93 protein-coding genes, 3 tRNA genes and 7 pseudogenes are annotated in these 115,343 nt (G+C 36.0%); 32 read left to right on the top strand and 71 right to left on the bottom strand.

Features of this window, described 5'->3' with window-relative positions:
* Nucleotides 1-374 precede the first annotated feature (374 nt).
* Complete coding sequence (gene cobT, locus ACFILT_RS06665) at nt 375-1,361, top strand: nicotinate-nucleotide--dimethylbenzimidazole phosphoribosyltransferase (protein ID WP_375679779.1); 987 nt, start codon at nt 375-377, stop codon at nt 1,359-1,361.
* Between the two features lie 48 nt (nt 1,362-1,409).
* On the opposite strand, the gene ACFILT_RS06660 is transcribed toward cobT, so the two are convergent.
* The 7 genes from ACFILT_RS06660 to topA form a co-directional block, all read right to left on the bottom strand.
* Nucleotides 1,410-1,901 carry an Lrp/AsnC family transcriptional regulator gene (locus tag ACFILT_RS06660; RefSeq protein ID WP_375608344.1) on the bottom strand — a complete coding sequence of 164 codons (492 nt, stop codon included), beginning with the start codon at nt 1,899-1,901 and terminating at the stop codon, nt 1,410-1,412.
* A gap of 21 nt (nt 1,902-1,922) precedes the next feature.
* Nucleotides 1,923-2,552, bottom strand: coding sequence for a uracil-DNA glycosylase family protein (locus ACFILT_RS06655; protein WP_375662552.1), 630 nt, complete (start codon nt 2,550-2,552; stop codon nt 1,923-1,925).
* Nucleotides 2,553-2,580: 28 nt separating this feature from the next.
* Complete coding sequence (locus ACFILT_RS06650) at nt 2,581-3,144, bottom strand: thermonuclease family protein (RefSeq protein ID WP_375640808.1); 564 nt, start codon at nt 3,142-3,144, stop codon at nt 2,581-2,583.
* 327 nt (nt 3,145-3,471) lie between these two features.
* Nucleotides 3,472-3,639, bottom strand: coding sequence for a 50S ribosomal protein L33 (gene rpmG, locus ACFILT_RS06645; protein ID WP_004864083.1), 168 nt, complete (start codon nt 3,637-3,639; stop codon nt 3,472-3,474).
* A 102-nt stretch (nt 3,640-3,741) separates the two neighbouring features.
* Nucleotides 3,742-4,914: an MFS transporter gene (locus ACFILT_RS06640; RefSeq protein WP_375679778.1), complete on the bottom strand. Its 1,173-nt coding sequence runs from the start codon at nt 4,912-4,914 to the stop codon at nt 3,742-3,744.
* Nucleotides 4,915-5,190: 276 nt separating this feature from the next.
* Complete coding sequence (gene rnr, locus ACFILT_RS06635; protein ID WP_375679069.1) at nt 5,191-7,467, bottom strand: ribonuclease R; 2,277 nt, start codon at nt 7,465-7,467, stop codon at nt 5,191-5,193.
* A 3-nt stretch (nt 7,468-7,470) separates the two neighbouring features.
* Complete coding sequence (gene topA, locus ACFILT_RS06630) at nt 7,471-10,044, bottom strand: type I DNA topoisomerase (RefSeq protein ID WP_375679777.1); 2,574 nt, start codon at nt 10,042-10,044, stop codon at nt 7,471-7,473.
* A 265-nt stretch (nt 10,045-10,309) separates the two neighbouring features.
* On the opposite strand from topA, the gene ACFILT_RS06625 reads away from it, so the two are divergent.
* On the top strand, nt 10,310-10,516 hold the full coding sequence (locus tag ACFILT_RS06625) for a hypothetical protein (RefSeq protein WP_005773510.1): 207 nt from the start codon (nt 10,310-10,312) through the stop codon (nt 10,514-10,516).
* Here ACFILT_RS06625 and dprA read toward each other — a convergent pair.
* From dprA to ACFILT_RS06605, 4 genes are read right to left on the bottom strand one after another with little or no spacing between them, the layout of a single operon-like run.
* Nucleotides 10,446-11,678 (bottom strand): DNA-processing protein DprA, encoded by a 1,233-nt coding sequence (gene dprA / locus ACFILT_RS06620; RefSeq protein ID WP_375679776.1) that lies wholly within the window; start codon nt 11,676-11,678, stop codon nt 10,446-10,448. The genes ACFILT_RS06625 and dprA overlap by 71 nt on opposite strands.
* Nucleotides 11,635-12,267 carry a glycerol-3-phosphate 1-O-acyltransferase PlsY gene (gene plsY / locus ACFILT_RS06615; protein WP_375679775.1) on the bottom strand — a complete coding sequence of 211 codons (633 nt, stop codon included), beginning with the start codon at nt 12,265-12,267 and terminating at the stop codon, nt 11,635-11,637. Before plsY ends, dprA begins: the two co-directional genes overlap by 44 nt.
* Before the next feature lie 11 nt (nt 12,268-12,278).
* A complete protein-coding gene (locus ACFILT_RS06610) occupies nt 12,279-13,580 on the bottom strand; it encodes a dihydroorotase (RefSeq protein WP_375679774.1) in 1,302 nt (433 codons plus the stop codon).
* The gene (locus ACFILT_RS06605; RefSeq protein ID WP_375679772.1) at nt 13,577-14,542 is read right to left on the bottom strand and encodes an aspartate carbamoyltransferase catalytic subunit; all 966 of its coding nucleotides are present in this window, start codon (nt 14,540-14,542) and stop codon (nt 13,577-13,579) included. The genes ACFILT_RS06610 and ACFILT_RS06605 overlap by 4 nt, the downstream gene beginning before the upstream one ends.
* Before the next feature lie 125 nt (nt 14,543-14,667).
* On the opposite strand from ACFILT_RS06605, the gene ACFILT_RS06600 reads away from it, so the two are divergent.
* Nucleotides 14,668-16,287, top strand: a complete 1,620-nt coding sequence (locus ACFILT_RS06600) for an acyl-CoA dehydrogenase family protein (RefSeq protein ID WP_375679771.1) — start codon at nt 14,668-14,670, stop codon at nt 16,285-16,287.
* On the opposite strand, the gene ruvX is transcribed toward ACFILT_RS06600, so the two are convergent.
* Nucleotides 16,272-16,751 carry a Holliday junction resolvase RuvX gene (ruvX, locus tag ACFILT_RS06595; protein WP_375679770.1) on the bottom strand — a complete coding sequence of 160 codons (480 nt, stop codon included), beginning with the start codon at nt 16,749-16,751 and terminating at the stop codon, nt 16,272-16,274. The genes ACFILT_RS06600 and ruvX overlap by 16 nt on opposite strands.
* Before the next feature lie 147 nt (nt 16,752-16,898).
* On the opposite strand from ruvX, the gene gatC reads away from it, so the two are divergent.
* Nucleotides 16,899-17,186 (top strand): Asp-tRNA(Asn)/Glu-tRNA(Gln) amidotransferase subunit GatC, encoded by a 288-nt coding sequence (gene gatC / locus ACFILT_RS06590; RefSeq protein WP_375606898.1) that lies wholly within the window; start codon nt 16,899-16,901, stop codon nt 17,184-17,186.
* A gap of 31 nt (nt 17,187-17,217) precedes the next feature.
* On the top strand, nt 17,218-18,702 hold the full coding sequence (gene gatA, locus ACFILT_RS06585) for an Asp-tRNA(Asn)/Glu-tRNA(Gln) amidotransferase subunit GatA (RefSeq protein WP_375639679.1): 1,485 nt from the start codon (nt 17,218-17,220) through the stop codon (nt 18,700-18,702).
* 94 nt (nt 18,703-18,796) lie between these two features.
* Here gatA and ACFILT_RS06580 read toward each other — a convergent pair whose 3' ends face one another.
* From ACFILT_RS06580 to ACFILT_RS06560, 5 genes are all read right to left on the bottom strand, one after another.
* Complete coding sequence (locus ACFILT_RS06580) at nt 18,797-19,507, bottom strand: ABC transporter ATP-binding protein (protein ID WP_375639680.1); 711 nt, start codon at nt 19,505-19,507, stop codon at nt 18,797-18,799.
* Complete coding sequence (locus ACFILT_RS06575) at nt 19,494-20,276, bottom strand: ABC transporter ATP-binding protein (RefSeq protein ID WP_375611930.1); 783 nt, start codon at nt 20,274-20,276, stop codon at nt 19,494-19,496. Before ACFILT_RS06575 ends, ACFILT_RS06580 begins: the two co-directional genes overlap by 14 nt.
* Nucleotides 20,273-21,331 (bottom strand): branched-chain amino acid ABC transporter permease, encoded by a 1,059-nt coding sequence (locus ACFILT_RS06570; protein WP_375679077.1) that lies wholly within the window; start codon nt 21,329-21,331, stop codon nt 20,273-20,275. The genes ACFILT_RS06575 and ACFILT_RS06570 overlap by 4 nt, the downstream gene beginning before the upstream one ends.
* Entirely contained in the window at nt 21,331-22,407 is a 1,077-nt protein-coding gene (locus ACFILT_RS06565; protein WP_375679078.1) for a branched-chain amino acid ABC transporter permease, read from the bottom strand. Before ACFILT_RS06565 ends, ACFILT_RS06570 begins: the two co-directional genes overlap by 1 nt.
* A 114-nt stretch (nt 22,408-22,521) precedes the next feature.
* Nucleotides 22,522-23,655, bottom strand: coding sequence for an ABC transporter substrate-binding protein (locus ACFILT_RS06560; protein WP_273791030.1), 1,134 nt, complete (start codon nt 23,653-23,655; stop codon nt 22,522-22,524).
* A gap of 323 nt (nt 23,656-23,978) precedes the next feature.
* Here ACFILT_RS06560 and ACFILT_RS06555 point away from each other — a divergent pair, with 323 nt between their 5' ends.
* From ACFILT_RS06555 to ACFILT_RS06540, 4 genes are all read left to right on the top strand, one after another.
* Nucleotides 23,979-24,554 carry a cold-shock protein gene (locus tag ACFILT_RS06555; protein ID WP_273791031.1) on the top strand — a complete coding sequence of 192 codons (576 nt, stop codon included), beginning with the start codon at nt 23,979-23,981 and terminating at the stop codon, nt 24,552-24,554.
* Between the two features lie 251 nt (nt 24,555-24,805).
* Nucleotides 24,806-25,318 carry a DUF192 domain-containing protein gene (locus ACFILT_RS06550; RefSeq protein WP_375679079.1) on the top strand — a complete coding sequence of 171 codons (513 nt, stop codon included), beginning with the start codon at nt 24,806-24,808 and terminating at the stop codon, nt 25,316-25,318.
* Entirely contained in the window at nt 25,315-26,088 is a 774-nt protein-coding gene (locus tag ACFILT_RS06545; protein WP_375679080.1) for an alpha/beta fold hydrolase, read from the top strand. The genes ACFILT_RS06550 and ACFILT_RS06545 overlap by 4 nt, the downstream gene beginning before the upstream one ends.
* Before the next feature lie 618 nt (nt 26,089-26,706).
* Nucleotides 26,707-26,919, top strand: a complete 213-nt coding sequence (locus ACFILT_RS06540; protein WP_375621268.1) for a DUF3126 family protein — start codon at nt 26,707-26,709, stop codon at nt 26,917-26,919.
* A gap of 44 nt (nt 26,920-26,963) precedes the next feature.
* Here the strand turns inward: ACFILT_RS06540 and radC are convergent, their stop codons facing one another.
* Genes radC through sfsA form a run of 3 tightly spaced genes read right to left on the bottom strand, consistent with a single transcriptional unit; the run spans nt 26,964 to nt 29,315 of the window.
* Nucleotides 26,964-27,758 carry a DNA repair protein RadC gene (gene radC, locus ACFILT_RS06535; protein WP_375613419.1) on the bottom strand — a complete coding sequence of 265 codons (795 nt, stop codon included), beginning with the start codon at nt 27,756-27,758 and terminating at the stop codon, nt 26,964-26,966.
* Nucleotides 27,759-27,775: 17 nt separating this feature from the next.
* On the bottom strand, nt 27,776-28,606 hold the full coding sequence (gene map, locus ACFILT_RS06530; RefSeq protein WP_375679769.1) for a type I methionyl aminopeptidase: 831 nt from the start codon (nt 28,604-28,606) through the stop codon (nt 27,776-27,778).
* Nucleotides 28,599-29,315 carry a DNA/RNA nuclease SfsA gene (sfsA, locus tag ACFILT_RS06525; protein WP_375611922.1) on the bottom strand — a complete coding sequence of 239 codons (717 nt, stop codon included), beginning with the start codon at nt 29,313-29,315 and terminating at the stop codon, nt 28,599-28,601. The genes map and sfsA overlap by 8 nt, the downstream gene beginning before the upstream one ends.
* A gap of 302 nt (nt 29,316-29,617) precedes the next feature.
* Between sfsA and ACFILT_RS06520 the strand changes: the two are divergent.
* The 4 genes and pseudogenes from ACFILT_RS06520 (at nt 29,618) to ttcA (ending at nt 33,206) form a co-directional block, all read left to right on the top strand.
* Nucleotides 29,618-30,455 (top strand): annotated as a pseudogene (locus tag ACFILT_RS06520) (RNA methyltransferase).
* A complete protein-coding gene (gene murI / locus ACFILT_RS06515) occupies nt 30,448-31,275 on the top strand; it encodes a glutamate racemase (protein ID WP_375611921.1) in 828 nt (275 codons plus the stop codon). Before ACFILT_RS06520 ends, murI begins: the two are co-directional and overlap by 8 nt.
* Nucleotides 31,276-31,445: 170 nt before the next feature.
* Nucleotides 31,446-32,063 carry a 30S ribosomal protein S4 gene (gene rpsD, locus ACFILT_RS06510; RefSeq protein WP_273722651.1) on the top strand — a complete coding sequence of 206 codons (618 nt, stop codon included), beginning with the start codon at nt 31,446-31,448 and terminating at the stop codon, nt 32,061-32,063.
* Nucleotides 32,064-32,330: 267 nt separating this feature from the next.
* The gene (ttcA, locus tag ACFILT_RS06505) at nt 32,331-33,206 is read left to right on the top strand and encodes a tRNA 2-thiocytidine(32) synthetase TtcA (protein ID WP_375634106.1); all 876 of its coding nucleotides are present in this window, start codon (nt 32,331-32,333) and stop codon (nt 33,204-33,206) included.
* A 534-nt stretch (nt 33,207-33,740) separates the two neighbouring features.
* On the opposite strand, the gene rimO is transcribed toward ttcA, so the two are convergent.
* Nucleotides 33,741-35,054, bottom strand: a complete 1,314-nt coding sequence (rimO, locus tag ACFILT_RS06500; RefSeq protein WP_375629851.1) for a 30S ribosomal protein S12 methylthiotransferase RimO — start codon at nt 35,052-35,054, stop codon at nt 33,741-33,743.
* A gap of 459 nt (nt 35,055-35,513) precedes the next feature.
* The gene (gene lexA / locus ACFILT_RS06495) at nt 35,514-36,218 is read right to left on the bottom strand and encodes a transcriptional repressor LexA (protein WP_375679084.1); all 705 of its coding nucleotides are present in this window, start codon (nt 36,216-36,218) and stop codon (nt 35,514-35,516) included.
* Between the two features lie 1,195 nt (nt 36,219-37,413).
* Here lexA and ACFILT_RS06490 point away from each other — a divergent pair.
* The 9 genes from ACFILT_RS06490 to ACFILT_RS06450 all read left to right on the top strand — a co-directional run bounded on the left by ACFILT_RS06490 (nt 37,414) and on the right by ACFILT_RS06450 (nt 46,583).
* A tRNA-Lys gene (locus ACFILT_RS06490) sits at nt 37,414-37,489 on the top strand.
* A 539-nt stretch (nt 37,490-38,028) separates the two neighbouring features.
* Nucleotides 38,029-38,928 (top strand): septal ring lytic transglycosylase RlpA family protein, encoded by a 900-nt coding sequence (locus ACFILT_RS06485; RefSeq protein ID WP_375679085.1) that lies wholly within the window; start codon nt 38,029-38,031, stop codon nt 38,926-38,928.
* 1,089 nt (nt 38,929-40,017) lie between these two features.
* A complete protein-coding gene (locus ACFILT_RS06480) occupies nt 40,018-41,181 on the top strand; it encodes a D-alanyl-D-alanine carboxypeptidase family protein (protein WP_375679086.1) in 1,164 nt (387 codons plus the stop codon).
* A 28-nt stretch (nt 41,182-41,209) separates the two neighbouring features.
* Nucleotides 41,210-41,854 (top strand): dTMP kinase, encoded by a 645-nt coding sequence (gene tmk, locus ACFILT_RS06475; protein WP_375679768.1) that lies wholly within the window; start codon nt 41,210-41,212, stop codon nt 41,852-41,854.
* Complete coding sequence (locus ACFILT_RS06470; protein ID WP_375679087.1) at nt 41,851-42,894, top strand: DNA polymerase III subunit delta'; 1,044 nt, start codon at nt 41,851-41,853, stop codon at nt 42,892-42,894. The genes tmk and ACFILT_RS06470 overlap by 4 nt, the downstream gene beginning before the upstream one ends.
* A gap of 77 nt (nt 42,895-42,971) precedes the next feature.
* Nucleotides 42,972-44,531 (top strand): methionine--tRNA ligase, encoded by a 1,560-nt coding sequence (gene metG / locus ACFILT_RS06465; RefSeq protein WP_375679766.1) that lies wholly within the window; start codon nt 42,972-42,974, stop codon nt 44,529-44,531.
* Nucleotides 44,521-45,294: a TatD family hydrolase gene (locus ACFILT_RS06460; RefSeq protein WP_375679089.1), complete on the top strand. Its 774-nt coding sequence runs from the start codon at nt 44,521-44,523 to the stop codon at nt 45,292-45,294. The genes metG and ACFILT_RS06460 overlap by 11 nt, the downstream gene beginning before the upstream one ends.
* Before the next feature lie 10 nt (nt 45,295-45,304).
* Nucleotides 45,305-46,114, top strand: a complete 810-nt coding sequence (locus ACFILT_RS06455; protein ID WP_375611912.1) for an MBL fold metallo-hydrolase — start codon at nt 45,305-45,307, stop codon at nt 46,112-46,114.
* Nucleotides 46,115-46,223: 109 nt separating this feature from the next.
* Nucleotides 46,224-46,583 carry a hypothetical protein gene (locus ACFILT_RS06450; protein WP_273791051.1) on the top strand — a complete coding sequence of 120 codons (360 nt, stop codon included), beginning with the start codon at nt 46,224-46,226 and terminating at the stop codon, nt 46,581-46,583.
* A 318-nt stretch (nt 46,584-46,901) separates the two neighbouring features.
* Here the strand turns inward: ACFILT_RS06450 and ACFILT_RS06445 are convergent, their stop codons facing one another.
* From ACFILT_RS06445 to pcsA, 3 genes are read right to left on the bottom strand one after another with little or no spacing between them, the layout of a single operon-like run.
* On the bottom strand, nt 46,902-47,315 hold the full coding sequence (locus ACFILT_RS06445) for a DUF6163 family protein (RefSeq protein WP_375611911.1): 414 nt from the start codon (nt 47,313-47,315) through the stop codon (nt 46,902-46,904).
* Nucleotides 47,312-48,358 carry an enoyl-CoA hydratase/isomerase family protein gene (locus ACFILT_RS06440; RefSeq protein ID WP_375679090.1) on the bottom strand — a complete coding sequence of 349 codons (1,047 nt, stop codon included), beginning with the start codon at nt 48,356-48,358 and terminating at the stop codon, nt 47,312-47,314. Before ACFILT_RS06440 ends, ACFILT_RS06445 begins: the two co-directional genes overlap by 4 nt.
* Nucleotides 48,359-48,383: 25 nt before the next feature.
* Nucleotides 48,384-49,196 (bottom strand): phosphatidylcholine synthase, encoded by an 813-nt coding sequence (gene pcsA / locus ACFILT_RS06435; RefSeq protein WP_375679091.1) that lies wholly within the window; start codon nt 49,194-49,196, stop codon nt 48,384-48,386.
* Between the two features lie 185 nt (nt 49,197-49,381).
* On the opposite strand from pcsA, the gene ACFILT_RS06430 reads away from it, so the two are divergent.
* From ACFILT_RS06430 to sodC, 4 genes are all read left to right on the top strand, one after another.
* Entirely contained in the window at nt 49,382-50,608 is a 1,227-nt protein-coding gene (locus ACFILT_RS06430) for a UbiH/UbiF family hydroxylase (protein ID WP_375679765.1), read from the top strand.
* A gap of 504 nt (nt 50,609-51,112) precedes the next feature.
* Nucleotides 51,113-51,457, top strand: coding sequence for a hypothetical protein (locus ACFILT_RS06425; protein WP_375611907.1), 345 nt, complete (start codon nt 51,113-51,115; stop codon nt 51,455-51,457).
* Complete coding sequence (locus tag ACFILT_RS06420; protein WP_375679764.1) at nt 51,435-51,758, top strand: hypothetical protein; 324 nt, start codon at nt 51,435-51,437, stop codon at nt 51,756-51,758. The genes ACFILT_RS06425 and ACFILT_RS06420 overlap by 23 nt, the downstream gene beginning before the upstream one ends.
* A 453-nt stretch (nt 51,759-52,211) precedes the next feature.
* On the top strand, nt 52,212-52,739 hold the full coding sequence (gene sodC / locus ACFILT_RS06415) for a superoxide dismutase [Cu-Zn] SodC (protein WP_375679094.1): 528 nt from the start codon (nt 52,212-52,214) through the stop codon (nt 52,737-52,739).
* A 644-nt stretch (nt 52,740-53,383) separates the two neighbouring features.
* On the opposite strand, the gene ACFILT_RS06410 is transcribed toward sodC, so the two are convergent.
* The 10 genes and pseudogenes from ACFILT_RS06410 to ACFILT_RS06365 all read right to left on the bottom strand — a co-directional run bounded on the left by ACFILT_RS06410 (nt 53,384) and on the right by ACFILT_RS06365 (nt 65,865).
* Nucleotides 53,384-54,322, bottom strand: coding sequence for a COG2958 family protein (locus ACFILT_RS06410; RefSeq protein WP_375679095.1), 939 nt, complete (start codon nt 54,320-54,322; stop codon nt 53,384-53,386).
* Nucleotides 54,323-54,699: 377 nt separating this feature from the next.
* Nucleotides 54,700-57,454: pseudogene (locus tag ACFILT_RS06405) on the bottom strand (DEAD/DEAH box helicase).
* A 22-nt stretch (nt 57,455-57,476) separates the two neighbouring features.
* Entirely contained in the window at nt 57,477-58,370 is an 894-nt protein-coding gene (locus tag ACFILT_RS06400; RefSeq protein WP_375679763.1) for a DNA methyltransferase, read from the bottom strand.
* Nucleotides 58,367-59,116, bottom strand: a complete 750-nt coding sequence (locus tag ACFILT_RS06395; protein ID WP_375679762.1) for a site-specific DNA-methyltransferase — start codon at nt 59,114-59,116, stop codon at nt 58,367-58,369. The genes ACFILT_RS06400 and ACFILT_RS06395 overlap by 4 nt, the downstream gene beginning before the upstream one ends.
* Nucleotides 59,117-59,199: 83 nt before the next feature.
* Nucleotides 59,200-59,601, bottom strand: coding sequence for an SUF system Fe-S cluster assembly protein (locus tag ACFILT_RS06390; RefSeq protein ID WP_273791253.1), 402 nt, complete (start codon nt 59,599-59,601; stop codon nt 59,200-59,202).
* Nucleotides 59,594-60,838: a cysteine desulfurase gene (locus ACFILT_RS06385; protein ID WP_273791254.1), complete on the bottom strand. Its 1,245-nt coding sequence runs from the start codon at nt 60,836-60,838 to the stop codon at nt 59,594-59,596. Before ACFILT_RS06385 ends, ACFILT_RS06390 begins: the two co-directional genes overlap by 8 nt.
* Before the next feature lie 10 nt (nt 60,839-60,848).
* Nucleotides 60,849-62,111 (bottom strand): Fe-S cluster assembly protein SufD, encoded by a 1,263-nt coding sequence (sufD, locus tag ACFILT_RS06380; protein ID WP_375679761.1) that lies wholly within the window; start codon nt 62,109-62,111, stop codon nt 60,849-60,851.
* Nucleotides 62,112-62,122: 11 nt separating this feature from the next.
* Nucleotides 62,123-62,878, bottom strand: a complete 756-nt coding sequence (sufC, locus tag ACFILT_RS06375; protein WP_375618156.1) for a Fe-S cluster assembly ATPase SufC — start codon at nt 62,876-62,878, stop codon at nt 62,123-62,125.
* Between the two features lie 159 nt (nt 62,879-63,037).
* Nucleotides 63,038-64,549: a Fe-S cluster assembly protein SufB gene (gene sufB / locus ACFILT_RS06370; protein WP_375679099.1), complete on the bottom strand. Its 1,512-nt coding sequence runs from the start codon at nt 64,547-64,549 to the stop codon at nt 63,038-63,040.
* 170 nt (nt 64,550-64,719) lie between these two features.
* Nucleotides 64,720-65,865 carry a cysteine desulfurase family protein gene (locus tag ACFILT_RS06365; protein WP_375679100.1) on the bottom strand — a complete coding sequence of 382 codons (1,146 nt, stop codon included), beginning with the start codon at nt 65,863-65,865 and terminating at the stop codon, nt 64,720-64,722.
* Between the two features lie 160 nt (nt 65,866-66,025).
* Here ACFILT_RS06365 and ACFILT_RS06360 point away from each other — a divergent pair, with 160 nt between their 5' ends.
* From ACFILT_RS06360 to ACFILT_RS06350, 3 genes are all read left to right on the top strand, one after another.
* On the top strand, nt 66,026-66,706 hold the full coding sequence (locus ACFILT_RS06360; protein ID WP_375632240.1) for an alpha/beta hydrolase: 681 nt from the start codon (nt 66,026-66,028) through the stop codon (nt 66,704-66,706).
* A gap of 321 nt (nt 66,707-67,027) precedes the next feature.
* Complete coding sequence (gene tyrS, locus ACFILT_RS06355; protein WP_375628094.1) at nt 67,028-68,281, top strand: tyrosine--tRNA ligase; 1,254 nt, start codon at nt 67,028-67,030, stop codon at nt 68,279-68,281.
* A 190-nt stretch (nt 68,282-68,471) separates the two neighbouring features.
* Entirely contained in the window at nt 68,472-68,957 is a 486-nt protein-coding gene (locus tag ACFILT_RS06350) for a peroxiredoxin (RefSeq protein ID WP_375611894.1), read from the top strand.
* 339 nt (nt 68,958-69,296) lie between these two features.
* On the opposite strand, the gene prfB is transcribed toward ACFILT_RS06350, so the two are convergent.
* From prfB to ACFILT_RS06335, 3 genes are all read right to left on the bottom strand, one after another.
* Nucleotides 69,297-70,425, bottom strand: a protein-coding gene (gene prfB / locus ACFILT_RS06345) for a peptide chain release factor 2 (RefSeq protein WP_375679101.1) whose coding sequence is annotated in 2 segments (ribosomal slippage) — nt 69,297-70,355 and nt 70,357-70,425 — 1,128 coding nt in all. Because the reading frame shifts where the segments join, the coding sequence is not laid out codon by codon here.
* 170 nt (nt 70,426-70,595) lie between these two features.
* Nucleotides 70,596-73,061, bottom strand: coding sequence for a penicillin-binding protein 1A (locus ACFILT_RS06340; protein WP_375679102.1), 2,466 nt, complete (start codon nt 73,059-73,061; stop codon nt 70,596-70,598).
* A gap of 168 nt (nt 73,062-73,229) precedes the next feature.
* Nucleotides 73,230-74,459 (bottom strand): N-acetylmuramoyl-L-alanine amidase, encoded by a 1,230-nt coding sequence (locus ACFILT_RS06335; RefSeq protein ID WP_375679760.1) that lies wholly within the window; start codon nt 74,457-74,459, stop codon nt 73,230-73,232.
* Nucleotides 74,460-75,045: 586 nt separating this feature from the next.
* Between ACFILT_RS06335 and ACFILT_RS06330 the strand changes: the two genes are divergently transcribed.
* On the top strand, nt 75,046-77,676 hold the full coding sequence (locus tag ACFILT_RS06330) for an Rne/Rng family ribonuclease (RefSeq protein WP_375679759.1): 2,631 nt from the start codon (nt 75,046-75,048) through the stop codon (nt 77,674-77,676).
* 89 nt (nt 77,677-77,765) lie between these two features.
* Here the strand turns inward: ACFILT_RS06330 and ACFILT_RS06325 are convergent, their stop codons facing one another.
* The 24 genes and pseudogenes from ACFILT_RS06325 to ACFILT_RS06210 all read right to left on the bottom strand — a co-directional run bounded on the left by ACFILT_RS06325 (nt 77,766) and on the right by ACFILT_RS06210 (nt 105,983).
* Entirely contained in the window at nt 77,766-78,377 is a 612-nt protein-coding gene (locus ACFILT_RS06325; protein ID WP_375610352.1) for an invasion associated locus B family protein, read from the bottom strand.
* 1,554 nt (nt 78,378-79,931) lie between these two features.
* Nucleotides 79,932-80,618 (bottom strand): hypothetical protein, encoded by a 687-nt coding sequence (locus ACFILT_RS06320; RefSeq protein WP_375679758.1) that lies wholly within the window; start codon nt 80,616-80,618, stop codon nt 79,932-79,934.
* Nucleotides 80,619-81,066: 448 nt separating this feature from the next.
* Complete coding sequence (gene mfd, locus ACFILT_RS06315) at nt 81,067-84,567, bottom strand: transcription-repair coupling factor (protein ID WP_375679757.1); 3,501 nt, start codon at nt 84,565-84,567, stop codon at nt 81,067-81,069.
* Between the two features lie 5 nt (nt 84,568-84,572).
* Nucleotides 84,573-84,860, bottom strand: coding sequence for a succinate dehydrogenase assembly factor 2 (locus ACFILT_RS06310; RefSeq protein WP_273791268.1), 288 nt, complete (start codon nt 84,858-84,860; stop codon nt 84,573-84,575).
* Between the two features lie 65 nt (nt 84,861-84,925).
* A complete protein-coding gene (locus tag ACFILT_RS06305; RefSeq protein WP_273791269.1) occupies nt 84,926-85,606 on the bottom strand; it encodes an ABC transporter ATP-binding protein in 681 nt (226 codons plus the stop codon).
* Nucleotides 85,606-86,874, bottom strand: coding sequence for a lipoprotein-releasing ABC transporter permease subunit (locus ACFILT_RS06300; protein ID WP_273791270.1), 1,269 nt, complete (start codon nt 86,872-86,874; stop codon nt 85,606-85,608). Before ACFILT_RS06300 ends, ACFILT_RS06305 begins: the two co-directional genes overlap by 1 nt.
* A gap of 11 nt (nt 86,875-86,885) precedes the next feature.
* Entirely contained in the window at nt 86,886-88,211 is a 1,326-nt protein-coding gene (gene proS / locus ACFILT_RS06295; RefSeq protein ID WP_375679107.1) for a proline--tRNA ligase, read from the bottom strand.
* A gap of 203 nt (nt 88,212-88,414) precedes the next feature.
* Nucleotides 88,415-90,091 carry a ribonuclease J gene (locus tag ACFILT_RS06290; RefSeq protein ID WP_375679756.1) on the bottom strand — a complete coding sequence of 559 codons (1,677 nt, stop codon included), beginning with the start codon at nt 90,089-90,091 and terminating at the stop codon, nt 88,415-88,417.
* Between the two features lie 45 nt (nt 90,092-90,136).
* Nucleotides 90,137-90,946 carry a biotin--[acetyl-CoA-carboxylase] ligase gene (locus ACFILT_RS06285; RefSeq protein WP_375679108.1) on the bottom strand — a complete coding sequence of 270 codons (810 nt, stop codon included), beginning with the start codon at nt 90,944-90,946 and terminating at the stop codon, nt 90,137-90,139.
* Nucleotides 90,946-92,400: an NADH-quinone oxidoreductase subunit NuoN gene (gene nuoN, locus ACFILT_RS06280; RefSeq protein WP_375638390.1), complete on the bottom strand. Its 1,455-nt coding sequence runs from the start codon at nt 92,398-92,400 to the stop codon at nt 90,946-90,948. Before nuoN ends, ACFILT_RS06285 begins: the two co-directional genes overlap by 1 nt.
* A gap of 17 nt (nt 92,401-92,417) precedes the next feature.
* Nucleotides 92,418-93,887 (bottom strand): NADH-quinone oxidoreductase subunit M, encoded by a 1,470-nt coding sequence (locus ACFILT_RS06275; RefSeq protein ID WP_273791287.1) that lies wholly within the window; start codon nt 93,885-93,887, stop codon nt 92,418-92,420.
* Entirely contained in the window at nt 93,887-95,851 is a 1,965-nt protein-coding gene (gene nuoL, locus ACFILT_RS06270) for an NADH-quinone oxidoreductase subunit L (RefSeq protein ID WP_375679755.1), read from the bottom strand. The genes ACFILT_RS06275 and nuoL overlap by 1 nt, the downstream gene beginning before the upstream one ends.
* A 6-nt stretch (nt 95,852-95,857) precedes the next feature.
* Complete coding sequence (gene nuoK, locus ACFILT_RS06265; protein ID WP_273791275.1) at nt 95,858-96,166, bottom strand: NADH-quinone oxidoreductase subunit NuoK; 309 nt, start codon at nt 96,164-96,166, stop codon at nt 95,858-95,860.
* A gap of 14 nt (nt 96,167-96,180) precedes the next feature.
* Complete coding sequence (locus ACFILT_RS06260; protein ID WP_375611880.1) at nt 96,181-96,801, bottom strand: NADH-quinone oxidoreductase subunit J; 621 nt, start codon at nt 96,799-96,801, stop codon at nt 96,181-96,183.
* 94 nt (nt 96,802-96,895) lie between these two features.
* Nucleotides 96,896-97,387, bottom strand: coding sequence for an NADH-quinone oxidoreductase subunit NuoI (gene nuoI, locus ACFILT_RS06255; protein WP_273723184.1), 492 nt, complete (start codon nt 97,385-97,387; stop codon nt 96,896-96,898).
* Between the two features lie 14 nt (nt 97,388-97,401).
* Entirely contained in the window at nt 97,402-98,448 is a 1,047-nt protein-coding gene (gene nuoH / locus ACFILT_RS06250) for an NADH-quinone oxidoreductase subunit NuoH (protein WP_375679112.1), read from the bottom strand.
* Nucleotides 98,449-98,470: 22 nt separating this feature from the next.
* Nucleotides 98,471-100,540, bottom strand: a complete 2,070-nt coding sequence (gene nuoG, locus ACFILT_RS06245; RefSeq protein ID WP_375679110.1) for an NADH-quinone oxidoreductase subunit NuoG — start codon at nt 100,538-100,540, stop codon at nt 98,471-98,473.
* A 68-nt stretch (nt 100,541-100,608) separates the two neighbouring features.
* Nucleotides 100,609-101,913, bottom strand: coding sequence for an NADH-quinone oxidoreductase subunit NuoF (gene nuoF / locus ACFILT_RS06240; RefSeq protein ID WP_375613456.1), 1,305 nt, complete (start codon nt 101,911-101,913; stop codon nt 100,609-100,611).
* 129 nt (nt 101,914-102,042) lie between these two features.
* Nucleotides 102,043-102,733: pseudogene (gene nuoE, locus ACFILT_RS06235) on the bottom strand (NADH-quinone oxidoreductase subunit NuoE).
* A complete protein-coding gene (locus ACFILT_RS06230) occupies nt 102,733-103,923 on the bottom strand; it encodes an NADH-quinone oxidoreductase subunit D (protein WP_375611877.1) in 1,191 nt (396 codons plus the stop codon). The pseudogene nuoE and the gene ACFILT_RS06230 overlap by 1 nt, the downstream one beginning before the upstream one ends.
* A gap of 121 nt (nt 103,924-104,044) precedes the next feature.
* Nucleotides 104,045-104,656: an NADH-quinone oxidoreductase subunit C gene (locus tag ACFILT_RS06225; RefSeq protein ID WP_375613458.1), complete on the bottom strand. Its 612-nt coding sequence runs from the start codon at nt 104,654-104,656 to the stop codon at nt 104,045-104,047.
* A 14-nt stretch (nt 104,657-104,670) separates the two neighbouring features.
* On the bottom strand, nt 104,671-105,252 hold the full coding sequence (locus tag ACFILT_RS06220) for a NuoB/complex I 20 kDa subunit family protein (protein ID WP_375606831.1): 582 nt from the start codon (nt 105,250-105,252) through the stop codon (nt 104,671-104,673).
* Entirely contained in the window at nt 105,243-105,608 is a 366-nt protein-coding gene (locus ACFILT_RS06215) for an NADH-quinone oxidoreductase subunit A (RefSeq protein ID WP_005773599.1), read from the bottom strand. The genes ACFILT_RS06220 and ACFILT_RS06215 overlap by 10 nt, the downstream gene beginning before the upstream one ends.
* Before the next feature lie 298 nt (nt 105,609-105,906).
* Nucleotides 105,907-105,983 (bottom strand) — tRNA-Asp (locus tag ACFILT_RS06210).
* Nucleotides 105,984-106,157: 174 nt separating this feature from the next.
* Here ACFILT_RS06210 and ACFILT_RS06205 point away from each other — a divergent pair.
* Nucleotides 106,158-106,233: transfer RNA gene (locus ACFILT_RS06205), tRNA-Val, on the top strand.
* Nucleotides 106,234-106,332: 99 nt separating this feature from the next.
* Here ACFILT_RS06205 and ACFILT_RS06200 read toward each other — a convergent pair.
* Nucleotides 106,333-106,735, bottom strand: a pseudogene (locus tag ACFILT_RS06200) (helix-turn-helix domain-containing protein).
* Between the two features lie 216 nt (nt 106,736-106,951).
* Here ACFILT_RS06200 and ACFILT_RS06195 point away from each other — a divergent pair.
* Nucleotides 106,952-107,476 carry an ATP-binding protein gene (locus ACFILT_RS06195; protein ID WP_375679754.1) on the top strand — a complete coding sequence of 175 codons (525 nt, stop codon included), beginning with the start codon at nt 106,952-106,954 and terminating at the stop codon, nt 107,474-107,476.
* A 1,012-nt stretch (nt 107,477-108,488) separates the two neighbouring features.
* Here the strand turns inward: ACFILT_RS06195 and ACFILT_RS06190 are convergent.
* From ACFILT_RS06190 to ACFILT_RS06155, 8 genes and pseudogenes are all read right to left on the bottom strand, one after another.
* The gene (locus tag ACFILT_RS06190) at nt 108,489-108,869 is read right to left on the bottom strand and encodes a hypothetical protein (RefSeq protein ID WP_375675717.1); all 381 of its coding nucleotides are present in this window, start codon (nt 108,867-108,869) and stop codon (nt 108,489-108,491) included.
* Between the two features lie 11 nt (nt 108,870-108,880).
* Nucleotides 108,881-109,261 carry a hypothetical protein gene (locus tag ACFILT_RS06185; protein ID WP_375679753.1) on the bottom strand — a complete coding sequence of 127 codons (381 nt, stop codon included), beginning with the start codon at nt 109,259-109,261 and terminating at the stop codon, nt 108,881-108,883.
* A 22-nt stretch (nt 109,262-109,283) separates the two neighbouring features.
* Nucleotides 109,284-110,411, bottom strand: a complete 1,128-nt coding sequence (locus ACFILT_RS06180; protein WP_375679752.1) for a N4-gp56 family major capsid protein — start codon at nt 110,409-110,411, stop codon at nt 109,284-109,286.
* Nucleotides 110,412-110,502: 91 nt separating this feature from the next.
* Complete coding sequence (locus tag ACFILT_RS06175; RefSeq protein WP_375679347.1) at nt 110,503-111,390, bottom strand: hypothetical protein; 888 nt, start codon at nt 111,388-111,390, stop codon at nt 110,503-110,505.
* A gap of 13 nt (nt 111,391-111,403) precedes the next feature.
* A pseudogene (locus tag ACFILT_RS06170) lies at nt 111,404-112,129 on the bottom strand (phage portal protein); the annotation flags it as partial.
* Nucleotides 112,130-113,477: 1,348 nt separating this feature from the next.
* Nucleotides 113,478-114,257: a hypothetical protein gene (locus ACFILT_RS06165; RefSeq protein WP_375679751.1), complete on the bottom strand. Its 780-nt coding sequence runs from the start codon at nt 114,255-114,257 to the stop codon at nt 113,478-113,480.
* Nucleotides 114,258-114,355: 98 nt separating this feature from the next.
* Nucleotides 114,356-115,074 (bottom strand): annotated as a pseudogene (locus ACFILT_RS06160) (hypothetical protein).
* A gap of 82 nt (nt 115,075-115,156) precedes the next feature.
* Nucleotides 115,157-115,343 (bottom strand): annotated as a pseudogene (locus tag ACFILT_RS06155) (hypothetical protein); the annotation flags it as partial.

Below are 115,343 nucleotides of genomic sequence, written 5' to 3'. Positions count from 1 at the left end.
CATATATTAAAGTTGAGATCCTTTGCGTTTTGATTTCTTTGCGATAATTTTGATCCCTTTAATTTTATAAGTTTTTGAAAGTTTATAACTTTTATTATGAATAAGAATGTTAGAATTTATATATTAAACGGCATGCTGATTATGCCTATTTAATAAAAAATAGTTTAAGGGTATCACTGTAAAGGTAGTCATAAGATATTAATAACATTTTGAATCTTGCACGTTTGTTATTGGGGTAGAAAATAGAATATAGAAATTATTACCTTCATAGTATTTAACATTTTTAAAGCACTGTTAAAAAAACAATAAATTATTTATATCCTGTATATATGACGTGATTTTCATAAACATTGTAGATTTTAAAAGGTATCCTTATGATCGCTAGTCCATTTGATGATTTTCGTGCTTTGCTTACAAATTTACCTGTTGCTGATGAGTTTTCTATAATTTTGGCAAAAAAACGGCAAAAAAACTTAACAAAAGAGCAAGGAACATTGGGAAAACTAGGAGATATTGCTGTTTGGTATGCGGGGTGGAGGGGTACAGAAAAACCTATCGTAACGCGACCTTTGGTTGCTATTTTTTCTGGAAACCATGGTATTGTAGAGGAGAATATTACACCATTTCCACAATCTATGACACAAAAAATGGTAGAAAATTTTGCATCTGGTGGAGCTGCTATCAATCAAATTTGTATTGCTTATGATCTTGGATTAAAAATTTTTGATTTAGCATTGGAATATCCAACAATGAATATTACGAAGGATGCCGCAATGGATGAGCGGAGTGCGGCTGCTACAATGGCATTTGGAATGGAATCCATTGCGGGTGGGACAGATCTTTTATGTATTGGAGAAATGGGAATTGGAAACACAACAATAGCTTCAGCTTTATGCTTAGCATTGTTTGGAGGGGAAGTGGAAGAATGGACAGGAAATGGTATGGAATCAGAAGATGATTTTTATCAGCGTAAAATTGCAGCGGTTAAGACAGCCATTTCTTTGCATAAGGATTATTTTAATGATCCTTTTGAGATAATGCGTCGCTTAGGAGGACGTGAGATTGCTGCTATGGTTGGTGCTATTTTAGCAGCAAGAATAGAAAAAATACCCGTTATTTTAGATGGTTTTGTGGCAACAGCAGCTGCAGCGGTTCTTTATAAAATGCATCCAAAAGCTCTTGATCATACCCTTGTTGGACATGTTTCTTCTGAGACAGCTCATCGTAAACTTTTAAAAAAAATTGGCAAAGAACCACTTCTAGATTTAGGGATGCGTCTTGGTGAAGGGACAGGAGCAGCTATGGCAGCTGGTATTGTCAAAGCTGCTGTTTTAACACATGCACAAATGGTGGTTTTTTAACAAGAAAGTTTGAATGCCTAAAAGATCATAAGACGGATATAAAAAATCTTAAGAGCTTTGTTCATGCGTCTTGTCGTGTAATTTAATATAATTAAGTGGAAGTTCTGTTGTATATTTAATCTGTTCCATTGCGAAAGAAGAAGAGACATCACGGATGTCAATTTTAGAAATTAATTTTTTATAAAAAAGATCATAAGCTTCAATGTTGGGCACAACAACACGCAATAAATAGTCAATATCTCCACTCATTCGATAAAATTCAATGACTTCACGGAATTCTTGCACAATTTTTGAAAAACGCTTAAACCATTCATGACTATGTGTATTTGTGCGAATAGACACAAAAACAGTGACGTGTGCGTTTACTTTTTCTGGAGAAAGAACAGCAACACGACGCTGAATGACGCCATCTTCTTCAAGTTTTTGAATTCTACGCCAGCAAGGAGTGGTCGAAAGCCCCACTTTTTTAGCAATATCAGCAACAGAAAGTGTCGCATTTTCTTGCAAAAGATGTAAAATTTTTCGGTCAAGACGATCCATATTTTTTCTCAATATTTTAATTTATAAAAATTTACGCACTAAACGACGCAGATATACAATAAGCTCATCGTTAAACCATGGGTTTTTCTGTAACCAAGAAGTATTTCGCCATGACGGATGAGGCAAAGGCATAACATTATAGCCTCGAGGTTGAGGAATGGAAAGAATATTTCTCCAATCACCAACAGTTGCAGAAACGGTTTTATGTTTTAATTCTGTAATGTGCCACTTTTGCGCATAACTGCCAATAGCAAGAACAAGCTTTATTTGAGGCATTGCCTGAAATATCTTTTCATGCCATATTTCTCGACATTCCCGTCTTGGTGGTAAATCAGCTTTATTTTTGTCATAACCTGGAAAACAAAATCCCATAGGAACAATAGCAAAAAGAGATTTATTATAAAATTCTTCTTTCGTGACACCCAGCCAATTACGCAATTTTTCGCCAGAGCGATCATTAAAAGGGATAGAAGTTTCATGGACACGCAACCCTGGTGCTTGGCCTGCAATTGCAATCGAAGCAGTATCGGATAAATAAACGACAGGGTTTGGTTCATGAGGAAGAGGAGGAAAATAATGGGGTTGTTGGACGCAAACACGACAGGAATAGATCTCTTTTTCAAGTTTGATAATTGGGCTACATTGTTTCATTAGTAAATAAAATTAAAAAATATTTTTTTTATTCTGTGCGAGGATTTGCTTTGCGCCATTCTTTTGGTCGTTGAAAACTTGATGCCCATATTCCTTTCTTTTTCTTTCTAGCTTCTTGCTCTTCTTTGGGGTATTCATAATAATTTACAGCCCAACCATTATGTACAAGTGTTGCGTTGATATTGCTAACTTGTTTTGTTTTACATGTTGCAAGAATACGGCGATATTTATCTGTTTTTTTCCAGTGACATGTAACAGTTTGATTTTTTAATAGTTTTTCTAAATATTTTTTTGCCTCAAGCCCACAAGGGTAGCGCGCTTCCTTTTTTCCACAAAATTGGTGGAGTTCAGGAGCATCAATTCCAGCTAGTCGAATCTTAATTGAAGAAATCATAATGGTATCGCCATCAATGATTAATGCATTTCCTTCAACAGAGTTTTGAGAAGAAAATTTTTCTTTTTGAGGCAACCGCTGAGTTTTCTTAAAATAAGTTGACATAATGATAAGAATGCTAGCAGCGACAAAAATACTGAAACCGATTACTTTTAGATTAAAGCTTCTTAGATTAAAATGAGAAAAAGATTTTTTCATGAAATAAAGAAACTGCTAACATTACTACAACTCTATTTTAGTATTGTTTATAATCCACCCGAGAAACTTTATTCATATGACGAAACAATGTCTCGTTTTAATGACAAAATTTTCGTTAGATATCACAATAATCAAATACTCATGCAGAATATATGTAAGCAACTTAAATAATAATTCAACTTATCCAAATCCGTACAAAAACAAATTTTAAAGTAAACTTTTTAAACTTAAGGAAATAAAAAACAGCCCTCAAAAAATAACTTTGAAGAGCAATACTCCCACATTTCTTTTGGAGTATAAAATCTATCAATTCAATGATAATTTTATTTATTTAATTTTTGTTTCTTTAAATTCAACGTGCTTTTTTACAACTGGATCATATTTACGCTTGCTCATTTTATCTGTCATTGTACGGCTGTTTTTCTTTGTTACATAGAAAAAACCAGTATCTGCAGTTGATAAAAGCTTGATCTTAATGGTTGCTGCTTTAGCCATAATGTAAATACCCTATTTATACTGAAAAAATATTATTTCTGTCAAAATTTATTTCCGACATCATCAGATTTTCCGGCAACACTACGGATGTTCTCAAAAAAGTCAAGAGCTGATTAATTTTCTCATAAGTTGGACAAACACCAACATGACATATAAACCGAAAAAAACAGCCATGGCTATTGAAAAACCAAAGGGTTTAAAGATATCCATGGATTTTCCGATAAAGGTCGGTCCGATGAGCATACCAATTCCATAACAAAAAATAAAAGCAGAATTAGCAGCAGCAAGTTCTTGCCCCTTGAGACGGGCTCCTAAATGTGCAAGACTAATTGTATAAAGGCTCGCTGATACACCACCCAGAAAAAACAAATCAAGCATCAGAATCCATGGATATTGAAGAATCCATGGTACTATAAAAGTTCCTATAAAACCTAGAATAGCGCAACTCATCAGTGGGTAGCGTCGATCTTTGGCGTAGTCGCTTATAATGCTGATAGGAATTAAGAGGAAAATATTCCCAAGTGCAAGGGTTGCCATAAAATGTGCTGCTTCATTCTCATTATAACCAATGGATAAACTAAAGGGTATTATAAGAGTTAATACGCCCATTTGAACGGCCCCGTAAACAAGGACCGCCATCATTGCACTTGGAACGTGAAAAAGATAACGAAAAAATGGCATATATTGATTTTTTTGAAATTCTGGACTTAATTTCCAAGCGGTAAGAATTGGTATAGTAGCAAGCATAATAAGGCTATATCCAACAGCAAAAGGAATAAATCCTTGTGTTCCCACTTTTGCTAGCAGCGTTAGACCTATTATAAACCCTAATCCTAAGACAATAGCATAAATAGAAAGGATCAAACCGCGTTTTTTGGGGGGAGCATAACTGTTGATCCAAAACTCTGATAGGATAAACATAACTGTCATGCTGAAATGTAATATAAACTTTAAAATAAACCAAACCCATATGGGATCAAAAAAATAGAATCCTAAAAAACTTAAAGATCCTATCGCCATCATAAGCAATATTGTTTGAGCGATTCCTAAGCATAAGGCGATTCGAGACGTAAAAATAGCTGCAATAATTGTGGCGATTCCACCAACTGTTCCACTATAGCCGATTGTACTGTTGGAAAGTCCTTTCTCTGCCATAAGAAGAGAAACAAGTTGTGTTCCCATTGCCAATGCTGTTCCAACAGTGCCAATGGTTGCAATAGCGGCAATAATTGCACGCAAAGAATTATTTTGAGAGTCAAAAGGTTTTTTTTTCATGAGAATGGCTTAAGGTACTCTTGTTTATTTAAACAATGAAAAGATGAGCTGAAATGAAAGGGAGCCAAAACTACCCTTTGCAGTTTCTCTCATTTCCTAAGTATAAAAAACTGCAAGATTTTTATATGGTTATTATAGACTTAACAATAAAATTTATCCTCTTGTATACTAAAGAAAGAAGATTGTACATATAAAATAATATAAATATTATATAATATAAGCCATTTCTTAAATTGAATTTATTATTCATATTATATTTAATGGAGGGCAAGAAGCTTAATTTTTTCTTTTCCCATAAAAAGTATACTTTTGTTTTTTTAATTTGTTTTTATGGTAGGATGTCGGTGAAAATTTTATTGGACGAGGTTTTGTTAACAGTTCAAAGCATAAAGCGCCAGCAAAAGGTTGTACCGTTATAAGTTTTACTTCTACAACATCACTGAGCTGATAGCCTTTATGGCTACGCTGTCCTACAAGAACATGTTGTGCTTCATCAAAATGATAATAATCATTTTTAAGTGTAGAAATATGGACAAAACCATCTGTATTGAGTTTATCAAGTGAGATAAAAAGACCTGCTTTTGTAACTCCGGAAATGCGACCTGTAAAAATACGACCGATTTTATTCGTTAAATAGTGAGCAACAAGCCGATCAATCGTTTCTCTTTCAGCCATCATTGCACGGCGTTCGTATAAAGAAACTTGCGTAGCAATTTCTGCAAGATTTTGTTCTTGTGTATCTGTTAATTGATCATTTCCTAATTTGAGAGCTTTAATGAGTGCTCGATGAATAATGAGATCAGCATAACGACGGATTGGTGATGTAAAATGTGTATAGTTCTGCAAATTTAAACCAAAATGGCCACTATTTTTAGGGTTGTACTCTGCTTGTGATTGTGAACGCAAAATAACTTGATTGACTAGTTCTTGTTGTTGAGTATGAGCGACCTTTTCTAAAATTCTATTAAGGCGCGCTGAGGTAAGTTCGCTTCCGCGGGAGAGTGGTATCCCCAAACTTTGAAGAAAGCTCCGAAGTATTTCTTGCTTAGCAAGAGAAGGTTTTTCATGAATACGATAAATGAGCGGCTGGTGATGTTGTTTTAATGTTTCAGAAGCTGCAATATTAGCTTGTATCATAAACTCTTCAATTAAACGATGCGCTTCTAATTGTGTTTCACTCACAACATCTTTTATGCAACCATTTTGATCAAGAATAATCTTTTTTTCTGCAATTTCTAATTCTAGTGGTTGGCGACGATTTCGCGCAGCTTTAAGGCATGCATAGGCTTCCCATAAGGGGTGCAAAATGCTCTCAAAAAGAGGGGTTATTTTTTCATTTATATTACCTTCAATTGCCAATTGTACTTCTTGATAAGAAAGTTTGGCTCTTACACGAATCATAGTACGATGAAAACTATGTTTTCGTTTATTACCGTTTGCATCAAAAATCATACGAACGGCTAAAGCTGGTCTTTCTTTTCCTTCACGCAGAGAACATAAATCATGAGAAAGGCGTTCAGGTAACATTGGCACAACGGTATCGGGAAAATAAACAGAATTTCCACGTTTCAATGCTTCTTTATCTAAAGCGCTTCCTGTTTTGATATAATAAGAAACATCTGCAATGGCTACAATAATAATCCAACCATCATTATTTGCTGGATCCTTATCCTTGGTTGCATAAACTGCATCATCATGGTCTTTTGCATCTGGTGGATCAATTGTAATAAAGGGCAATTGTCGCCAATCTTCACGATTATCCATATTGGCAGCTTTGATATGTTTGGCTTGCTCAAGAACACTTTCAGGAAAAATATAAGGAATTCCTTTCGAAAGAAGCGCTATCATTGAGAGTGTTTTCTCACTCTTAATGTGCCCTAAAACATTCTTTATTTTTGCGCTCTTTAATCCGTAACCAGTATTTTTTTTTATTTCGACTTCAACGAGATCACCAATTTGAATCTTCATTTCTGGAGACATTTCAACAATGAGTTCATTGGTTTTGCGGTCTATAGGATCAAGGCGCCATTGATTATTTTCCAATTTTCGTACAATAGCAAATGCGCTTTTGGGAGATACATCAATTTTACGAATAATTCGTCCCGTATAAGGATAGCTTGAGCTTTCAGAATTTTTATTTCGAAAAACTTTTACAAGAATATGATCTCCAACACCAATATTACTTCTTGTTATGTGATGAAAAGAGTGTATTTCAATATTGGGCTTTGGAGAATCTTCCCATTCAAGAGGTTGTGCAATAAAACTTCCATCTTTATCACGTCCGCTAATTTTTACTAAAGAAACAGGGGGTAATTTTCCTTTGTTTATTGCTCTTTTGTGGTGTTCAGATATGAGATTTTGATCCTTTAACTCACGTAACATATCTCTAAGCCAGATACGAGAATCGCCTTTTAAGTTAAAAGCTTTAGCGATTTCTCGTTTACTTGAGTGGTTAGGATTCTCAATTATAAAGGAAAGGATTGCTTCCTTATTGGGAAAAGTTTTCCCCTTGAATGAAGAGAGATATTTTATGTTTTTTTCACCTTTAGCCAAAATTTATGTCTCTTTTATTTTTGCTTTTGTTTTAGAAGAAGCTCTTTTTGAAGTTGTTTTTTTACTCGATGCTTTAGCCGATATAAGTTCTAGTGCCTCTGGAAGTGTTACACTAATGGGATCTTTATCTTTTGGCAATGTTGCATTAATTTTACCCCAATTGACATAAGGACCATAACGCCCGTTGCGCACGGTAATGGTTCCTCCTTCGGGATGCTCTCCTAATGTTGCCAATGCTTCAGGTGTTGTTCTGCTTTGCCTGGTTTTGTTTTCTTGTTGTTCTGCTAATACTGTAACAGCACGATTGATACCAATATCAAAAACTTCATCTGCATGAAGAAGGCGCGCAGATTTTCCGTTATGGCTAAGATAGGGACCATATCGTCCAATCGTAGCCGTGATTGTTTTTCCAGTTTCAGGATGAATGCCAATTTCACGGGGAAGGGATAGTAAAGCCAAGGCTTTATCAAGGGTTACATTTTCTGCCTGCCATTCTTTTGGTAATCCTGCACGCTTAACTTCTTTGCTTTCACCAAGTTGAATATAGGGACCAAACCGGCCATTACGAAGAGAGATCTCTTTTCCTGTTTCAGGGTCAATACCAAGTATAACAGGTTCATCATTGCGTACAGCTTCATTCTCTTCTCCAGTATCTGTACCAAGTTGGCGTGTGTATTTACATTCGGGATAATTGGAACAGCCAACAAAAGCACCATAACGCCCAAGTTTTAATGATAATTGACCATTTTTACAAAGAGGACAGGAACGTACATCACTTCCATCTTCGCGTTCAGGAAAGGCGAGAGGTGCTAATGTTACATTTAAAGCATCAAGAACATTGGTTATACGGAGTTCTTGGATATTGATAATAGATGCATTAAATCCATCCCAAAAATCTCGCAATACGTCTTTCCAAGAAAGTTTGCCATCAGAGATAAGATCCAGCTTTTCTTCAAGATCTGCTGTGAAACCATATTCTACATAGCGATTAAAAAAATTTTCAAGAAAGGCTGTAACAATACGTCCTTTGGCATCGGGAATAAGCTTTCGTTTATCAATGACAATATATCCACGGTCACACAATGTCGCCAATGTGGATGCATAAGTTGAAGGACGACCAATTCCTAACTCCTCAAGCTTTTTAATTAATGAAGCTTCAGAATAACGAGCAGGGGGCTCTGTGGTATGTTGTACAGATTCAACTTTTTCTTTTGTAAGTGCTTCACCAGTGTTTATTTGTGGTAAACGTGTTGTTTCATTTTCTTCATTATTTTCTTCGTCTCGTTGATCCGTGTAGACGGAAATAAAGCCATCAAAGCGAACAACAGATCCTGTTGCCCGTAGATTTGCACAGTTTTCTCCTGTCTGTGCTTCAATTTCAACAGTTGTACGTTCAATTTCAGCAGAGCGCATTTGGCTGGCAATAGCACGCTTCCATATCAGCTCATAGAGCTTTGCTTGATCGCTATCGAGAAAATTACGGACTTGACTAGGATTGCGTTGAAAATCTGTTGGACGGATCGCTTCGTGTGCTTCCTGTGCATTTTTTGCCTTTGTTGAATAAAAACGTGGTTTTTCAGGAATATAGTCTTTTCCGAAAGTTTCATGAATAACTTTTCGTGCTGAATCAATAGCCTCTGGTGCTATCTGCACACCATCGGTACGCATATAAGTAATAAGCCCTGCCGTTTCACCATTAATTTCAATGCCTTCATAAAGCTTTTGGGCAATTTGCATAGTGCGAGAAGCTGAAAAACCTAGTTTTGAAGAAGCTGCTTGTTGTAGTGTAGAGGTCGTAAATGGAGGAAAAGGATTTCTCTTTGTAGGTTTTGCTTCAACACTGAGTGTATGATATTGCGCTTTCTCCAGCATAAAGCGAATTTGGTCTGCTTGTTCTTGAGATTGAATATCAAGCTTGCCTATTTTTCTTTGATTAAACATTGTCAATCTTGCTTGGAAACTATCATTTCGGATGGTTTTTAACTGTGTTGTAATGGACCAATAATCTTCTTTGATAAAATGTTCTATTTCTGATTCACGATCACAAATAATACGCAAAGCAACCGATTGAACGCGTCCTGCTGAACGCGCACCAGGGAGTTTACGCCATAAAACAGGTGAAAGTGTAAAACCAACGAGATAATCGAGAGCACGACGTGCAAGATAAGCATCGACAAGGGATGTATCAATATCACGTGGATTATTCATAGCATCAAGCACAGACTTTTTGGTGATGGCATTGAAGACAACTCTTTTAATAGGTTTATCTTTTAAAACTTTTTTTTGACGAAGAACATCCAGAATATGCCATGAAATAGCTTCCCCTTCACGATCAGGGTCTGTTGCTAATATAAGGCTATCAGCTTCTTTAACGGCTTTTGCTATTTCATTTAAACGTTTAGCGGCAGCAGAATCTATATCCCATTTCATAGAAAAATCTTGATCCGGTAAAACAGAACCATCTTTTGCAGGCAAATCACGAACATGTCCAAATGATGCGACAACTTTGTATTGAGACCCAAGATATTTATTAATTGTTTTTGCTTTTGCTGGAGATTCAACGATAACGATATTCATAATTTTACCCAAATATTGAAATAAAAATTTTTTTATAAACGCCTTTTACGCGAATAGCTAATGCCAATTGCTTAAGAGCACATAAAAAAAATATTAGCCATATAAAAAACATGAATATTGTACAACTTATGATTGTCATTATTAGAGCACACCCTATATAGAATTACACGATTTATTTTCCACTGTTATTACAAAAACATACGGCGAAATACTAAGATAACGTCTATTGAGAGGTAGGAGGGGAAATGCTCAAGGATAGAGGATTATGTTTATAAATCATTTAAAAGTTATCCAATATATTACAGACATGTCAAAGCAAATGAATCAGATGGCGCGTCAGGCGCACAGTCCGCTTTTAGCATTGCTTTTGGATATGGTTGCCAAAGAAGGGCAAAGCATTATTAATAGTGCTGAGGCTCTTGGGGAAGATCAAGATTCGACAATGACACACAACCACCAGAGTGTCGAATAAGCTTTCCAGCAAGCTCGAGTTCTACCAACAAGAGGTAGAGAGTTGGAAGTGAAATACCTGAGTGGATACTGAGTGTGTCTAAATCGATTGGCGTTGTTGAAAGAGCGGAGAGAACTGCTGCACGTGCTGCATCATCATCTGCTAAAGAGAGATCGCTGTTTTTTTCATCTGCTAAATTAAAATTCTCCTTTTCAAGTTGTAAGGAGGATGGTTCCTCAAAAAAATTGAGTTGCGAATTTGGAAGCGGTGAAATTAATGGCGTAAGTGTTTCTATAATGTCAGAAGGATGTGTGGTGAGTAGAGCACCGTCTTTGATAAGATTGTTTGTACCAACAGATCTTGGATCAAGTGGAGAACCGGGAATGGCAAAAATTAGCCGTCCCATTTCAGCTGCTTGACGTGCGGTAATTAAGGACCCTGAGCGCAGGGCTGCCTCTACAACCAAGAGACCAAGTGATAGAGCTGCAATAATACGGTTTCTTCTTGGAAAATCGATAGCACGCGGCTTCCAAGAAATGGGCATTTCGCTGATAATGGCTCCACCGTTGGCAATAATATCTTCATGCAACTTTTTATTTTCAGGAGGATAGATATGATCAATTCCTCCCGCCATGACTGCAACAGTTCCTGTTTTTAAACTTGCTTGATGCGCAACGCTATCAATTCCACGAGCGAGCCCAGAAATTGTTACAAAGTCTGCTTCTCCGAGAAAACGCGCAAATTGAGCTGTAAGCTTTTTTCCCGCAGCTGAAGCATTTCGAGAACCTATAATTCCAATAGAAGTTTTTTGAAAAATTGAAACATTACCTTTGATAGCAATAAGCGGCAGGGGGGCTTCTGTAACCTTAAGAAAAGCTGGATAATCTGGTTCTCCCATACCAATAAACCGGACACCTAATCTTTCAGCTTCTTGCATTTCTTTTTCTGCATCTTCTAAGCTTGCTATTTTAATAGATACAGAACCACCCCCTTTTCTACTAAGCTCTGGCAGCGCTGCCAGAGCATTTTCTGCTGTTTTATAATGATCAATGAGATTGCGAAAACTAACAGCTCCAATATTTTCACTGCGCAATAACCGTAACCAGCTTAGACGTTGACGATCAGTAAGCAGGATTCCTTTATTTATCTCCGTGTTGCGTACCAATCTTACTTTCTTCCCCAATTAATAATCTACCGATATTTGCAGAATGTTTTATAAACACAAATACGCTCATCACAATCAGCATACAATAGAAATAAGAAGCGGAAAAATAAAAAACAAATATCGGTGTGATCGTAACAGCAATAAGCGCAGATAATGAAGAATAACGCATGAGGAGAAAAATCGCACTCCATACAATAATAAAAATAATTGCTGCAGGCCAATAGATTCCTAAGCAGACTCCTAGATAGGTAGCAACACCTTTGCCACCTTTAAATTTAAGCCATACGGGGAAAAGATGTCCTAAGAAAACAAAAAAGCCTGCTAGAGAAATAAGGATACTATTGTCTAGCGGATCACTAAAAAACTTTATAACGAAAACAACGATAGTTCCTTTCAACATATCACAAAGAAGTGTTAGAGCAGCAAGCTTTTTATTTCCTGTTCGTAAAACATTTGTTGCTCCAATATTGCCGGAACCGATTGTTCTTATATCACCAATTTTGAACAATTTCGTAAAAAGAAGCCCAAATGGAATCGAGCCAATGAGATAAGATATGAGGAAAATAAACCATGGAGTGGATTGAAAAAATATTTCTGCTTCATTCATTAAGAATCTCATTAAATTTGTTGATCAAGTTTAAAAACGTTTTTCCCTTTCACAAAGGTCTGGAGCACGCGTCCTTGAAAACGTGCATTCTCAAAAGGGGTATTTTTTGAACGTGAATAGAGCTTCTCTTTCGAAACAACCCATGGTTCTTCAAGATCAACCACAATAAGGTCTGCATGAGCCCCTTTTTTGAGTGTTCCTGCATTGAGTCCAAAGAGCTTTGCAGGCGCCGTTGACAAAAGTTCCGTTATCCGTAGAAGAGATAGGCTCTCATTATGATAAAGACGTAAGGCTGCGCTCAATAAGGTCTCCATACCAATAGCGCCAATTGCCGCGTCATTAAATGGTAAATGTTTTGTGTCGATACTCTGAGGATCATGAGAAGAGACAATAACATCTATAATCCCATCCTTTATTGCTTCAATCATTGCTACACGGTCTTCTTCTGTACGCAATGGGGGCATTAAGCGAAAAGAAGTGCGATATTGTCCAATGTCATTTTCATTGAAAGATAAATGATTAATAGATACACCCGCTGAAATTTTCTCACTGCGTTTTTTACCTAAACGAAGTGCATCAGCAGAGAGTGCTGTCGATATTTGAGCGGCATGATAGCGTGTTTGCGTTAATGCTGCTAAACGTAGATCTCTTTCAAGTGGGATAACTTCTGCTTCGCGAGGGATGCCAGAAAGACCAAGCCAACTGGCAAGCAGTCCTTCATTCATCACACCTTGCCCTGTAAGATCTTTATCTTGCGTTTCATGCATCAATGGAACATCAAAATCGCGTGCATAAGTCATTGCACGCCGCATAACAGATGAATTTTGAAGTGTTTTTTTTCCTTCACTAAAGGCAACGGCTCCAGCATCTTTGAGCAAACCAAATTCGGTTATTTCTTGTCCGTTGAAACCTTGTGTGATTGAAGCAACGGGATAAATATTGACCAATGACATTTCCTGTGCTGTATGCGTAATAAATTTAACGAGTGCTACATTATCAATAACTGGATGCGTGTTTGGCATCATAAGAAAGGAAGTAATACCACCTGCTGCGGCCGCGTAACTTGCTGATGTAATTGTTTCACAATGTTCATTCCCTAATTCTTCAACAAAAACGCGCGCATCAACAAGTCCAGGGAGAATTGCTTTGTTTTGTGCGTTAATAACTTCTGCTTCTTCAGGGAATCCCTGATTCAGAGCTTCTTTTCCAGCGGCTATAATTCGTCCATTTTCAACAATAACTGTACCAATTTCATCGATTGCGCGCGAAGGATCAATAATACGAGCATTTTGAAAAACAACTGGTTTTATCATTTTTTTTCTCCACTGATCTTTGCGCGTGAATCTAATAGAGCCTCCATGACAGCCATACGCACTGCAATTCCCATTTCTACTTGCGTATGAATCATACTTTGTGGTCCATCTGCTATATCGGATGCAATCTCTACACCACGGTTTATTGGGCCAGGGTGCAGAATAATAGAATCATTTTTGGCATAGGCTAAATTTTCTTTATGTAAGCCAAAATAATGGAAATATTCACGCGTAGAAGGAATAAAAGAGCCTGTCATCCGTTCATGCTGTAAGCGCAACATCATGATAACGTCAGCATTTTTAAGACCTTCTTTCATCGTGTTAAAAACCTCAACACTCATATGAGCGATTTCTGCGGGTAAGAGTGTTGAGGGAGCAACAGCACGAACACGAGCACCCAAAGCATTGAGACACAGGATATTGGAACGGGCAACACGTGAGTGTAAGATATCTCCGCAAATCGCAACAGTTAATCCTTCAATACGACCTTTTGCCCTTTTAATGGTTAGAGCATCTAATAAAGCTTGGGTTGGATGTTCATGAGCACCATCACCTGCATTAATAACACAACAATCAACTTTTTGCGCTAATAAAGCTGCCGCTCCTGCACTGTTATGGCGAAAAACCAGTATATCTGGCTTCATCGCATTGAGAGTTATAGCTGTATCAAGTAATGTTTCTCCTTTTTTTACAGATGAGTTGCCGATCGCAAGACTCATCACGTGTGCACCTAGCCTTTTACCCGCTAATTCAAAAGAAGATTGTGTTCGCGTAGAGGCTTCAAAAAAGAGATTAATTTGAGTCCGTCCATGCAAAGTAGATTTTATTTTATCAATTTTGTTAGAAAGGATAACATTTGCTTCTGCACGATCAAGCAATGTATTAAGATCTTGTACACTCAGATCTTTAATAGCTAAAAGATGTTGATGAGGGAAAAGTGGAAAAAAAATATTTTGCATCATAGCATTCTTCTTTATCTCTCTCTAAACAGGTTAAACAAGCATTTGTTTGAATATGATAAATGTTTCTTAACTCTAAAAAGACAAATAGTCTATGATATGAATGATTTGAATGTAGGAATATACCTATGAGTGCTGTATCTGCGCAAAATACTCGTCGAAAAAATACATTTCTTAGCGATACGCTTATGTTTCGTATTGCTTCTACTTTGCCTAAGTTTTTGTTAGCAAGTTTTGAAGAAATAGGGGATTTTGCCGCGAGTCGAGAAGCATGGAAACTTTCTTGCTTAGCGAATCATTATAAGCCTTTACTATGCTATAATGATGAATGGGGGCAACCAACAGAAAGATTAGAGATCCATTCTTCCTATCAAGCTCTTCAACAATATTCTAGACAAGCAGGTTTGGTTACCTCGCTTTGGGAAAATACGAGCTCAGAAAATGGAGTACGCTATCAAGCGCGTGCGATTCGTTTAGCTTTATCTGCTGGTTTAGAAACAGGACATTTGAATGAAGTTATCATAACGAGTGCAGCTATTGCTGTTTTAATTAGTGATATTGAGCTCTTCAAAAAATGGCAAAATGTACTTTTATCACGCCAATATGATTCCTCATCAAAGCCTATTCATCATAAAAAGGCTGCTTCTCTAACTTGTGCATTTGACGATATTGAAAAATACGCTTTCAATTTTCCAAGTGTTAAGAAAATTTCTTTCGATGAAAGTATGGAACGTGATCTATATCGTTTAAATGTTGTAAAAACCAACGTTATTAATCCTACCGCTGACGGATATCTTGTTAGTGCAGATTTAGATGGTCATTTAAGTTGTTTTTTTATTCCACGCATACAAGAAAATGGCGCATTAAATGGATCTATATCGATTCGTCATTTAATTCAGCGATCTGGAGAACTTTTAACACCAGAGGGGGTTGTCGACTTCCAAGGCAGTTATGGCTGGCTTTTGGGAAATGCTGGAGAAGGGCTTAAAGTTATGAAAGATATCGAGACGATGATGCGTTTCGATCAATCTGTCATATCGGCAGGTGTTTTACGAGCGGCTCTTCAATTTGGTATGGATTTTTTCCGGAAAAAAATGCCCAATCAGCCGTTACCTCCACTGACAGAACGTATTTTTGCAGATATTGCATTAGATATAGCTGCCTCACAAGCATTGGTTTTGCGTTTAGCGAGAGCATTTGACAATGCAGCAAATGACCGTTCTGAAGCAGCTTTTGCCCGCATTATGACACCTATTATTGCTTATCATGTAAGTCAATTGGTTGTGCCTATTATTGGTGAAATTATTGCACAACTTGGTATTGAAAGTTTTATAGAGAATAATCCATTATCACAAATGTTGCATAATGGGCCTGCGCGAATTGTGAGAAATAGTTCTGCTAATCAATTGGTAAAGGATGCCATTCTTATTGCTGAAAAAGCACCGGGATTGTTTCAGAAATTGTTGGAAAAAATTGCTCTTGATATTGGACCAGCGGGACCCCGAGCAATTGAAATTATTAAGTCAGCAGGTGATATGGCATCAGCAAATGAAGGTGCAGGAAGATTTTTTGTTGAACAAGTAGCTTATGCAGCAGCAGCAGCAGCATTACGTTCTACAGACATAGAACATGTTGCGAATGCCTATATGGAAAGCCGCCTTGGGGGACAATGGAGATCTTCTTACGGGATGCTCATTGCACGGTATAATGCAGGGCATTTGCTCAATGTCCTCTATCCTTTCATATGATGAAAGTTTTGAATTCTATTGAGAGCACCTTGCAATATAAAAGCGGCGGCTGCCGAATCAATACGGCTTGCTCTTTTAGCGCGCGATACATTCATTTCTAAAAGAGACCGTTCCGCAGCAATTGTTGATAAACGTTCGTCCCAAAAAACAAATGGAATTTTTGTATAAGCTTTCATATTGCTCACAAAAGCTCTGGTTGCTTGAACACGAGAGCCACTGCTTCCATTCATGTTAAGAGGTAAGCCAATGATAATAACGCCTACATTTTCACGGTCAAAAATTTTAATAAGTGTGTAAGCATCTTCTGTAAATTTTTTTCGCTGTAGTACAGGACGCGGATTTGAGACAGTCAGCCCCATATCAGAAATCGCAATTCCGATAGTTTTTGTCCCTAAATCTAAGCCTGCTATTGTTTGTCTAGGCAAAAGATGTTTTATAACTTCATCTATATTAATAACAGTCATAAAGGTATAATACGTTTTTTAATGTTTCAGATCTATAGTTATATTCTTTATTCATGTTATCTAATATTCTTGCACTTACAAGTGCAGCCTTGTATAGCCAGAATAAAGATCAATAAATAAACAAAAAAGCAGAAAGGCGTAAAGAGTATGTCTGTTGATCAAGAGACAGTCAAGCGGATAGCACATTTAGCAAGGATTGCCCTCCACGATGATGAGATAGAACCTGTGACAAAAAAATTCAATGCTATTTTAGGTTTTGTAGAGCAATTGAATGAAGTTGATGTCAGTGGAGTTGAGCCATTAACATCTGTGATGCCGATGACTCTACGAATGCGTGAAGATAGTGTGACAGATGGCGATAAAGCAGCAGATATTGTAGCCAATGCCCCTGTTACAGAAGAAAATTTTTTTCTTGTCTCAAAAATTGTTGAGTAACTTTTTATATTTTTGAAATTTGAGAACCAATATGACTGATTTAACAACTCTCACAATTGCGCAAGCTCGTGATGCTCTAACAAAGAAAAATCTCAAAGCAATAGAATTAACGGAAGCTTATTTACAAGCAATAGAGTTGGCGAATCCAACTTTGAATGCTTATGTAACAATAACAGCAGAACAGGCAATGAAAATGGCTGCTGAATCAGACAGTCGCTTAGCGAAAGGGCAGGGAGGGCTTTTGGAAGGAATTCCCTTGGGGATTAAAGATCTTTTTGCAACCTATGGTGTTCATACTCAAGCCTGTTCAAATATCCTTGATGGTTTTAAACCTCACTATGAATCAACTGTCACGGCTAATTTATGGCAAGATGGTGCTGTGATGTTAGGAAAACTTAATATGGATGAGTTTGCTATGGGCTCGTCCAACGAAACATCATATTATGGTCCCGTTATTAGTCCATGGAGAAAAAAAGGCTCAAATGAAAAACTCGTACCCGGTGGTTCTTCGGGGGGATCCGCAGCCGCTGTTGCTGCACAAATTTGTGCTGGTGCAACTGCAACCGATACAGGTGGCTCAATACGTCAACCAGCAGCTTTTACTGGAACTGTAGGAATAAAGCCAACTTATGGACGTTGTTCGCGATGGGGCGTTGTCGCGTTTGCTTCATCTCTTGATCAAGCTGGACCTGTTGCTAGAGATGTTCGTGATTGTGCTATCTTACTCAGATCAATGGCCTCTTTTGATGAAAAAGATTCTACTTCCGTCAATTTACCAGTTCCTGATTATGAAAGTTATCTTGGTCAATCAATCAAAGGAATGAAAATCGGTATTCCAAAAGAATATCATGTGGATGGAATGTCTCCAGAAATTATTGAGCTTTGGCAAAAAGGAATAAATTGGTTAAAAGAAGCAGGTGCTGAGATTAAAGATATTTCTTTGCCCCATACAAAATATGCTCTACCTTCTTATTACATTATAGCTCCTGCAGAAGCCTCTTCTAATTTAGCGCGTTATGATGGTGTGCGTTTTGGTTTGCGCATGCCTGGGAAAGACATCATTGAGATGTATGAAAATACGCGTTCTGTTGGTTTTGGTGATGAAGTCAAACGGCGCATTCTGGTTGGGACTTATGTTCTTTCATCAGGTTATTATGATGCCTGTTATTTAAGAGCTCAAAAAGTAAGAACACTCGTAAAACGTGATTTTGATCAATGTTTTGCTTCAGGCATTGATGCTATTTTGACACCAGCAACACCAACATCTGCTTTTGGTATTGCTGATGAAAAAATAAAAAATGATGCTGTAGCAATGTATCTTAATGATATTTTTACTGTACCAGTTAATATGGCTGGATTACCAGGAATTTCTGTTCCTGCTGGTCTGTCATCAAATGGTTTACCTCTAGGATTGCAATTGATTGGTAAACCTTTTTCTGAAGAAGTCATTTTTCAGATAGCGCACATTATTGAACAAGAAGCAGGAATATTCAGTGCAGAAAAATGGTGGATGTAATAGTCAAAATTCACAAAGGAGCATTTCTCATACTTAATGAGAAATGCTTTTTTAAATGGTGGAGGGATGAGCTCTATTTCCTTAATTCGTAGTCTTACCCACCAAGATAGGCTTCTTTAACACGCGAATCAGAGAGCATAGTTTTTCCTTCACCGTGAAATAAAATATGTCCTACCTCTAAAATATAAGCATAGTCAGCTATGGAAAGTGCAGCAAATGCATTTTGTTCAATAAGAAGAACAGTTTTCCCCATATCATTAATTTTTCGAATAATCGAAAAAATTTCTCGAACGAGAAGTGGTGCTAACCCCAACGAGGGTTCATCTAATATGACCATATCAGGATTGCTCATGAGTGCACGGCCCACAGCAACCATCTGTTGTTCACCACCTGACATTGTTCCTCCCAACTGTTTTGTTCTTTCACGTAGGCGCGGAAAAAGGTCAAATATCCATTCAATATCACGGGAAATTCCCTGCTTATCGTGACGAATATAAGCGCCTAGATGAAGATTCTCTAAAACAGTGAGATGGGGCATGATACGTCGTCCTTCAGGGCTTAGAGCAATCCCTAATCGCAAAATCTCTTCTGGTGATTTTTTAATAATAGATTTGCCATTATAGGTAATTTCTCCATAAACAGAGCGATTAAGCCCTGTAATAGAACGTACAATACTGCTTTTTCCTGCACCATTGGCTCCAATTAAAGTGACAATACTGCCCCGCTTTATGGACATAGAAAGATTTTGGACAGCTTTAATGGCGCCATAATGAACGTAAAGATTTTTTATTTTAAGAATATCCATAAACATCTCCGCCAAGATAAGCTTCAATAACTTTAGGGTTATTACGAATTTCATCTGGTGTACCACTGGCAATGCAACAGCCATATTCCATAACCAAAATATGTTGGCAAAGCCCCATAACCACTTTCATATCGTGCTCAATAAGAAGAATTGTAAGATCAAAGTCTTTTTGCACTTTTGCTATGAACTTTCTAAGATCTTCACTTTCTTGTGGATTCATGCCAGCAACAGGTTCATCAAGAAGAAGCAATTTGGGCTTTGTGGCTAACGCACGTGCAATTTCTAGACGTCGTTGCACACCATAAGGTAAAGCTGTTGCCGATTGATTGGCAAGATGATCAAGTTGTAGCTGTTCAAGGAGCTCCAAGGAATTTTTATAAACTTCCTTCTTTTCTTTTATTGCTTTTGAAAAAAAGAGAGCTGAAGAAAACCAAGGATATTTTTGTCGAACATGCGCTCCTACCATAACATTCTGCAAAACCGTTAACCCTGAGAAAAGACGAATATTTTGAAATGTTCTGGCAATATGGCTTCTACAGATAATATAAGGAGACGCTCCAGAAATTTTTTTCTCATCAAAAAGAATGATGCCGCTTGTAGGAGCATAAAATCCAGAAATCATATTGAAAACTGTTGTTTTTCCAGCACCATTGGGACCAATTAATCCAGTAATACTTCCTCGTTTAATTGCCATATTAACATTATTTACAGCAACTAATCCGCCAAAACGCATTACAATATTATTGAGTGAAAGGATATTGTCGTTCATAGCTTTCCCTCAGTATTAGAAAGCTTTTTGCGTGTCAAAAAGCTATAAATTCCATTCCATGAAAATTCTCGTTGTCCCATTAACCCTTTTCTCCAAAACAAGATAATTACCAGCAATAAAAGAGAAAAAACAACCATACGAAGCCCTGGGGTTTCTGGAATATGTATAAAACCTAAGTCAAATGGACTTTCAATAATACGAAGCCATTCAAGCATGACTGTAATAATAATGCTGCCAATAATGCTCCCTGTAATTGAACCGAGACCACCAGCAACAACAATCATTAAAATATTAAAAGTCAGAAGAAAATTAAACATTTTTGGATCAATGGTTGAAATAAGAGCCGCCATTAATGCGCCACCTATACCTGCAAAAAATGCTCCAACAGTAAAGGAAAAACTACGGTAGAAAAAAGCATTAATTCCCATAGTTTTCGCAGCTATTTCATCATCACGAATAGCACGTAATACGTTACCAGTATTACTTTGCAGTAAGAGGACAATAAAGAGAACTGTAAATGCTAGCCAACCATAGTTCCACCATAATGTTGCATTTTGAGGTATTCCTTTGATTCCCAAAGAGCCATTTGTGAGCGATGTTGCGTTCGTAATGACAATGCGAATAATTTCCGCAAAACCTAATGTTGCAATTCCAAGATAATCGCCACCAAGACGCAATATTGGTAAAGCAATTAATAAACCTATAACAGCAGCACACAAACCACTTACGACAACAGCGATAAAAAAAGGTAACTGCAAATGATATAATGGTTCAGCAATAGGCTCAAGAATCCACATCATTTCTTTTTGTTCAGGGGAAAGAAGTAAAATTGCGCAAACATAAGCACCAATAGCCATAAATCCAGCATGTCCAAGAGAAAACATACCTGTGAAACCGTAAATCAAATTAAGCGAAATTGCCAATATCGCATTAATAGCAATCAGATTGATGATACGAAGCGTATAGTCATTAAAATGGCTATCAGCATAAAATAAAAAACCTATGAGAACTAAAACACTTATACACGATAAAACAGTTGTCGCTGACTTTGCCATTAGATTTTCTCCTGATTTCTTTTACCCATTAATCCTGTGGGCAATATCAATAGAATCAGAATCAATAAAATGAAAGCGAAGGCATCTCGATATCCAGATAGCGCGGGGAAAAATGCGATAATCATAATTTCAATAAACCCTAATAACAATCCTCCCAACATTGCTCCTGGTATCGAACCAATACCTCCGATAACAGCAGCAATAAATGCTTTGAGACCAGGAAGAACACCCATATAAGGCTGAATTTGAGGATAACGTAAAGACCACATAATGCCTGCTATGGCGGCAAGAGCTGAGCCTATTCCAAATGTAAACGCAATAACTTTATTGACAGACACACCCATCAAACGTGTTGTTTCAATATCATGGGAGATTGCGCGCATAGCAAGACCCGGTTTTGTTTTATGGATAATCCATAATAGTAATAAAATAAGAATTAATGACACAAAGGGAACGATCAGAGACATGGGAGCAATTCTGATGATACCATCTGCTCCTGATCCTAGATGCCATAAAAATGGTGTTACAAGAAAGTCTGGCTGTTGTACACCTTTCGGAACACCACTAAAGAGTACAGTAGCAAGATTTTCAATAAAAAAAGAAACACCAATTGCACCGATAAGTGCCGAAATACGCGGAGCATGGCGTAGAGGTTTATAAGCAAATTGATCAACAGCAACACCCACAGCACTTGTAATAAAAATGGAAAAACAAAGAGCTAAAACCCAAATCGGTGTAAAGTCTTGCGGGGAAATTTTAAAATAATAAACAAATCCTAGCGCAAGAATTAAAAAAGCAGCAATCCAATAAATTGGAGGACGCCTTTTAAAGCCTATAAAGACCGAATAATAAACAAGAGCAGCAAAAAACAAAAGAAGAAAAGCTGCCCAAGCAGGCATAAAGCCAATTGTGGAAAAGAAAACAAAATATGCTCCCAGCATAAAGATATCACCGTGAGCAAAATTAATGAGTCTCAGTATACCGTAGACCATGGTGTAGCCAATAGCAATAAGCCCATAAAGAGATCCCAATGCCAGTGCATTAAAAAAGTACTGGATGAACATTTCAGTGCTCATCTCTCATCCTTCCACATTTGTTAATTTACATAGGACAATAAGAAATTTCTAAATTTTTGGTTGAGAAAAAGATCCTCAACCAATTCTTGCATTTTAATAAGTACAACTTTTTAATTAAAAAGCAGGTTTAACTTCTTCTAAATAAACACGTTTTCCATCCTGTATTTTAATGATACCAATAGGAATTTTAGGATTATGATTTTCATCCATTGACATATCCCCAAAGGGGGTAGGAAAGTCTTTTAATTGGCTAAGTGCGATAGTAATTTTTTCACGATCAGTGCTACCAGCATTTTCAATAGCCTTCATGAACATCATATAACTCGTGTATCCCAAAACAGAATTGATATTTGGCTCTTTGTCTGGGTAAGCTTTTTTCCATTCTTTTGTGAATTCTTGCGCAGCTACTGACATATTTGGCATATCCTCACTATAGGGAAGTGTCGTATGTAAGAAACCTTCTGCAGCTTTTCCTGCAATCGTAATGGTTTCTGGATTATCCATAGCATCTCCACCCATAATTTGAAACTTAGCCCCTAATTCTCGTGCTTGTTTCATGATGATAGCACCTTCAGAAAAGTAAGATGGAATGAATAAGATATCAGGTTTCTGGGCGATAATTTGCGTGAGAACAGCTGAAAAGTCCTGATCTCCAGAATTATAATTTAAATTTGAGATAACTTCACCACCTAATTTTTTGAAAGCACGCGTAAAATAACTTGCAAGACCAATAGCATAATCGCTTGAAATATCTTTAAGGATAGCAGCCTTTTTTGCGTGTAAAGTTTGGCTTACATAAGTTGCGATTCCTACTCCTTGATAGGAATCAATAAAGCAAGCACGAAAGTAATATTTTTTACCCTGTGTAACAAGGGGACTTGTTGAGGACGTTGCAATGGTTGGAGTCTTTGCCTTTTCAGATATTTCACCACCTGCTAACGAAAGTGAAGAACCATAGCTACCAATGATTCCACTCACTTTTTCACTTGCTGTTAAACGCATAACAGCATTAGCCGCTTCTACTTTATCAGATTTATTATCAATAATAACAAGTTCCACTTTACGTCCTAAAATTTCTGGAACTTTTTTATGGGCTAATTCTATACCTCTAATTTCAAGCTGACCTCCAAATGCATTTTGACCACTTAATGGAAGATAAACACCAATCTTAATAGGTTCACTCGCATAAACATTTGCTGTAAATGCCATAAATGCTGCGATTATCGTAAGGATTTTCTTCAATTGCATTGCGCATTTTCCTTAATTGAATTGTCGTTTTTTCACCTTATATTGAACTTCTTCATCATGCAAGTTACACATTAATCAAAATATCATTATGTAAAAAAACTTTTATATGACCTCTTTTGTAGGGCACTCCTTGTAAGGTATGTAAAGTGTACAATCAAATAGTTTTATAAATATTCATGTTGATATTCTCTGACATTAACATAGAAGATACGACAATGTGGGGAAATCTTATCTTGGGGCTTGCGTGTTGATACAAGAGCAATGTTTACTTAAACCTAGAGAATCAATATCGTACAATTTATAAGCTACAGGATCACGTTATTATGACGAGTAAGGATGCATTAAAGGATTGTTCCCCATCTGAGGATAGTATAGGTGCTTGCGGGGAGATTATCGAAATCAGTGGTGTCATTAAGTGGTTTGATGGTAGTAAGGGGTATGGATTTATTGTACCTGATTTACCTCATTTTCCCGATATATTATTGCATGTTACGGTAATGCGAAGAGATGGTTTTCAAACAGCTTTAGAGGGAGCTAAAGTCATTTGTGCTGTGGAAAAAACTGAACGAGGGTTAAAGTGCGTTCAGGTGAAATCCATAGATTGTTCTTCAGCAATTCATCCATCAGAAGTTCCTGCCCGTACCCATGTTGTTGTTACTCCAGAAAGTGGACTAGAACGAGCAATTGTTAAATGGTTTAATCGTGACAAAGGATACGGTTTTCTTAGCCGTGGGCAAGGAACAGAAGATATTTTTATTCATATGGAAACATTGCGCCGTTTTGGTTTAGCAGAGCTTCGTTCTGGCCAAGTTGTTCTTGTACGTTTTGGTAAAGGAGAAAAAGGTTTAATGACAGCAGAGATTTATCCGGACATAGGCATTCCTTTAGCTACGCATTGAATTTCACGAGTGAAATCAGTATGTTTTCTATATTTTTAAAGATGGTTATTCCGTAAATTGCTATAGAGGTAGATTTTTAAAGAAAATATGGCTCTCGTGAATCCATAAACCAAATGAAGAAAATTTCGCATATTACGTTGAAAGAAACTAGAAAATAACAAGGAAGCAATCCTCTTTTTTTTTGACTTTTAAACTCTGGTACCTTTTATTTTAGAAACAAAATTTAAAATTTTTCTGTGGTGGAGACAAGAATGTTAAAGCCTTTTAAAAAGGGGCGTATTGTTTTATTGGTGATGCTTTTTATGTTAGATATGCGTGTTGTTGTAGCAAAGGAGCCCATAGAGATTCCTGTGCATCCAATTCCTTTAGAAATACATACAAAGCAAGGTTCGGTTTTTTATAAGGTAGAGATTGCTTTTACGCCATCTCAAGCAGCAGCTGGTTTAATGTATCGAACTGATTTTCCACGCGATCGTGCAATGCTCTTTAAGCAGCTAAAAAGTTCTCGATCGGGAGATGAGCAGAAAATTTTTATGTGGATGGCAAATACGCCTTTACCTTTAGATATGATTTTCTTAAACTCTGAGGGAATTATTGTATCGATTATTGAAAATACTTCGCCACTTTCAACAAATACCATTTCATCAGAAGTTCCTGCAGCTTTTGCACTTGAAATTAACGCTGGTGAAGTTTCTAAAAAAAAGATACAAAAAGGACAACGTGTTATTCATCCTGTACTTTGTGGAAAGTGCAATAAAAAATGACCGCTGAAGATATTCGTTTTTTTGAATATAATGGTTTGCGATTTGCTTATCGAGAAGAAGGACAAGGCGCTCCTGTTTTGTTGATCCATGGTTTTGGATCTTCTGCACGGGTGAATTGGTATGCAACAGGTTGGTTTCGTATTCTCACGGAAGCAGGATATCGTGTTATTGCTCTTGATAATCGCGGTCACGGAGATTCAGTTAAAAGTTATGATCCTGTCTTTTATACACCTCAAGCTATGGCTGGCGACGCAGTAAAGTTACTGCAGCATTTAGAGTTATCTAAAGCCCATGTTATGGGATATTCTATGGGGGCTCGTATTAGTGCTTTCATGGCTCTTTTGCATCCAACATATGTACACAGTGTTATTTTTGGTGGTTTAGGTATTGGTATGGTGACGGGAGCAGGAAATTGGGAGCCTGTTGCTGAGGCCCTTTTAGCAGAAGATATTTCCACTATTACCAATACGCGCGGTTTAATGTTCCGTAAATTTGCAGATCAAACGAAAAGCGATAGGCGTGCTCTTGCTGCTTGTATCATTACATCAAAACAGGAGTTAACGGCGTCTGAAGTTTACAAAATCAAACAACCAGCACTTGTTGCCGTTGGTTCATTAGATGAAATTGGCGGTGATGCAGAGCCATTGGCAGCCTTGTTGCCTTGTGGTGAAGCTTTATCAATTCCTGATCGAGATCATATGCTTGCTGTAGGCGATAAAGTTTATAAAAAAGGCGTTATCGATTTTCTTTCTCGTTATCCTATAAAATAAGAACTCTTCATAGCTTTTAGAATTTACAGAAATACCCAATATTTTTATTTCGTATAAATTGAAAAAAGCTTATTAAAAAATCCTTCTGTTATGACGTAAGTTTTTATAAAAAATGAAAAGAAAAATAAACTCTTATTAGCTTATTTTGTATATTTTCCAGAGAGGTAATTCTTCTAAGATTAGATAATTATACTTTAAAGGTTATTAAAAAGAATTATTTTCGAATGATGTAATAAATATTTTTTGCTAAAAAATGTAGTTTTAAATAAAAAAATATTTTTATTTGTATTTTTTATAAAATAAACAAAATTATAAATTATTGATCAATTTATTCTTACGAATATGCATTTTAAATACAGATGCTAAAATTGGAGATAAAGTAAAATTATTAAAAATATACAGTTTTTTTGCCATTTTTTAATCTATACGGGTATATTTAATAATGATAGACTCCTTTTGTAAACGTTCTTTATGAATGTATAAAGAACGTTGTGAATATATGTAATATTAAGTAAATATTCAGATTATGCTTTTTTACTGACTTTACAGAATCATAAGAGTGTCTTATTTGCACGACACGCAATTATTTTAATCGTTTCAAAAAAACAGGAGAGCATAGTGAATGCTGATGAAATAAAAAAACTTGATAATTATTTTAAAAATATATTCCAAAACTCAGCATTGCAAGTCAGAGCACGGCCTAAAAAGAGTGATTCTTGTGAGGTTTATATGGGAGATGAGTTTTTAGGCATTATCTATCGAGATGAAGATGAAGATGAGCTCTCCTATAATTTCTCAATGGCTATATTAGATATTGATTTAGAAAATTGATTCGTTATTCATAGTTGAATGAAGTCTTTTTTATCCCATAATATTTATATAAGTTTTAACGCTTTAAAACTCGTATGGTTATTTCGTGCAATAATAAGATGGTCATGGATAATAATGCCTAATGCATTTGCTGCATCTTTTAATCTATATGTCATTGTTATATCTGCATTAGAGGGGGTGGAATCGCCAGAAGGGTGATTGTGGACTAAGATAAGTCCTGATGCGGATAACTCTAAAGCTCGAGAAATAACTTCACGAGGATAAACAGGGGTATGATCAATGGTTCCAGTTTGTTGCACCTCATCAGCAAGTAAGCCGTTTTTCTTATCAAGAAACAAAATACGAAACTGTTCACGTGTTTCGTGAGCCATAACAGCTTTACAATACGCTAACACTTTATCCCATGATGAAAAAATATCGCGCTTAAACAATTGCGCACGAGCAAGACGTCCAGCAACATCTGAAATAATTTTTAAATCAACTGCAGTGGCGGGACCACATCCTGGAATTTCTTGAAGTCGGTGAATATCCGCTCCCAACACATCAGCTAATGAACCAAAACGCGCTATCAAATTTTTAGCTATGGGTTTTGTGTTTGCACGGGGTATTGTGCGAAAAAGCAATAATTCAAGATATTCATAATCTTCAATTGCATTTCCTTTTGACTTTAAATAGCGCTTCCGAAGACGTTCACGATGGCCTTGATAATGTTTATGAAGCTGTGCGTTTTTCTGAGGCTCTTCACTTTTTCTTTCTGATACTGGGGTGAGTGGAGAACTCGATGTTAATGCAAAGTGATTACTTTGAGTATCTTCCTTTTGATTTAATTTTTTAGCCATAACATCTCTACATTGCGTTAGGTATAGGAATTTGGAATATAAAAAATATTTTTAGGAGATTGTGTAAATATTTCATACCCTTCATTTGTAACACCAATTGTATGTTCATATTGTGCTGTCAGAGAGCGGTCACGGGTAACAGCAGTCCAACCGTCAGATAAAATCTTAACTTGTGGTTTACCAAGGTTAATCATAGGCTCAATTGTAAACATCATACCTTGTTTTAATTCAACTCCTTCTCCAGGATTTCCATAATGGAGAATATTGGGAGCATCATGAAAAAGCTGGCCGATACCATGTCCGCAAAAATCTCTCACAATTGAACAGCGTTCAGATTCTGCATACTGTTGAATGGCTGCCCCAATATCACCTGTCGTTGCTCCAGGCTTAACGACAGCGATTCCTTGCATAAGACTTTCATAGGTTATTTTTAGCAAGCGTTCTGCTGCACGCCTAATTTTTCCAACAGGATACATTCGACTTGAATCTCCATGCCAACCATCAAGGATAAAGGTTACATCAACATTTACAATATCACCTTCTTGCAAAGGTCTTTTATTGGGAATGCCATGGCAGACAACGTGATTGATAGATGTACAGCATGAATGGCTGTATCCATGATAATTTAAATCAGCAGGAAGTGCTCCTCGCTTAGCTCCAAAAATAAATACAAAATCATCTATTTCTTGCGTAGTAACGCCCGGCTTAATAATATCTGTAAGCGCATCAAGGCATTCTGCACCAATACGACCAACTTCACGCATTTTAGCAAAAGCATAATCATCGAAAATGCGGATTTTTCCATTAAATTTTAAAGGGATTTTATTATATTCGATATACTCAGTCATTGTTTCTTCTATTTTCTATTTTTACTCTCTGAATCGGAAAAATGCCTTCTACACTTACATGACACTTTACAGCATAACATTCTACTCCTGATTTTAATGCTAAATCAAACTTACGTCCATAGAGTGGATCAAGATCATGACAAATTGTAAAAGCTGAGCAATCTTCTCGTTGAATAATATAAAGCATAGCAGCTCGTTTTCCTTGTTGTACAACTCCTATGAGCTCATCAAGGTGACGTGCACCACGTTTTGTTTCGCTATCAGGAAATTCTGCTAATCCTTTCTGACGAATAAAATGAACATTTTTGACTTCTAGGTAACAATCAGGAAGAATGTCATCACGTAAAAGAAAGTCAATTCGTGATTGTGTCCCATAGCGTTGTTCTTTTAAAATTGTTTTATATCCATTTAATTCTGGTAGTAATCCGTTTTGAATTGCTTCTAACGCAAGTTTATTGGGTAAAGAAGTATTAATACCAACCAAAGTATTATCGGCTTCAATAATTTCTAATTGATAGGCATATTTTCGTTTGATGTTGTTATGATAAGAAAGCCAAATATTGGTGTTGAAAGCTGTTAATCCAAGCATTGATCCTGTATTAGGTACAGACACGGTGAGGACATGCTGATCATCTTGTTGAACATCCGCAAGGAAACGTTTATAACGACGGATAAGCTTTGCAGGAAAAAGTTTGGGAATAAAGTGCATATCCCTTTTTTAGGATTTATGATTTCATAATTCAACTGAGATTATGATTTATAGGGGCTGTTCCCTATTAAAAAAGATAAAATTGATGTAAAAAACGCTACGATATCTTATATAAATTGTTATAAATTCCATCGTTCACTTTAATGGCTTTTAAAATTTATTATTAGGTTTAGAAACTATTATCTTTGAATGAAAAGATAGATTATCTATAATTTATTATTAAACAGCATTAGAGTATTGTGAAAAAGGTTTCGTAAAAATAGTGGAGAGGGAGATAGTTTAAGTGAAACTAGGTAAAATTGATGGCAGGAACGAATAGGAATCGTGAAAATTTAACAAATGGTCCCATTATTATTTTAGTTGAACCGCAGCTTCCTGAAAACATTGGTATGGTCGCAAGGGCAATGGCAAATTTTGGGCTTTCTAAGCTTCGATTAGTCAATCCTCGAGAAATGTTTCCAAATGAAAAAGCTAGAGCTGCTGCGAGTAAAGCTGATCATGTCATTAACAATGCTGTGATTTTTAACACATTGCGTGATTCAATTGCAGATTTACACTATGTTTTTGCCACAACAGCACGTGAAAGATGTGGATTTAAAACTGTAAAAAGTGCTGTCGAAGCAGCAAGCGTATTACGTCAGCGTGAAAGTATCGGACATAAGACCGGGATTGTCTTTGGAAGAGAGAGATGGGGACTAGAAAATGATGAAATCAGCCTTGTTGATGAAATTATTACTTTTCCAGTTAATCCTGCTTTTGCGTCACTTAATATTGCGCAAGCGGTTCTTTTAATGTCTTACGAATGGATGAAAACTGGTTTAGAGAATGTCAGCGATACGGCATTTCGTGCCGCAGAGATGGAACCTGCAAATAAAACAATATTTCATGGTTTTTTATCTCAATTAGAAGAGGCTTTGAATATCCGTGGGTATTTTAGACCCCCAGAACGCAAAGAAGTAATGCTTGCAAATTTGCGCTCTGTTTTTACGCGCGCTAACTTTAGTGAACCTGAGGTTCGTTTATTGCGAGGCATTATATCTTCTTTGGATCATTTTTCGCCACAATATCCACGGGGGAGTAGAGCACCGGAAGAGCGTGATCGTAAAAAAATTAAAAATAAGTGTGAAAACTAATGGATGAACGACCTGTTCTTTTTTTTGATAGCGGTATTGGTGGTTTAACAGTGTTCAGGGAAGCGCGTATTCTTATCCCTGACATGCAATTTATCTATGTTGCTGATGATGCAGGATTTCCTTATGGAAATTGGAAAGAAAATATTTTGAAAGAGCGTATTTTGAAGATTTTTACAAATCTTTTAACACGTTACAATCCAGCTTTATGTGTGATTGCTTGCAACACTGTTTCTACACTGATGATAGCAGATTTACGACAGAATTTTCCTCATGTCCCTTTTGTAGGAACGGTTCCTGCAATTAAATCAGCTGCTGAACAAACAAAATCTGGTTTTATTTCCGTATTAGCGACTCCTGGAACAGTTAAACGTGCTTATACAAATGAATTAATTAACTCTTTTGCTGGACAGTGTCATGTTCAGCTTGTGGGAAGTAAAAAGCTGGCTGGACTTGCTGAAGATTATTTACGGGGAAAATCTATCGATTCAGAAGAGTTAAGAAAAGAAATCCTGCCATGTTTTGTGGAAAAAAATGGACAATATACGGATGTTATTGTTTTAGCCTGCACACATTATCCTTTTTTGATTAATTTCTTTCGTGAACATGCTTTATGGTCCGTTGAGTGGATTGATCCGGCGAAAGCGATCGCCAAACATATCAGATCTTTATTACCATTGTCGGGAAAGATACACCATCAATATATAAAGAAATATCAAGATTTTGCGTTGTTGACATCAAAAAATATCACTTCTTTAACGGAGAATTTGTTTAAAGGATTTGGCTTAAAACTCATGAAAGGAGTTGACTTTGGGTTACGAGACCAATAATGATGATCTAGCTATTTTTTCAAGAAAATAGCATTAATTGACGTGTCCCGTGGATAACTTTGCATATTGATATGTTAAGGTATTCTGTCAGTCTTTAGTATTTAAAGGCAGAGGAGGGCGCGTTTCCTTGGGGTCTTAAGATCTCGTGTTTTATTTTATAAGGAAATGCGATGAGTAAACGCGAAACAACAAAGTATAAAATTGACCGTCGTATGGGAGAAAATATTTGGGGGCGTCCAAAATCTCCTGTCAATCGTCGTGATTATGGTCCAGGTCAGCATGGACAGCGTCGTAAAGGAAAACTTTCTGACTATGGGGTTCAGTTGCGCGCTAAACAGAAATTGAAAGGGTTTTATGGAGATATTTCAGAAAAACAATTTCATAAAACCTATGAAGAAGCTGCTCGTCGACGGGGAGATACTGGTGAAAATCTTATCGGTCTGTTAGAATCACGTTTGGATGCTGTTGTTTATCGTGCAAAATTCGTACCTACGATTTTTGCTTCTCGCCAATTTATCAATCACGGTCATGTTAATGTCAATGGGCGGCGCACAAACATTCAATCTTATCGTTGTAAACCAGGTGATGTTATTGAGGTTCGGGAAAAATCGAAACAACTTGTTTTAGTGTTAGAATCAGTGCAATTGGCAGAACGTGATGTCCCTGATTATATTGAAGCAGATCATAAACAGATGAAAGCAACCTTTACACGTATTCCTGCTTTTGCAGATGTTCCTTATGCTGTGCAAATGGAACCTAATCTGGTTGTTGAATTTTATTCTCGATAATTTTTCTGTAAGAGAAATTGTTTCTCTCTTCTATTATGATAACTTCAAAATATTGTGTTATTCTTACAATATTTGAAGTTAATAAGTTCTTTTTGTAAATGGTTCTATATTAAGTTTATTGCTATGTTTTATAGTCATAAATTTGTATAGTTCCATTTCTTTTTTGTGTATCTAATTTATAAATTCAAAAAACATAAATGTAAGCTTGCTTTAATATTTGTTTTTATCTTTGCAAAACGAGCCGTTTATTGTGCAGGATATGGTATTATGAATGATGTTTCAGTTGAATATCAGGCAATAGAAGAAAACAAAGGGAGAGATGATCCTTTAATAAGCGAAGCAGATAATTGTCATCCAATGTTTCGTGTTGCTCCTTCAAGCGTAGAATTTAATAAATTGCGCAAACGACTTTTACGTCATATGCGACAAGCTTTGGATGATTTTTCTATGCTCTCTACAGGGAAAAAATGGCTTGTTGCTTTATCGGGTGGAAAAGACTCTTATGGTTTATTAGCGCTTCTTTTAGACTTAAAGTGGCGAGGTCTTTTATCCGTTGAAATTCTAGCCTGTAATCTTGATCAAGGGCAACCAGGATTTCCTAAGCATATTCTTCCAGACTTTTTAAGTTCTTATAAAATTCCATATCGTATTGAATATCAGGACACTTATTCCATTGTTACAGATAAATTGGCAGAGTCGCAGACATATTGTTCACTTTGTTCTCGATTACGACGTGGTAATCTCTATCGTATTGCACGTGAAGAGGGATGTTCTGCATTAGTTTTAGGTCATCATCGTGATGATGTTTTAGAAACATTTTTTATGAATTTGTTTCACGGTGGCCGATTAGCTGCCATGCCTGGAAAACTTAAAAATGATGAAGGAGATCTTTTTGTGTTACGTCCTCTTGTTTATGCTGCTGAGGAAGATATGGAAAAATTTTCTCAAGAAATGCAATTTCCAATTATTCCTTGTAATCTTTGCGGTAGTCAAGATGGATTACAACGTAATGCAATGAAAGAAATGCTGAAAAATATAGAAAGACAAATGCCAGGACGTAAAGATACGATGATTCGCGCTTTAACAAATGTACGCCCAAGTCATTTGCTTGATAAGAAATTCTTTGATTTTAAAACGTGTTAATAAAAATTAGATATTTAAAAAAATAAGTTTAAAGAGTTTAAGATAAGAGGCTTATTTATAATGATAATTTATTTTTTTCATTTAAATATCGTCAGATTGTTTTGTTTCAAATTCTCTTATATTGCAACCATAAAAAACATCCGTTTGCATATCACAAAGGAAATTCTTGTGTGCATAAAACACTCTTGAAAAAAGTTTCCTTTCACTAACCAATGACTGTCGTAATATGAAAAATGGGAAAATAGTACGGTTGTCGATTTGCTCTTTTGTTAATTAAAAATGGTGAGCCTTGTGTGAATTTTATTCTTTTTCGCCGCCGTCACCGCCATTTAAAGCTCATTTAAGGCATTAAATTAAGAGAATATATAACTGCTTGGTATTTTGGGAGTGCATAGCAAACATTCAGAGTAAGGATTGTTCGTAAATTCTCATGAAGTAAGTCACATGATCGGTTCTTGTTATGAAAAGTCGCTTTTTTATAAACCAATGCTGATAGAAATCTTCATCATTGAGGACAGGGAAGGAGTTAAATTTTTAAACTGCTATACCATAAAGGTCATAGGCATCCGATTGTTCAATTTTAACGGTGACAAATTCACCAACACGCAGTGGGCGTCGTGATGATATATGGACAACACCATCTATTTCTGGAGCATCGTACTGACTACGTCCTTTGGCAACTTTTCCTTGACTTTCATCGATAAGCACTCGGAGTCTTTTTCCAATTTTTTTCTTTAAAAGATGTGTAGAAATTTGTTGTTGTTTTGCCATAAAACGATGCCAGCGGTTTTCTTTCACCTCTTCAGGAATATTTTCTAATCCCAAATCATTTGCGGCAGCTCCTTTTACTTCTTCATATTTAAAGCACCCCGCGCGTTCAATTTTTGCTTCTTCTAGCCATTCTAGAAGTATATTAAAATCTTCATTCGTTTCACCAGGAAAACCAACGATAAATGTTGATCGCAAAGTAAGATCTGGACATATTTTCCGCCATTTTTCAATTCTACGGTTTGTTTTTTCCATAAGTGCGGGACGCTTCATGTGACGCAAAACAGTTGGTGATGCATGCTGAAAAGGTATATCCAGATAAGGAAGAATTTTTTTTGCAGCCATAAGTTCGATAACTTCATCAACATGGGGATAAGGATAAACGTAATGCATACGTACCCAAATACCCATATCGCCTAGTTCGCGACAAAGATCAAAGAATTTGGTTTTGATTGTACGATCTTTCCAAGAATTTTCGAGATATTTAAGATCAACACCATAAGCACTCGTATCCTGTGAAATAACCAAAAGTTCTTTTACACCCGCTTGCACGAGTTTTTCAGCTTCACGAAGAACATCGCTGATGGGACGTGAAGTGAGATCACCACGCAAAGTAGGGATGATACAAAAACTACACCGATTAGAGCATCCTTCAGAAATCTTTAAGTAGGCGTAATGGCGAGGTGTTAAACGAATACCTTGGGGAGGAACTAAATCAAGAAAAGGATCATGAACAGGAGGAATTGCTGTATGAACAGCTTCTATAACGCTTTCATAAGCTTGCGGTTTTGTAATAGCCAATACATTAGGATATGTTTGGCGAATAGCATCAGGATCAGCACCAAGACACCCTGTTACAATAACTTTTCCATTTTTTTTAAGAGCTTCATCAATATTGGCTAATGATTCTCTCCTTGCCGAGTCAAGAAAACCACAGGTATTCACAATAACGACATCAGCTCCTTGATGTTGACGTGAAATCTCATACCCTTCAGAGCGAAGGCGTGTAATAATTCGCTCAGAATCTACGAGTGCTTTTGGGCATCCGAGGGAGACAAAACTAATACGAGGTGCTACCATGATGATCCTACAATTACTATGAATGATTGAGTTACGCTTTTATTAATTTAAAAATAATGTTCTTTATTTTTATACCTATGCAATACAATCTGTTACAAAGTTATTTGATTTTTTTCTACAAAATTTTATGTGTTTTTATGCATGCATACAATTTTGTCTTATTATATCGTAAAATTCCGTTATTGAGGATGATGATATAAGGCAGCTTCCTTCAAAGCATTTAAGTTCTTTTCAAAGTACGTGGTGAATATTTTAAAACTTACTTGTCAAGCCTTGCATTAAGTGAAGAACATGGAGGGAAGGGAAAGTGAAACCCGCTCGATAAGGATCTGGATTGTTTATAAACCGAATTGGGGCATCCTTTGGCTGTGGAGAAGAAGTCAATTGCGTGTGGCACAATAAAAAAATACTCAATAGCTTCTTACTGCGATATCTATCGCGTACTATAAGGTTTATTTTTTAATATTTGCGAATAAGACCGGTAAGTTTGCCTTGTATTTCTACACGCTCGGATTCGTATGTCCGTACTTCATAATGAGGATTTGCTGCTTCTAATGCAATAGAAGCTCCTTTGCGTCGATAACGTTTTAATGTGGCTTCTTTTTTATCAATAAACGCAACAATAATTTCACCTGTTATTGCTGTATTTTGACGTTTTACAATGATCGTATCTTTATCAAAGATACCAGCCTCCATCATAGAATCATCTTTAACTTCTAATGCGTAGTGCTCACCTGTATTAACCATATCGAGTGGAAGAGAAAGGCTGTTTATTTGTTGCAGTATAGCAGAGGCGGGTACGCTCGCAGAAATACGTCCCATAATAGGAATGGTGATATTTTTTTTTTCTTCTTCATCAAAGGGACTCAAGCTTTTTGATATTTCCCTTTTCTTTCTTTCTATCATACTGGGAGAAATTTTACGTGCTAAAGAAAGGTTAAATGTTATTTTTTCAGGGAGGCGAATCACCTCCACAGCACGAGCACGATTGGGCAAGCGACGTACAAAACCTCGTTGTTCTAAGGCTATAATGAGCTTATGAATACCAGACTTTGAAGAAAGTTCTAATGCATTTTTCATTTCTTCAAAAGAAGGAGGAACACCAGTTTCTTTTATATGGTTATGAATAAACAAGAGTAGCTCATACTGTTTACATGTTAGCATTCAATATTCCAATCAAAATAATAAAAATTAGTAAAGTAAAAATACATGTATATATAACACTTTTACAATTTTTTATCGCCAAATCAAAATTATTTTCTTTGTTTTTGATCTTATAGTTTAATAAATCAATATGTTTATTTATAGATATATTTAAATTATTATTTATATACTGTATATCTACATTAATATTAAATAATGTATAAATATATTTTATAGTTCTGACTGAATTATCCAACACTAAATTTTATGACTAGTATTATCCTTTTCTTCTAAAAATATATCTACGTATTTTGTAATTTTTGATATAAAAAAGTTAATTAGAAGGCATTCTATATATTCAAAACACTTAAAATAATTTTGCATACTGCATATTATTTCTGCTTTTTTATTCTTAGTAAAATTATCTACAGCTCTAATAGTGAGCATAATTTATAGTCATTCGGGATATTTTCAATGAGACTAAATTTTTGCTTCATATCTACTTGATTCTATAGGATAAATTGGCTTTCGTTATATATTCATTATACATGAATAAAAATCATACTCTCAAAGCCATTGTTGCTCATTGTTCCATTTTCAAGTCTAACGTGTCAACCGCTATATACTATTTTCATGAACCCTAATGTTGCGATAATTTTTGGTTGTTGAAAGGAGGCATAAAAGGTATTTTCATTTCTTTTTTATAGTTTTATTCTCTCGCTTATATCGGTCAAGAAAATGCTTTTTATTGTTTCAATATAAAAAAGATTTGAAATGAGAAAAACTTACAGTATTTGAGAATTTTCACTCAAGTAAAAAATAATAAATTATTATAAATCAATATATTATCTTATAAAGCTGTATTCATATTTGAAAATTGAACACTAAAATATAAAGATATAAAAATAATATTATAATAAAAGGTATTTTTTCTTCTCTACCCATTATGCTCAACAACCCATGTGAGGGGAAGGGGGTATTTCTCATAATTTTAACGCTTCGAATCTATGCAATATTTTGCAGTGAAATTTTTCCTTTATTGAAACTTCAAAAAGAAGATTAAAGAGTACTTATACAATGATGAAGTAAAGGGGCGAAAACGGAAAATTATTGATAACTGAAGAAAATAATAATATTTTTTTCCAAAAGGTGTTGACCAAATGGAAAGTCAACCGTATGTTCCCTTCACTTTCTGCAAACTAGATAGCTTGTGTGAGAGCGCGTAGCTCAGCTGGTAGAGCAACTGACTTTTAATCAGTAGGTCCAGGGTTCGAATCCCTGCGCGCTCACCAAATTTAAGTAATATCAATAGGCTATAAAAAATTTAAGAATCTTTTTTGTTTTGATTCTTTTTGAAGTTTTTATTGATTCTATAGTCTGTCATTTTCTATCAGCTGTTTTGGAATAGAGCGGTGCTATGCTGTCTCCATTTTCAACAAACTTACGGATAGGGTTGTACCTGCGTTGGCAGCACATGCGGTTTCTAATTTTCTCAATCCATAGGTGGTTTTTTAATACCCACTGCATTACATGATTCGCAAAACAGTTGCTAAAATCACCACTTATTCACACTTATATTATGAAATGAATTTTCTATAAGATGTTGATTTGTTTAAATTTTAATCTTTTTAACATCTACTATAGTACATTTATTTTGTATGAAAACCATAAAAAGGTTAACAATACGTTAATTTCTTGATAGAAGGGGCCAATTCAAGAGTGGTATATGCGCGAGGGGAATCATTTAAAAACGTAAATTCTTCCGTTGCGTACAGAAAGCGTGACGTGGTTTTTACAAGTAGTACTTAACAGAAATAAGTGGACTGAATAGATGCCTTCAAATAGAAAAAAGAAAATTACTTTTATGATTAAACCAACACTTCAATTGTTTTCTATGATCGTCATTTCTCAGTTACTGGTATCTTGTTGCGCAAGCCAAACTATGAATTTTTCAATAAAAGATTCCTATCATAATAAACCAATTAACGTAAACACTTCTGTACTACCTCAACAAGTATCCAATAAGAAGAATCAATCGGAAGAAAAAAAGCGTGGACGAGCGATTGTTGGTAAACCTTATCAAATAAAAGGAAAGTGGTATTATCCTCAAAGTGATCCAACTTATAAACGTGTTGGCGAAGCATCATGGTATGGTTCAGATTTTCATGGACGTTTAACTGCCAACGGTGAAATTTATGACATGAATCTTTTGACTGCTGCTCATCCTACAATGCCTTTACCTAGCTATGCTCGTGTTACTAATTTGAAAAATGGGTCTTCAATCGTTGTTAGAGTGAATGATCGCGGACCTTTTATGAAAGACAGAATCATTGATTTATCAAGGCAAGCTGCGGCAATATTGGGGTATGTAGATAGGGGGGTCGCAGATGTTAAAGTAGAATATATTGCTGAAGCACCTATTGGCTATTATGATGCTGCATATTTAATGTCCTCTTATACTCCTGGAAATGCTGCCCCATATTCATTAGCGTCGGAAAATGTTGCGAAAAAAAGAGAAACTGTTTTGTTAAAAGAGCAGCGCAATACAAGGAACAAAAAAGAATTAGCTAAAGCAGCTGCTGTTGAACAAGAACAACGTAATAAAACTGTTGCAGTTAAATTGCCAGAAATTGGTCCTATCATGGTTGATAAGCCGATACCATTCGATCAAGTTGCTTCTATAAATAAGCTAAACAAAAAAACAAAGGTTAATTGGCTACAACTGTTTTAAGAAAAAATGCATTGATTTTTTATCTATATAATTTTCTAGTAAAAAAGGTAAGAAATTACGGATTTAGTGTAGGATTTTTATTTAAAGCGCTTTGTCCTTTTCAAAAAGCGTGGTTGGGTTCTATTATTATAAATTCAGTACTGCCTTTCCACTCCATTGCTGGTCTATTCGTCGTTTTATGATATTGCTTGCTTAATAAAGCGTGTACTTTTCTTGCTGTAATAGCTTTTGCTAGACGAAGGTAAATTATTGTGTCAGTCTGTTTGTGTAATCTCTAAAACAACTTGTACAATCGATTTGAGAGGAATAAAAAGCTTTAACAAGTAAAAAAATATTTTCTTTTGATTCGGCCTTGCATCTTTCTAAAGTATCTACGGTAATATCTTATGAAAAGATTATGCATTATCTCATGCTTTTGTTTATCATGTTCTTTAATGGAGTAAGTTCCCTCACGAAAAACAGAGCGTCTCAAACAAAATACACTTACATTGCCAATTCATGGACTTATTTAAAAGAGACATACTTTAACACGCTACAAGCCTATTTTGCGACAGCGCCTGTGAATGGTATAACTGTTAACGCCTTTAGACATCAGCATCTTTACTCTTATGAAGATATAAATCGACACCATCATACATTTTGCAAGTCCCCAATGTTTTGTGCGATAATTCTTAACACTTGAGAGGTTTATAAGAAGTATTTTTACTCTCTTTTTTAATAATTTTTATCCATATACGAACCCTACTTATGACCCGTAAGTAAGCGATTTTTAATGAATTCAATATGAGAAGAGGGGATGAGAGAATCTTACAGTATTTTGAGTTAGCTTCAATTTTAAAATGATAATTTATCATAACAAATCAAAATACTATCAATAAAAATAGGAAAAAATCTTTTGTCTCTCATACATTTAAAATGTTAAATTGAACCTACATGGAAGATAAAAAACGTGTCATATTATTTTTTCTAAAGCTAAATGAAAATAAAATCTTTTTATGAGTTGTAAATAATTCCTCAATTTTCAGAAATCAAAAAGTTTTTTCCTATATAAGATTCTTTATGTTGATCTTTGGGATGGGAGGAGCAGCTATGTATACAGCATTAAGGATCTTATTGATATTATGGGGAGTATTGGCATTTGATACGTGGGGGAGAGCACAAGATTTTCAAACTCCCGCATCACAACTGTTATTACTCGATGATGATACAGAGACAATACTTTATGAAAAACAAAGTGATACTCCTTTTTTTCCTGCTTCATTAGTAAAATTGATGACAGCAGAAGTTGTATTTCATCAATTAAAAAAAGGATTATTAAAAAGTACGCAAAAATTCAAGGTCAGTGAAAATGCTTGGCGCAAAGGTGGAACACCTTCCGGTACAACCACTATGTTTGCAAAGATAAAGACAGAAATCAGTGTTTCTGATCTTTTACGTGGTTTAATTATTGTGAATGGAAATGATGCTGCTATTATTCTTGCTGAAGGAATATCAGGACATGAAGATCATTTTGTAAAACTGATGAATCAGCGCGCAAAAATAATCGGATTATCTCAGAGTCATTTTGTTAATGCTACAGGGCTACCCGAAGAGGGACAATTTGTAACTGTGCGTGATATGATTATATTAGCACGTCATATTGTTCAGGAATATCCGGATTATTATGCACTTTATTGTGAGCCTCATTTTACATGGAATAATATTTTTCAACGTAATAAAAACCCTCTTATTTCTAAGGAAATTGGTGTAGAAGGATTTGGTTTTGGCTACAGTGAAAAAGAAGGTTTTTCAATGGTTGCCACCATTTCTAAAAATCATCGACGTCTTTTTTTAGCAATCAATGGTTTGCAAGATGGTAAAAAATATACAAAAGAAATAGAACGCATTCTTCAATGGGGGATGACGGCATTTGATCTCAAAACAATTTTCACAAAAGAAGAAACGGTTGGTCGTGCTTCTGTTTACGGTGGTAAGAAAAATTTTGTTCCACTCATTGTTAAAACACCAATAAGTTTTATGCTTTCGAATGAAAAAAAAGTAAATGTTAAAGCAAAAATTAAATATCATGGTCCATTGAAAGCCCCCATCGTTTCTGGGCAATCAGTTGGTGTTATTCAAATTTTAGAAGATAAAAAGGTTCTTCTGGAAAAACCAGTTTTTGCCGGAATGAATATTCAGGAAGGAAGTTTCTTTGCAAAAGTAAAAAATGCATTCTATGAAATAACAATTGGATGGTTACGGAAATATTTGTAGTTACGCGCTAATAAGGTTAAGGTCATACGTGTCAGGTTATTTTATTACATTCGAAGGAGGGGAGGGGGTAGGAAAAACGGTGCAGATTTCTTTACTTGCTGAGTCTCTCTCTCACCAAGGTTATGATGTTGTTACAACACGAGAACCAGGAGGAACGCCAGGAGCAGAAGCAATCCGGCATATTTTGTTGTCGGGGCAGACGCAACAGTATGGACCGTTGATTGAAGCTGTTTTGTTTACAGCTGCACGCGCTGACCATTTTCATGAAGTTATTGCACCTTCTTTGCAAAAAGGTAAAATCGTTTTATGTGACCGCTTTATTGATTCTACACGCGTTTATCAAGGACTCAATAATAGAGTCAGTTCTTCTCTTCTTTCTGTTTTAGAGTGTATTGCGCTCAATGGTATTTTGCCTCATTTAACATTTTTATTAGATATGCCAGCAATGTGTGGTATGAAGCGTGCAAATTTACGAAGAAAAAAAACAGAAAAAATTGATTATTTTGAAAAAGATCAGTTGGAAATTCAAGAACAAAGACGTCAGGCTTTTCTTCAATTGGCCAAACAAGAACCCCATAGATTTCGAGTCATTGATGCCACTGGCTCAGTGGAAGCTATTGCTCATCAAATAAAAAATATTTGTCATCAGGTATTGTTGGATCAGCTTTCATGAGTAATTTAAATACCTTACGCCAATATGATGATATTGATACAATTTTATCACCATCCCAGAACAATGTTATCTTTGGTCATGAGGATGTGCGTCATTTTTTGACACAAATGCTTAAAGAAGAGCGTTTGCATCATGCATTATTATTTGAAGGAGAATACGGGATTGGAAAGGCTACATTAGCCTTTCATCTTGCTTGGAACATTTTAAGTTTTCAACAGAGTTCTTTCTTCAAACCCGATCCTTATTCTACCCCATGGCGCCAAATTACACAAGGAAGTCACCCTGGTCTTTTGTATATTTCACGTCGATTTGATGTGAAAACGCAAAAGTTTAAAACAGGAATACTCGTTGATGATATCCGTGATATTATGCATTTTTTAAGTCGAACATCGCAAGATAATGGATGGCGTATTGTTATTATTGATTCTGCAGATGATATGAATAGAAATGCAGCAAATGCAATTCTCAAAATACTTGAAGAACCACCTACAAAAACGTTATTTGTTATTATCGCACATTCTTCAGGAAAATTGCTTCCAACAATCCATTCACGGTGTCAAAAAATTTCTTTTCGTCCGTTGAATAACGATGAAATGAAAAAAGTTATTATACATATTTTCGCCGATCAGGATTTACCTGATGAAAAAACAATTGAAATGATTATTAAAAAATCTAAAGGAAGCCCTCGAAAAGCCGCTTTACTTATTTGCCATAGCGGTCTTGAAATTATTAAAACAATTGATGCTCTCCTAGAGAAACCTGTTTGTAACGCAACGATTGTACATACTCTTGCACAAACATTTTCATCTGCTTCTTCTACATTCCAATTTCAACAATTTTGTGATGAAATTCTTAATAAAATTCAAAAAAAAGCTATCATGCTCGTTGAAAAGGGAGACTTATTTCTCTCAAAAAAATATGCGGAAAAATGGCAGGAGATTCATCAAGAAATAGAGGAAATACAACTGTTTAATCTCGATAAAAAGCAGTTTGTTATTAACTTACTTTTTAAAGTTCATAAGATCATTCATGAGAATTAGTTTTTCCGTGACAATGCGATGAACAAGCGTTATGTCATTATATCTTCTATTTTATAGCGTTTTACAACGAGTATGACATGCGTGACACATATTACATAACAACTCCCATTTTTTATCCTAATGGTGCTCCACATATTGGACATGCTTATAGTGCCATTGCAAGCGATGTTTTAGCCCGCTTTCAACGGTTAAACGGAAAAAATGTATTTTTTCTTTCTGGTACAGATGAGCATGGTCTCAAGATGCAACAAACCGCAGCAGCATTGGGCATGACACCTCAGAAACTTGCAGATCGTAATAGTGCGGTGTTTCAAAAAATGCTTGCAGTATTAAATTGTTCTAACGATGATTTTATCCGTACGACAGAAGAACGCCATTATCAAGCTTGTCAAGAAATTTGGAAAAAGATGGAAGCAAATGGCGATATTTATCTCGGTCGTTATACGGGGTGGTATTCGGTTCGCCAAGAAGCCTATTATGAAGAAAAAGATACGGAAATTGGAGCAGACAACATCCGTCGTGAGAAAGAATTAGGCTCTCCAGTTGAATGGAATGAAGAAGAAAGTTATTTTTTTAGACTTTCTCATTATGAAAAGGCTCTTCTTGAATATTATGAAAAACATCCTGATTTTATTGCTCCATTTGAGCGGCGTAATGAAATTATAAGTTTTATCAAATCAGGTTTAAAAGATATCTCTATTTCACGCGCAAGTTTTAACTGGGGAATTTCTGTTCCTGAGAATCCAAAGCACGTGATGTATGTCTGGGTTGATGCGCTTACAAATTATCTATCAGCAATAGGTTTTTTCAATGAAAATTCAAAAAAACGTGATTTTTGGCCTGCAAATACGCATATTATTGGTAAGGATATTATTCGTTTTCATGCAGTCTATTGGCCGGCATTTTTAATGTCTGCTGGAATTGAATTGCCTAAAAATATTTTTGCACATGGTTTTTTACTTAATCGTGGTGCAAAAATGTCAAAATCTATTGGAAATGTCGTTGATCCTTTTGAAATGGTTGATCATTATGGTCTTGATCAGGTCCGTTATTTCCTTCTCCGTGAAGTGCCATTCGGACAAGATGGTAGTTATAGTCATGAAAGCCTTGTGAACCGTATTAATGCTGATCTTGCTAACGATCTTGGTAATTTAGCACAGCGCTGTTTGTCTATGATTGCCAAAAATTGTAATGCACAAGTCCCGAAACCAGCTTTATTTTTAGCTCAAGATAAACAGCTTTTAGAACAATCTCTTCAAGTACTTGAAACTGTACACCAAGCTATGTCTTCTTATAGTATGCATTTAGCACTTTCAGCTATTTTTTCAATTGTAGCAGATGCCAATCGCTATTTTGCCAACGAACAACCTTGGAGTTTACGTAAAAACGATCGAGAACGATTTTCTACAGTTCTTTATATAACTGTAGAAATCTTGCGGAGAATAGGAATTATGCTTTTGCCTTTCATACCCCAATCAGCAACAAAACTTCTTGATAGCCTTGCGGTTGCTGAAGATGATCGGTTATTGTATCATATAAGTCATTCAAAAATTCAAGAAGGGCTTGATCTTCCACCACCAGAACCAATTTTTCCTCGTTATATCTTGAAGAAAGAAGACACTCATCATGTTGATTGATACACATTGTCATCTTGATTTTGAAGACTTTTCACAAGATTTGGATAATGTTATCCAACGGGCTTTAGATGCTGACGTTAAACGTATGATAACAATTTCAACCCATGTTCATAAGTTAGATAAACTGTTAGCCATTGCGCAAAGCTATGATCAAGTCTTTTGTTCCGTTGGAACACACCCCAATCACGCGCATGAAGAACAAAATATTACAGCCAAAGAGCTTATACAGCTTTCGAATCACCCTAAAATTGTTGCATTTGGGGAGGGGGGACTTGATTATCATTATGATTATTCTACACCAGAAGAGCAAAAGAAAGTTTTTCAAGAACATATCATTGCTGCTCGAGAAACACAGATTCCTCTTGTTATACATTCACGCAATGCCGATATCGATATGGAGAAAATATTACGTGAACAGATAAAAGAAGGAGCTTTTCCCTTTATCCTTCATTGTTATTCGTCTGGAATGCAACTTGCTCGTGCTGGAATTGAACTTGGTGGTTATATTTCTTTTTCGGGTATTCTTACTTTTAAAAACGCACTTGAAATCCGTGAAATAGCAAAAATTGTGCCCCATGAGCATTTGTTAGTGGAAACAGATGCTCCATTTTTAGCACCTAGTCCCCATCGGGGCAAAACAAATGAACCATCTTTTGTATGTTATACAGCAGCTGTTTTGGCTGAAACAATTGGCTTAAGCATTGAAGAAACAGCTCAAATAACAACGCGTAATGCTTTTCGTTTATTTAGCAAAATGAAATAAGGCAAAAGATATGTGTGATCAATACCGATTTACAATATTAGGTTGTGGTCCTTCTCCAGGAGTGCCAAGACCTAATGGTGATTGGGGAACATGTGATCCGAATAACCCTAAAAATAAACGCTACAGAAGTTCTTTATTAGTTGAACGTATTAAACCTTCAGGAGGCAAAACAACGATCGTTATTGATACAGGTCCAGATTTTCGCTCACAAATGATCGATGCGCGTGTAAGCCATCTTGATGCTGCTCTTTACACGCATTCTCATGCAGACCATATCCACGGTATTGATGATTTACGCAGCTATGCACTTGCACAAAAATGTTTAATAGATATCTATGCCGACAGATTTACACTAGAGCATCTCAAAAGTGCTTTCGGATATTGTTTTCAAACTCCAAAAGATTCATCTTATTCTCCCATTTTAAAAGAGCATCTTATCAATGAAGATAGCCAATTTATTATTCAGGGGCAGGGCGGAGAAATAAGCGTCAATACACATTTACAACACCACGGAAACATTCATTCCTTAGGTTTTCGGATTGGGAATGTTGCCTATTGTACGGATGTTAGTGAATTTCCTGAAAAAACTTTATCCAAATTAATGGATTTGGATGTTCTCATCATTGAAGCTCTTCAATTTAAATCCCATCCGAGTCATTTTTCTGTTGATCAAGCATTACAGTGGATAGAATATTTAAAGCCAAAACAAGCAATACTCACACATATGGACAGATCGCTGGATTACAATAAGGTTATAAATTACGTTCCATCCTATGTAAAACCTGCATATCAAGGTCTTACTTTTGAAACAGATGCATAAGCTTATTATGCGCAATATTTAAGTTAAATAAAATACTTTTAAATTTATCCTTTATTTTATTTCATTTTTGACATATTTAGTGTTTTTTTATGTCAAAAATGAGGCTTTTATGTATAAGAATTTTAAGCGGGGTGTATGTATTGTGGTTTTAGCAGTTTCCTTAACAGCATGTGGGGGGCGTTTAGAAAAAAATATTGCAACGACAACATTACATGACGGATCAATGAGTTGTGCCGATATTCAACGGGAGTTTTTTGCTAATAAACGTCAGATTAATGATACAATTGCAGAGCGTTCTAAAGCAAGAAATAAGAACGTGGCTTTAGCAGCAGCAAGTGTTGTATTTGTACCTGCTTTGTTTTTTATGGATACTAAATCCAGTGAAAGTAATGAAATTTCAGCTTTAAATAATCGTAATGCTGTTTTGAGTGATCTTGCACGTATGAAACGTTGTAAAATAGTACAGTAATTTTTATTATTTATACGACGTAACTTCATTATCACTATTTTTGGTCTTTAAGGAATATACCTTAAAGACCAAATTTTATTTTAAAAGTAAATTGTATGATATAAATATTATGATGATGTTTTAAAGTAGGGTTTTCTTTTTGGATAAAGGATTTATCTTCTGCATCATATTATCGCATAATATATATTATGGAACTTTATGGAGAAGTATAGCTAGCATCAATGTTTTGAGGAACGAAGCTTTAAAATGAGCTACTTGAGCTAGTTAAGTTAGCTAAGATCGAAAATCGAGCCTGTTATTCTGGCTCGAAAATTTCAATCACAATGTTTTTTTATTTTTTACTCTTTTAAAAAAAATAATTACAATTTGTAGTACTATAAAAGCTAAAAACAATATTCCATGAAATAATGGTACAAATGGCTGATAAATAAAATCGGAATAATATATTGTTATTGCTTCAATCAATGCTGCAATACACCACACAATGATACCCCATAGTGAATACATCCAAAGTCCAACTAAGGCAATAGGATAGAGAATAGCCAATATAGCTGATGCAAATTGCCACTGCCAAGGCATAAGATCAAAACGCCATAGAATACCTGGAAAAACACCAACAAGGCGTATCCAATAACAAATACCTAGAACTAAGCAAATAAGTGCCAAAAACCGTAAGTAACAGTTATAGATTAAATTGATTTTTGAAATCTGTTTGTGAGAATTATTTTTCACAATAATAACTCTTGTTCAACAGGTTGGAAGTAAGAATCTACCATTTCATCTGTCACATTTGAAAGTTTATCTGGTTGCCATTGAGGTCTTTTATCCTTATCGATTAACATAGCACGTATACCTTCATAAAAATCATGTGAATGAATCATATGATACGCTATGCGGTTTTCAATTTTCATACAATCTTCCAACGTTTGAGATGAATTTTGTTTCATTTGTTTCCAGATAACTTTTAAACTTGTCGGAGAACGTGACTGCAAAATATCATAACATTCTTTAGCAAATAAAACATCTTCATTGCTTTTTTTATGTAGCAACTCAAGACATTCTTCTAAGGTATGTGCACTAAAACAAGTGTTAATAATACAACGTATTTCATGACTTGTTTCATAGTCTTTTGTAATTGCTCGCTCGTTTAAAGCTAAAGTAGGATCTCCTTGCTCAATAACAGCTTTTCTAATCATATCGAATTCAGTTTCAGCAACGGCGTGTGTTGCTAATCCTAAATTTAAGCAATCTCCCCACTTTATACGTGCGCCCGTTAATGCAAGATAGATACCAAAATGATTGGGAAGAGATGGTAAGAAAAAACTTGCACCTACATCTGGGAAAAATCCAATCGCACCTTCTGGCATAGCAAAAACTGTATTTTCTGTAACAATTCGATGCGAGCCATAGAGAGAAATACCTACCCCTCCTCCCATCCAAATACCGTTTAAGAAAGAAATGTAGGGCTTTGAAAAATGTTTGATATAAGCATTTAAACTATATTCATTTCTAAAGTATTGACAAGCAGCAGCACTTTTCCCCATATGATAGATTTCTACAACATCTCCACCAGCACAAAAAGCACGCCCTTCCCCTTCAATTAAGACACAAGAAACATTATCATCTGTTTCCCATGTTCTGAGAGCTTTTTTTAAAGCTGAAACCATTCGTTGATTAAGAGCGTTTAATGCTGAAGGACGTGTGAGCTTTATAATACCAGCACACCCTTCTTTCGTAAAAGAAATATCATCATCTGCTCCAAAATTAATTTGCATCTCACACCCTTCTTAAAACAATTATTCATTGTTTTTTTATACTTTTTGCCCCAAGTTTAGGAAATATTTGCATGATTGCGCCAATACAATATATATAAATTCCTGTTACCGAAATTCCTATTTTAACCCAATAGGGAGCCTCTAGTTGATAAAAGAAGGCAGAAACACCAAAAAAACACCATAAGAGAAAAATGGGAAAATTAATTTTACGTAAACGAAGGACTCTTACTGGATGAATAAAATAAATTGGCAAAAAAGATATAATCGCCGATAAAACAATAATGATAAAAGTAATCCACTCTCCTGGTCTGACGACAAAAAGCGTAAAAATCATCATATTCCAAACAACAGGAAATCCTTTAAAAAAGTTTTCTTTGGTTTTCATACTAGTATCTGCATAATAAATAGCAGATGAAATAACAATAATTGCACTCAATGAAAATGATAACCCTACCCCCATGAAACCACTTTGATAGAGTGCAAAGGCAGGAATTAAGACATAAGTCACGTAATCAATAATATTATCTAACAGCTCTCCAGACCATGTTGGAAGAACGTACTTAACATCAAGTTTGCGTGCAATTGGTCCATCTATACCATCAACGAGAAGAGCAAGCCCAAGCCAACAGAACATAGCTGTCCATTCTTTTTGAGAGGCTGATATAAGAGAAAGAAACGCTAAAAATGATCCCGAAGCTGTTAGTAAATGAACGGAAAAGGCCTTTGCTTGTGGCATTGTTACTTTTTTATGGCGTAATAATTTAGCATTTGTTTTGATTTTCTTTGTTAATTTACGTTTCAAGGTTTTCTTATCCTCGTTTTTAAAGTCTTCAACCATCTATCAATACGCCATTTTTTAACGATGATATAACTCAGCATTTAAAAAAATCATAAAAAGGTTACTTTTTTATATCGCATTATTTATTACATACTATAATAATAGAAGAGCTTCATATAATAAAAAGAGAGAGATCATTTGGAAATGTTAAAATATTTTCTCAATGAATAAAGGTTCAAATCGTTGTGATATTTGAAAAAGAAGAGCATAAAGATATTGCTGTTATTGGTGCAGGTCCTGTCGGAATGTTAGCCGCGCTGAGTCTTGCACAGAAGGGGCTTTCTGTTTTTCTTGTTGGGCCCCCTGCTCATACAGATGAGTTACGGACAACGGCTCTTATGATGCCTGCAATACGCATGCTTCAAAAACTCAATATTTGGGATAATCTTCAAAAACATGCAGCTGCTTTATCGTCCATGAGAATTATAGATATAACTTCTAGAATTGTGCATGCTCCTACGGTGCATTTTTCTTCTACTGAAATTGGCGAAAAAGCTTTTGGCTATAATATACCTAATGTAAAATTGAACAGTGCTTTAGTCGACGCTGTTACACATACGCCCAATATTACAAGATTTGTTTCTGCAGCCAAATCTGTTCATCACACAAAAAACCATGTATGCATTACTCTTGCTGATCATAGAATTATTCAAGCACCACTTGTTGTTGCAGCTGATGGACGTCACTCTCTTACACGTGCCGCAGCAGGGATAAGTGTCAAACAGTGGAATTATCCCCAAAAAGCACTTGTTCTCAACTTTTCTCATGAGTTTTCTCATCAAAATACATCAACTGAATTTCATACAGAACACGGTCCATTTACACAGGTTCCACTACCAGGACGAAGATCTAGTCTTGTATGGGTTGTTCATCCTTCCCGCGCTGAGGAATTATTAAATATAGAACCAAAAACAATTGCAAAAATGATCGAAAACCAAATGCAATCAATGCTTGGAAAGCTAAGCTTAGAAACATCAATTCAAGCATGGCCGCTTTTCGGACTTCTTTCTCATCATTTTGCTGCTAATCGAACAATTTTAGTGGGTGAAACCGCTCATGTTTTTCCCCCTATTGGGGCACAGGGATTGAATTTAGGATTCCGTGATGTCCAAACTTTAATTGATATTTTACCGGATAAAATATCCAATACTAACTCTGAAATGATTGTTGCACATTATAACAAATGCCGAAAACCAGATATATTAATCCGAAGTGGAGCTGTTCATACACTGAACTCTGCGCTACTTTCTCATATGTTGCCTGTTCATATCATACGCAGCATTGGGCTTGGTTTGTTGCATAGTTTCCCACCATTACGTAATTTATTTATGCGCGAAGGAATGTATCCCGGTTATGGATTCAAGGAAATTATGCAAATATTTCCAACAAAATCATCAAAACAGCTCTACTAAGCAATAATGAATAATAACGTAAGATAAAAAATAATAAATTGTATTTTGAATCATATCTATTACTGATGTAAAAAAATATTTTTGTTCTTTCTAAGAAGTAACAAATTATATTAAAATAATTAATTATATTTATAATAATAACATGTTTAATTAATATAACTGTAAATTATTTTTTATTAAAAATTATTATATTATTTAGTATGTTGATATGAAATAAGAGAAAACTGAATTATAGACTACAAATTAAATTATAAAGATATCTTGCTAAATCATAGCTGTTAAATTTAGAACTATAAATAAAATGAAAAATAATACCGTTTTGAAAAAGTTATTTTATAAAATTAATTTTAATAAGAAAATAAATAATAAAAAAAACAGTTTTATTTAATCAATATATTTTTAAAAATTTTTATTGTTAAGTATAATATTAAAAATAAAATCATCTTTGGAACCTGTTAGTAACACAGAGGTTAATGAAGTGTTGTTTCAACAAATGGTAACAAGATGACACTAAATAATTTTTTGAAATTAAGTACTTTTTTTATAATGATTGCATGTGTCTCGTTGATAGTCACGACTTCAATAAGTGAAGTTTTTCACCTTCCTTATTGTCAAACCTTTACCTATAGCTCTACTCAAAAGGTCACTAAAATAGGTCAGAACTCATTTACTGCTTCACAAGTTAAAAATTGTCTTATGCAAAATGGTTTTGAGAATATTAAACGATTGCGCTTAGATGACAATGGTATCTGGCGTGCTTTAGTAAAATTTAAAAAGTCCCATTTTTTCGTATCCGTTGACTATTCAGGAACAGTGAGCATTCAAAATGAAAGAAAAGAATATGATTGATTTAAAAACTTACAGCAACGTTTCTTTTCACAGCTGTAAGAAAAAAAAATTAAAAGAGTGCTGCCATTCTATTAAAGAATTTGCTTTCATTGGCGGTTTAAATGGTAGCATATCAGGAGCTATCGCGGCAACTCTTGCAGCTTATGGTTATATTGCTCTTCCAGGATTTGGTCCAGTTATCGCAATGGGTATAGGAGTAGCACTTTCTGCCGGAATAATAATAGGAGCACTGATAGGATCAGGAATGGGAGGGAGTGTCGGTATATGCTGTATTTTATTGGGAAATTTATATGAATCATAATAATTTTTTCTCTTATAAATTTCATAATGAATAGAAATTTCTCGTCATTTTTTCTATGAAAAACAATTAAATCATCAACAAATTATATGTTCTTTTTTTGATGAAACGATCATCATATTATAAATGAAATAATAGCTAACTTACTAAAATTCCTTATTTAATTTCTTATTATACCTCAAAAAGTAGATTTTTTAAACACATCTCTTGAAGAAATGTAAGTGAGATATAATTATCCATCCATAAAAGCTGTATTTTTTATAGATCAAAAAATAAAAGTTATGTTCAGAAATATATATAAACATACTTTATTTTATTTGCTCTTTATAAAAACTAATATTTCTATGTAAATTATTTTTTTTAAAGTTCAATTTAAGACACTTATATAACATATAATTAGTATAGATTATTATTTATAGATAATAATCTATTTAAAGATAAGTATAAAGGTATTTCATGAAAAAAATATTATTATCATTATTGTTTTTTATGGCATTTTTAATTCATAAAAATTCTGCATTAGCACTATCAAAACAAGTAAATATTTATAAATTAGAAGATAACAATTCCAAAAAGGCTATTGGTAGCATTAAAATTGAAGAAAACATACACGGTTTGATTTTCATCCCTAATTTATCTACTTTATCAGAAGGAATACATGGTTTTCATGTACATGTAAATCCTTCATGTGATAAAAAAGATGGTATAATTGGTGGAAGCGCAGGTGGACATTATGATCCGGAACATACCGGAAAACATTTAGGACCTTATAATGTCAATGGTCATCTTGGTGATTTACCAGCACTTTATGTTGATAAGAAGGGATATGCCATAATGAGCGTTCTTGCTCCACGATTAAAAAAAATCTCTGAAATTAAAGGGCGCTCTTTAGTCATTCATTTAGGGGCTGATAATCAATCAGATAAACCATTACCGCTTGGCGGAGGTGGTTCACGTTTAGCGTGCGGTATTATTGAAAAATAAAGAGAGTATTGTGGCAGACTGCGACAGTACACACTTCCTTTACCATAAGGTGTGAGAGAAATTTATTTTTTAAATCTATTTCAAGAAATTGAGTAAACTATGTGAATATTTTATAAAATTAATGTTTTTTTGAATGTTTACTTCGGATAACAAAAAGCTTAGTAATCATCAAAACGAACAGCAATGGAAATTAAAGAAATAGTAGTGTAAATTCTCCGTAAGAAGACTTCAATATGAGGAAGTAATATTTTCCATGCTTGATGTAAACAAAGCAAAAAAGTCGAATTTCACCCTCTATAATAGCAAATTTATAATAAATTATAATCATTAAGTCTAGTATCTAATGGAATCACGCTCAATGCACAAAATAGAACAGGCTTAAAACAGAATTTTTACTCTTCCCCTACTCAACCCTACTCATGAGGTACGTGAGAAAAATTTTAATTGATACAATATCAATATGAGATGGTTTAAAAGGATTGAATACTAGGATATTCATTCCCCTCATTTAAGTTTAAAGACTAATTATCATTAGTAAATCAACATATTATACCAATATAATAAGACAAATAAAATAGTTAGAGTAATTTTTCATCATTCTGAAAAAAGGCTTTTAAACAATAGAGTCTTTTTAAAAATACCCCTCATAGATACATATGATCCCAATCTAGAGGACGCATCTCACCAGTTTGATAAAATTGACGAATGAGCTTAATATAATCAAGAAAATCTTTGTTTTCCTCCACTAATCTATTAGCAGTATCCCAATCAATATCACTACGTTCTTTGGCAGGAATTAAGATCTCACTCTCGGAAGAGTTTTCCTTATTAAGTCTTATAAATCCAATTCCATGCAAACTTGAAAGCATCCGAAGCTCTTTTAATGTATCAACTCCTTCAATTTCACTAGCTACTAAATAACTCAAATTAGCCCATGAAGAATTACTAACTGTTTGAAAAAATGCTTTTCGTAAATTTGAACGATTGATGAGAATTTTTACTTCAAAAGACCAAAGCTTTGTCTTTTTATCAAAATATTGCAAAACACAGTCTTTGATTTCACGATTCCATTCCTTGCTTAAATCTTGCATCCCTACGAGATCTGGATAAAGCCATTTATTTCCGCCTGCACCATGTTTATTACGAGAACATTTCTCATTAATGCGCTTGCTATAAACTGCAAGCTCTGACCATAAAAATTTAGATAATAACGGATAAAGATCATGCTCTTTAACAGAGCTACCTTCTGTTCTACTCTTTGCATTGTCCTCTATTGCGTCAATTTCAGCACTATCTGTTTGTTTAGTAAAATAATATTGTCGCGGTCGTCCTTCAGTGGTTTTAATTTCTGAATAACGCTTTTGTAATTGAGGGCGCTGCGATCCTATTTCAGCAACAATTTGCTGAATAAGAACTGTATCACTATTAAGGGGATTGATTATCGCCGTTGAATGCTTTTGTTTTTGGCGGCATTTCTCTGGGTAATTTTCAAATATCCATTGAGCAATTTCTCGAGCTGTAAACTTTTTTGTCGGGTTTTTCTTTAAAAAATTAAAAACAGTGTTTGTTAAATTTAAAGTCATATGAAAAACTCCCCCTTTTATCCTCTGGGTATTTCATTATATTCAGGCGTTTTAAATGAAAGAACAATAAACTGTTTAAGTTTTTAAAAAAAAGAACATTTATCAAATTACTCAATAAAATCAAAATATTTTTTTAATTTATGACTATAACTCAAAGATCTTTTCACATAACGAAAATAAGATTGTACTTTTATAAAAAATTGTAAATGTGCTACAAATCCCCATACAAAAGCATAATCTTGTATAACTTTTCTATACATTTTTCTTTTTATTTTAACGTCGTTAGAAAAAAGTTAAAAATAATTATTCAAACATTTGATTGAACCTCACACCCGTCAATTAAAAAAACTTATGTGTTTTATTTTTGAAGCAAAAAGTTACGAGCTCTCAAGTATAGATTCTGAAATGGTAAACTCTGCACACAAACCTTCAAAACTACTATTTGCTTTAATAGCATCATGGGGAATAAGAACATAATACCATTTTTTATCGCCATAAGTCGCCGCATAGCGCGTTGCATAACAACACCATTGAACTGCCAGCTTCTCTCTTTTTTAAAACAATAGGATTTTGCATTTCAGAGGCTTTTTTAGGCTCACAAAGATATTTGGCATCCTTCGTTTCTACAACAAAGTCCGGTTCATAGATTGATCCTTTATCATATTCTATTCTGAAAAAACCTCGAGCGGGTTTTATCCATTTCAAGACTTGTGCATCATCCTCTAATATTTGAGCAAATCGTAATTCCCCTTCTACTGAATCAAACTTTTGTAAAGGATAACAGCATTTACTAAAGCCGCTGAATACAAGTTTTTTAATATCACTTTTAATGGCAGGAATATTACGAAAATCAAGAGGAGACGTCCCTTGCGGTAACACATAATGGATAGGTGATAAAGTTGTAAAACCTCGTGTAACTTTAACCGCATAATCTTTTTGCGTTTCCCATTGATGTTCTCTTAATTGCGCAACAATAAAACTAGTAAGCTTGTGCTGATAGTGAATTAAGACGTTCTCAACAGCTGTATCATTGGGTAAATAAGGTCGGAAATGTTCTACTATCTGACTAGCTAATTTTCGTAATAAGAGCGTATGGTTATCATAATCGACAAAGTCATTATCAATCAAACCACGAATGATGTAGTTTTCAAGATAAGGCTCTTTTACATATTCATTCTTAGAAGTAAGAAAAATGCTTTTATGGGTACGCAATTCTCGAATTAAAAGTTCTTTACTAACAGGTTGAAAATTTAAGCTTTCTAGATTTTTTAAATCAAAATCATAAAAACCATAAATAACATCACGCGAAGGTATGAGTATAATATTTGGAATATCTATTATCAGTTCTGTTAATTGTTTTGTCAGAATTGTCACCACTTTTGATACAAGAGACTTTTGTGATGAAGGCTTAATATTCATAACTTTATTAGCAATTTTTTCTTGTATCTGTGTAGAACAAAGCATTTGAGAACTTGACAATTTATCATTCTCTTTGATAAGATCCCACGCGATCGCTACAATATCTTGCTCTTCAGGTGTTAATGTAGGGGAATCTGTATTACGTAATATGATACTTTGTAAATCAGAAGATGCTCCATTTATATCGGAATTACGTGTTACCATCGTTTGCATCAATAAAGCTTCTACTTGACTTGGAACTGTCACTATATCGGTCTTTTCAAAGGGGATATTCCCTCCTGTTCCAATCTCAATATGCTTTTTTATAATTGAGTTTGGATCGTTTGCACGATCAATAATATCTTGAAAACGATCATGCGCAATAATTGTTAAACGATCAATAGCTTCCACGCCTGTTCTATACCCATAAGCCAAACGCAATCCACGCCCAATTGTTTGCTCTGTTAAAATTTCTGAAGCCGATGCACGCAACGGTACAATAGTATAGAGATTCGTAACATCCCACCCCTCCTTTAATTTATTAACGTGAATAACAATTTCTGTTGGGTTATGAGAATCTTCAATTGCAATCAGCTTTTGAATATTTTGATCTTCTTCTATATTCGACTGTTTTGTATGAATCTCTATAACTTTTCCCTTATAAGCTCCTGCAAAAAAATCATCTGATTCCAATAAATCACGCAATTTCTGTGCATGATTTGTATCTTGAGCGACAACTAAAATAAAAGGCTTAACGAACTTTTTGTTATAATCTTTTGCATAGACAATTAAATCTGCTTTCACGTTTTCATGGGCATGAATTGCATCTTGTAATTTGATATGTTCTAATTGTTCAGATGTATAATTTTGAGGTTGAAAATCTTTACGTGTAGCAACAGCAGGCTCTTTTACAAAACCATCCCTCATAGCCTCTGCAAGTGAATAACTATAGACAACATTTTTAAAATCTACGGGTTTTGCACCTATTGTTTTTGGTGTCGCTGTAAGCTCTATTCCTAAAACAGGTTTTAACTCATTAATTGCTGCCGCACCAGCAGAAGCTCGATAACGATGTGCTTCATCCATTAACAAAACTAAATCAGGAAGATTTGCGAGATAATCAAAATAACTTTCACCAATCGTTTCTTGTAAGCGTTTAATTCGCGGAATACTAGATTTTAGTGCGCCTTTTTTATTATCTGTTGTATTAATTTTAGAAATATTAAAAATATTGATAAAGGCCGTATCTCTATTCTCAAACAAACGCTTTTGTCCTTCAAAATGGTGTTCATCAACGCGAATACCTTTACCACTTTCATAATCTTCACCTGTAATAATAACGGGTCTATTGGCAATAAATTCACTCATTCCACTGAAAACATACTTCGGACTTTGGGGACTAAAATCCTGTTTTAACTTTTCATAAATAGTCAAATTTGGCGCTAAAACAAAAAAATGGCGACTGCGACCTGTTAAATAAAGATAGCTAATAAAAGCCCCCATAAGTCGCGTTTTTCCAACACCCGTTGCTAAGGCAAAACAAAAAGAGGGAAAGTTTCGTTCAAAATCTTGTACAGAAGGATAAAGATTTTTTATCACTTCTAACTCTGCAACCAAATCAGCATTTTTAGAAAGCTCTATATTTCCTAAGATTTTTACCAAAATATTTAAAGATTCACGTTGAGGATCACGTAACGATAAGCGAGCAGAAATCCTTTTTTCAATAGTGTTCATGAAAAACTCCGCTTTTTATATACTATTCAAATAAATCTAATTCTGCTTGCGCAATATCTTTATTTTTGTTGTTTTCTTTTACCACAATCACTGGTTCAAGATTGGCTACATTTAAACTATAATCGTCCCTTCCCCATTCGCATTTTTCTAACACTGCACGGGGGATTTTAGTGAGTGTCAGATTTTCAAAGGATGCTGATTTTGTATCAAAGGCTGTACCACAAATCAGCAATGTGCGATGAGAGCCTACCTCTTCACTCATTATACGGAGTTGTTCATGGGTCATAGCGCTTGTTGTGACATAAATATAATCTGTTTCGGTTGAGTACCCTTGCATCCAATAATGATTTTCATCAGGTGCATAGGTAAATCCCATATGTTTGCACATTGCTTCTGAAAGCATCGCAGCATTATATTCGCGACTAATAATCCATTGTCCCCATGGATCTTTTTGCAACAGAGAAGGTGCAAGACTATAATAACGAAATCCACCGCCACCTTGCCAATTGACACTTTTGGAAATTCCCCCTTGATCAGTTCCATCAATGACTTGTTTTAAACGAGGGATAATGTGGGTGTGACAATGTTCACCAAGTTCAATCATAATCCACTTTCTTCCCATTTTATGAGCAACAGCACCGGTTGTGCCGGAACCCGCAAAAGAATCTAAAACAAGATCACCAGGATTAGTGGCAAGTTGAATGATGCGTTCCATTAACCGCTCAGGTTTGGGAGTTGTAAAGACATTATCAGAATTAAAAACTTTGACTTCTCTTTTGGCATCTTGGTTGTGTCCCACTTCTATATAGAGCCAAATCGTCATTGAAACCATACCATTTTTTACTTCTGATAAAAAACGTTTCATAGAAGGAACATTACTTCCTGTTGGACCAAACCAAATACGATTATCGTTCAATAATTCAAAGAATTTTTTTTATTCATAGCCCAACTTCTACCATTAGGAGGCATTACCTTGCGTCCAGAAGGTGTGATGATTTCATAAATATCCTTAGGTGTTACTCTTTTTACGGATAAATCTCCAGATTTCCAAGGACCGCGAGGATCATTATCAGGATTTTTATAGCGCGCATCCATATTGTTTGAACGAGGAAGCAATTGAGGGCGCCAAATCGTTTTATCTTTGGCATAAACCATGATAAAATCATGGTTATCGGAAAGCCATTTTGTATCATTTTGTGGAGCATATTTCTTTTGCCAAATAATATTGTTGATGAAATTTTGGCGACCAAAAATTTCATCCATCATCACTTTAAGATAGGCTTGTTCATCATCATCAATTGATATCCAGATACTTCCATCATCCGCCAGTAAATGATGTAACAATTCTAGCCTGTCTCTCATAAGGCTGAGCCATATGGAATGCTCTAAACCATCTTCATAATGTTTAAAGGCATTGCCTGTATTATAAGGCGGATCGATATAGATACATTTTATCTTCCCCATATATTCTTGTTCAAGCGCTTTGAGTGCGAGCAAATTGTCACCAAAAATAAGTTTATTATCAAAAATATCTTGGGATGATATTTGATGCGAAGCGTGATAAGATTTTTCAAGATCCTCTAATAAGATACGAGGCTCTAGTTTTGGGCGTTTTTCTTTTCCAATCCAGTTAAGTTCTAATTTTTGTTTATTATAACTCATGCGATCGTCCTTAAATTCAAACGCTTGTGAAAAGTAAACAGCTTATTCATGAATGGCTAAATTAGAGTCTCTTAACAATACTTTTAGTACCATCCGACAGCAATTTGAGCTTCTTCTGACATACAATCAGGTGTCCATGGTGGATCAAAAGTCATAGTGACTTCAACATACGAAACCCCTTCAACTGCACTGACTGCATTTTCTACCCACCCCGGCATTTCACCAGCAACAGGGCATCCCGGTGCTGTAAGAGTCATTTCAATTTTTACTGAACGATCATCTTCAATATCAATACGATAAATCAGTCCTAGCTCATAAATATCAGCAGGAATCTCTGGGTCATAAACTGTTTTAAGAGCAGCAATAATATCATTCGTCATACGATCAATTTCATCTGCTGGAATTGCTGATATGTAAGATTTTTTATTTTCACTTACAGTTTCAACAGATTCTGTAGAATGACGCTCTTCAATTAATTCAGCCATTAAAAAATGTCCTTGTTTCTTGCAATGCTTCTACCAATTGATCTATATCTTCTTTAGTGTTATACATGGCTAACGATGCGCGGCAAATAGATGTTAGACCAAAGCGCTGTAATAAAGGCTGTGCACAATGAGTTCCCGCACGTATTGCAACCCCTTTTCTATCAATAAACATAGCGATATCATGGGCGTGAATTCCTTCAATTGTAAATGATATAATAGCTCCTTTATTGGGAGAATGACCATAAATACGCAATGACTCAACCATTTTAAGTTTTTCCTGCGCATAAGCTAAAAGGGACCTCTCATGGGCATGAATCGTGCTACGACCTTTCTCTTGTATATAATCAATCGCCGCAGTTAATCCAATAGCTTCAACGATAGGAGGGGTACCTGCTTCAAAACGGTAAGGAGGAGCATTATAAAACACCTTATCGGTTGTTACCTCCTCGATCATTTCCCCTCCCCCTTGAAAAGGACGCATTTCTTCTAATCTATCTTCTTTACCATACAAAACACCAATACCAGTGGGACCATAAAGCTTATGACCTGTAAAGACATACCAATCACAATCGAGATCTTGCACATCAACGGTTAAATGTACTGCTCCTTGAGAACCATCAACAAGAACCGGAATAGAATTTTGATGTGCTAGTTTAATAATCTCTTTAACAGGAGGCACAGTTCCTAATATATTGGACATATGCGTTATAGCAACAAGCCGCGTTTTTTCGCTTAAAGCCTTTTGGAAATCTTCAATGTGCAGAACACCATTTTCATCGACAGGAACAAAAATAAGTTTAACACCTTTTTGTTCGCGGAGAAAATGCCAAGGAATAATATTTGAATGATGTTCCATGATCGTTAGAACAATCTCATCACCTTCTTTGAGTTTTGGCATCGCCCAACCATAAGCAACAGTATTAATAGCTTCTGTTGCATTTTTCGTAAAAACAATTTCTTCAGCTTTTTGAGCATTTAGAAAAACACGAACGGTTTCACGAGAATTTTCATAGGATTGTGTTGCTATATTGGCTAAAAAATACATTCCCCTATGCACATTAGCATAACTATAGTGATAATAATTATTCATTGCATTGAGTACTGACATTGGTTTTTGGGCAGAAGCACTACTATCAAGATATGCTAATCGCTTTCCATAAACTTGATGGTGCAAAATAGGAAAATCACGCCGAATTTCTTCGACATTATAAGTAAATGTTTGTACGTTATTTTCCATTTTTTCTACCTTAAACATTTTTTTCAAGCCATTTACTAATGATATTCTCCAAAACGATTTGAATCTTATCCTGCTTGATGTCATCAATGAGCTCAGAGATAAATCCTTTAATCAAAAGTGCACGAGCCGTTTTAAATGGGATACCACGCGCCATAAGATAAAAAAGATAATCATGATTAATATTAGCAACTGTTGCACCATGACCGCACGCAACATCATCAGCAAAAATCTCCAGTTCAGGCTTTGCATTAAATTCTGCATCATCTGAAAGAATAAGGCTATTACAAGCCATGCGTGCATCTGTTTTTTGCGCTTTTTGAGAAACACGTATTATTCCTTGGAAAACACCAACAGCCTTATCTGTAACCACATTGCGTATAATTTCGGTTGATGTTGATTTTTCTTCCACGTGACGAACAGTCATTGTAAGATCACTATGTGTTTGTCCTGATAATAAATTTATGACGCGTAATTGAAAATCAGATTCTTCTCCCTGTAATTCAATATCGATTTCTTGGCGATTTAATTGACTCCCTATATTAATGACATAAAGTGATAACTTCGCTCTTTGATCAAGAACAGCACAAAATCGACCAAATTGTGTAGAATTAAAATCACGATTGCGAATGAGAATCCACGTAACATCACTATCAGCAGCAACATTTAATGAAAATATTGAACTGACAAAGGTATCTTTATCATTGCCAACCTGATGTTCAATAAACATAACTTGACTATTTTTATCAACTTTTATATCCGAAAAAATATGAGATTGTCCCCCCATTTGTATATTTTGTAATTCAATGGGGATATTTAACTTTGTATTTTCAGGGATGTGAAAAAGCCAACCATCTGTAACAAAAGCTGTATTTAACTGTCCAATAAAATCTTCATCAGAAATGTTTTGATTTATCTGTACAGAATTATCTTCTAATGCGTCTGAAAGGCGTTTTACTGCAATGTTGTCTATCTTTGACTCTATCGATGTTTTTCCATTGTTTATGGAGAAAACAGCACTTTCTGAAAGCAATGCATCAACCAATTGATTGTCTTGAACTTTTGAAAAATTGCTAATAGACTTCAGTAAGGTACGCAGATTGGTATAATGCCAACTTTCGATTTTACGGGAAGGAAGCCGTGTCATTTGAAACTGCTCGATAGTTTTCTTGCGGATTTCCTGTACAGCTTTATCACCAGGTAAGTGGTTTACATACTGATTGAAATTACTGAGTATATTTTCTTCAACCGCTAACAAGTTTTGCTGTGCATTCATATTTAATAACCTCAAACCGCTTCCCTAATAAGATCAGCATACCCATTTTGCTCTAAATAAAGCGCTAAGGATTTATCACCGCTTTTGATAATTTGTCCTTTATAAAGAACATGTACCGTATCAGGAATAATATAATTAAGCAGCCGTTGATAATGGGTAATCACCAAAAATGAACGTTTTGAATCCCGAAGTTTATTAACACCATCTGCAACAATTTTTAGTGCATCAATATCTAAACCAGAATCCGTTTCATCTAAAATGCAAAGTGTAGGTTCAAGAAGTGCCATTTGTAAAATTTCAGCGCGTTTTTTTTCTCCACCTGAAAAACCTACATTTAATGGACGCTTTAGCATATCCATATCTATTTCAAGTTTGGCTGAAACTTCTTTAACACATTTTATAAATTCAGGAATTTTAAGTTCTTCGTCACCTCGCGCTTTGCGTTGAGAATTCATCGCAACTTTTAAAAATTCCATTGTTGCTACCCCTGGTATTTCCATTGGATATTGAAATGCAAGAAAAACACCATATGCAGCACGTTCTGCTGGATCCATTTCTAAAAGTGATTGTCCATTATAGAGAATATCTCCTTCTGTTATTTCATAATCATCACGACCAGCAAGCAAATAAGACAAAGTTGATTTTCCGGCTCCATTTTGTCCCATGATAGCGGCAACTTCTCCATCTTGAACTGTCAAGTTTAAACCACGAATAATTTCTGTATCGGTTTCAGCAATACGGGCGTGCAAATTTTTGATCTCTAACATAATTTAATCCTGTTTTGGCTGTTTTTCAGATATCAATGCGTATTATTTTACCTTAGCATCCATCTACTTTTGTAATTACCATAGAGGTCATTTTTAGCATTATGTGCTACCGTTACAGCCTTTTTACATAAAGTCTTCTATTTATTTAATTAAATAAAATTATCCAACACTACCTTCAAGGCTAATACTAATAAGCTTTTGTGCTTCGACAGCAAATTCCATAGGAAGTTTTTGAATGACCTCTTTTACAAAACCATTTACAATTAATGCGATAGCTTCTTCTTCGGGAATTCCTCTTTGCATAACATAAAAAAGTTGGTCATCAGAAATTTTTGATGTTGTGGCTTCATGTTCAAACTGAGCTGTTGCATTTTTTGCTTCAATATAAGGAACTGTATGCGCACCACAATCATTTCCGATTAACAAACTATCACATTGCGTAAAGTTACGCGCATTTTGTGCTTTTCGATGCGCTGTGACTTGTCCTCGATAAGTGTTATTTGAAAAACCTGCAGAAATACCTTTGGAAATAATGCGACTGGATGTATTCTTTCCCAAATGAATCATTTTTGTACCAGAATCAATTTGTTGATAACCGTTTGCAACAGCAATAGAATAAAATTCTCCACGCGCATTATCACCACGGAGTAAGCAGGATGGATATTTCCAAGTAATCGCAGAACCGGTCTCAACTTGTGTCCATGAAATTTTAGAGCTATCACCTCGACAATCTCCACGCTTCGTCACAAAATTATAAATACCGCCCTTTCCATCTTTATCGCCAGGATACCAGTTTTGTACTGTAGAATATTTAATCTCTGCATTTTCAAGCGCAATAAGCTCAACAACAGCAGCATGAAGTTGGTTTTCATCACGTTGGGGTGCTGTACACCCTTCAAGATAAGAAACATAGGAATCTTCAGCGGCGATAATCAATGTTCGTTCAAATTGGCCAGTGTTGCGTTCATTAATCCTAAAATAAGTTGAAAGCTCCATAGGACAACGAACCCCTTTAGGAATATAAACAAATGAACCATCCGTAAAGACAGCTGCATTTAAGGCCGCATAATAATTATCACTTATAGGTACAACTGTTCCTAAATATTCTTTAATAAGCTCAGAATGTTCAATAATCGCCTCTGAAATAGAACAAAAAATCACACCAGCACGTGCCAGCTCTTTTTTGAATGTTGTTACAACAGAAACAGAATCAAAGACTGCATCAACAGCCACCTGCCCCGATACAGACATACTGTCATCAAAAGTGGAGGGATCAGACTGTTTTCTTACTCCTGCCAAAATCTCTTGTTCTTTAAGGGGAATGCCAAGTTTTTCGTACATTGCTAATAACTCAGGATCCACTTCATCCAAAGATTTTGGTCCTGTATGATTTTTAGGAGCAGCATAATAATAAAGCTCCTGAAAATCAATTTTAGGATATTCAAGACGCGCCCAATGAGGCTCTTGCATTGTCAGCCAACGGCGGTAAGCTTTTAAGCGCCATGTTAGCATCCATTCAGGCTCATGTTTTTTAGCGGAAATAAATTTGATAATATCCTCATTTAAGCCTTTTGGAGCTTTATCGGTTTCAATATTGGTTTCAAAACCATATTTATATTGGTCAACATCTATTTCACGTACTTGGCGTATCGTTTCTTGTACTGCCGGCATAAATTTTCTCCATTTTTGGGCGTCAAAAACCGGTAACTAAAAGTCTTGTTTTTTATAATATTAAAGTAAGCAAGTTATCTCCTAAGCTATAGGTAAAGTGCAAAAATTTCAATCAAACTTATTTTATCTTTAAAATAATTCTAATTTTTCTATTTTTTTAGTGATAAGTTTTATTCTTTTTTCCTGTTTATAATTTGAGAAAAAAACGACAGAAAATCATCAATATCTTCAGAAGTTGTGCCACGCCCTAGCGAAATGCGAATGGCACCATTTGGAACATGATACCCCATTGCCTCCAACACTTTGCTTTGTTTTACTTTTCCCGAAGAACAGGCAGAGCCGGATGATAAAGAAAACCCTTCTAAATCAAAAGCAATTTGCATCGTTTCAGCTTTTATATTTTTCACGGTAAAGTAAGTTGTATTTGGCAAACGTTGAACTCTTTTGCCAAAAATCTCAACATTTTTACTTATTTTTTGTAGTCCAGCTTCTAATTTATTGCGTAAATATATTAACTGTTTTATTTCCTCCTGTGTGAAGCAATCAGTCATTGCTGCCCCAAAAGCAGCAATAAGAGGCAATGCTTCTGTTCCTCCACGGAGACCTTTTTCTTGTCCTCCCCCAATAATAAGAGGGTGTGGCATGAGAAGATTACCACATGAAACAAAAGCACCTATTCCTTTAGGACCACCAACTTTATGTGCAGACAGTATAAAAAAGTCTCCTCCTAGCTGATTAATATCCACAAAATTTTTATCTATATATTGTGTCAAATCAACTATAAGAGTGCCTCCTAAATCCCGAACAATAGCGGCGATTTCTGTTAACGGTTGAATAACACCCGTTTCACTATTTGCAGCTTGAATAGCAACAAGAGGTAAACCTTTTATTTTATCGTGAACCGTTAAGAGTGATGTTAATTTATCTTGTTGTATGAGCCCATCTTGATCAACATCAATGACGCTTATCAACTCTTTAGAAAAACGTCCTCCCTCTGCAACAGAGGGATGTTCAGTCGCTCCAAGGTAAAGATGAGAAAATTTAACTTTTGCTTTCCCCATATTGTAAAAGGGTGTTAACAAAGTCATTGCAGCCTCACTCGCACCAGAGGTAAATACCACGTGATCTGGATCTGTTTTAAGATTTTCAGCGATTTGCCGACGGGCCTTTTGTAACAAAGTTTTAGCGGCACGCCCTTCCTTATGAACCGATGATGGATTACCAAATATCTCTAAAGATTCCAGTAACGCTATCCGTGCCACTTTTTTGAGCGGTGTTGTTGCGTTATGATCAAAATATCGGCGTTTTATAACCATTTTACATCGCAATCATTAATCTTATGAATTGATTGAAAAAATAGCGCATTTTTCTTGAAAAGTGCACTAAAAAAAGAATATCTAATAATTATTTAAGAGATTCTATGGTAAAAGTCGACCAGGGTCAAAGAGAGCCTTTTATTGCATTAAGGAGCATTTTATGCCAGAAATTATTTTTAACGGTCCCGCGGGTCGGCTCGAAGGGCGTTATCAACCTTCACAACAAAAAAATGCACCCATTGCGATCATCTTGCATCCTCATCCCCAATTTGGTGGAACTATGAATCATAAAATTGTCTATGACCTTTTTTATATGTTCCAACAACGTGGCTTTACAACTTTACGTTTTAACTTTCGTGGTATTGGTCGTAGTCAGGGTGAATTTGATTATGGAATAGGAGAACTTTCAGATGCTGCTGCTGCTCTCGATTGGGTTCAAACACAACATCCAGACTCTAAAAATTGTTGGGTAGCAGGATACTCATTTGGAGCATGGATTGGTATGCAGCTTTTAATGCGCCGACCGGAAATTGAGGGATTTATCTCAGTTGCCCCTCAGCCTAATGTTTATGACTTTTCATTTCTTGCACCTTGTCCCTCTTCTGGACTTATCATTCATGGCGGTATCGATAAAGTTGCCCCTCCAAAAGATGTTCAAATACTTGTCGATAAATTAAAAACACAAAAAGGTATCATCATTACACAAGAAATATTGGAAGAAGCTAATCACTTTTTCAGTGGATGTCATGAAGAACTTATTGAACGATGTGCCCACTATTTGGATAACCATATCTCCAATGAACTTCTCGCTCCTCCTCCTGAAATACTTTCACTAACTTAGGAACATACGATAGATTTATAAAAAATTAGCAAAAATCGTCTCTGATCATAACAAAGTAATTTTTTTAGTCTGCATTTAAAACTTTTCTAAATTTTATTTCAGGATAGAAATGAGAATAACAGAATACCTTTTTTCTATTACTAAGAAGTCTCTTTTTTAGCGTATAAAGATAATAATACCTGTATTATTATCTTTATACTACCAATATGTCTCTTTCTCTTGTGAGGTGTGCGTCAGTTATGATAGATAACGCATTAATAATTCGTTATATAATCGCCTATTATATAAAATAATGCACTCTTAAATTAGGAAATTAAATCTGTGTTTGCCTTTAAATCTGATTTTTTACACATTATGAGCGAACGTGGTTTTATCCACCAAATTTCAGATGAAAAAGGCTTAGATGATCTTTTTTCAAAAGAAACTGTAAGCGCTTATACTGGATTTGATCCAACAGCATCGAGTTTACATGCTGGAAGTCTTCTTCAGATTATGATGCTTTATTGGTTACAAAAAACGGGTCATCGCCCCATTGCTTTAATGGGTGGAGGAACCGGATTGATTGGTGATCCTTCTTTCAAAGACGAAGCGCGACGCCTTCTGACACAAGATGATATTGCTGCAAATATTGATGGTATTAAAAAGGTATTTGCTAACTATTTGACATTCGGTGACCGAGAAACTGATGCTTGTATTGTGAATAATGCTGAATGGTTATGCAATTTAAACTACTTAGAATTTTTGCGTGATGTAGGAAAGCATTTTTCTGTCAACCGTATGTTGTCATTTGATTCTGTCAGACTCAGACTTGAGCGTGAGCACTCTTTGTCATTCTTAGAGTTTAATTATATGATTCTGCAAGCTTATGACTTTGTTGAACTTTATAAACGTTATGGGTTGCGTATGCAAATGGGGGGCTCTGATCAGTGGGGCAACATTATTAACGGAATCGAATTAGGACATCGTTTAGGAACACCGCAATTATATGCGTTAACATCACCATTGCTGACAACCTCTTCCGGTGCCAAAATGGGTAAATCATTGAATGGGGCTGTATGGCTAAATGCGGATAAACTCTCACCTTATCAATTTTGGCAATACTGGCGCAATACAGAAGATGCTGATGTAACACGATTTCTAAAGCTCTATACTCCATTGCCGATGGATGAGATTCTTAAACTTTCTCTATTACAAGGAACTGAAATTAACGAAGCAAAAAAAATTCTTGCAACAGAAATTACAGCAATGTTGCATGGACGTGTTCTTGCTGATGCAGCAGCAGAAACGGCTCGCAAGACGTTTGAAGAAAAAACTCTGGGAGAAAATCTTCCAACTGTTGAAATTAATGCCTCAGAATTAAAAAAAGGTGTTGGATTGCTCACTCTTTTAGTAGAAGCAGGACTCGCTAGATCTAATAGTGAGGCACGCCGACACGTTCAAGGTGGAGGTGTCCGTGTAAATGATCAAATTATTGAGGATGAAACACATCTTATTATTGAAGGGGATGTCAGTGCAGAAGGAACCATTAAACTTTCTTTTGGTAAGAAAAAACATGTTGTGATGAAACCAGTATAATCTTTTGCTGTTTTGTTTATGTTGTTCACGTCGAGCTTGTTCTTTCAATTCAATCGTTGTGATAGGGCGAATTTTGTTAGGGAAATAAAAGTCTCTTCAAAACGATAAAATTCTAGAGAGTTGAATAGTTCTTTTCTTCTGTGTAATCTGATATCTTATACCTGTTACACAAAAAAGAAAGATGAAAACAATGACAAGACCAATGAAAGGTGCTCTTGCTCCTGATTTTACTTTGCCGCGCGATGGAGGAGAGACAGTGTGTCTTTCTGACTTTAAAGGAAAGCCTGTTGTTTTATATTTTTATCCCAAAGATGACACCAGTGGTTGCACAAGTGAAGCACTTGATTTCACAAAATTAAAGATGAAATTTGATGAAATCGGTGTTGCTGTTATTGGAATCTCTCCAGATAATGTAAAAAAACATGATAAATTTAAAATAAAACATGAACTTGATGTCATCTTGGTTTCTGATGAAGAAAAAACGACCCTCGAAGCTTATGGTGTTTGGGTTGAGAAAAGCATGTATGGACGCAAATATATGGGAGTTGAACGGAGCACTTTTTTAATTGATGCAAATGGAATAATAGTAGAAGAATGGCGCAAAGTAAGCGTATCTGGGCATGCTGAAAATGTTTTAGCTACTGCAACACTTTTATATCATAATGGTAACTTGTAAATTGAGTGTTTGATTTATCTTCAAAAGCAAAAGTTATTCTCCCTAATTGATTTTAGTTTTTCAACGGATTCAATTTTTACAATATATTGATTTATAAGGATAATGAATTGTTTTACATTTATATTAGTCCCTCGAATATCCCAAATTTTTCTTATTTTAGATTCTTCCTATCACTTGCAATATCATAAGCAGAATTGGTGTGTGAGAAAAAAATGAAGAAAGAAACAAAAAAATCCCTCTTTAAACCTTTAAAGTATCAAGGACTATCGTAACATCACAACATCAGTAAAACGAACAGCTTAAGAAAAAATCTACATGGCTTGAAGGAAGGATATATAATTAACGAATATCCTCAATTTTTTTGTCTTGTCTATGAATGCGCCGTGCGAGTGCTGCCTCTATAAATGCATCTAAATTACCATTAAGTACGGATTGTGGATCCGTATTTTCAATTCCTGTACGCAAATCTTTGACAAGCTGGTAGGGTTGAAGAACATAAGATCTAATTTGATGTCCCCATCCGATTTCTGTTTTAGAAGATTCAGCAGCATTGGTTTCTTCTTCTCTTTTTTTAAGCTCTTCTTCATAAAGCCGTGCACGCAACATCGACCAAGCCGTAGCGCGATTTTTATGTTGAGAACGCTCTGTTTGACATTGAACAACAATACCCGTTTTTATATGTGTGATGCGAACAGCAGAATCTGTCGTGTTAACATGTTGTCCTCCTGCTCCAGATGCACGATACGTATCAATACGCACATCTGCCTCTGAAACATCAACTTCAATATTGTCATCAATAACTGGATAAACCCAAATGCTCGCAAAAGAAGTATGGCGCTTTGCATTCGAATCAAATGGAGAAATCCGCACTAAGCGATGAACGCCTGATTCTGTTTTTAACATTCCATAAGCATTATGCCCTTTTACAAGAATAGTCGCTGACTTTATTCCTGCTTCTTCTCCATCATGAATTTCTAAAATCTCAACCTTCATTTCATGCTGTTCAGCCCATCGCATATACATACGTAAGAGCATAGAAGCCCAATCTTGGCTTTCTGTTCCCCCTGCTCCAGCATGAACTTCTAAATAGGTATCATTCGGATCTGCCTCTCCTGAAAGAAGTACGTCAATTTGCCTTTTATCTATCTCATTTTTAAGATTACGTATTGATCTTTCTGCATCAGCGATAATTTCCACATCACTTTCTTCTTCGCCCATCGCAATAAGCTCAATGCATTCTTCAAGTGTTTTTGTAAATGATAAAAGACCATTGATTGAATTATCAAGACGTTGACGCTCACGCATCATATCCTGTGCTCGTTGTGCATCATCCCATAATGATGGATCTTCCGCTTTTTGATTAAGATATTCAAGACGCTTTAGTGATTGATCCCAGTCAAAGATGCCCCCTTAGCAATTGTATTGCTTTCTGGATTTCATCAACTAATGTTTCTATTTCTGCTCGCATAATTTAACACCGTATTTTTAAAAACTCTTTTTGTTTGTGTCTCTTAGCATTTTATACAAATTTAATAGCTGCTATCAGAAAATGGTACAGTTCTATCACTCTATTTATAGAACCGACATTGTAAAAAAGAGATAAAAACCATGACTCATGGCAAAAGGAGATTTTGTCGATTAATACAGCCCACCTGTCCCACTTTCAAGTGCTTTGTTGACTTGTGGAGAAGTCGTTACTGCAGGAACACCTTCTTGAAAAGAATTTGTACTCCCAATAACTTGATATATATCAGCAGGCCCAGTCCCTGGTTTAAATGCTTCTATAATGACATCTTGATCTCCTCTTTCGGCAAGCATTCCTGTTTTTCGATTAATTGGCATTAAAATCATACCCTTTGGCATCTTAAAGGGAACATCTGGCTTCCCTTTAAGAGCATCTGTCATAAAATCACCAAAAATAGGTGCAGCTAATGAACTTCCTGTTCCATTATATCCTAACGGAGCTGGTTGATCATAACCGACAAAAATACCAACGACAATGTCAGGAGTAAATCCCATAAACCAGACATCCTTAGAGTCATTGGTTGTTCCTGTTTTAGCGGCAATATGTCGATTAAGATAACGTAAACGTGCCGCAGTACCACGCTGAACAACCCCTTCCATCATCGATGTAATTTGATAAGCCGTCATAGGGTCAAGAACTTGATCTCGCTCATCAATCAATGTGGGTTCACTTTGATTATTCCATGAATTCGTATTACAATTTTCGCAAATACGATCATCATGACGATAAATTGTCTTCCCATAACGATCTTGAATTCTGTCTATCAGAGAAGGTTTAATAGAGCGTCCGCCATTGGCAATAACGGAATAAGCTGTAACCATTCGTAATACTGTTGTTTCTCCAGCTCCTAAAGCCATAGGAAGATAAGGCTGCAATTTATCTACGATCCCAAAGCGTTCTGCATATTCAGCGACAAGAGGCATTCCCATATCATTGGCAAGCCGTATTGTCATAAGATTACGAGAACGCTCAATACCATAACGCAACGTTGAAGGTCCTGCAAAGGTACCTCCATAATTTTTGGGTTGCCAAACTTCACCATTATATTGACGAACTTCAATGGGACCATCTAAAACAACGGATGCTGGTGTATATCCGTTATCAAGAGCTGCTGCATAAACAAAAGGCTTAAAAGCAGATCCCGGTTGGCGATAAGCTTGGGTTGCACGATTGAATTCAGATGCGGCAAAAGAAAATCCTCCCACCATAGCAAGAACGCGCCCTGTATGAGGTTCCATAGCAACAATTGCACCTTCAACCTTTGGAATTTGTTGTAAACGATAAGTGTTGTTTGTATTGGATAGTTTTTCAACAAAAATGACATCCCCAACTTGTAGAACATGAGATAAGCTCTGAACAGTTTTTCGATAACCATTTTCTTTTACAACATGGAGTGCCCATTTTGAATCAGCTTCAGATAAAACAGCAATTTCCCGTTTTTTTGATAATATACCTGAAGCTTCGCGCTGTGGCTGTAAACCAATCTCTACTTTGTTGGGATTAGTAGAAAGAACAACAGCTAAACGCCATTCAGGAACATCACTTAGCCCTGTGATATCTGCAAGTTCTGTCCCCCAATCAACTTTCTCATCAATATGCGCATAAGCTCCACGCCATCCTTGCGCATGATCAAATCTAATTAATCCATCGTGCAAAGCACGTCGCGCAATAAGTTGTAAATGCGGATCAAGCGTTGTACGAATGGAAAGCCCACCTTCATAAAGTGTTTTAGCCCCATAGCGATGTATTAAACGACGCCGCACTTCTTCAGTAAAATAATCAGCTGCAAAAACATAGCTATCACTCCCACGGATTGTCGCTCCTAAAGGTTTAGCTTTCGCTTTTTCACCTTGTTCACGTGTTACATATCCATTTGCAATCATCCGGTCTATAACCCAATTACGCCGATCAATAGCACGCTGTGTATTCTTAAATGGATCATAATTTGCTGGTCCTTTTGGAAGAGCAGCCAAATAAGCACATTGTTCTAGCGTCAGGTCATTGACGGATTTATTGAAATAGGTCAATGAAGCAGCAGCTATGCCATAAGTGCCACGACCCAGATAAATTTCATTGAGATAAAGTTCGAGAATATGATCTTTTGAATAAGTTTTCTCAATACGCATTGCTAAAATAGCTTCCTTAAATTTACGTTCTAACGTTGTTTCTGAACTTAAAAGGAAGTTTTTAGCGACTTGTTGCGTTATAGTTGATGCACCCTCAGGACGTCTTCCAGAACCAATATTACGAATATTATTGATCAAAGCTCGAGAAAGTCCTTCAGGATCTAAACCAAAATGATGATAAAAGTTTTTGTCTTCAGCTGAAATGAAAGCATTTATAACAAGCTTTGGTATTGATTGAATCGGTAAATAGAGGCGATGTTTTGTTGCAAACTCTGCCATAAGACGGCCATCAGAAGCATGGACACGGGTCATTACCGGCGGCTCATAAAGTGAAAGAACTTCATAATCAGGGAGTGCATTTGCTTGACCACTGGTCATAACACCCCACGTTATTGCACCATAAAGTCCAATAACAATAAAAAAACGAAGAAGATATCTTAAAAAAATCATCATAAAAACGGCTATCGCTTTCTTAAGAATTAATTAAAGAAAAAATACGTTACTTCAAACACACCAAGTGGATATCACCACAAGATTGAGATCAAGAGAAATTGTTTTCTATCTTTTATTTATACCAGGGTACACTAGAAGCCCATATTGATACTCTATTTTCTCATAAATTTAAAGAGGCTGTATCATTTTCTGCCTATAATCAGCAAATTGACGAATAGAATGAGCAATAGAGGCTGCCATTTGTTTTCTCCAATGAGGATCATTTAATAACTTTTCATCCTCTTTATTGGATAAATAACCTATCTCTATCAAGACTGAGGGTATATCTGAAGCTCTTAAAACTTGAAAATTAGCATACCGATGTGGGTTATTAATCAAGTTAATATGATTCTTTGATAAACTTGAAATAACACTATTTGCAAAATTAACCGAAAATGTATGTGTTTCACGTCGTGTAAGATCCATCAAAATATCTGTAACTTCGAGCGTTTCATCTGCAGGCAAACCATCAAGCAAATCAACTTTATTTTCATTTTCAGCTAAAGATTTTGCAATGGCATCAGAGGCTTTATCTGATATGGTATACACTGTGGCACCGCGAAGAGAATGTAGATCAATCGTATCTGCGTGAATAGATATAAAAAGATCAGCATCAAACTCTTGCGCTTTTTTAACTCTTTCACTTAGTCTTAAAAAAATATTGGAATCTCGTGTTAAAGCAACGGTAATATGAGAATCCTTTTGTAATTCGTCTCGCAATGCACGCGCAAAGTCTAAAGTCACATCTTTTTCTAAAATTCCAGTAACACCCCGTGCACCACCATCAATACCACCATGACCAGGATCAAGAACAACACGGAAATTATATGCTGGCATTAACTGTGTTTTTGTATCAAAATTGCTTCTTTGCTGTTTTTTTAATATCTCATCAAATTTTTCTTGTGTACTTTTACGAATATCAATCAGCAACTGCCATAAACCATTATTTAATTTTTTTACGACATTTTTTTCAACCACAAAAGCCGTTTTACTTGTCAAAATAATGCGTGAAGTCTGTATGTCAGAGAAAGCATAACGCACATCTGAAAGCATAACGGATAATGTACTCCGTTTCTTTAAAGGCGTATTTTGCATCGAAAAGTCAATTGTAGGTAAATTGATAACCAAACGTGCGGGCCTGTCCAAAATCTGTAAACGAACATTTGGTTTTGAATTAAAAACCGCAATAATACGCGTATGAACACTATCACCAATGGTTCGAAAATTAATAAGTCTCAGAGGATCTGCGGCTTGAACACTAGTTTGGAGTAGCAAAAAAGATAATAAAAAGCATGTGACGAGCACAATAACATCCCCATAAGCTGTTTTCAGCTTTTTGGTAAAAAAAACTCTTATCATAAGCAAAATACTCTACATTACCTTTGTAATAATTTATCTTGGTTACATAAAACGATACACCAATTTATTATCTATTTTTCAATAAAAGCTAAATAAACACCTCAAAACGAAATTAAGGGCATAAAGATATTATAATTATACATGATTTACATTGTTACTTGCCAAACGCATGATATCAACATAAAAGAATATTTATGCTTCCTAGCTGATAATAGTCATCTAAATTATCTGTAACTCATATTAAGTTGTCTTTAGAGGTTTTTTGTCTATTATGCGTTGAGACTTTTTTATGGATGAAAAATTTCTATGTTGTAACATTAGGATTGCATTACTTAAGATTCGTTGGTTCGGATATCCGAACTGTTTTAAAGATTATTTTACCGGAGACTTTTAAGAAATATGAGTCATAAAAAACAGATGGAAATAATGATGAGAAATGGTGTAAATGCAGTCATGCCTTTGCACGTGGTGTTCCGTCCTGTTTTTCTGGTACCTCCCTTTTATGGCAGACAGCCTTTTATGTTTACGAATAGTTATAGCATTCGTTTGAATAAAATTGTGCATGTCGCCTTCAGGATATTAACTTATGTCAAACAAAATGCTTATAGATGCCTCCCATCCGGAGGAAACACGTGTTGTTGTTGTTCACGGCAACAAAATTGAAGAACTTGATTTTGAATCAGAACATAGAAAACAGCTCAAGGGGAATATTTATCTCGCACGTATTACGCGTGTAGAACCGTCTCTCCAAGCGGCTTTTGTTGAATATGGTGGAAACCGACATGGTTTTTTAACATTTTCTGAAATTCATCCTGATTATTATCAAATTCCTATTGCTGATCGCCTTGCTCTTCTTGAAGAAGAAGAAAAAGAAGCTATAGGAGAAAATTCTGTAGATACCTTTACGGAAGAAGCAACTAAAAATAAAAAACGCTCCAGAAGAACAAAAAAAAATGGAAAAAACAATGTCATAGCAACCGATATTGAAAGTGACATCACATCTGAAGCGACAATAATTGATAATACAGAAGAAGCATTAAATGCCGATATCTCTGATGATGAGATCGAAATGGTCGGTGCTGAGGACATCCGTGAAGAGCTCCCAATTTATCAAAGAAAACAAGGGCGCCAGTATAAAATTCAAGAAGTCATTAAACGACGTCAAATTTTGTTGGTACAAGTTATCAAAGAAGAGCGTGGTAATAAAGGTGCTGCCCTTACAACATATCTATCTCTAGCTGGTCGTTACTCTGTTCTAATGCCCAACACAGCACGTGGTGGTGGTATTTCACGAAAAATTACGAACATACAAGACCGTAAGCGTCTTAAAGAAATCGTAAAAGAATTAGCCGTTCCAAAAGGTATGGGCGTTATCTTACGAACCGCTGGTGCCAATAGAACAAAAGCTGAAATTAAACGTGATTATGAATATCTTATGCGGTTATGGGATACTATTCGCACTTTGACACTCGAGTCAACGGCGCCATGCCTTGTCCATGAAGAAAGCAATCTCATCAAGCGCTCTATACGAGATCTTTACAATAAGAACATTAGTGAAATTCTTGTCTCTGGAGACCAAGGATATCGTGAAGCGAAAGACTTTATGCGTATGCTCATGCCAAGTCATGCAAAAGTTGTGCAACCTTACCGTGATCCTACGCCCATTTTTGCAAGAAATAATATTGAAATTCAACTTGATAAAATGTTGCAACCACAAGTTTCTTTAAAATCTGGTGGTTATCTTGTTATTAATCAAACAGAAGCACTTGTTGCTATTGACGTAAATTCTGGCCGCTCTACGAAAGAATTCTCTGTCGAAAAGACAGCCTTACAAACTAACCTTGAAGCTGCTGAAGAAGTCGCGCGTCAATTACGCTTGCGTGACCTTGCTGGTTTAATTGTGATTGATTTTATCGATATGCTTGAAGAACGCAATGTGAAGCTTGTCGAAAAAAAATTAAAAGATTGTTTAAAAAACGATCGTGCTCGTATTCAAGTTGGTCATATTTCACACTTCGGCCTTTTAGAAATGAGTCGTCAACGTATTCGCATATCGGTTTTAGAAAGTACGACACAGCCATGCCCACATTGCGCAGGAACAGGAACTATACGTTCTGAATCATCAATTGCGTTACATGTCATGCGCTCAATTGAAGAATATCTTCTTCATAATTCGCAACATAATATTATCGTGCGCACCCCCGTAGCAACAGCGCTTTATGTATTAAATCATAAACGCAATATTCTTGTTAATTTAGAAGCTCGCTTTAAACTTAATATTAGTATTGAAGCAGATGATAGTATTGGAACACAACATCTTGTTATTTCTAAAGGCTCAATAGCAGAGAAAATTTCTCAATCTTCATTGGAAGATGAGAATAAGCAAGAAATTGAAGATTCTGTTTTCATAAAAAGTGAATCTATTGAAAATCCTTCTCCCATTGAAATAAACCAAAAGTGTCGGCGCAAAAATCGTCACGGTGAAATTACTGATCATTCTCTCTCCAACGTTCATAAAAAAGAAGATACCTTGAATAATGATTCTTATCGTCGAGGACGTCGTCGAGGACGTCGTGGTGGTCGACGCAATCAAGATAATAATTTTCATCAGATTCGCGTTCCTTATGCAGAACCAGTAGGAGATTTTGCTAAGCAAGCTTTAGCAGAAATTAAAGCAGCGCATCGCAAACGTCGTGTTTCACCTGCTAAATCTTTTGAACTTGAAGAAACAAAAAATAATACACAAGCTCTAGATATACAACAACAGAGTGAATCTGAAAAAAATGATACAAGTATTAAACCTAAAAAACGTAAAACACGTTCTTCAAAAGTAATAGAAAATCAACTTTCTTTAGAGAATGATCAAAATATTGCAGAACAAAAATCTCTTGAAGAAAAACCTACAATCAGTTCGGTGCGTAAAACTAAAACAAAAAAAGCAGACAAATCTATTCATGAGGTAGAAGATAAAGCTCTTAAAAAGAGTAAAAAATCAACACGTGGAACACGTAAAAAATCATCTTCTAAAGAGACAACGCAAGTACAAAAAATATTAGAGCAAGAAACTGTAATCGAGATGGAGGAAGTTATCGAAACCTCTCCTTCCCAAATTGAAGAAACAATTAATCAACCCGTTGTTATTTCATCAACGCCTAATGATTCTTCCAAAACTGAACGTATTGGTTGGTGGAAACGCAGAATTCTTTCGAAAAATTAAGGATTTTAAAAAACCGCCACAGAAAACTGTGGCGGTTCAAATAAACAATTATAGAAAACGTTTTGACCAAATTTTATGGTGTGGTTTTATTACTTTTGTTTTGCTTTTTCTTGCTCAGCACGCATACGCTCTTCAATTTCTTTTTGTTTTGATTGAATAGCTTGCTGCAGCTTTATTTGTTCTTGTTGAAAATCTTTTTCTTCCATACCAGGACCGGTATAGGCTGCTGTAAATCCATTCAGAGAAAATTCAATAGGATTAGCTGAACCACGGAAATTAACTGTGGTTACAACCATTTTTGTACCACTTTTCATAGCTGCTATAAGCTTATCATCTAAAACATCATTGGCAATACAACTTGGTCCATTACAAATCACATAAGGGATTTTTTTAGAGAAATCATCACCAATTTTAATATGAACACCTTCTGGCAAAAAACGACCTGTAGGTACTTGAATACCTATACGTTTCTCATTTTGCTTCCCTTTTATTTCAACAAGATTAAAAGCCGTTAAAGGTTGTCCCGTATTCGATAATACAGTATTCATTGTATTACAAATATCAACATCATGCTGCTTACTGCAAACTTTGTACCAACCTTGTGATAAAGTTTGCGCATTTGCAGAAATACCAGCTATAAGAAAAAGGGCAGCGGCTCCAACTAATACTGAAACAGCAGAATAAACATTTTTATGCGACATGATTAAGTTAATCCTTTCAACGCGCTCTTAAGTAACTTCAAAAAAATATTAAATATAATTCCAACTTAATGTATTAAATTATAATGAAATAACAATTAATTTTACTATTTTTACTTCAATATTTAAAAAAAAGTCAAATTTAGAGAAAAAATACGACGAGCCATTCTAATTTTTATACACTCATATCATTTCCCCTCTTCATCACATTGGTATTTGATGCAATCTATCCATAAAACACCTCTGTGCATTTAAACTAAGATTACACAAACGAATCAATATTGCAATATTAATTAAAATAAACTCTGATACTACTCTAAAAAACTTACTAATTAAAATTTTTACATTTATTACTCTTCATGTTAAGCTTATAGAACCTTAGCAACAGGTGTTGCAATGCATGAAGCTCCAAAATATCAGATAAATTTTACTGTTTTCCTTATGTGCCTCGTGTGATACACAAAAACAAAATCATCTACGATATTATTGAAACATTTAATGAATTAAAACCACTGATTGTCTAAAATTTCTGCATAATTGTAAGAGAGCTTTTTGCTAATGAACAATTTTCTGCCCTTGTTTACAAAATAATAGTGATACGCTTTTGTAATAAAAATTTTATATTCCATAGCGTTTAACTAAACAGTTTAGTTTAAAAATATGCTACTAAAGAAGTGCTTTTTTCTTAATTAAACAACACATTTTCTTAGAGAGAAAATCTATAACTGCTGAAAATATTTTATTTATAATAAACTTTCTTAAAATATAATAACATATTAATTTATAATAATAATTTATCTTTTTTCTATTTCTATATTGTATGAAAGATCCTAATAGCGCAAACCTCTCTTATATTGAATCAATAAAATTTATCCACTTGTACATCACAAGCAGAGTTAGTTTTATAGATAAAACTACTGAACAAAGGAATTCCCCCTATGAATCATCTCACGTGCCTAAAGCCATAATAAATTTATGCTTATATATTATACATCTATTATTGCACCTCTGTACAAATATCATCTCTCAGCTTTATAACGTGAATAAAAAATATAGCTTTTATCAATTTATTTTAAGTTATTTCTCAAATAAAATAATTTACTAAAATGATAAATTCTTTTCATCTTTTACAACATCAAAGATATAAATCGTTAATGATTTAAGTTTTAAGAAAAAATGAATTCAAAGTATCATTTTGTTTCCATATATAACACAATTTAGAGCTATAAAATATTTCTCTTATCGTATTAATGAAACAATATTTATGATATGAGATGTATCGTCATTAAAATAATTAATCAGATAAAAATAAAAAACTACAAGCACAAAAAATTATGCATAAAAAGAAAACATAAAAAAGATATATGAGTTTATTATTTAATATATATATATTAAATCTTATATGATAAGAATAACAGATAATATATTACGTGTATAATATTACTTTATTATAAATAATAAATAATAACTCAAAAAATAAAATATATTATTACTAATATGTTTTAACTATTGTTTAGTATATCAGCTTAATTTCTCTGTATTTATATGAGTAAATTTTTAATTGAATAACTCTTCAACATGGGAACGCATACGATTCATAATACTCTTTCTCTTTTCTGGCAGCATTATATTATATATTTCTCTCGTGCTTCTACATAATAAAGGAGCAGATTTTACATTCGAAGGATTGCGCATCACCATATCCTTTATACCACTAATTATCTCTTCTTCAAAATCTGAGACACTAATCACCATTCGTTCTTCAAAGTGCTTTATTAATTCAGGATCTATTGAATTGATTGCATCTTTTGCCCATCTAAAATCTTTTTTCCTCCAACCAAAATCTTTCCGTAATAAATCCCCTATATCACTGTCCAACAGACTCTCTTGAATTTTACAAGAAAGAACCATAAAGGGATAGAGTCGTATCGTTTCATCAATCGCTCTATCGTTAAGAGTTTCTACATTTGCTGTATCATCACTCATTCCTAATTCAGAAGCGCTTCGAGACCTTAGATATTCTGTTGCTTTACTTAATTTTCTTTCATACTCTCCTACTCTATACTCTCTTGCCCTATGCGCTCTATATGCTAAATTCTCCATTTCTTGCGCTAAATCACTTAGTTTTGAAGAAAGCTTATAACGCTCTTCATTAAGGTCTCCGTGTTCTTGTAGCAGCTTATCATGTTCTATATTATGAGAACGTATTTGCAAAAGTGTTAAATCAGCAAATGTCATTTTCAATGAATTTCATCCTCTTTTCAATAACTTGTAGTCTTTCTTTAATACGCTTATATTTCTCATCAAGCGTTAAACCAGAAAGAGATAATTCGGTTAAGCTAAACTCAGCGTGAGCGTTTTTTACGCCATATATCAAAGTGAGTAATAAAAAAACGATAGTTAGACACTTTTGTAATGAAGAAAGCATGCTATCTTTACCTAAATTTTTTCTTTCTAAAAAATTTACAGGAGCTTATTAGCTTATTATATGCAAGTGCTATTTAATGCGGTTAAACCGTCTAATCTATTTTCTTCATTATATCAATACGTATATAATAAAAACTAAATAAATATATAAAGGGTTCTTTATTATAAACTTAAATTTTATTCTTATAAAAAATCAATAACTTTTTGTTTTTATAGAATAATTTTATAAAAATGAGTAACAGTTCTGAAACAATAAAGATATTTTTTAAACAGAATGTTGTTCTGCCATTTCGACAAGCTGTGTCATAATATTCGCTGCTCCAACAAGCCTTTCATCCGCTGAGGACCAATCACGAATAAGAGCAATACTTTGATCTGGTCGAATTTTTGCCATTGAACCTTGTTTTCCCACCCACTGAACAAGAGCAACACTATTTGCGAAATAGTTATTACGAAACTGTATGACAATCCCCTTTGGTCCAACATCTAATTTTTCTACATGTGCTTTTCGACACAATGTTTTAATATGAAAGACTTTAAGAAGATGTTGAACCTCAAGAGGCAAAGGACCAAAGCGATCAATTAACTCCGCTGCAAATTCATCAATTTGTTCTAAACCATCAAGTTCTGTTAAACGACGATAAAGTCCCATACGTAATGATAAGTCAGGCACGAAACTTTCTGGTATCATCACTGTTGTACCAAGGGAAATTTGAGGTGACCATTGCTTATCTTCATTTAGCTCTCCATCTTTTAATTCAGCAACAGCTTCTTCAAGCATTTTTTGATAGAGTTCAAATCCAACTTCTTTGATATGCCCCGATTGCTCTTCACCTAAAAAATTGCCTGAACCGCGGATATCCATGTCATGGCTTGCCAATTGAAAACCGGCCCCTAAGGTGTCAAGAGATTGTAACACTTTAAGACGGCGATCAGCAGCAGTTGTTAAAACTTTACCAGCAGGAAATGTAAAGAGAGCATACGCACGTTGTTTTGAACGTCCTACCCTACCACGTAACTGATAAAGGGCAGAAAGACCAAACATCTCAGCACGATGCACAATTAGGGTATTGGCTGTTGGAATATCAAGACCTGATTCAATAATGGTTGTTGAGAGCAGCACATCATATTGTCCATCATAAAATGCATTCATGATATCATCAAGTTGTCCAGCCGGCATTTGTCCATGAGCCACAACGAATTTCAGTTCTGGCACATGTGTTTTGAGATATTCTTCTACAAAAGCCAGATCAGAAATACGAGGACAAACATAGAAACTTTGTCCACCACGATAATATTCTCGAAGCAGGGTCTCTCGTATAACAAGTGCATCAAAGGGTGAAATAAAAGTACGAACCGCCATTCTATCAATGGGGGGGGTTGTTATCAATGAAAGTTCACGTACACCCGATAAAGCTAACCCTAAAGTGCGTGGTATGGGAGTTGCTGAAAGTGTGAGAACATGAATATCACTTTTAAGCTCTTTTAAACGCTCTTTGTGTTTGACACCAAAATGCTGTTCCTCATCAATGATAAGAAGACCTAACCGTAAAAAATTAACTGCACCACTTAATAATGCATGGGTTCCAATGACAATATCGATTGTACCATCTGAAACACCTTTTTTTACTCGTGCAAGTTCTTTCGCTTTTACAAGCCTCGAAGCATGTCCAATTTTAACCGGTAATCCTTGAAAACGCGAAATAAATGTTTTGTAATGTTGACGTGAAAGCAAAGTTGTCGGTACAACAACAGCAACCTGATATCCATTTAATGCTGCAACAAAAGCACTTCGAATGGCTACTTCAGTTTTTCCAAAACCAACATCACCGCATATCAAGCGATCCATCGGCTTGCCTGAGGCTAGATCGTCCAAAACAGCATCAATTGCATTCATTTGATCTTCCGTTTCTTCATAGGGAAAGCAAGCAACAAACTCATCAAATGGTCCAATTGGTGGAAGTAAAGCAGGCGCAGCACGAGTCATACGCTCTGCAGCTATACGGATTAATTGCCCTGCCATTTCCAATAAATGTTTTTTAAGCCGAGCTTTACGTGCTTGCCAAGCAACACCTCCTAATTTATCTAAAGTTACCTCTGTTCCTTCTGAGCCATAACGTGAGAGAAGCTCAATATTTTCAACAGGTAAAAAAAGTAAATCACCTCCAGCATATCTAATTTCAAGGCAGTCTCGTAAAATTCCAGTGGTTCTGATGGTTTTAAGACCAACAAATTGGCCAATACCGTGGTCGATATGCACAATAATATCACCAGAATTTAAAGCAGAAATTTCAGAAATAAAATTTGTATTATTCTTACGCCGCTTTGGCGATCTTATAAAACGATCGCCAAGGATATCTTGCTCTGCTATAATAGCCAAATCTTCAGCCACAAAACCATGTTCTATCATGATAACAGCTGCTAATATGCGATCCCGAGGTGTTGCTTTGACAGTTTGCAAAGATTTTGCAACATCTATTTTTTTCAATCCATGCTCATCGAGAACTTGTAACAAACGATTGAGAGATCCTTCACTCCAACACGCTAAAAGCACTTTTTTACCAGCAGCGCGTAAAGATGCGATATGATTAATAACACTTGAAAAAACATTTTTTTCCTGCGCATTACGCTCTTTTACAAAATCATATCCTTGTTTAACATTGGTGTGAATAACAGTTTGTTCCAAACTTTGTGGAATATTAAAAGGCGAAAAATCAATACGCTGCGAAGATTGTTGCGCACCTTCCAAAACACGCTCTGGCGTTAAATAAAAAAGACTAGGATCTATTGGATGATAAGAAGTAGAATTTTTTTCATCACTTTCGCGCTCTTTGCGCGCATTATAATAGTCTTCAATAAGACGATAGCGCTCAATGAAGACTTCTTCTATGAGATGCTCAAAAACTATCGGTAAGTTGCCACAATGGTCAAAAAAGCTATCAAGGTTTTCATAAAAAAATGGAAGCCAATGTTCCATACCGGCAAAACGCCGACCTTGAGAAATTGCTTCATAAAGCATGTTATTTTTTTGTGATACACCAAATGTACGGGTATAATTGCTTTTAAAACGACTGATGCGTTCTGGTGTAAGAACAACCTCACTCATTGCCTGTAATAAAAGTTCAGTTTTTTGGCCTGTTGTCCTTTGACTTTCTGGATCAAATACGCGGATACTTTCTAGGGTATCTCCAAAAAAATCAAGGCGTAAAGGTTCAACATCCATCGGAGAAAAGATATCAAGTATTCCTCCTCTTACAGCAAACTCACCAACATCACGGACAACCGTAACGCGTTCAAAACCATTGGTTTCTAGAAATTGAATAAGATTTCCCATGTTATTGCGCTGGCCAACACGTGCGTGAATAAGCTGAGCTTCTATCATTTCACGAGGAGGCAACTTTTGCATAATTGCATTTGCTGTTGTTAATATAATTGCAGAATATGGATCTTTCCGTAAATTTGCTATGTGTGCCAATGTTGATAGTCGACGTGCCATAACAGCAATTCCTGGTGATACGCGATCATAAGGCAAACAATCCCATGCAGGAAATTGAAGTACGGGTAAATTGGGTTCAATAAAATTTAAAACTTGTTGTAAATGCGCAATTTTTGTTCCGTCACGGACAACATAGATGAGCGGTTTACCTTGTGCAATTTCTGAACTTAATTTAGCAAGCGCAAAGGCTTCAAATCCATCAGTAACGCCATCTAAAATCATACGAACAGAATTATTTTTGGGAATAACAATTTTTTTAAATATAGGCATCGGGATTAATAACTTAAGCAAGTACGATAATTGGCAATATCACGGAAAAGTGGACTATCAACTTCAGAGGGGGGCAAAATTTCTCCAGTAATCCATGTGAGTAAATCACGATCATCAAAAGACATAATATACTCAAGCTCAGAGAGCGTTCTATCATTCATCCCAGTAATATGAGCATCGACATAATGTCCAAAAATGAGATCCATTTCACGAATACCGCGATGCCATGCACGAAAAATCAATCGACGACGACGAGCATCTAATTGATTTTTGTCAACGACAAAAACTGTCATAAAAAATCTCCTTGAATAAAGTAATATAAACTATTCAATTAGTCGTATAAAATTTTTACCTTTCTTTAAGGAAGTTCTATAATCTTTTGTTCTTTAAGTGTAATTCGACGATGCATTTGCTTAGCCAAAGCGTAATTATGTGTTGCAATAAGAGCAGAAAGACCAGACTGACGAACAAGGATAGATAAAGCTTGAAAGACATAAGCTGAAGTTACTGGATCAAGATTTCCTGTAGGTTCATCAGCCAAAAGAACCGAAGGGCCATTTGCTACTGCACGTGCAATAGCAACACGTTGTTGTTCTCCTCCCGATAACTCTGAGGGACGATGGTTCGCACGATGAGAAACACGCAGATACGTCAATAATTTGCGCGCACGATCTTCTGCTATAGATTTTTTTAATCCTGCTATCATTTGGGGTATCATGACATTTTCTAACGCCGTAAACTCTGGAAGTAAATGATGAAATTGATAAACAAAACCAATATCATTTCGTCTTATAGCTGTTCGCTCACTATCAGAGCGCTTTGCACAAGAAACACCCCGTAACATCACATCACCAGCTGTTGGTTTTTCTAATAATCCAGCAATATGAAGAAGTGTTGATTTTCCAGCACCAGATGGTGCAACAAGTGCGACAAGCTCTCCACGATTAAGAATAAAATTCGCTTTATCTAAAACAATGAGTGGCTTATGACTCTCGAAAAAGTGTCTTTCAATCTCTACAAGCTCTAAAATAGCTGTCATTATTCATACCTCAAAGCTTGTACGGGATCTAGCTTAGCAGCACGCCATGCCGGAATGAGAGCAGCAAGAAACGACAAGAATAAAGCCATCATAGCAACCAAGATAGTCTGTTTCCACTCAATTTGTGCAGGCAATTTTGTTAAAAAATAAAGTTGAGGATTAAAAACGTCGACATTAAATAACCAAGATATAAAATCTTGGATATGATTAATATTCGCGGTCGCGATAACACCTAAAACTAAACCCAATATAGTTCCAATAAAACCAATCATCATTCCTGTAATGATAAATATACGCAAAATCGCACTCTGTTGAGCCCCCATCGTGCGTAAAATTGCAATATCATGACTTTTATCTTTTACAAGCATAATCAGCCCTGAAATAATATTTAAAGCAGCAACAAGAACGATCAGAGAAAGAATGAAAAACATAACATTTCGTTCAATCTGTAAGGCTGAAAAAAAAGCCTGATTGCGTGTACGCCAATCAATTAAATAGACCTGTTGTTCAACTGCTTTTTCTACAACAGGTTTTATTTGATCAACAGCATCAGGATCATTTAGAAATAATTCCAAAGACTGAACCTTATCTCCCAAATTAAAAAACATTTGTGCTTCATGGAGAGGCATAAAGATAAATATTGAATCATATTCAGACATACCAACTTCAAAAATAGCAACGACTTTATAAGCTTTCACACGTGGGGTAACGCCAAAAGGAGTCTCATCACCATCTGGAGTAATAATACGAATATCTCTTCCAACTGTCAGTCCTAATTTTTCTGCTAAGCCACTTCCAATTGCAACACCTTCTTCTTGATCAAACCGAGAAATCGATCCTAATTTAATGTTTTGAGAGACTGTTTTAAGCTTTTCTAGATCTTGTTTGCGCATACCACGAACTAACGCGCCAGAGCCACCTTGAACTTCACCTTGAACAAGCGCTTGACCTTCAATAACAGGTAAAGCAAACTTCACACCATTTGTAGTTTCTAAAGAAGAAATAAGAGTCTTATAATCAGAGAAACCAGAATCAACTGTTTGAATAATAAGATGCCCATTCATACCAAGAATACGATTGAGAAGTTCTGTACGAAAGCCATTCATCACCGCCATAACAACAACCAGAGCAAATACGCCCAACATAATCCCAATAAGAGAAATAATTGAAATAACAGATGCAACGACATGTTTTTTATTGGGAATCATATAACGAAAAGCGATCATCCACTCATAAGATGAAAAGCATTTGTTTTTCAGCCTCTTCATAATATTTCCTATTAAATTATAGAAAGTTGGCTGAGCACATCTTCAACCTTTAGAGATTTTTTTATTCCTGTTTTTCGATCTTTAATTTCAACTTCATTTTGTGCAATACTGTTAGGACCAACAATGATTTGCGTTGGCAAACCAATCAAATCCATTGTTGCAAATTTTGATCCAGGGCGTTCATTTCTATCATCTAATAACGGATCAAAACCAACCTTCTTTAATCCCTGATAGAGAAACTCACATGCCTGTGTGCATTTTTCATCATCGGGCTTCATATTGATAATCCCAAAATCAAACGGTGCCATAAACTTTGGCCAAATAATACCATTTTCATCATGAGAAGCCTCAATAGCGGCAGCAACAAGACGCGAAGGCCCAATACCATAAGATCCCATAGAGACCACATGCTCTTTTCCATATTGTCCCATAACTTTTGCTCCCATTGGAGCAGAATATTTAGTACCAAAGTGGAAAATATGCCCTACTTCAATACCACGCGCTGAAAGACGATTATGATCAGAAACTTTAGCCCACTCCTCTTCATTATGCATTTCTTCCGTTGCTGCATAAAAAGATGTCCATTGCTTAACAATATCATCTAAAACAGCTTTATCACTAAAATCGATTGAACTATCAGGAACGGTAAGTTCAAGAAATTGTTTATCACAGAAGATAGCACTCTCTCCTGTTTCAGCCAAAATGATAAATTCATGACTGAGTTCCCCCCCTATTGGACCTGTATCTGCACGCATAGGAATTGCTTTTAAGCCAAGGCGAGAAAAAGTGCGTAAATAAGCAACAAACATACGATTATAAGATGTTTCAGAGCCTTCATAATCAAGATCAAAAGAATAAGCATCTTTCATTAAAAATTCTCGTGCTCGCATCACACCAAAACGTGGACGAATTTCATCACGAAATTTCCATTGAATATGATATAAATTAAGCGGAAGATCTTTATAAGAACGAACATAAGAGCGAAAAATATCTGTTACCATCTCTTCATTGGTTGGACCATAAAGTAAATCACGCTTTTGACGATCTTTAATGCGGAGCATTTCCAAACCATAATCATCATAACGACCGCTTTCACGCCAAAGATCAGCAGACTGAATTGTAGGCATCAATATTTCTATTGCACCCGCACGTTCTTGCTCTTCACGAATAATTTTACAAACTTTATCAAGCACTTTTTTTCCCAAAGGAAGCCAAGAATAAATCCCTGATGTTTGTTGTCGAATCATTCCAGCGCGCAACATGAAGCGATGAGAAACAATTTCTGCTTCTTTAGGATTCTCTTTTAAAAGTGGAAGGAAATATTGAGAAAGACGCATTGAAATAATTAACTCCTAATCAGATCTATCATATCGGAACAATTTATCACACCCTCTATTCATCTATAGCCGCATTCTGAATACTTGCAAATATAACGATCTTATCATTTAAAAATTTATTGTGCTTTATTCTCTATTTTTCTTATTTAGCAATAAAATAAAAATGCTCTTCTCTTTTTAAATAACGTAATAGGAAAGTTCTTTTATTTTGACCGATGTAAAAAAACTGTACAGATAGGTTTTTTTTGCCAAATTTCATGAACAGCCGCTCTTACTGCACGTCGTGTTGCCTCTCGAATAAGTTCATTATTTTTCTGTTTCATGCGTGGGATATTATAAACTGTATTTTCTACGATATCTAAAAGAATATCTTTTAAACTTTTCCCCTTTCCATTACTTTCAGGTAACCCGAATGTTGTTAGACCTATATCCCCTAATAATTCATGCTTACTATTTATATGGAGAGAAATAGTAACATGACCAGCATAACTTAGTTTACGGCGTTCACGAATCCCTAATTCATCTTCATCTCCAATTAAGCAACCATCCTTATAGATGCGGCCAACAGGAACTTGATCAATAACTTCTACAGGCTCTGGTGCAAGACGTAACATATAGCCATTTCTGATATCCATAACAGTTTTAATACCCGCTTGACGTGCTAAAGTTGCCTGAGCCTTAAGATGCATTGCTTCCCCATGTACAGGGACAAGTATTTGTGGCTTTATCCAATCATACATCTGTAAAAGTTCTGAACGACGGGGATGACCTGAAACATGAACAAGTGCATCTTCATTCGTAATAATTTTAATACCCAAATCAATGAAACGATTTTGTACCTCAATAATCGCTTTTTCGTTTCCTGGAATACTTCGTGATGAATAAATAACGGTATCACCAGCGGAAAGTGCAATATTTTTCATTCCATCACGTGACAGTTTAGCCAAAGCAGCACATGGCTCACCTTGGCTCCCTGTGACAATTAAAACAAGATCTTTTCGCGAGATGTACCCATAATCATCTTCCGTTACAAATGGTGCTAAACCATTCATATAACCAAGCTCTTGTGCAACCATAATACTTCGCTTAAGGGAACGCCCAATGACAAGCACCTTACGTCCAGCAGCTTCAGCTGCAAGAGCAATAGAACGTATCCGACCAATATTAGAAGAAAAAGTTGCTATCGCAACGCGCCCTTCAGCTTTAGAAATAATCTCTGAAAGACTGGCTTGAACTTGCTGTTCTGAAGGAGAGATACCATCCCGACATGCATTTGTGGAATCACAAAGTAATGCTAAAACACCTTTTTTGCCTAAAGCACGAAATCTTTTTTCATCGGTTACAGCCCCGAGTGAAGGGGTATGATCAATTTTCCAATCACCAGTATGAATCACAGTCCCCAAAGAGGTTGTAATTGCTAAAGATACAGATTCTGGTATTGAATGGTTAACGGCTATAGCCTCTACAGCAAAGGAACCTACCTGAAAACAATCACCAGCTTGAAAAATATTGAGTAAAATTTTTTGAGATTCAAAATCTAATTGTTTTTTAGTTTCCAATAATCCTGCCGTAAAAGGCGTACAGTAAATCGGCACTTGTAACTTTGGACATAAATCAAGAACGGCCCCATAATGATCTTCATGTGCATGTGTTAAAACAAGACCCCGTATATTGTGTTTTTCACTTTCTAGAAAACGAATATCAGGCAAAACAAGATCGACACCTGGTAATTCAGAACCAGCAAAACTAATCCCCATATCAACCAGCAGCCATTCACGAAGATATTGGGGACCAAATCCGTAAGCAGCTAAATTCATCCCTATTTCACCTACACCTCCCAGAGGTAAAAAAACAAATTCACATCTATTGGCTGCAACCATAAACATCTCCCAAATCATTAAGGTATCTGATGATAAAATAATTTTTCAATAACGGCCTGCATTAACAGAATCAGCCAAACCAAAATGAACATCCCCAGCTGTTATAATGGCTGTCTGACCGTCTTTTCGCTTTATGATGCAGTTAAAATCACTATCAAGACCATCAAAAATACCCTCAATGACTTTTTCATCATTCACCACTTTGACATGTTTTCCAAGATGAGCGGAATATAAAAGCCATTTTTTTCGGATTATTTCACATCCTTTTGGTTGTTTCCAAAGAAGGTAATTTTTAGAAAAACACTCCGTCAAAACCGTAAATAATTGTTCTGCATCAATACGCAACCCGATATTCTTTAAGCTTGAAGTGGAATAGGGCGCATCTTCATAATTATATTTCACATTTATTCCAATACCAATAACCAAGGCATATTGTTGTGATGACAATTTTAAAATCTCAAGCAAAACTCCAGAGCTTTTTTCTCCTCTGAGCAAAATATCGTTTGGCCATTTTAAGCTCACAATATTGTTTGTCTGCTTTTCCTCTTTTATCAATTGTTTCATTGCCTCTACCACACTTACTCCAGCAACAAAACCAAGTTGAGCCGCAGTTTGATGAACAATATCATCAATTAATAAAAGACTAGAATAAAGGTTCCCTTTTGGACTAGACCAAGTCCTCCCTCTTCTTGCTCTTCCCTGTGATTGTTCTTGTGCAACAATCCAAAGATTACCTTGATGACCAGTTTGCGCTTTTCGTTGCGCAATAAGATTTGTTGAATCAACACTATCGTACGCTTCAACAGTGTATCCCTGTTTTTGTGCAAAATCTGATAAAGTATAAACCATATTCATTAAAACAATGCTGTTGCTGCTTTTTCTGCTAGCTCAGCGAACCAAACTCCAAAAAGCGCGTAAAATAAAATAAAGAATACAGAAAGACCAAGACAAAATTGAAGCTCTTTCGATAAAGCAACAAAATGCGCTTTTGCATCATCAAACCACATAATTTTAATGACTCGCAAATAGTAAAAAGCCCCAACTACAGACGCTATCATCCCAACGACAGCAAGTGGCGTAAGTCCAGCGTGGACAGCAGCAGAAAATGTATACCACTTTCCAAAAAAACCAGCCATAGGAGGTATGCTTGCTAAAGAAAAAAGCTGTATTGTCATCACAACAGCCATAAACGGATTCGTCTTTGCTAACCCTGAAAGATCATAAATATTTTCAACATTTCCATTCTGAGAGCGCATTCCAAGAATAAAGGCAAATGAACCAAGCGTCATTCCAAGATAAATAGTCATATAAAGGATAACGCTTTTTATCCCAAGCATATCTCCAGCAGATAAACCAACAAGTGCATAACCCATATGACTGATCGACGAATAAGCCATTAAGCGCTTAATATTATTCTGACCGATTGCAGCAAAAGCACCCAGTATCATTGATGTAATCGCCATGAACACCAAAATTTGTTGCCATGCAGGCATCACGTTATCAACACGCCCTAGGGGAATAAAGGTCACCACAATAATACGGATGATTAAAGCCATTGCAGCAACCTTAGGGGCACCAGCAAAAAATGCTGTAATCGGTGTGGGCGCTCCTTCATAAACATCAGGTGTCCACATATGAAACGGAACAGCAGAAATTTTGAAAGCCAAACCAGCTAAAATAAAGACAATTCCAAAAATGACCCCCAATTGTACATTTTTGCCCTTTAAAGCAAGAGCAATTTCGTGAAAACCAATTTGACCGGTAAAACCATAAAGCAAAGAAATACCATAAAGAAGCAACCCTGAAGATAATGCTCCTAAAACAAAGTATTTTATACCGGCTTCAGAAGATTTTACATTATTACGATTAATCGCTGCTAAAACATATAAAGCTAAAGATTGCAGCTCTAACCCCATATAAAGCGACAGCATATTACCCGCTGAAATCATAAACATCATTCCAAGGGTTGCTAAAAGAACAAGTACTGGAAACTCAAATATATTAAACTTTTGTGCATTGGCAAAACCAACAGACATAATAAGAGAAAAGAGTGCACCAATAAGCATTAAAATTTTCATATAACGACTAAAGGAATCGATAACGAGCGCATTGGTTTGAAATGAACCATTTTTCGGAAAAACTATAAGAATAATAATGGTTGCCACAAGAAGTGCCATAGCTAAACCTGTCACTGTTAAAGAAGCACGTGTATTGGAATAAACACCAATCATAAGCAGCACGACAGCTCCTAATGCAATTAAAAGCTCTGGAAGAATTAAGACTAATTGCGCTATTATTTCAGTTTGCATGTGCATTCTTCCCTTATCTAGTGCAGTTTATTGATGAGGGTTTCTACGGAAAACGCCGTTGCCTTAAGAATAGGCGTTGGATAGATACCAAAGAATATTGTAAGAATAACCATTGGATAAAGGAGGAATTTTTCTCTTAAAGAAAGATCTATTAATACTTTTAAATTCTCTTTATCCAAGGAACCAAAAACCACACGCCGATAAAGATAAAGGGCATAGGCTGCCGATAAGATAACACCTGTTGTTGCTAAAACAACAACCAATTTATTTACTTGAAAAACACCTATTAAGGTTAAAAATTCACCCAAAAATCCTGAGCTTCCAGGCAAACCAACATTTGCCATAGTGAAAATTAAGAAAACAACAGCATATTTAGGCATATTATTCACTAAACCACCAAACGCTGAAATTTCACGTGTATGCAAGCGATCATAGATAACCCCAACACAAAGAAACAATGCTGCTGAAACAATTCCATGGGATAACATCTGATAAATAGCCCCTTGTATCCCCTGTTCATTCGCAGCAAAAATACCCATTGTCACATACCCCATATGCGCTATTGAAGAATAAGCAATAAGTTTTTTGATGTCACTTTGAACAAGTGCAACCAGTGATGTATAAATAATAGCGATAAGCGATAATGTGAAAACAAAAGGCGCAAAATCTGCTGAAGCGATAGGAAACATAGGCAAAGAAAAACGAAGAAAACCATACCCACCTAATTTAAGTAAGACACCAGCTAAAATAACAGAACCCGCTGTCGGTGCTTCTACGTGAGCATCAGGGAGCCATGTATGAACTGGCCACATTGGCATTTTAACTGCGAAAGAAGCAAAAAATGCAAGCCATAACCATATTTGCATATGAGCAGGAAACTGATAATTGAGTAAAGTTGGTATATCAAGTGTCCCAGCCTCCCAATACATAACCATAAGAGCAACCAGCATAAGCACTGAACCAAGTAAAGTATATAAGAAAAACTTTATACTTGCATAAACACGACGTGCTCCTCCCCATACACCTATAATGATAAACATTGGAATGAGGCTGCCTTCAAAAAAAACATAGAATAGCATTGCATCAAGAGCACAAAAAACACCAATAATCGCAACTTCTAGAAGAAGAAACGCAATCATATAGGCTTTTAATCTCTCTTTAACATTCTCCCAACTTGCTAAAATACAGAAAGGCAAAAGAAAAGCCGAGAGAACAACAAAAAGAATAGAAATACCATCGACCCCCATATGATAGCTAATACCACCCCCTAACCAACTGGATTTTTCAACCATTTGAAAATTTTGGTTGCTAGAATCAAATCCTATCCAAATAATTAAAGAAATAATAAAAACAAATAGAGTCGTAAAAAATGCGACATTACGTATATTATGGCGTGCTACTTCACTATCATCTTTGATAAACAAAATCAGAAGAACACCAACAAGCGGCAAAAATGTAACCGTAGAAAGAATAGGCCAATCGGTCATTAGTTTACGCCCCCGATCATCATCCATGTAATGAGCAATGCAACGCCGATAAGCATTGCAAATGCATAGTGGTAAAGATAGCCTGTTTGCATTCGAACAACTCTATTTGTAATATCAACAACACGCGCTGCAATACCATTGGGACCTAGACCATCAATAATCTTACCGTCTCCCACTTTCCAAAGAAAAGAACCAATTCTAAAGGTAGGACGAACAAATAAAAAGTTATATAATTGATCGAAATACCACTTTTGGTAAAGAAAGTGATACACTCCTGGCATAATACGCGCCATTTTCTTGGGAAGAGAGGGAGCCACAATATAAAATAAATAAGCCAACATAAACCCAAGAATCATTGCTATAAAAGGCGACCATTTTACCCAATTAAAAACATGGTGAGCATCATGAAGAATATGATTATGGCTGCTTGTAAACAATGCTCCCTTCCAAAAAGCATTATACAAGTCACCAAAAAAGTAAGGTTGGAAAACGACACCAGAAAATATTGCTCCAATAGATAAAAGAAAGAGTGGAATCAACATAACTGGAGGCGATTCATGAACATGATGCATCACATCAACTGTTGCCCGTGGTTTACCATGGAATGTCATAAAGATAAGTCGCCATGAATAGAAACTTGTTAAAAAGGCAGAAAAAACAAGAAGATAAAAAGCATATCCTGAAGCAATATTATGAGATGCAAAAGCAGACTCTATAATCGCATCTTTTGAGAAAAAACCTGCAGTCCCGAAAAGTGTTCCTGGAATTCCAACTCCGGTCAAGGCAATGGTCCCGACCATCATCATCCAATAGGTGACCTTTATATGTTTGCGTAACCCACCCATTTTTCGCATATCTTGTTCATCAGATACAGCATGAATCACAGAACCTGCACCAAGAAACAATAAGGCTTTAAAAAAAGCATGCGTAAAAAGATGAAAGACAGCAGCGCCATAAGCTCCAACACCTAATGCCACAAACATATAACCAAGTTGAGAGCATGTAGAATAAGCAATAACACGCTTAATATCATTCTGCACCAACCCCACAGTTGCTGCAAAAAACGCTGTTGTTGCACCAACAATAATAATCACGGTCAAAGCAGTTGAAGAAAGTTCAAAAATTGGCGACATACGCGCAATCATAAAAACACCAGCCGTTACCATTGTAGCGGCATGAATAAGCGCTGATACAGGGGTTGGCCCTTCCATTGCATCAGGCAGCCAAGTATGTAAAAGAAATTGTGCGGATTTTCCCATCGCACCAATAAATAATAAAAGACATGTAATGGTAATTGCCGTCTGCCCATCAAATTGCCAATCTAAAAATGTCATATTTTGTATAAAGCTCTTGTCGGCAGCTTTTGCAAAAATAGAGGCAAAATCAACCGATTGGAACAAAACAAAAATACTAAAGATTCCTAAGAGAAAACCAAAGTCTCCAACACGGTTAACTACAAAAGCTTTCATTGCGGCCTTATTAGCAGAATCGCGCTGAAACCAAAAACCAATGAGTAAATAAGAAGCAAGTCCGACACCTTCCCATCCAAAAAACATCTGAATCAAATTATTGGATGTGACCAACATAAGCATCATAAATGTAAACAAAGAAAGATAAGAAAAAAAACGAGACCTTGAAGGGTCATGGTGCATATAACCAATTGAATAAATATGCACCAATGCCGAAACACTATTCACAACAATAAGCATGACAGCTGTTAATGCATCAACATGTAAAGCCCAATTAAAGCTTAAGTCACCAACAGTCATCCAATGTAATACCAATACATCAATCGCTGGAATATGACCAAGTGCAGTACTGAAAAATGCTATCCACGATAATATGGCAACAACAACCATAAAGCTACATGTTATCAATTCACTCGCACGATCTCCTATCGTTTTTCCACCTAGTGCAGCAATTAAAAAACCCAAAAGCGGAAGAAAGACAATCGTATAATACATTACTGGTTAGCCTTTCATTACATTAACATCTTCAACCGCAATGGAACCACGATTACGGAAAAAAACGACCAGAATTGCTAAACCAATGGCAGCTTCAGCAGCTGCTACGGTTAAGACAAATAAAGCGAATACCTGACCAACGAGATCATGAAGAAATGCTGAAAATGCAACAAAATTGAGATTAACTGAAAGTAATATAAGCTCAATGGACATCAAGATAATAATCACATTTTTTCTGTTGAGAAAAATTCCAGCAATACCAATTGTAAACATCAAAGCAGAAACAGTGAGATAATGTGTAATATCAATATACATCTGCATAGCCCCCCTTACATACCTTTGCCTGATTCAACTTGTTTGATTTCGATGGCACTTTCTACCGTTCTAGAAACTTGCTCCGCAATAGATTGCCGCTTTACTCCTAATTTATGACGAAGTGTTAAAACAATAGCTCCAATCATTGCAACCAATAAAATCATTCCAGCAATTTGAAAATAGAAAACATAATCCGTATAGAGAATATCACCTAATGCTTGTGTATTTGTTCGCTGCGCTAAATCTGGCATTGGTTGCGTAACATGCGTTCTCAAGACTGGAGAAAAATAGCTACTCATAAAAACAACAATCAATTCTACAGCGATAATAACACCAATAAGAGCTCCAATAGGAGCATACCGAAGAGTTCCACTCTTTAACTCAGCAAAATCAACGTCAAGCATCATAACGACAAATAAAAATAAAACAGCGACAGCTCCAACATACACAACAAGCAGAATAAGCCCTAAAAACTCTGCTCCTGCAAGTAAAAACAAAGCTGCTGCATTAAAAAATGCGAGGATTAAAAACAAAACAGAATGCACTGGATTGCGTGCTGTAATAACAATAACTGCACTTGTTAGCATAATAAAAGCAAACAAATAGAAAAATGCCGCCGCTAGATCTGTTAGCATAGGCTTCTCCTTAATTATTCAAACAATTGGTATAAACTTCATACCAGATTACAATTTATCGGAAAAATACCCGACACCTCATTTAACGATACACTTAACGATAAGGCGCATCCATCAATATATTTCGAGCAATTTCTCGCTCCCAGCGATCTCCATTCAATAAAAGTTTTTCTTTATCATAATAAAGTTCTTCACGTGTTTCCGTCGCAAACTCAAAATTTGGACCTTCGACAATAGCCTCAACCGGACAAGCTTCTTGACAAAAACCACAGTAAATACATTTAACCATATCGATATCATAACGGACAGTTCTACGTGTACCATCATTGCGCCGTGGCCCAGCTTCAATTGTAATCGCTTGAGCAGGACAAATCGCTTCACATAATTTACAAGCAATACACCGTTCTTCACCATTTGGATAGCGACGCAATGCATGCTCACCGCGAAAACGCTGAGATACAAAACCTTTTTCATAAGGATAATTAATCGTGGGCTTTGGTGAAAAAAATTGGCGCATAGCTAAGAAAAAAGCACTCACAAATTCCAATAGAAGAAGTGACTTTGCCGCCTGAATAAAACCTGACATCGTAAAATCTCCTCTTAAACGAAATCCGTAAACTTTAAAAAAGCAGCAGTTATCACAACCATTGCTAGTGAGAGAGGAAGAAAAACCTTCCAACCAAGCCGCATGAGCTGATCATAGCGATAACGTGGAACAAATGCTTTAACCATAGCAAACCAAAAAAATACAAAACAGACTTTTAAAACAAACCAAATGATACCAGGAACCCAATTAAGCCACCAAACATCTAAGGGAGGCAGCCAACCGCCTAAAAATAGAATGGTTGTTAATGCGCACATTAAAACAATCGCAACATATTCACCTAGAAAGAAGAGCATGTAAGGCGTTGAAGAATATTCTACCATATGACCAGCAACAAGTTCGGATTCTGCTTCCACCAAATCGAATGGAGGACGGTTTGTCTCTGCAAGCGCAGAAATAAAAAATATAATAAACATTGGAAAAAGGACCAACCAATTCCAATCGAGAAAACTGTTAAAAGGAAGACCAAGAGTTGTACCAAGCCCGTGCGTTTGTTTAAAAACAATTGTTGTGAGATCTAACGAACCACTTATTAAAATGACAGTCACAAGCACAAAACCAATGGAAACTTCATAAGAAACCATTTGTGCCGCCGAACGAAGAGCTCCTAAGAAAGGATATTTTGAATTTGATGCCCATCCCCCCATAATAACACCATAAACTTCAAGAGATGAAATGGCTAAAATATAAAGCAAGCCAACATTAATCTTTGCAACCTCCCAACCCTCATTGACAGGAATAACAGCCCAAGTTGATAAAGCAAGTGTCGCTGAAACAAAAGGAGCCAAAAGAAAAACACCCTTATTTGCACCTGCAGGGATAATAGGCTCCTTAACAACAAATTTAATTAAATCTGCAAAAGACTGTAACAAACCCCATGGTCCAACAACGTTTGGTCCACGACGCAATTGTACCGCTGCCCAAATTTTTCTATCTGCATAAAGAAGATAAGCAACTAAGACCAAAAGAACGACCAAAAGAAGAAGTGTTTTTCCGATTATAATGAGTAATGGCAACAGCCAAGTCATAAAGAAATCATACATCATTATTCCTTTTCCTTTGCCCTTACTTTACTGTTTGTGTAGCACGGTTTTTTGCAAGAGATGAACATTCAGCCATAACAGCAGAAGCACGTGCTATCGGATTTGTTAAATAAAAATCTTTAACCATAGAAGTAAATGCTTGACTCTCGAGAGAAACCATTTTTGAACCAAGCGACTTAAGACCACTTATATCAGAAGGCACTATATCATCAACAGCACAAAGGTGTGGATAATCATTAAACAAGCATTGCCTTAATTGAGAAAGAGAATCAAAAGGAAGCTTTTGTCCTAAAATATCCGATAAAGCACGCAAAATAGCCCAATCTTCTTTTGCTTCACCTGGAGCAAAACCAGCCCGATTTGTCATTTGAACACGTCCTTCTGTATTCACATAAAGCCCTGATTTTTCAGTGTAAGCAGATGCAGGCAAAATAACGTCAGCAGCATGTGCACCATTATCACCATGGCTCCCAATATAAACTGTAAAAGCTTTTGTATTGGCTAATTCTACTTCATCAGCACCAAGCAAAAACAGAACTTCACAGGTTTTAAGTATATTTGCAACCCCAAGCTTAGAAGTAAAGCCTATGTCCAACCCTCCAACAATCGATGCTGCATTATGAAGAACCCCAAACCCATTCCATGTCTCACTAAGAGCACCAATACTATCAGCTAATTTAGCAAGACTTTTTAAAACAGATAAACCTTCATTTCCTGAAACCGCTCCCTCTCCGATAAGAATAAGGGGCCTCTTTGCTTCTTTTAAGACATTAAAAAAAACATCCTCTCCACGAATAAGTGTCGTTAATGTATCACTCCCAGATCCAAGGTAAGAATAAGGATAACGTAAATCGACTTTCTCTCCAATTAATGCAATAGGAAAATTGCCCATCCGTTGGCGCTTTAAAATACGCGCATTTAAAACAGCTGCTTCATGACGTGGATTAGATCCCACAATAAGCAGTGCATCAGCCTGTTCAATACCTACAATTGTAGGATTAAAAATATAACTCGAGCGCCCAAACTCTGGCGATAAAGCCCCCCCTCTTTGACGACAATCAAAAAGCGTTGAGCCCAAAGAACTCAATAATGCTTTAAGGGCATACATTTCTTCAACAGAAGCAAGATCCCCCGCAATGGCTCCAATTTTTTCTGGAAAAATTTTAGAGATTACCATTTTAATTTTTGCAAAAGCTTCTGTCCAACTGACAGGTTGAAGCTTTCCATCTTTGCGTACATATGGCTTATCAAGCCGCTGAGTCCGTAATCCATCCCAAATAAAACGCGTTTTATCAGAGATCCATTCCTCATTTACATCTTCATTCGTACGCGGCATAATCCGCATAACTTCACGGCCGCGGCTATCAATACGGATAGCACTACCAAGCGCATCCATCACATCAATCGATTCCGTTTTTACCAATTCCCACGGACGGGCATGAAACGCATAAGGTTTTGAAGTTAGAGCTCCCACTGGACAAAGATCAATAACATTTCCCTGTAATTCAGATGTCATAGCTTTTTCAAGATACGTCGTAATTTCAGCATCTTCACCACGACCGATCAAACCAAGCTCAGAAATACCTGCAACTTCCGTTGTAAAACGAACACACCGTGTACAATGAATACACCGTGTCATAACAGTTTTGACAAGAGGTCCAATATATTTATCTTCTACAGCACGTTTATTTTCTGTATAACGAGAACAATCTCGTCCATAAAGCATTGCTTGATCTTGAAGATCACACTCTCCCCCTTGATCACACACTGGACAATCCAAAGGATGATTAATGAGAAGAAATTCCATAACACCTTCACGTGCTTTTTTTACCATCGGTGTATTGGTAAAAATCTCAGGTGCCTCACCGTTAGGCCCTAATCGTAAATCACGAACCCCCATAGCACAAGAAGCCTGAGGTTTTGGTGGACCACCCTTAACCTCAACTAAACACATACGACAATTTCCAGCAATTGACAAAGATTCATGAAAACAAAAACGTGGAATTTCTGCCCCAGCCGCCTCAGCAGCCTGAAGCAACGTGTAGTAATCAGGAACTTCAATCTCTTTGCCATCAACTTTAATATTTATCATCACCCATCCAACCTGCGGATAACCCACTTAAAATTTGCATTCGGTCGCTCTTAGAACAAAATCCTTTATTAAACCGCTTCTAAAGCAATATTTTTGCTTTGGACTACATTTCGCGTGTATTCATCAATTCTACGCTCGATTTCTGGACGAAAATTACGTATCAACCCCTGTACAGGCCATGCGGCAGCATCACCAAGCGCACAAATAGTGTGTCCTTCAACCTGTTTAGACACTTCAAACAAAAGATCAATCTCGCGTTTTTGCGCTCTTCCCTCAACCATACGCCCTAAAAGACGCATCATCCATCCCGTCCCCTCACGACACGGTGTACACTGACCACAACTCTCGTGCTTGAAAAAAGCAGCTATACGCCAAATTGCCTTGATAATATCGGTTGATTTATCCATAACAATCATTCCCCCTGTGCCAAAAGAAGACCCGACATCTCGCATCCCATCAAAATCCATGATCGCATCGATCATATCCTCACCACGAACGACTGGACAAGAAGCCCCCCCTGGAATAACTGCTAAAAGATTATTCCATCCACCACGAACACCACCCGTATGTTTTTCAATTAATTCACGGAATGAAACACCAAGAGCGTCTTCAAATGTACAAGGTGCATTAACATGCCCTGAAACCATAAATAATTTCGTTCCAACATTATTTGCTCGTCCGATTGATGAAAACCACGAAGCACCCCGCCGCAAAATCGTTGGAACAACGGCAATAGACTCTACATTATTTACTGTTGTTGGACAGCCATAAATCCCCATATTGGCAGGAAATGGTGGTTTAAGCCGAGGTTGTCCCTTTTTTCCCTCAAGACTTTCAAGAAGAGCTGTTTCTTCACCACAAATATAAGCACCCGCTCCATGATGAATAACAATATCACAAGCATGCCCATATTTCGTTTTTTTGCCAAGTAAACCCGCATCATAGCATTCATCAACGGCAGCTTGAAGCGCTTCACGTTCACGAATATATTCACCACGAATATAAATAAAAGCAACATTGGCTCCCATAGCAAAAGTAGCGATTGCACATCCTTCAATCAAAGTGTGGGGGTCATGACGTAAAATATCACGGTCTTTACAAGTTCCAGGTTCAGATTCATCGGCATTGACAACCAAATAATGAGGACGTCCATCATTCTGCTTTGGCATAAAGGACCACTTCATTCCAGTAGGAAAACCAGCACCACCACGACCGCGTAAACCCGATGCCTTCACTTCATCAATGATCCAATCACGACCTTTGTCAATCATTTCTTTCAGACCATTCCAATGCCCACGCAACATCGCAGCCTTTAATGATTTGTCTTTTAAACCATAAATATTGGTGAAGATACGATCTTTATCAGCTAGCATACCCCACCTTTTTTTCTATTACCCATAGCATTTTCCGCTTTTCCTCAAATGCAATTTTTAAATATCTTTTCAAGATTTCTTACTTTTCGTTAAATGTTGCCATCATGGGTAGAATAATAAAATATTTTCTCAAGAAAAATACTTAATTATGTTCCCCATTCTTTCCTTATCCTTTTTTGGTAAAGACTTGAGAGATCTTTTTTTCTTTCTCATCATCAATAAGAGAAGTTAAACCACTAATCGGTTCCGACGATTTACGACTATTTTGCGGACCAACCGCTATCTCAGAACCCTTACCTGCTGCAAATGCATCAATAATTTCTTCAAGGCGTTCAGCTGTAAGATCTTCATAAGTATCTTTAAAAATCATAACCATCGGAGCATTCACACAAGCACCAAGACACTCTACCTCTTCCCATGATAAGGTTCCATTCTGATTGGTTGCAAAAGGTTCATGATGAATTTTTTTCTGACAAACTTTAATCAATTCGTCAGAACCACGTAACATACAAGGCGTTGTACCACAAACTTGAATATGCGCTTTTGTTCCAACAGGCTTAAGCTGAAACTGAGTATAAAAAGTAGCAACTTCTAAGACACGGATATAAGCCATGGAAAGAATCTGAGCAATATGCTCAATCGCTGCACGTGTCACCCAACCATCTTGCTCTTGAGCACGCATTAATAATGGAATTACAGCAGACTGCTCACGCCCTGCAGGATATTTTTTTATGGTATTTTTTACCCATATCTGATTTTCTTTTGTAAAAGAAAACTCAGCGGGCTGATAAACATCATCTGCAAGACGGCGTACGGACATTAGCGATCAACCTCCCCAAAAACAATATCAATCGAACCCAAAATAGCTGTAGCATCTGCTAACATATGACCTCTGGTTAAAAAATCCATAGCTTGGAGATGAGCAAACCCAGGAGCACGCAACTTGACACGATAAGGCTTATTGGTTCCATCAGAAACAAGATAAACACCAAACTCACCCTTCGGAGCTTCCACAGCAACATATACTTCTCCAGGAGGTGTATGAAAACCTTCCGTATAGAGTTTAAAGTGATGAATCAGTGCTTCCATCGAGCTTTTCATTTCACTCCGCGTCGGTGGTACAATTTTGCGATCCAAGCTCGAAACTGGTCCATTTTTTTCAGTACTCAGTAAACGCTCCACACATTGGCGCATAATTTTCGCTGATTGACGCATTTCTTCCATACGAATAAGATAGCGATCATAACAATCGCTATTTTTACCTATAGGAATATCGAATTCCATTTCATCGTAACATTCATAAGGCTGACTTTTACGCAAATCCCATGGAACACCAGCTCCACGAATCATAACCCCAGAAAAACCGCGTGCCCAAGCTTCATCAATACTTACAACGCCAATATCCACATTACGCTGCTTAAAAATCCGATTTGGGGTCACAAGCGCATCAAGTTTTCCGAGAGAAATAAGAAATGGATCAATAAAATCACCAATATCCTCAACTAAAGATTCTGGTAAATCTTGATGCACGCCACCAGGACGAAAATAATTTGCATGAAGACGAGCACCACAGGCACGCTCATAAAAAATCATCAATCTTTCACGTTGCTCAAATCCCCAAAGCGGTGGTGTTAAAGCACCAACATCCATTGCCTGTGTCGTTACATTAAGCAAATGATTAAGAATACGCCCAATTTCAGAAAACAAAACACGTATTAATTGCCCTCTTTTAGGAACTTTTATATCTAATAACTTTTCAATAGCAAGAACAAAAGCATGTTCCTGATTCATAGGAGCAACATAATCCAAACGATCTAGATAAGGACCAGCTTGGAGATAAGTCTTTGTTTCCATTAATTTTTCAGTACCGCGATGCAACAACCCAATATGTGGATCTACACGCTCAACAACTTCACCATCCAGCTCCAGAACCATGCGCAAAACCCCATGCGCGGCAGGATGCTGCGGACCAAAATTGATATTAAAGTTTCGAACATTGACCTCAGCCACAATCAACCCCTTGCTTTTTAAAAAACTTCATATCAAATATCAAAAAAATCTATCACGCTAAAAAATATTTAATTATTTAAGAAATACAGTACCCTAATATAATGCCTTATCAAAACCAATATTATTTTTTTTCATCTGCTTTCCCATCACATGGCAAAGTATACTGTCCTCCTTCCCAAGGAGAAAGAAAATCAAAATTACGCATCTCTTGGCGCAAAACAACAGGCTCATAAATCACCCTCTTTGCTTCATTATCATAACGGCATTCAACAAATCCTGTCACAGGAAAGTCTTTGCGTAAAGGATATCCTTCAAACCCATAATCTGTTAAAATCCGTCTCAAATCCGGATGTCCTGAAAATAAAATCCCATACATATCATACGTTTCACGTTCATACCACTCTGCGCCAGGATAAACCGTACAAGCTGAAGCAACAGGAGTATTTTCATCTGTACGAACTTTTACACGTAAGCGTAAATTCTCACGAGGAGATAACAATTGGTAAGAAACATCAAAGCGCTTATCGCGAGAAGGATAATCCACACCACTAATGTCTGTAAGATTAATAAATTGACAGCGAGAATCATCACGAACAAACATTAAGACATCGATAATTGCATCAAGACGTGCCACAATGGTCAATTCACCAAAAGCAAGAACAGTCTCTTCAAGCTTATTTTTTAATTTGTTTTCCAAATAAGCAGCAAGCTCAACCAATGTTTCATCCACCATGACAAGAAAACTCTCTATCGCTCTATGGATCCGGTACGACGGATTTTTTTCTGTAGCAACAATATGCCGTATAATAATGCCTCTGCTGTAGGTGGACACCCTGGGACATATATATCGACAGGCACGATACGATCACATCCCCGCACTACTGAATAGGAATAATGATAATATCCCCCACCGTTTGCACATGATCCCATAGAAATCACATAACGTGGCTCTGGCATCTGATCGTACACTTTTCTTAAAGCAGGAGCCATCTTATTTGTCAGAGTACCTGCCACCACCATCACATCTGACTGGCGGGGTGAAGCTCGTGGTGCATATCCAAAACGCTCATTATCATAATGAGGCATTGAGCATTGCATCATTTCGATAGCACAACAAGCCAAACCAAAACTCATCCACATTAAAGAACCGGTACGTGCCCAAGTAATCAAAGCATCTGCCGAGGTAACTAAAAAACCCTTATCTGATAATTCAGCATTGATATCACGAAAAAACTTATCATCAGATCCTATCAGCCCACCAGTATTGGGATCAATGATTCCTTTTGGTTTTGGAGCCTCAATCGTTGAATTATTAGATCTTAATTCCATTCAAGGGCTCCTTTTTTCCATTCATATATAAATCCAATAGTCAAAATCGCTAAAAACACAATCATCGACCAAAAGCCAAACATACCTATTGATTCGAATGAAACAGCCCAAGGAAAAAGAAATGCAACTTCAAGATCAAAAATAATAAATAAAATTGATACCAAATAGAAACGAATATCAAACTTCATGCGTGCATCACTAAATGAATTAAACCCACATTCATAAGCCGATAATTTTTCAGGATCGGGGGAACGATATGCTACAATGTAAGGTGTAATCAACAAAACTCCAGCAATAACCGCTGACACAATAATGAAAATCAAGACTGGCAAATAAGAGCTCAATAAATAAGCCATAACCCTCTTCCATCGTAACGAAATGCCTGAGTTTAACACAATGTTTCAATATTGCGAGACCAAACAGACAAATTTAACAATCGCTCTATTAACTCTACTCATACTGCTTCAAAGGCATACAGAGCGATACTTTTCTTATCGGCATAGGTAACGCAGAGCAAAGAAAGACGCAAGCCCTATTCTTATAAACCATATAAAAAGAAAGAAAAAACATATTTATTCCCCAATCAAACACTCCACCACATTACTCATAGCATATGGATATTTTAAAAAGGAAATTTCATAAGGAATCACGAAATGGCGCGAGTGACGGGGCTCGAACCCGCGACCTCCGGCGTGACAGGCCAGCACTCTAACCAACTGAGCTACACCCGCGCATTTTTTTTCGAACCAATTTAATTTGGTACAAGCGGTCGTGTAAGGGGTTCATGCGTTCATGTCAAGAAGGATTATGCATTTTTAAAAAAAATTATCAAATCCCATCTTTATTCTTGCGTTTAGAAAAATTCTTCCTTAAATAGTCTCCATTCAATTGCTGATCATTGCATTGGGCGATTAGCTCAGCTGGTAGAGCGCCTCGTTTACACCGAGGATGTCGGGAGTTCGAGTCTCTCATCGCCCACCATATAGCTTTATATTCCTATTAAGTTTTTGGAATTCATATCTTTTTTACTGCGAGGGGTGCCTTAATAAAGTTAAGGGAATAGGGTTTTTCAACCTATCTCTATAGGACGCCTCTTTTTTTGCAAACTTTCTCAAGAACGTCTTTTAATTCTGCTAAGTTTTGTTGTGAAAAATTCTCTAAATTTCTAACAAACTCACCAACAGCTTCATGCCTCAACGGATCAGAAGTCTTGATTGTAAAACTTTTGCGTCAAACATAAGCTTCTTTTCTTAAGAGTAAAGCCTTCTCTTGATCTAAATCATAGAGTTCAATTATCTTTTCCTCCAGTCCTACAGGAACAGATTTTTTGCCAATTTCTACAGAAGATAAAAATGATACAGATATGTCTAATTTCTTAGCCATATCTATAGAGGCGTTCTGAGCGAACAATACGAAGTTTGCGTAAAGTTTTACCAAAGGGGGTAACATTTGAAAAATCCTTTAGAAAGAATAAGTATTTTATTCTGATTCTAATAAAGTTTTTCAAATTTTGGTTAGTCTTTATTTTTAGTGTGTGGAGATCTTGTCCAATACCTCTATACAAAAACCGTTATCAAGCATATACAATATCTCTTATGGTGAGAAATTATTAACTTTTCATCAGGAATAGTGTGTTTAATATCATTATAAAATTTAAATATTACAACGAGATATATAAATAAAATATATTGGTGTACTTATGCTTGTCAATCTTAATGCTATAATCCGCGATTTTTCTTCAGAAACGAATATCGTTACAGTTCTTAAGGAATCTATCGTTAACTCTATACAAGCTCATGCAACAAAAATTGATATTTTATTCCAACTTTATGGCAATGCAGATTTGTGGGAGAATCAACCAATTTTTTCTATAAGTGTTTTTGATAATGGAGATGGATTTACAAAAGAGAATATCAAATCTTTCTCTACTTATAAAAGTGATTATAAAATTCAAGAAGGATGTAAAGGGGTTGGACGTATTACTTACTTGAAAATATTCGAAGAAGTTAAAATCATTAGTTTTAGCAAAGATGAACATCATGCTCAAATTTCACTGAATTTCACTCCACAGTTTACACAAGATTCTTTTAAAAAAGAAAATGGCGAAAAAGATAAATGGTGGAATACACATTTATCTTTTGAAGGGCCTTATAAACAAAATGTGTTGGATATAAACCTAGTTCATAATGAAATTTACTATCATCTTCTTCCTTTACTTTTTTAAAGAAAGATGAAAATATCCAAATTAACTTTTATGTACATAATGTAGAAAATTTAGAAGATGTAAATAACTTAAGGGATGTAAAAAATTTAGAAGATGTAGAAAGCTTAGAGAAAAGAACAATCAATACGCAAGGCTTTAGAAACTGTTATAAACATCTGTTTCAAACGTTTAAACAGTATTTAGAAAGGCTTTCATAAGTTTCTTTTAAACATAACTTTTTTGTAAATTAATCGCTCTATATTTGTGCTCTGTGTTTTTAAATGGTAACTTTTAAAACGTTTTTTAGTACCATATCTAAGGTAAAATAGTATTTTACTGCTGTGGTATTAGCCGCCTCCATTTTTTTGTGGAAGCGAATAATTCCGTTCTTAAAAACTAGTCTGCAATCTATTCATTAAAAGGCTTTTCATTTCATAAGATATAAAATACCTCTTTATCGTTTTTTTAACTTTTATTAAGCGTTTTAAAAGCGATCTTATCCTTAATCCTTTTATGCAATCTTTATAAATTAAACCTATAAGCTTATGATTGCTTCAAACGATTATTCCTTTTTAAGGTTTCGCTCAAAAAAGAGCAAAACTCATACCATTCTTTAAACGTATAATCGATAATTCCAAACGACTAAATTTTTAAACAATGTGATTTGTGCTGTGATAAAAACGTGTCATAAAATTTATAAACTGTTATAAATGATATCTGCTTTTCATTTCATTTGAATGCACACATGCGTTATAACATTTACATCATGATTTGCTTTTTATGGTCTATTCATACATGGCAATCTTATATAAAAAATGATCAAATGAATCATGCATAAAAGTGTGGATTCTTAAGTGGATTCATATAAAATAATTTCACACAACCTATTGACTTTATTTCATTTTTTAGTATTATATCTTATATGACCGACACTAAGTGCGAAAGTGTTCTCTTATGACGATAAACATCTCGCTTTACAGGTATCGGTCCTCCGGTCTTAACCCGAATATAATGACGTGTCATCAGACTTCTCTTAACAATTGGTTACGAATTCAACGACTATACTTGCTTGACCAGCTTGTACTGTCTTATCAGCTTTAGCATAGAGAGTAAGTTCTTCATCATAAGGGATAAACTCCTTCTGATTGGTAGGCTTAACCTCTTTTACTGCCTGTTGTTTGATTTCTGCTTCACCAAACTCAGTCCCTCCAGCAGTGCACCCTATTTTGACCTTTGTGTCCGAAAATGCTGTCTTAACAAACACTTTAATCGAAGTAATCAAAGCACCACGAGGTAGCGTACCTATTCTCATAGCGTTTTCTTTATCTTCATAGCTAAAATTAAGCCGCAAAAAACTTACCTGCTGGGTATGAAGATTTCTCCCTTGCAAGGGCTGTGGTAAATAATCTGCCATGTTTTATCCCCTCAATGATTTGTCACAAATTGCACAACCACAACACACTCACCAGCCGCAGTTGTTTTGTCTCGTGTTGCATAAAGGGTCATCTCCTTATCATCTGCTACAAAAGACTTTTGATCTGTTGGCGTAAAATCTTGTGTGCCTTGGGCTTTGATGTCTTTTTCTCCAAACTCATTACCGCCATAGGTGCTGCCTATCTTCAACTTCGCTTCTGAAAACGCGGTCTTGACAAAAGCCTTCATCGAAGTGATCAAAGCGCCACGGGGTAATATCCCTATTTTCGTTGTGAGATGCTTATCTTTATGCGAGATATTCAAACGTAAGAAACTCACCTGTTGGGTGTGAAGATTTCTCCCTTGCAAAGGAGGTGGTAAATGATCTGCCATGTCTTGTTTTCCTCCTTAATGATTACGCTGCTGCTTCACCGCTGTAGGTGGGGATAACAATCGTTCCAAAATCTTGCGCTGTTTGTGCGCTATTTGGCATTTTGAAACGGGTCTTCTTCATTCCTATCAATGTTTTAGCTGCAACACCAAATTCACGTTCATAATCAAAATATTCTTCTTTGAGTGTGTAATGCGTTGCACTGTGATTCTTGCCAAAACCTATAACCGCACTTTGGGCTCCTAAGAACACCGCACGACGTACACTCTTTACCGCTGTATTATTTGTCGAGTTAACACCATGGGTGACATGAATAGCTTCGCGTAAAACAACACCATTATACATGCCAAGAGAACCATCAAAGATTGGGTTCTTTGCACGAGAGGTCGCATAAACAGATTTTTGAATATCTAACCACTCACCAGCTGCTGTATTGGTTCGCAATTGCATAACTTGTGTTGGATGCAAATAGAGAACATAAACATTATCACCGTTAACATGGACGGGGGAAATTTGCGGATTGGCAAGTTTGGCTTGTTTAACCGCTTCATCAATAAGCTTCAAACTAAAACTATGTTTGGCTTTATCATTAAGATCTTCATCTTTGGTTTTCCCATCGGGGCGGATAATACGTTCACTGCTTGGTGCCATGATTTCATTAAAGCCATAATGAACCGGCTTAATATACACTTCTCGACCATCAACACTGATCGTACGGGCTGTATAACCACATACCTGAAGAAAGAACATGATGCTTAAACGATTGGCATACCAGCGAACCAAACCTTCTTTCGCTTTCTTACGTAAATTCGGGAGAATTCTTTGTTGGTCAATTGAATCATCATTGGCGACACGCGCTGCATGTAAAAGCTCATTAATCACCAACCTATCATTCATAAATTGAAGCGCTTCTTCATTGCCCTCTAAGGTTTCTCCTTGCGTGACACCGTCCCCAAAAAGATTGACCAACAAACTAAATGTGACACTATCCCCTGCACTCTTATGGGTTTCATTGTAAAGCTGGATAATGCTGTTCGAACTTTTGCCAATAAGAGGGGCAATTTTTGTCGCTTTCAAAACTTCATTGCTTAATTTCTGTGACCACAATTTCACCGATTGCGGATCATGGGTTCCTATATGTGTTGTTGCCATTGATTTCACCTTTCTTTGCTGTAAAAAAAAACCGGCTTAAAGCCGGTGAAAAACCCGCATCAAAGGCGGATTATGTTGTAAAACTTATTGCCTAATCAGGGTCTGCACCCATTATTTCATAAAAACGGGCTTCATTTTTCGGGTTCGATATCCACGCGTTAAATTCTTTCTCTGACATATTCGCAAGTGTCTCTTTGGTCATAGGACCTGTAATACTCCCCCCTCCTCCAGATGCTGTTAAGGTTCGCGCAGAATTCTGCCGGCTTTGAAGCGCTGCTACTTGATTATTGGCTTGCACTGCTTGGTTCTGATAACCAAGGTTTTGCGCTATCCTATAAAGCTCTTCTGCTGGATTAACCCCCTTTTGGGCGCAAGTCGCTACAATCGTACGCAATTCATCCCCTATAATCGCATCTATCGTGCTCTTTTGCGCATAAGTCGGATAAACAGATGACCAAGCACTTAATTGCTTTGCACGCGTCTCATAAAGAAAATCTGCCGCCGCATCAAAATCACTGTATTTATCTTTGATTGATGTAACAGAACTTTCTAAAAACTGGTTCAAATGTCCATTAAATTCGTGGGTTTCAATGGCTTGCCTTTGAACATCTTGTTGTGCACGAATATACGCATCTTGCTCTTGAAGCTTTTTTCCCATCCAACCCATGTAGCCAATGATGTCTTGTGTAGGATCTGGAGGTCCGCCTTCCCCTTCAACACTTGGCGATTGAGATTGAGGTTCATAAAACTTGACAAGCGCTTCACGGGCTTGTTGAGCTTGTTGTTCTGCACGTTGCCGATCTATAGGAACGATTTCTGAAGGCTTGTCAACGGGCTCTGCAACCGGCTCCGGAGGTGTGGCATCATTGCTCTCAACCGTCTCGACCTCATAATCACTCTCAAAAGAGCTCTCATCATCAAATACCGGTGCTCCAACCCTGTAATCTTCATTCATAGCTTCGTTCATTTCTGCATTCATTCTTTCACCTCTCTCAAATATGCATGCCTCTGTGCAATGCTATTCTCTCTCGCATAATCTGATTGTGTGCTTGTTCATTGAGAAGCTTCTGACGTTCAATGTCATGCCTCTGTTGCATCATTTCGGCTTCCAATTCTGCTCTCTTTTGACGCATGAACAATTCAATCTGCTTTTGTTGCAAATCCATCTGTTGCATCTGGCTTTTAGCAGCAATATCCTGCTGCTTTTCTTGCAACTTCATTTCTTGTTCCGGATCCATTTGCTGTTGTTGGGCTTGTTGTGCCATTTGCTGCTGTTGCATCTTCTCACTCACACGATTGAGTAATGACGCAGGCAAGGGTGAGTAACGAAGCAAATCAAGCATGATATCCGGTGTTACGGCATTTTGAAGCAACGGTAATAATTGCGTGATAATACCAAAGGTACGCTCTTTCTCATTCGGGCTGGTTGGCGCATCATCCACCACAATATCGTAATCTACACTCATCACTGCTTCACGTGTTAAGGGAATATATTGCGCATTCTCCTCACCCGATATCCGCACCAAACGACCATCAGACAAGTAATTCTGTATCAGATGCAAAATAATCTTACCTTGCCGCTTGCGATACAAACGCAAGCCATCAAACAGACAAGCAAGCAGGTTAAGACTAGATTGACGCCGTTGTGCTTCTAAAATCCCTGCTTGTGAAACTTCTCTCGTCCCTATAAACTCAGGCGATAAACCCGTAACTTGATGATGCGGCATCATATCAAAAAAAATACAACAAAGTCAATATGTTGCGTGTAATTATTTTTATGAATCCACTTAAGAATCCATCCTTTTATACGTGATTCATTTGACCATTTTTTATATAAGATTGCCATGTATGAATAGATCATAAAAAGCAAATCATGATGTAAATATTATAACGCATGTGTGCATTCAAATGAAATGAAAAGCAGATATCATTCATAACAGTTCATAAATTTTATGATACGTTTTTATCACAGCAGAAATCGCATTGTTTTAAAATTTAGTCGTTTGAAATTATCGATAATATAAATCGCATACGTTTAAAGATCACTCTTGTTTTAAAGATTGGATTGTTAATCGCATAAAATAACAAATTAACGTTCGCCAAAATTGGCGAGCGCAAAATAGAGAGCTGTCATAACAGCAGCATCATAACACCGAACATTTTAAAGATTGCATAAAAGGATTAGGGATAAGATTGCTTTTAAAACGCTTTCTAAAAGTTTAGAAAACGATAAAGAGGTCTTTTATATCTTATGAAATCAAAAGCCTTTTAATGAATAGATTGCAGGCTAATTTTTAAAAACGGAACTATTCGCTCCCACAAAAAAATGGAGGCGGCTAATACCACAGCAGTAAAATACTATTTTACCTTAGATATGGTACTAAAAAACGTTTTAAAAGTTACCATTTAAAAGCACAGAGCACAAATATAGAGCGATTAATTTGCAAAAAAAGTTATGTTTGAGTGCAAAATAAAAAGACGCTTATGAAAGCTTTTCTAAATACGTTTAAACGTTTGAAACTGATGTTTATCAGTTTTAAAGTCTTGCGTTTGATAAAAGCGGCTGTTTATTGTCTTATGAGAGTTTGTTTTAAAAGCCAACGTTTGCAAATGTAAAAAACGGGTTTTGTTAAAGCTAACAAGCGTTTTGATTTTATAGAATGCGTTATTTGAATTCACTCAGCTCGATTTTGAGCTTAGTATATTGAAACGTTTTAAAAGAAGCATTTTAATCATGTGCTTTATTTCAAATGACTACCTCACAAGGAGGGTGTTATGATTAATACGTTTGAGAGCAACGAAAAGCGTTTATAGGCTTTCTCATTCAAATGAGTGATTAAAAGATCATATGCATCATTTACATTCCTTTTGATAAGTTTTCTATATCTTGAATAGAGCGCTTGCAATATAATACGTTTTGTATATATGCATTCATTGCCTTATGGTAGATGTTTCATTAGAGAATAGACATTTGAAAGCCGCGTCACGTTAAATGACACGGCTTTTTTGCATTCTCTCTTTTATGATGCGTTTATAGCCATCAAGAAGGCACCCCCATGTCTATTTTTATTCTGGTTCATCAACAATCTTGACAAGGTTATCGCTTTCATAAACCTCATAATTTATAGGAACTTCCTTTACTTTGCTTTTCTTGGTTAATTTCGCATTGCCATAAGCACGTCCCCAGACCTTAGTATAGAATAAAACCTTGGCATTGCCAAAAACAGAGCCATAAATTTCAGCACAACCGCCCACCAAAGCACCGCCATAGACCTTGCCATGTATTTTTGCACGACCATTAATAAAGGCATAATTATAAACCTTGGCATAGCTATGAATACGAGCCGAGCCAGCAACAATGGCACGACCATAGACCATTGCATGACTAAAAACCGTAGCATCATAAGAAACATGAGCATAATCATAAATATGAGCATCAGCAAGAACGCGGGCAGCACCACTCACATGAGCATAGCCATAAACATTGCCATAAACATGAGCATTGCCATAGACACAAGCATGGTCATAAATTTTTGCGTATAGAGAGATAAAAGCCTTTCCATAGATTTCACAATTCCCATAGACTTGACCACAGACTTGCGAATAATGCCGTATTTTTGCATTGTCATAAACACGGGCATGACCATAGACACAAGCATCATCATAAACCCAGCAATTGCCATCATGGGAGAGGTTGACTTCCTTTTCGATAAAACCGCCTAAAGCACCCGCTTTTATATCATCAAAATCTCTTAAAGCCCGAATGCGATAAAGGCTTGTAATATTGCGAGTAAGAGCATGTTTGATTTTTTTGATTTCGCTGGTTAATTCGTATTTTTTACACATAGGGATACCCTCACAATCTAATGTGATAAACAGTTGATAAAATTTGAAATGGAAAATTGGTTTGGAAAGCAGGCGCCCCCGCCGCGCCCGTGTCTTATTTACGCAGTATCTTTTCTAGACTGATTATCATCACAGATATCATTCGTAATTTTTTCACGGCTATTAACCACGGCATTGTCATAAATTCTTGCAAAGGACCCCACACGAACCGAGCCAGAAACATTGGCATCATCATAAATACTTGCATAACTCTTAATCCATGCATTGCAAAAGACATGCGCATTGCCATAAATACACGCCCCCCCATAAATGCGTGATTTACCATAAACATGGGAATTCCCATAAACAAAGCCACTCACATGAGCATTTTCATATACACGGGCATTATCATAGATATGTGCACTAGGAGAAACATTAGCATTATCACAAACCATGGCATTGCCATAAACTAGACCACAGGCCCTAGCATTGTTACTAATTTTTGCATTGTCATAAATGCTAGCATCTTTACCAAAAACCCATGCCTTATCACAAACCACGGCATTCCCATAAACTTTAGACCCCCTAGCAATAATGGCATCATTACGTATTTTTGCGTTATCAGAAACGACAGCATTGCAAAAAACACCAGCATTATCATAGACCCAGCAATTGCCATCATGGGAGAGGTTGTTTCATTTTCAATAAAACCGCCCAAGGCACCAGCCCTAACATCATCAAAATCTCTTAAAGCACGAATGCGGTGTACAGTAATCCCTTCAAAAGTATGATTTTCATTAGTTAATTCGTATTTTTTAGATACAGTTATAGTGGACATAGGTAACACCCTAAGTTCATATTTGATAAATTTTAAAATGAGATGTTTAAAGAGGGGCGCCCCCGCACCGCCCGCACGTTATTTACGCAGCGTCATTTTCATATTCGCTGTCATTATCATCGTCATAATACCACTCACAATCAGCATAATATTCATGACGATAATAATCATCTTCACTTCCAAATTCAGGATATGCCTCATCCCAAATATGATCATCAGCAGTTAAAGAGGCGGCGCTATGAACATAAGAATCGCCAGAGATAAGAGCC

Origin of the sequence: Bartonella sp. AP7XZML, assembly GCF_042195745.1 — a bacterium.
GTDB lineage: Bacteria > Pseudomonadota > Alphaproteobacteria > Rhizobiales > Rhizobiaceae > Bartonella.
Note: the sequence above shows the minus strand (reverse complement) of the source record. Positions and strands in the feature narration are given on the sequence as shown.

What these genes read in the sequence shown, in the direction of transcription:
- cobT (WP_375679779.1), top strand. Translation starts at nt 375, where the DNA reads ATGATCGCTAGTCCATTTGATGATTTTCGTGCTTTGCTTACAAATTTA.
- ACFILT_RS06660 (WP_375608344.1), bottom strand. Translation starts at nt 1,901, where the DNA reads ATGGATCGTCTTGACCGAAAAATTTTACATCTTTTGCAAGAAAATGCG.
- ACFILT_RS06655 (WP_375662552.1), bottom strand. Translation starts at nt 2,552, where the DNA reads ATGAAACAATGTAGCCCAATTATCAAACTTGAAAAAGAGATCTATTCC.
- ACFILT_RS06650 (WP_375640808.1), bottom strand. Translation starts at nt 3,144, where the DNA reads ATGAAAAAATCTTTTTCTCATTTTAATCTAAGAAGCTTTAATCTAAAA.
- rpmG (WP_004864083.1), bottom strand. Translation starts at nt 3,639, where the DNA reads ATGGCTAAAGCAGCAACCATTAAGATCAAGCTTTTATCAACTGCAGAT.
- ACFILT_RS06640 (WP_375679778.1), bottom strand. Translation starts at nt 4,914, where the DNA reads ATGAAAAAAAAACCTTTTGACTCTCAAAATAATTCTTTGCGTGCAATT.
- topA (WP_375679777.1), bottom strand. Translation starts at nt 10,044, where the DNA reads ATGAATATCGTTATCGTTGAATCTCCAGCAAAAGCAAAAACAATTAAT.
- ACFILT_RS06625 (WP_005773510.1), top strand. Translation starts at nt 10,310, where the DNA reads ATGTTTATAAATCATTTAAAAGTTATCCAATATATTACAGACATGTCA.
- plsY (WP_375679775.1), bottom strand. Translation starts at nt 12,267, where the DNA reads ATGAATGAAGCAGAAATATTTTTTCAATCCACTCCATGGTTTATTTTC.
- ACFILT_RS06610 (WP_375679774.1), bottom strand. Translation starts at nt 13,580, where the DNA reads ATGATAAAACCAGTTGTTTTTCAAAATGCTCGTATTATTGATCCTTCG.
- ACFILT_RS06605 (WP_375679772.1), bottom strand. Translation starts at nt 14,542, where the DNA reads ATGATGCAAAATATTTTTTTTCCACTTTTCCCTCATCAACATCTTTTA.
- ACFILT_RS06600 (WP_375679771.1), top strand. Translation starts at nt 14,668, where the DNA reads ATGAGTGCTGTATCTGCGCAAAATACTCGTCGAAAAAATACATTTCTT.
- ruvX (WP_375679770.1), bottom strand. Translation starts at nt 16,751, where the DNA reads ATGACTGTTATTAATATAGATGAAGTTATAAAACATCTTTTGCCTAGA.
- gatC (WP_375606898.1), top strand. Translation starts at nt 16,899, where the DNA reads ATGTCTGTTGATCAAGAGACAGTCAAGCGGATAGCACATTTAGCAAGG.
- gatA (WP_375639679.1), top strand. Translation starts at nt 17,218, where the DNA reads ATGACTGATTTAACAACTCTCACAATTGCGCAAGCTCGTGATGCTCTA.
- ACFILT_RS06580 (WP_375639680.1), bottom strand. Translation starts at nt 19,507, where the DNA reads ATGGATATTCTTAAAATAAAAAATCTTTACGTTCATTATGGCGCCATT.
- ACFILT_RS06575 (WP_375611930.1), bottom strand. Translation starts at nt 20,276, where the DNA reads ATGAACGACAATATCCTTTCACTCAATAATATTGTAATGCGTTTTGGC.
- ACFILT_RS06570 (WP_375679077.1), bottom strand. Translation starts at nt 21,331, where the DNA reads ATGGCAAAGTCAGCGACAACTGTTTTATCGTGTATAAGTGTTTTAGTT.
- ACFILT_RS06565 (WP_375679078.1), bottom strand. Translation starts at nt 22,407, where the DNA reads ATGAGCACTGAAATGTTCATCCAGTACTTTTTTAATGCACTGGCATTG.
- ACFILT_RS06560 (WP_273791030.1), bottom strand. Translation starts at nt 23,655, where the DNA reads ATGCAATTGAAGAAAATCCTTACGATAATCGCAGCATTTATGGCATTT.
- ACFILT_RS06555 (WP_273791031.1), top strand. Translation starts at nt 23,979, where the DNA reads ATGACGAGTAAGGATGCATTAAAGGATTGTTCCCCATCTGAGGATAGT.
- ACFILT_RS06550 (WP_375679079.1), top strand. Translation starts at nt 24,806, where the DNA reads ATGTTAAAGCCTTTTAAAAAGGGGCGTATTGTTTTATTGGTGATGCTT.
- ACFILT_RS06545 (WP_375679080.1), top strand. Translation starts at nt 25,315, where the DNA reads ATGACCGCTGAAGATATTCGTTTTTTTGAATATAATGGTTTGCGATTT.
- radC (WP_375613419.1), bottom strand. Translation starts at nt 27,758, where the DNA reads ATGGCTAAAAAATTAAATCAAAAGGAAGATACTCAAAGTAATCACTTT.
- map (WP_375679769.1), bottom strand. Translation starts at nt 28,606, where the DNA reads ATGACTGAGTATATCGAATATAATAAAATCCCTTTAAAATTTAATGGA.
- sfsA (WP_375611922.1), bottom strand. Translation starts at nt 29,315, where the DNA reads ATGCACTTTATTCCCAAACTTTTTCCTGCAAAGCTTATCCGTCGTTAT.
- murI (WP_375611921.1), top strand. Translation starts at nt 30,448, where the DNA reads ATGGATGAACGACCTGTTCTTTTTTTTGATAGCGGTATTGGTGGTTTA.
- rpsD (WP_273722651.1), top strand. Translation starts at nt 31,446, where the DNA reads ATGAGTAAACGCGAAACAACAAAGTATAAAATTGACCGTCGTATGGGA.
- ttcA (WP_375634106.1), top strand. Translation starts at nt 32,331, where the DNA reads ATGAATGATGTTTCAGTTGAATATCAGGCAATAGAAGAAAACAAAGGG.
- rimO (WP_375629851.1), bottom strand. Translation starts at nt 35,054, where the DNA reads ATGGTAGCACCTCGTATTAGTTTTGTCTCCCTCGGATGCCCAAAAGCA.
- lexA (WP_375679084.1), bottom strand. Translation starts at nt 36,218, where the DNA reads ATGCTAACATGTAAACAGTATGAGCTACTCTTGTTTATTCATAACCAT.
- ACFILT_RS06485 (WP_375679085.1), top strand. Translation starts at nt 38,029, where the DNA reads ATGCCTTCAAATAGAAAAAAGAAAATTACTTTTATGATTAAACCAACA.
- ACFILT_RS06480 (WP_375679086.1), top strand. Translation starts at nt 40,018, where the DNA reads ATGTATACAGCATTAAGGATCTTATTGATATTATGGGGAGTATTGGCA.
- ACFILT_RS06470 (WP_375679087.1), top strand. Translation starts at nt 41,851, where the DNA reads ATGAGTAATTTAAATACCTTACGCCAATATGATGATATTGATACAATT.
- metG (WP_375679766.1), top strand. Translation starts at nt 42,972, where the DNA reads ATGCGTGACACATATTACATAACAACTCCCATTTTTTATCCTAATGGT.
- ACFILT_RS06460 (WP_375679089.1), top strand. Translation starts at nt 44,521, where the DNA reads ATGTTGATTGATACACATTGTCATCTTGATTTTGAAGACTTTTCACAA.
- ACFILT_RS06455 (WP_375611912.1), top strand. Translation starts at nt 45,305, where the DNA reads ATGTGTGATCAATACCGATTTACAATATTAGGTTGTGGTCCTTCTCCA.
- ACFILT_RS06450 (WP_273791051.1), top strand. Translation starts at nt 46,224, where the DNA reads ATGTATAAGAATTTTAAGCGGGGTGTATGTATTGTGGTTTTAGCAGTT.
- ACFILT_RS06440 (WP_375679090.1), bottom strand. Translation starts at nt 48,358, where the DNA reads ATGCAAATTAATTTTGGAGCAGATGATGATATTTCTTTTACGAAAGAA.
- pcsA (WP_375679091.1), bottom strand. Translation starts at nt 49,196, where the DNA reads ATGGTTGAAGACTTTAAAAACGAGGATAAGAAAACCTTGAAACGTAAA.
- ACFILT_RS06425 (WP_375611907.1), top strand. Translation starts at nt 51,113, where the DNA reads ATGACACTAAATAATTTTTTGAAATTAAGTACTTTTTTTATAATGATT.
- ACFILT_RS06420 (WP_375679764.1), top strand. Translation starts at nt 51,435, where the DNA reads ATGAAAGAAAAGAATATGATTGATTTAAAAACTTACAGCAACGTTTCT.
- sodC (WP_375679094.1), top strand. Translation starts at nt 52,212, where the DNA reads ATGAAAAAAATATTATTATCATTATTGTTTTTTATGGCATTTTTAATT.
- ACFILT_RS06410 (WP_375679095.1), bottom strand. Translation starts at nt 54,322, where the DNA reads ATGACTTTAAATTTAACAAACACTGTTTTTAATTTTTTAAAGAAAAAC.
- ACFILT_RS06395 (WP_375679762.1), bottom strand. Translation starts at nt 59,116, where the DNA reads ATGAGTTATAATAAACAAAAATTAGAACTTAACTGGATTGGAAAAGAA.
- ACFILT_RS06390 (WP_273791253.1), bottom strand. Translation starts at nt 59,601, where the DNA reads ATGGCTGAATTAATTGAAGAGCGTCATTCTACAGAATCTGTTGAAACT.
- ACFILT_RS06385 (WP_273791254.1), bottom strand. Translation starts at nt 60,838, where the DNA reads ATGGAAAATAACGTACAAACATTTACTTATAATGTCGAAGAAATTCGG.
- sufD (WP_375679761.1), bottom strand. Translation starts at nt 62,111, where the DNA reads ATGAATGCACAGCAAAACTTGTTAGCGGTTGAAGAAAATATACTCAGT.
- sufC (WP_375618156.1), bottom strand. Translation starts at nt 62,878, where the DNA reads ATGTTAGAGATCAAAAATTTGCACGCCCGTATTGCTGAAACCGATACA.
- sufB (WP_375679099.1), bottom strand. Translation starts at nt 64,549, where the DNA reads ATGCCGGCAGTACAAGAAACGATACGCCAAGTACGTGAAATAGATGTT.
- ACFILT_RS06365 (WP_375679100.1), bottom strand. Translation starts at nt 65,865, where the DNA reads ATGGTTATAAAACGCCGATATTTTGATCATAACGCAACAACACCGCTC.
- ACFILT_RS06360 (WP_375632240.1), top strand. Translation starts at nt 66,026, where the DNA reads ATGCCAGAAATTATTTTTAACGGTCCCGCGGGTCGGCTCGAAGGGCGT.
- ACFILT_RS06350 (WP_375611894.1), top strand. Translation starts at nt 68,472, where the DNA reads ATGACAAGACCAATGAAAGGTGCTCTTGCTCCTGATTTTACTTTGCCG.
- ACFILT_RS06340 (WP_375679102.1), bottom strand. Translation starts at nt 73,061, where the DNA reads ATGATGATTTTTTTAAGATATCTTCTTCGTTTTTTTATTGTTATTGGA.
- ACFILT_RS06335 (WP_375679760.1), bottom strand. Translation starts at nt 74,459, where the DNA reads ATGATAAGAGTTTTTTTTACCAAAAAGCTGAAAACAGCTTATGGGGAT.
- ACFILT_RS06330 (WP_375679759.1), top strand. Translation starts at nt 75,046, where the DNA reads ATGTCAAACAAAATGCTTATAGATGCCTCCCATCCGGAGGAAACACGT.
- ACFILT_RS06325 (WP_375610352.1), bottom strand. Translation starts at nt 78,377, where the DNA reads ATGTCGCATAAAAATGTTTATTCTGCTGTTTCAGTATTAGTTGGAGCC.
- mfd (WP_375679757.1), bottom strand. Translation starts at nt 84,567, where the DNA reads ATGCCTATATTTAAAAAAATTGTTATTCCCAAAAATAATTCTGTTCGT.
- ACFILT_RS06310 (WP_273791268.1), bottom strand. Translation starts at nt 84,860, where the DNA reads ATGACAGTTTTTGTCGTTGACAAAAATCAATTAGATGCTCGTCGTCGT.
- ACFILT_RS06305 (WP_273791269.1), bottom strand. Translation starts at nt 85,606, where the DNA reads ATGACAGCTATTTTAGAGCTTGTAGAGATTGAAAGACACTTTTTCGAG.
- ACFILT_RS06300 (WP_273791270.1), bottom strand. Translation starts at nt 86,874, where the DNA reads ATGAAGAGGCTGAAAAACAAATGCTTTTCATCTTATGAGTGGATGATC.
- proS (WP_375679107.1), bottom strand. Translation starts at nt 88,211, where the DNA reads ATGCGTCTTTCTCAATATTTCCTTCCACTTTTAAAAGAGAATCCTAAA.
- ACFILT_RS06290 (WP_375679756.1), bottom strand. Translation starts at nt 90,091, where the DNA reads ATGGTTGCAGCCAATAGATGTGAATTTGTTTTTTTACCTCTGGGAGGT.
- ACFILT_RS06285 (WP_375679108.1), bottom strand. Translation starts at nt 90,946, where the DNA reads ATGAATATGGTTTATACTTTATCAGATTTTGCACAAAAACAGGGATAC.
- nuoN (WP_375638390.1), bottom strand. Translation starts at nt 92,400, where the DNA reads ATGCAAACTGAAATAATAGCGCAATTAGTCTTAATTCTTCCAGAGCTT.
- ACFILT_RS06275 (WP_273791287.1), bottom strand. Translation starts at nt 93,887, where the DNA reads ATGACCGATTGGCCTATTCTTTCTACGGTTACATTTTTGCCGCTTGTT.
- nuoL (WP_375679755.1), bottom strand. Translation starts at nt 95,851, where the DNA reads ATGTATTATACGATTGTCTTTCTTCCGCTTTTGGGTTTTTTAATTGCT.
- nuoK (WP_273791275.1), bottom strand. Translation starts at nt 96,166, where the DNA reads ATGTATATTGATATTACACATTATCTCACTGTTTCTGCTTTGATGTTT.
- ACFILT_RS06260 (WP_375611880.1), bottom strand. Translation starts at nt 96,801, where the DNA reads ATGCTAACAGATCTAGCGGCGGCATTTTTCTATTTGTTTGCTTTTATT.
- nuoI (WP_273723184.1), bottom strand. Translation starts at nt 97,387, where the DNA reads ATGTCAGGTTTTATTCAGGCGGCAAAGTCACTTCTTCTATTGGAATTT.
- nuoH (WP_375679112.1), bottom strand. Translation starts at nt 98,448, where the DNA reads ATGTATGATTTCTTTATGACTTGGCTGTTGCCATTACTCATTATAATC.
- nuoG (WP_375679110.1), bottom strand. Translation starts at nt 100,540, where the DNA reads ATGATAAATATTAAAGTTGATGGCAAAGAGATTGAAGTTCCTGATTAC.
- nuoF (WP_375613456.1), bottom strand. Translation starts at nt 101,913, where the DNA reads ATGCTAGCTGATAAAGATCGTATCTTCACCAATATTTATGGTTTAAAA.
- ACFILT_RS06225 (WP_375613458.1), bottom strand. Translation starts at nt 104,656, where the DNA reads ATGGTGGATGAAACATTGGTTGAGCTTGCTGCTTATTTGGAAAACAAA.
- ACFILT_RS06220 (WP_375606831.1), bottom strand. Translation starts at nt 105,252, where the DNA reads ATGGAATTAAGATCTAATAATTCAACGATTGAGGCTCCAAAACCAAAA.
- ACFILT_RS06215 (WP_005773599.1), bottom strand. Translation starts at nt 105,608, where the DNA reads ATGGCTTATTTATTGAGCTCTTATTTGCCAGTCTTGATTTTCATTATT.
- ACFILT_RS06195 (WP_375679754.1), top strand. Translation starts at nt 106,952, where the DNA reads ATGCTTGTCAATCTTAATGCTATAATCCGCGATTTTTCTTCAGAAACG.
- ACFILT_RS06190 (WP_375675717.1), bottom strand. Translation starts at nt 108,869, where the DNA reads ATGGCAGATTATTTACCACAGCCCTTGCAAGGGAGAAATCTTCATACC.
- ACFILT_RS06185 (WP_375679753.1), bottom strand. Translation starts at nt 109,261, where the DNA reads ATGGCAGATCATTTACCACCTCCTTTGCAAGGGAGAAATCTTCACACC.
- ACFILT_RS06180 (WP_375679752.1), bottom strand. Translation starts at nt 110,411, where the DNA reads ATGGCAACAACACATATAGGAACCCATGATCCGCAATCGGTGAAATTG.
- ACFILT_RS06175 (WP_375679347.1), bottom strand. Translation starts at nt 111,390, where the DNA reads ATGAATGCAGAAATGAACGAAGCTATGAATGAAGATTACAGGGTTGGA.
- ACFILT_RS06165 (WP_375679751.1), bottom strand. Translation starts at nt 114,257, where the DNA reads ATGTGTAAAAAATACGAATTAACCAGCGAAATCAAAAAAATCAAACAT.